The organism is Pyruvatibacter sp. HU-CL02332 (assembly GCF_040362765.1).
Taxonomy (GTDB): Bacteria; Pseudomonadota; Alphaproteobacteria; order CGMCC-115125; family CGMCC-115125; genus Pyruvatibacter.
In genome coordinates, this window is the sequence record NZ_BAABWK010000001.1 from 1,813,851 (window position 1) to 1,927,175 (window position 113,325).

At 59.4% G+C, this 113,325-nt stretch carries 109 protein-coding genes and 2 tRNA genes (1 of these 111 cut by a window edge); 55 read left to right on the top strand and 56 right to left on the bottom strand.

Translation table 11 applies throughout. The features are described 5' to 3' along the window. Positions 1-167: 167 nt before the first annotated feature. Positions 168-1,010 carry a dienelactone hydrolase family protein gene (locus tag ABXH05_RS08595; RefSeq protein WP_348136762.1) on the top strand — a complete coding sequence of 281 codons (843 nt, stop codon included), beginning with the start codon at positions 168-170 and terminating at the stop codon, positions 1,008-1,010. A gap of 3 nt (positions 1,011-1,013) precedes the next feature. On the opposite strand, the gene ABXH05_RS08600 is transcribed toward ABXH05_RS08595, so the two are convergent. After that, on the bottom strand, positions 1,014-2,261 hold the full coding sequence (locus tag ABXH05_RS08600) for an LLM class flavin-dependent oxidoreductase (RefSeq protein WP_353560647.1): 1,248 nt from the start codon (positions 2,259-2,261) through the stop codon (positions 1,014-1,016). 84 nt (positions 2,262-2,345) lie between these two features. Beyond that, positions 2,346-3,239, bottom strand: coding sequence for a LysR family transcriptional regulator (locus ABXH05_RS08605; RefSeq protein WP_353560648.1), 894 nt, complete (start codon positions 3,237-3,239; stop codon positions 2,346-2,348). 130 nt (positions 3,240-3,369) lie between these two features. Between ABXH05_RS08605 and ABXH05_RS08610 the strand changes: the two genes are divergently transcribed. Together ABXH05_RS08610 and ABXH05_RS08615 are read left to right on the top strand one after the other, a co-directional pair. Further along, positions 3,370-4,296: a sterol desaturase family protein gene (locus tag ABXH05_RS08610; protein ID WP_353560649.1), complete on the top strand. Its 927-nt coding sequence runs from the start codon at positions 3,370-3,372 to the stop codon at positions 4,294-4,296. A gap of 2 nt (positions 4,297-4,298) precedes the next feature. Further along, complete coding sequence (locus ABXH05_RS08615) at positions 4,299-4,904, top strand: hypothetical protein (RefSeq protein ID WP_353560650.1); 606 nt, start codon at positions 4,299-4,301, stop codon at positions 4,902-4,904. Here ABXH05_RS08615 and ABXH05_RS08620 read toward each other — a convergent pair. From ABXH05_RS08620 to ABXH05_RS08640, 5 genes are all read right to left on the bottom strand, one after another. Further along, the gene (locus ABXH05_RS08620; protein ID WP_353560651.1) at positions 4,901-5,842 is read right to left on the bottom strand and encodes an alpha/beta hydrolase; all 942 of its coding nucleotides are present in this window, start codon (positions 5,840-5,842) and stop codon (positions 4,901-4,903) included. The genes ABXH05_RS08615 and ABXH05_RS08620 overlap by 4 nt on opposite strands. A 36-nt stretch (positions 5,843-5,878) precedes the next feature. Continuing rightward, positions 5,879-6,220, bottom strand: coding sequence for a putative quinol monooxygenase (locus ABXH05_RS08625; protein ID WP_353560652.1), 342 nt, complete (start codon positions 6,218-6,220; stop codon positions 5,879-5,881). A 92-nt stretch (positions 6,221-6,312) separates the two neighbouring features. After that, positions 6,313-6,834 carry a translation initiation factor IF-3 gene (infC, locus tag ABXH05_RS08630; RefSeq protein WP_043948090.1) on the bottom strand — a complete coding sequence of 174 codons (522 nt, stop codon included), beginning with the start codon at positions 6,832-6,834 and terminating at the stop codon, positions 6,313-6,315. A 136-nt stretch (positions 6,835-6,970) separates the two neighbouring features. Beyond that, on the bottom strand, positions 6,971-7,924 hold the full coding sequence (locus ABXH05_RS08635) for a glycosyltransferase family 9 protein (RefSeq protein WP_353560653.1): 954 nt from the start codon (positions 7,922-7,924) through the stop codon (positions 6,971-6,973). Then, entirely contained in the window at positions 7,921-9,120 is a 1,200-nt protein-coding gene (locus ABXH05_RS08640; protein WP_353560654.1) for a glycosyltransferase family 4 protein, read from the bottom strand. The genes ABXH05_RS08635 and ABXH05_RS08640 overlap by 4 nt, the downstream gene beginning before the upstream one ends. Before the next feature lie 40 nt (positions 9,121-9,160). On the opposite strand from ABXH05_RS08640, the gene ABXH05_RS08645 reads away from it, so the two are divergent. Then, positions 9,161-9,937, top strand: a complete 777-nt coding sequence (locus ABXH05_RS08645; protein WP_353560655.1) for an alpha/beta hydrolase — start codon at positions 9,161-9,163, stop codon at positions 9,935-9,937. On the opposite strand, the gene ABXH05_RS08650 is transcribed toward ABXH05_RS08645, so the two are convergent. Next, positions 9,934-10,809, bottom strand: a complete 876-nt coding sequence (locus ABXH05_RS08650; protein WP_353560656.1) for an SDR family oxidoreductase — start codon at positions 10,807-10,809, stop codon at positions 9,934-9,936. The genes ABXH05_RS08645 and ABXH05_RS08650 overlap by 4 nt on opposite strands. A gap of 72 nt (positions 10,810-10,881) precedes the next feature. Between ABXH05_RS08650 and ABXH05_RS08655 the strand changes: the two genes are divergently transcribed. Continuing rightward, a complete protein-coding gene (locus tag ABXH05_RS08655) occupies positions 10,882-11,700 on the top strand; it encodes a tetratricopeptide repeat protein (protein WP_353560657.1) in 819 nt (272 codons plus the stop codon). A 17-nt stretch (positions 11,701-11,717) separates the two neighbouring features. On the opposite strand, the gene ABXH05_RS08660 is transcribed toward ABXH05_RS08655, so the two are convergent. After that, on the bottom strand, positions 11,718-12,410 hold the full coding sequence (locus ABXH05_RS08660) for a glutathione S-transferase family protein (protein ID WP_353560658.1): 693 nt from the start codon (positions 12,408-12,410) through the stop codon (positions 11,718-11,720). Positions 12,411-12,547: 137 nt separating this feature from the next. Between ABXH05_RS08660 and ABXH05_RS08665 the strand changes: the two genes are divergently transcribed. Then, on the top strand, positions 12,548-13,348 hold the full coding sequence (locus tag ABXH05_RS08665) for an undecaprenyl-diphosphate phosphatase (protein WP_353560659.1): 801 nt from the start codon (positions 12,548-12,550) through the stop codon (positions 13,346-13,348). Positions 13,349-13,360: 12 nt separating this feature from the next. Here the strand turns inward: ABXH05_RS08665 and ABXH05_RS08670 are convergent, their stop codons facing one another. Then, positions 13,361-14,332, bottom strand: a complete 972-nt coding sequence (locus ABXH05_RS08670) for a complex I NDUFA9 subunit family protein (protein ID WP_353560660.1) — start codon at positions 14,330-14,332, stop codon at positions 13,361-13,363. Between the two features lie 244 nt (positions 14,333-14,576). Between ABXH05_RS08670 and ABXH05_RS08675 the strand changes: the two genes are divergently transcribed. Next, a complete protein-coding gene (locus ABXH05_RS08675; RefSeq protein WP_353560661.1) occupies positions 14,577-15,839 on the top strand; it encodes a cytochrome P450 in 1,263 nt (420 codons plus the stop codon). Here ABXH05_RS08675 and ABXH05_RS08680 read toward each other — a convergent pair. Beyond that, complete coding sequence (locus tag ABXH05_RS08680; protein ID WP_353560662.1) at positions 15,836-16,207, bottom strand: PaaI family thioesterase; 372 nt, start codon at positions 16,205-16,207, stop codon at positions 15,836-15,838. The genes ABXH05_RS08675 and ABXH05_RS08680 overlap by 4 nt on opposite strands. Before the next feature lie 117 nt (positions 16,208-16,324). Beyond that, positions 16,325-16,849 (bottom strand): P-loop nucleotide/nucleoside kinase family protein, encoded by a 525-nt coding sequence (locus tag ABXH05_RS08685; RefSeq protein WP_353560663.1) that lies wholly within the window; start codon positions 16,847-16,849, stop codon positions 16,325-16,327. A gap of 145 nt (positions 16,850-16,994) precedes the next feature. Between ABXH05_RS08685 and ABXH05_RS08690 the strand changes: the two genes are divergently transcribed. Continuing rightward, positions 16,995-17,081 (top strand) — tRNA-Leu (locus ABXH05_RS08690). 39 nt (positions 17,082-17,120) lie between these two features. Further along, a complete protein-coding gene (locus ABXH05_RS08695; protein ID WP_348136785.1) occupies positions 17,121-17,732 on the top strand; it encodes a ribonuclease D in 612 nt (203 codons plus the stop codon). Here ABXH05_RS08695 and ABXH05_RS08700 read toward each other — a convergent pair. Further along, complete coding sequence (locus ABXH05_RS08700) at positions 17,729-18,394, bottom strand: TetR/AcrR family transcriptional regulator (RefSeq protein ID WP_353560664.1); 666 nt, start codon at positions 18,392-18,394, stop codon at positions 17,729-17,731. The two genes, ABXH05_RS08695 and ABXH05_RS08700, sit on opposite strands and share 4 nt — an antisense overlap. A gap of 90 nt (positions 18,395-18,484) precedes the next feature. Between ABXH05_RS08700 and ABXH05_RS08705 the strand changes: the two genes are divergently transcribed. From ABXH05_RS08705 to ptsN, 8 genes are all read left to right on the top strand, one after another. Further along, on the top strand, positions 18,485-19,660 hold the full coding sequence (locus ABXH05_RS08705) for a phytanoyl-CoA dioxygenase family protein (RefSeq protein WP_353560665.1): 1,176 nt from the start codon (positions 18,485-18,487) through the stop codon (positions 19,658-19,660). Between the two features lie 250 nt (positions 19,661-19,910). Next, on the top strand, positions 19,911-20,951 hold the full coding sequence (locus tag ABXH05_RS08710; RefSeq protein WP_353560666.1) for a KpsF/GutQ family sugar-phosphate isomerase: 1,041 nt from the start codon (positions 19,911-19,913) through the stop codon (positions 20,949-20,951). Then, complete coding sequence (lptC, locus tag ABXH05_RS08715) at positions 20,948-21,652, top strand: LPS export ABC transporter periplasmic protein LptC (protein WP_353560667.1); 705 nt, start codon at positions 20,948-20,950, stop codon at positions 21,650-21,652. Before ABXH05_RS08710 ends, lptC begins: the two co-directional genes overlap by 4 nt. A 68-nt stretch (positions 21,653-21,720) precedes the next feature. Further along, on the top strand, positions 21,721-22,386 hold the full coding sequence (locus ABXH05_RS08720) for an LptA/OstA family protein (RefSeq protein WP_353560668.1): 666 nt from the start codon (positions 21,721-21,723) through the stop codon (positions 22,384-22,386). A gap of 125 nt (positions 22,387-22,511) precedes the next feature. Next, the gene (gene lptB, locus ABXH05_RS08725; protein ID WP_461494370.1) at positions 22,512-23,306 is read left to right on the top strand and encodes an LPS export ABC transporter ATP-binding protein; all 795 of its coding nucleotides are present in this window, start codon (positions 22,512-22,514) and stop codon (positions 23,304-23,306) included. An 18-nt stretch (positions 23,307-23,324) separates the two neighbouring features. Further along, positions 23,325-24,962, top strand: a complete 1,638-nt coding sequence (rpoN, locus tag ABXH05_RS08730) for an RNA polymerase factor sigma-54 (protein ID WP_353560670.1) — start codon at positions 23,325-23,327, stop codon at positions 24,960-24,962. Positions 24,963-25,178: 216 nt separating this feature from the next. Further along, entirely contained in the window at positions 25,179-25,757 is a 579-nt protein-coding gene (gene hpf / locus ABXH05_RS08735) for a ribosome hibernation-promoting factor, HPF/YfiA family (RefSeq protein WP_348136790.1), read from the top strand. A 109-nt stretch (positions 25,758-25,866) separates the two neighbouring features. Next, on the top strand, positions 25,867-26,331 hold the full coding sequence (gene ptsN, locus ABXH05_RS08740) for a PTS IIA-like nitrogen regulatory protein PtsN (protein ID WP_348136791.1): 465 nt from the start codon (positions 25,867-25,869) through the stop codon (positions 26,329-26,331). Between the two features lie 34 nt (positions 26,332-26,365). Here ptsN and ABXH05_RS08745 read toward each other — a convergent pair whose 3' ends face one another. Further along, a complete protein-coding gene (locus tag ABXH05_RS08745) occupies positions 26,366-26,635 on the bottom strand; it encodes a DUF1150 family protein (RefSeq protein ID WP_348136792.1) in 270 nt (89 codons plus the stop codon). 29 nt (positions 26,636-26,664) lie between these two features. Then, positions 26,665-27,171, bottom strand: a complete 507-nt coding sequence (locus tag ABXH05_RS08750; protein WP_348136793.1) for an Hsp20 family protein — start codon at positions 27,169-27,171, stop codon at positions 26,665-26,667. A 218-nt stretch (positions 27,172-27,389) separates the two neighbouring features. Here ABXH05_RS08750 and ABXH05_RS08755 point away from each other — a divergent pair, with 218 nt between their 5' ends. Further along, positions 27,390-27,998: a TetR/AcrR family transcriptional regulator gene (locus ABXH05_RS08755; protein WP_353560671.1), complete on the top strand. Its 609-nt coding sequence runs from the start codon at positions 27,390-27,392 to the stop codon at positions 27,996-27,998. On the opposite strand, the gene ABXH05_RS08760 is transcribed toward ABXH05_RS08755, so the two are convergent. Next, positions 27,999-29,153, bottom strand: coding sequence for a serine hydrolase domain-containing protein (locus tag ABXH05_RS08760; RefSeq protein ID WP_353560672.1), 1,155 nt, complete (start codon positions 29,151-29,153; stop codon positions 27,999-28,001). 26 nt (positions 29,154-29,179) lie between these two features. Continuing rightward, on the bottom strand, positions 29,180-29,611 hold the full coding sequence (locus ABXH05_RS08765) for an ester cyclase (protein WP_353560673.1): 432 nt from the start codon (positions 29,609-29,611) through the stop codon (positions 29,180-29,182). Between the two features lie 152 nt (positions 29,612-29,763). On the opposite strand from ABXH05_RS08765, the gene ABXH05_RS08770 reads away from it, so the two are divergent. Next, positions 29,764-32,067: a molybdopterin-dependent oxidoreductase gene (locus tag ABXH05_RS08770; RefSeq protein WP_353560674.1), complete on the top strand. Its 2,304-nt coding sequence runs from the start codon at positions 29,764-29,766 to the stop codon at positions 32,065-32,067. On the opposite strand, the gene ABXH05_RS08775 is transcribed toward ABXH05_RS08770, so the two are convergent. The 3 genes from ABXH05_RS08775 to ABXH05_RS08785 are packed head-to-tail and all read right to left on the bottom strand — an operon-like array spanning position 32,064 to position 34,858. Next, on the bottom strand, positions 32,064-33,134 hold the full coding sequence (locus ABXH05_RS08775) for a DUF2855 family protein (RefSeq protein ID WP_353560675.1): 1,071 nt from the start codon (positions 33,132-33,134) through the stop codon (positions 32,064-32,066). The two genes, ABXH05_RS08770 and ABXH05_RS08775, sit on opposite strands and share 4 nt — an antisense overlap. A gap of 45 nt (positions 33,135-33,179) precedes the next feature. Then, positions 33,180-34,217: a hypothetical protein gene (locus tag ABXH05_RS08780; RefSeq protein WP_353560676.1), complete on the bottom strand. Its 1,038-nt coding sequence runs from the start codon at positions 34,215-34,217 to the stop codon at positions 33,180-33,182. A 29-nt stretch (positions 34,218-34,246) separates the two neighbouring features. Then, positions 34,247-34,858: a glutathione S-transferase family protein gene (locus tag ABXH05_RS08785; protein ID WP_353560677.1), complete on the bottom strand. Its 612-nt coding sequence runs from the start codon at positions 34,856-34,858 to the stop codon at positions 34,247-34,249. Positions 34,859-34,971: 113 nt separating this feature from the next. Here ABXH05_RS08785 and ABXH05_RS08790 point away from each other — a divergent pair, with 113 nt between their 5' ends. Continuing rightward, a complete protein-coding gene (locus ABXH05_RS08790) occupies positions 34,972-35,754 on the top strand; it encodes an SDR family NAD(P)-dependent oxidoreductase (protein ID WP_353560678.1) in 783 nt (260 codons plus the stop codon). On the opposite strand, the gene ABXH05_RS08795 is transcribed toward ABXH05_RS08790, so the two are convergent. After that, entirely contained in the window at positions 35,751-36,470 is a 720-nt protein-coding gene (locus ABXH05_RS08795; RefSeq protein ID WP_353560679.1) for an enoyl-CoA hydratase/isomerase family protein, read from the bottom strand. The two genes, ABXH05_RS08790 and ABXH05_RS08795, sit on opposite strands and share 4 nt — an antisense overlap. A 145-nt stretch (positions 36,471-36,615) precedes the next feature. Between ABXH05_RS08795 and ABXH05_RS08800 the strand changes: the two genes are divergently transcribed. Further along, positions 36,616-38,082 (top strand): M20 family peptidase, encoded by a 1,467-nt coding sequence (locus tag ABXH05_RS08800; RefSeq protein WP_353560680.1) that lies wholly within the window; start codon positions 36,616-36,618, stop codon positions 38,080-38,082. A 39-nt stretch (positions 38,083-38,121) separates the two neighbouring features. On the opposite strand, the gene ABXH05_RS08805 is transcribed toward ABXH05_RS08800, so the two are convergent. Together ABXH05_RS08805 and ABXH05_RS08810 are read right to left on the bottom strand one after the other, a co-directional pair. Continuing rightward, complete coding sequence (locus tag ABXH05_RS08805) at positions 38,122-38,358, bottom strand: hypothetical protein (protein WP_353560681.1); 237 nt, start codon at positions 38,356-38,358, stop codon at positions 38,122-38,124. Beyond that, a complete protein-coding gene (locus tag ABXH05_RS08810; RefSeq protein WP_353560682.1) occupies positions 38,355-40,646 on the bottom strand; it encodes a molybdopterin-containing oxidoreductase family protein in 2,292 nt (763 codons plus the stop codon). Before ABXH05_RS08810 ends, ABXH05_RS08805 begins: the two co-directional genes overlap by 4 nt. Positions 40,647-40,787: 141 nt before the next feature. Here ABXH05_RS08810 and ABXH05_RS08815 point away from each other — a divergent pair, with 141 nt between their 5' ends. From ABXH05_RS08815 to ABXH05_RS08825, 3 genes are all read left to right on the top strand, one after another. Continuing rightward, positions 40,788-41,282, top strand: coding sequence for a winged helix-turn-helix transcriptional regulator (locus tag ABXH05_RS08815; protein WP_353560683.1), 495 nt, complete (start codon positions 40,788-40,790; stop codon positions 41,280-41,282). 135 nt (positions 41,283-41,417) lie between these two features. Continuing rightward, positions 41,418-42,254 carry an SDR family oxidoreductase gene (locus ABXH05_RS08820; protein WP_353560684.1) on the top strand — a complete coding sequence of 279 codons (837 nt, stop codon included), beginning with the start codon at positions 41,418-41,420 and terminating at the stop codon, positions 42,252-42,254. 26 nt (positions 42,255-42,280) lie between these two features. Continuing rightward, a complete protein-coding gene (locus ABXH05_RS08825) occupies positions 42,281-43,066 on the top strand; it encodes an SDR family oxidoreductase (RefSeq protein ID WP_348136810.1) in 786 nt (261 codons plus the stop codon). Between the two features lie 4 nt (positions 43,067-43,070). On the opposite strand, the gene ABXH05_RS08830 is transcribed toward ABXH05_RS08825, so the two are convergent. Beyond that, on the bottom strand, positions 43,071-43,535 hold the full coding sequence (locus ABXH05_RS08830; protein WP_353560685.1) for a hypothetical protein: 465 nt from the start codon (positions 43,533-43,535) through the stop codon (positions 43,071-43,073). A gap of 86 nt (positions 43,536-43,621) precedes the next feature. Between ABXH05_RS08830 and ABXH05_RS08835 the strand changes: the two genes are divergently transcribed. Next, positions 43,622-44,071 carry a MarR family winged helix-turn-helix transcriptional regulator gene (locus ABXH05_RS08835; protein ID WP_353560686.1) on the top strand — a complete coding sequence of 150 codons (450 nt, stop codon included), beginning with the start codon at positions 43,622-43,624 and terminating at the stop codon, positions 44,069-44,071. 17 nt (positions 44,072-44,088) lie between these two features. Here the strand turns inward: ABXH05_RS08835 and ABXH05_RS08840 are convergent, their stop codons facing one another. From ABXH05_RS08840 to ABXH05_RS08850, 3 genes are all read right to left on the bottom strand, one after another. Then, a complete protein-coding gene (locus ABXH05_RS08840) occupies positions 44,089-44,661 on the bottom strand; it encodes an MOSC domain-containing protein (protein ID WP_502947725.1) in 573 nt (190 codons plus the stop codon). Positions 44,662-44,738: 77 nt separating this feature from the next. Then, positions 44,739-46,154 carry a DUF1254 domain-containing protein gene (locus tag ABXH05_RS08845; protein ID WP_353560687.1) on the bottom strand — a complete coding sequence of 472 codons (1,416 nt, stop codon included), beginning with the start codon at positions 46,152-46,154 and terminating at the stop codon, positions 44,739-44,741. Positions 46,155-46,157: 3 nt separating this feature from the next. Further along, complete coding sequence (locus tag ABXH05_RS08850; protein ID WP_353560688.1) at positions 46,158-46,997, bottom strand: sterol desaturase family protein; 840 nt, start codon at positions 46,995-46,997, stop codon at positions 46,158-46,160. Positions 46,998-47,091: 94 nt separating this feature from the next. Between ABXH05_RS08850 and ABXH05_RS08855 the strand changes: the two genes are divergently transcribed. Next, entirely contained in the window at positions 47,092-47,781 is a 690-nt protein-coding gene (locus ABXH05_RS08855; protein ID WP_353560689.1) for a Crp/Fnr family transcriptional regulator, read from the top strand. Positions 47,782-47,872: 91 nt separating this feature from the next. Here ABXH05_RS08855 and ABXH05_RS08860 read toward each other — a convergent pair whose 3' ends face one another. Next, positions 47,873-48,553, bottom strand: coding sequence for a hypothetical protein (locus ABXH05_RS08860; protein ID WP_353560690.1), 681 nt, complete (start codon positions 48,551-48,553; stop codon positions 47,873-47,875). Beyond that, complete coding sequence (locus tag ABXH05_RS08865; protein WP_353560691.1) at positions 48,550-49,200, bottom strand: DUF2306 domain-containing protein; 651 nt, start codon at positions 49,198-49,200, stop codon at positions 48,550-48,552. Before ABXH05_RS08865 ends, ABXH05_RS08860 begins: the two co-directional genes overlap by 4 nt. A 102-nt stretch (positions 49,201-49,302) precedes the next feature. Between ABXH05_RS08865 and ABXH05_RS08870 the strand changes: the two genes are divergently transcribed. After that, the gene (locus ABXH05_RS08870; RefSeq protein ID WP_353560692.1) at positions 49,303-50,205 is read left to right on the top strand and encodes a LysR family transcriptional regulator; all 903 of its coding nucleotides are present in this window, start codon (positions 49,303-49,305) and stop codon (positions 50,203-50,205) included. Positions 50,206-50,235: 30 nt separating this feature from the next. Here the strand turns inward: ABXH05_RS08870 and ABXH05_RS08875 are convergent, their stop codons facing one another. From ABXH05_RS08875 to ABXH05_RS08885, 3 genes are read right to left on the bottom strand one after another with little or no spacing between them, the layout of a single operon-like run. Next, positions 50,236-51,228, bottom strand: coding sequence for a CmcJ/NvfI family oxidoreductase (locus ABXH05_RS08875; RefSeq protein WP_353560693.1), 993 nt, complete (start codon positions 51,226-51,228; stop codon positions 50,236-50,238). Between the two features lie 43 nt (positions 51,229-51,271). Continuing rightward, positions 51,272-51,877, bottom strand: coding sequence for a 2-hydroxychromene-2-carboxylate isomerase (locus ABXH05_RS08880; protein WP_353560694.1), 606 nt, complete (start codon positions 51,875-51,877; stop codon positions 51,272-51,274). A gap of 12 nt (positions 51,878-51,889) precedes the next feature. Then, on the bottom strand, positions 51,890-52,624 hold the full coding sequence (locus tag ABXH05_RS08885; protein ID WP_353560695.1) for an SDR family oxidoreductase: 735 nt from the start codon (positions 52,622-52,624) through the stop codon (positions 51,890-51,892). A gap of 123 nt (positions 52,625-52,747) precedes the next feature. Between ABXH05_RS08885 and ABXH05_RS08890 the strand changes: the two genes are divergently transcribed. Next, positions 52,748-53,242 carry a winged helix-turn-helix transcriptional regulator gene (locus ABXH05_RS08890; RefSeq protein WP_353560696.1) on the top strand — a complete coding sequence of 165 codons (495 nt, stop codon included), beginning with the start codon at positions 52,748-52,750 and terminating at the stop codon, positions 53,240-53,242. A gap of 53 nt (positions 53,243-53,295) precedes the next feature. Here ABXH05_RS08890 and ABXH05_RS08895 read toward each other — a convergent pair whose 3' ends face one another. Together ABXH05_RS08895 and ABXH05_RS08900 are read right to left on the bottom strand one after the other, a co-directional pair. After that, positions 53,296-53,640 carry a VHL beta domain-containing protein gene (locus ABXH05_RS08895; protein WP_353560697.1) on the bottom strand — a complete coding sequence of 115 codons (345 nt, stop codon included), beginning with the start codon at positions 53,638-53,640 and terminating at the stop codon, positions 53,296-53,298. 143 nt (positions 53,641-53,783) lie between these two features. Next, on the bottom strand, positions 53,784-54,392 hold the full coding sequence (locus tag ABXH05_RS08900; RefSeq protein ID WP_353560698.1) for a TetR/AcrR family transcriptional regulator: 609 nt from the start codon (positions 54,390-54,392) through the stop codon (positions 53,784-53,786). A 73-nt stretch (positions 54,393-54,465) separates the two neighbouring features. On the opposite strand from ABXH05_RS08900, the gene ABXH05_RS08905 reads away from it, so the two are divergent. The 5 genes from ABXH05_RS08905 to ABXH05_RS08925 all read left to right on the top strand — a co-directional run bounded on the left by ABXH05_RS08905 (position 54,466) and on the right by ABXH05_RS08925 (position 59,543). Further along, positions 54,466-55,344 carry a haloalkane dehalogenase gene (locus ABXH05_RS08905; RefSeq protein ID WP_353560699.1) on the top strand — a complete coding sequence of 293 codons (879 nt, stop codon included), beginning with the start codon at positions 54,466-54,468 and terminating at the stop codon, positions 55,342-55,344. 164 nt (positions 55,345-55,508) lie between these two features. Next, positions 55,509-56,960 carry a circularly permuted type 2 ATP-grasp protein gene (locus tag ABXH05_RS08910; protein WP_502947726.1) on the top strand — a complete coding sequence of 484 codons (1,452 nt, stop codon included), beginning with the start codon at positions 55,509-55,511 and terminating at the stop codon, positions 56,958-56,960. A 12-nt stretch (positions 56,961-56,972) separates the two neighbouring features. After that, positions 56,973-57,923: an alpha-E domain-containing protein gene (locus ABXH05_RS08915; RefSeq protein WP_348136853.1), complete on the top strand. Its 951-nt coding sequence runs from the start codon at positions 56,973-56,975 to the stop codon at positions 57,921-57,923. Between the two features lie 3 nt (positions 57,924-57,926). Next, on the top strand, positions 57,927-58,763 hold the full coding sequence (locus ABXH05_RS08920) for a transglutaminase family protein (RefSeq protein WP_353560700.1): 837 nt from the start codon (positions 57,927-57,929) through the stop codon (positions 58,761-58,763). Positions 58,764-58,793: 30 nt separating this feature from the next. Next, positions 58,794-59,543 carry a proteasome-type protease gene (locus ABXH05_RS08925; RefSeq protein ID WP_353560701.1) on the top strand — a complete coding sequence of 250 codons (750 nt, stop codon included), beginning with the start codon at positions 58,794-58,796 and terminating at the stop codon, positions 59,541-59,543. Positions 59,544-59,601: 58 nt separating this feature from the next. Here ABXH05_RS08925 and ABXH05_RS08930 read toward each other — a convergent pair whose 3' ends face one another. The 5 genes from ABXH05_RS08930 to ABXH05_RS08950 all read right to left on the bottom strand — a co-directional run bounded on the left by ABXH05_RS08930 (position 59,602) and on the right by ABXH05_RS08950 (position 64,342). Further along, positions 59,602-60,762, bottom strand: coding sequence for a glutathione S-transferase family protein (locus ABXH05_RS08930; RefSeq protein WP_353560702.1), 1,161 nt, complete (start codon positions 60,760-60,762; stop codon positions 59,602-59,604). An 80-nt stretch (positions 60,763-60,842) separates the two neighbouring features. After that, positions 60,843-61,577, bottom strand: a complete 735-nt coding sequence (locus ABXH05_RS08935) for a PEBP family protein (RefSeq protein ID WP_353560703.1) — start codon at positions 61,575-61,577, stop codon at positions 60,843-60,845. A 6-nt stretch (positions 61,578-61,583) separates the two neighbouring features. After that, complete coding sequence (locus ABXH05_RS08940) at positions 61,584-63,326, bottom strand: sulfatase-like hydrolase/transferase (protein WP_353560704.1); 1,743 nt, start codon at positions 63,324-63,326, stop codon at positions 61,584-61,586. A 258-nt stretch (positions 63,327-63,584) separates the two neighbouring features. Continuing rightward, positions 63,585-63,660: transfer RNA gene (locus ABXH05_RS08945), tRNA-Ala, on the bottom strand. Positions 63,661-63,865: 205 nt separating this feature from the next. Next, entirely contained in the window at positions 63,866-64,342 is a 477-nt protein-coding gene (locus ABXH05_RS08950) for a TIGR02300 family protein (protein ID WP_353560705.1), read from the bottom strand. Between the two features lie 178 nt (positions 64,343-64,520). Here ABXH05_RS08950 and aroA point away from each other — a divergent pair, with 178 nt between their 5' ends. The 16 genes from aroA to ABXH05_RS09030 all read left to right on the top strand — a co-directional run bounded on the left by aroA (position 64,521) and on the right by ABXH05_RS09030 (position 81,534). Next, on the top strand, positions 64,521-65,891 hold the full coding sequence (gene aroA / locus ABXH05_RS08955) for a 3-phosphoshikimate 1-carboxyvinyltransferase (RefSeq protein ID WP_353560706.1): 1,371 nt from the start codon (positions 64,521-64,523) through the stop codon (positions 65,889-65,891). Between the two features lie 11 nt (positions 65,892-65,902). After that, positions 65,903-66,541, top strand: coding sequence for a (d)CMP kinase (gene cmk / locus ABXH05_RS08960; RefSeq protein WP_353560707.1), 639 nt, complete (start codon positions 65,903-65,905; stop codon positions 66,539-66,541). Between the two features lie 233 nt (positions 66,542-66,774). Beyond that, on the top strand, positions 66,775-68,484 hold the full coding sequence (gene rpsA / locus ABXH05_RS08965) for a 30S ribosomal protein S1 (RefSeq protein ID WP_348136895.1): 1,710 nt from the start codon (positions 66,775-66,777) through the stop codon (positions 68,482-68,484). Between the two features lie 309 nt (positions 68,485-68,793). After that, entirely contained in the window at positions 68,794-69,177 is a 384-nt protein-coding gene (locus tag ABXH05_RS08970; RefSeq protein WP_081826141.1) for an integration host factor subunit beta, read from the top strand. A gap of 120 nt (positions 69,178-69,297) precedes the next feature. Beyond that, entirely contained in the window at positions 69,298-69,684 is a 387-nt protein-coding gene (locus ABXH05_RS08975) for a lipopolysaccharide assembly protein LapA domain-containing protein (RefSeq protein ID WP_353560708.1), read from the top strand. Beyond that, on the top strand, positions 69,662-70,642 hold the full coding sequence (gene lhpI, locus ABXH05_RS08980; protein ID WP_353560709.1) for a bifunctional Delta(1)-pyrroline-2-carboxylate/Delta(1)-piperideine-2-carboxylate reductase: 981 nt from the start codon (positions 69,662-69,664) through the stop codon (positions 70,640-70,642). Before ABXH05_RS08975 ends, lhpI begins: the two co-directional genes overlap by 23 nt. 119 nt (positions 70,643-70,761) lie before the next feature. Next, positions 70,762-71,628 carry a taurine dioxygenase gene (tauD, locus tag ABXH05_RS08985; protein WP_353560710.1) on the top strand — a complete coding sequence of 289 codons (867 nt, stop codon included), beginning with the start codon at positions 70,762-70,764 and terminating at the stop codon, positions 71,626-71,628. Positions 71,629-71,655: 27 nt separating this feature from the next. Beyond that, positions 71,656-72,111: an MAPEG family protein gene (locus tag ABXH05_RS08990; protein ID WP_348136904.1), complete on the top strand. Its 456-nt coding sequence runs from the start codon at positions 71,656-71,658 to the stop codon at positions 72,109-72,111. Positions 72,112-72,219: 108 nt separating this feature from the next. Further along, positions 72,220-74,745 (top strand): alpha/beta hydrolase fold domain-containing protein, encoded by a 2,526-nt coding sequence (locus tag ABXH05_RS08995; protein ID WP_353560711.1) that lies wholly within the window; start codon positions 72,220-72,222, stop codon positions 74,743-74,745. Between the two features lie 73 nt (positions 74,746-74,818). Then, positions 74,819-75,592: a TspO-related membrane protein gene (locus ABXH05_RS09000; RefSeq protein ID WP_353560712.1), complete on the top strand. Its 774-nt coding sequence runs from the start codon at positions 74,819-74,821 to the stop codon at positions 75,590-75,592. A gap of 84 nt (positions 75,593-75,676) precedes the next feature. Beyond that, complete coding sequence (pyrF, locus tag ABXH05_RS09005; protein WP_353560713.1) at positions 75,677-76,384, top strand: orotidine-5'-phosphate decarboxylase; 708 nt, start codon at positions 75,677-75,679, stop codon at positions 76,382-76,384. A 4-nt stretch (positions 76,385-76,388) separates the two neighbouring features. Next, the gene (locus tag ABXH05_RS09010; RefSeq protein ID WP_353560714.1) at positions 76,389-77,036 is read left to right on the top strand and encodes a phosphoribosylanthranilate isomerase; all 648 of its coding nucleotides are present in this window, start codon (positions 76,389-76,391) and stop codon (positions 77,034-77,036) included. Positions 77,037-77,119: 83 nt separating this feature from the next. Beyond that, the gene (gene trpB / locus ABXH05_RS09015; protein ID WP_353560715.1) at positions 77,120-78,355 is read left to right on the top strand and encodes a tryptophan synthase subunit beta; all 1,236 of its coding nucleotides are present in this window, start codon (positions 77,120-77,122) and stop codon (positions 78,353-78,355) included. 2 nt (positions 78,356-78,357) lie between these two features. Beyond that, complete coding sequence (gene trpA, locus ABXH05_RS09020; RefSeq protein WP_348136916.1) at positions 78,358-79,182, top strand: tryptophan synthase subunit alpha; 825 nt, start codon at positions 78,358-78,360, stop codon at positions 79,180-79,182. 86 nt (positions 79,183-79,268) lie between these two features. Then, on the top strand, positions 79,269-80,210 hold the full coding sequence (accD, locus tag ABXH05_RS09025) for an acetyl-CoA carboxylase, carboxyltransferase subunit beta (protein WP_348136918.1): 942 nt from the start codon (positions 79,269-79,271) through the stop codon (positions 80,208-80,210). A gap of 4 nt (positions 80,211-80,214) precedes the next feature. Further along, on the top strand, positions 80,215-81,534 hold the full coding sequence (locus tag ABXH05_RS09030; RefSeq protein WP_353560716.1) for a bifunctional folylpolyglutamate synthase/dihydrofolate synthase: 1,320 nt from the start codon (positions 80,215-80,217) through the stop codon (positions 81,532-81,534). A 206-nt stretch (positions 81,535-81,740) separates the two neighbouring features. On the opposite strand, the gene ABXH05_RS09035 is transcribed toward ABXH05_RS09030, so the two are convergent. The 7 genes from ABXH05_RS09035 to tsaE form a co-directional block, all read right to left on the bottom strand. Continuing rightward, entirely contained in the window at positions 81,741-83,468 is a 1,728-nt protein-coding gene (locus ABXH05_RS09035; RefSeq protein WP_353560717.1) for a WS/DGAT/MGAT family O-acyltransferase, read from the bottom strand. Positions 83,469-83,815: 347 nt separating this feature from the next. Then, a complete protein-coding gene (trxA, locus tag ABXH05_RS09040; RefSeq protein WP_043948194.1) occupies positions 83,816-84,136 on the bottom strand; it encodes a thioredoxin TrxA in 321 nt (106 codons plus the stop codon). A 183-nt stretch (positions 84,137-84,319) separates the two neighbouring features. Beyond that, positions 84,320-87,916, bottom strand: coding sequence for a double-strand break repair helicase AddA (gene addA, locus ABXH05_RS09045; RefSeq protein WP_353560718.1), 3,597 nt, complete (start codon positions 87,914-87,916; stop codon positions 84,320-84,322). After that, positions 87,889-90,918, bottom strand: a complete 3,030-nt coding sequence (addB, locus tag ABXH05_RS09050) for a double-strand break repair protein AddB (RefSeq protein ID WP_353560719.1) — start codon at positions 90,916-90,918, stop codon at positions 87,889-87,891. The genes addA and addB overlap by 28 nt, the downstream gene beginning before the upstream one ends. A 176-nt stretch (positions 90,919-91,094) precedes the next feature. Continuing rightward, positions 91,095-91,820: a nucleotidyltransferase family protein gene (locus ABXH05_RS09055; protein WP_353560720.1), complete on the bottom strand. Its 726-nt coding sequence runs from the start codon at positions 91,818-91,820 to the stop codon at positions 91,095-91,097. A gap of 10 nt (positions 91,821-91,830) precedes the next feature. After that, positions 91,831-92,940, bottom strand: a complete 1,110-nt coding sequence (locus ABXH05_RS09060) for an aminoglycoside phosphotransferase family protein (protein WP_353560721.1) — start codon at positions 92,938-92,940, stop codon at positions 91,831-91,833. A 27-nt stretch (positions 92,941-92,967) separates the two neighbouring features. Continuing rightward, positions 92,968-93,474, bottom strand: coding sequence for a tRNA (adenosine(37)-N6)-threonylcarbamoyltransferase complex ATPase subunit type 1 TsaE (gene tsaE / locus ABXH05_RS09065; RefSeq protein WP_353560722.1), 507 nt, complete (start codon positions 93,472-93,474; stop codon positions 92,968-92,970). A gap of 220 nt (positions 93,475-93,694) precedes the next feature. Between tsaE and ABXH05_RS09070 the strand changes: the two genes are divergently transcribed. Together ABXH05_RS09070 and ABXH05_RS09075 are read left to right on the top strand one after the other, a co-directional pair. Beyond that, positions 93,695-94,912 carry an NAD(P)/FAD-dependent oxidoreductase gene (locus ABXH05_RS09070; protein WP_353560723.1) on the top strand — a complete coding sequence of 406 codons (1,218 nt, stop codon included), beginning with the start codon at positions 93,695-93,697 and terminating at the stop codon, positions 94,910-94,912. 260 nt (positions 94,913-95,172) lie between these two features. Beyond that, positions 95,173-95,493 carry a 2Fe-2S iron-sulfur cluster-binding protein gene (locus ABXH05_RS09075; RefSeq protein WP_348136937.1) on the top strand — a complete coding sequence of 107 codons (321 nt, stop codon included), beginning with the start codon at positions 95,173-95,175 and terminating at the stop codon, positions 95,491-95,493. Between the two features lie 135 nt (positions 95,494-95,628). Here the strand turns inward: ABXH05_RS09075 and ABXH05_RS09080 are convergent, their stop codons facing one another. Then, on the bottom strand, positions 95,629-96,135 hold the full coding sequence (locus ABXH05_RS09080; RefSeq protein ID WP_353560724.1) for an SRPBCC family protein: 507 nt from the start codon (positions 96,133-96,135) through the stop codon (positions 95,629-95,631). Next, positions 96,132-96,500: an ArsR/SmtB family transcription factor gene (locus ABXH05_RS09085; RefSeq protein WP_353560725.1), complete on the bottom strand. Its 369-nt coding sequence runs from the start codon at positions 96,498-96,500 to the stop codon at positions 96,132-96,134. Before ABXH05_RS09085 ends, ABXH05_RS09080 begins: the two co-directional genes overlap by 4 nt. Positions 96,501-96,602: 102 nt before the next feature. Here ABXH05_RS09085 and ABXH05_RS09090 point away from each other — a divergent pair, with 102 nt between their 5' ends. Next, complete coding sequence (locus ABXH05_RS09090; protein WP_353560726.1) at positions 96,603-97,490, top strand: SMP-30/gluconolactonase/LRE family protein; 888 nt, start codon at positions 96,603-96,605, stop codon at positions 97,488-97,490. Between the two features lie 625 nt (positions 97,491-98,115). On the opposite strand, the gene ABXH05_RS09095 is transcribed toward ABXH05_RS09090, so the two are convergent. Together ABXH05_RS09095 and ahcY are read right to left on the bottom strand one after the other, a co-directional pair. Then, complete coding sequence (locus ABXH05_RS09095; protein WP_353560727.1) at positions 98,116-100,680, bottom strand: PAS domain-containing sensor histidine kinase; 2,565 nt, start codon at positions 100,678-100,680, stop codon at positions 98,116-98,118. Positions 100,681-100,843: 163 nt separating this feature from the next. After that, positions 100,844-102,241, bottom strand: coding sequence for an adenosylhomocysteinase (gene ahcY / locus ABXH05_RS09100; protein ID WP_353560728.1), 1,398 nt, complete (start codon positions 102,239-102,241; stop codon positions 100,844-100,846). 307 nt (positions 102,242-102,548) lie between these two features. On the opposite strand from ahcY, the gene ABXH05_RS09105 reads away from it, so the two are divergent. Then, the gene (locus tag ABXH05_RS09105; protein WP_353560729.1) at positions 102,549-104,807 is read left to right on the top strand and encodes a diguanylate cyclase domain-containing protein; all 2,259 of its coding nucleotides are present in this window, start codon (positions 102,549-102,551) and stop codon (positions 104,805-104,807) included. Between the two features lie 3 nt (positions 104,808-104,810). Here ABXH05_RS09105 and ABXH05_RS09110 read toward each other — a convergent pair whose 3' ends face one another. The 5 genes from ABXH05_RS09110 to ABXH05_RS09130 all read right to left on the bottom strand — a co-directional run bounded on the left by ABXH05_RS09110 (position 104,811) and on the right by ABXH05_RS09130 (position 108,718). Then, entirely contained in the window at positions 104,811-105,122 is a 312-nt protein-coding gene (locus ABXH05_RS09110; protein WP_353560730.1) for an HPr family phosphocarrier protein, read from the bottom strand. A gap of 48 nt (positions 105,123-105,170) precedes the next feature. Further along, the gene (locus tag ABXH05_RS09115) at positions 105,171-105,575 is read right to left on the bottom strand and encodes a PTS sugar transporter subunit IIA (protein WP_348136953.1); all 405 of its coding nucleotides are present in this window, start codon (positions 105,573-105,575) and stop codon (positions 105,171-105,173) included. A gap of 163 nt (positions 105,576-105,738) precedes the next feature. Then, complete coding sequence (locus tag ABXH05_RS09120) at positions 105,739-106,206, bottom strand: HPr kinase/phosphorylase (RefSeq protein ID WP_353560731.1); 468 nt, start codon at positions 106,204-106,206, stop codon at positions 105,739-105,741. Continuing rightward, entirely contained in the window at positions 106,203-107,969 is a 1,767-nt protein-coding gene (locus ABXH05_RS09125) for a sensor histidine kinase (protein WP_353560732.1), read from the bottom strand. The genes ABXH05_RS09120 and ABXH05_RS09125 overlap by 4 nt, the downstream gene beginning before the upstream one ends. An 8-nt stretch (positions 107,970-107,977) precedes the next feature. Beyond that, positions 107,978-108,718 (bottom strand): response regulator transcription factor, encoded by a 741-nt coding sequence (locus tag ABXH05_RS09130; protein ID WP_043948208.1) that lies wholly within the window; start codon positions 108,716-108,718, stop codon positions 107,978-107,980. 615 nt (positions 108,719-109,333) lie between these two features. Here ABXH05_RS09130 and ABXH05_RS09135 point away from each other — a divergent pair. Both ABXH05_RS09135 and ABXH05_RS09140 read left to right on the top strand, forming a co-directional pair. Beyond that, on the top strand, positions 109,334-110,947 hold the full coding sequence (locus tag ABXH05_RS09135) for a phosphoenolpyruvate carboxykinase (RefSeq protein ID WP_353560733.1): 1,614 nt from the start codon (positions 109,334-109,336) through the stop codon (positions 110,945-110,947). Between the two features lie 18 nt (positions 110,948-110,965). Then, the gene (locus ABXH05_RS09140; RefSeq protein WP_353560734.1) at positions 110,966-112,504 is read left to right on the top strand and encodes a gamma-glutamyltransferase; all 1,539 of its coding nucleotides are present in this window, start codon (positions 110,966-110,968) and stop codon (positions 112,502-112,504) included. Here ABXH05_RS09140 and ABXH05_RS09145 read toward each other — a convergent pair. Further along, positions 112,501-113,325, bottom strand: the 3' portion of a protein-coding gene (locus tag ABXH05_RS09145; RefSeq protein ID WP_353560735.1) for a hypothetical protein. The gene runs 246 nt beyond the window's last position; only the last 825 of its 1,071 coding nucleotides appear in the window; its start codon lies beyond the right edge, outside the window — the gene reads right to left on this strand; its stop codon occupies positions 112,501-112,503. The genes ABXH05_RS09140 and ABXH05_RS09145 overlap by 4 nt on opposite strands.

Consider the following 113,325-nt stretch of genomic DNA (forward strand, 5'->3'; position numbering starts at 1 on the left):
CCCTACAGGCCAGGCGGCACTAAGAGGCGGGGTTATAGAGGGGCCAGAAGGGGGATGCAAGAGGGGGTGAGGCCCCGGTTCTGTCATGCCTGCTGCCCTTTTTTGTTGCCTGGCCGGGTCATGATCCGTTAGGCTGAGTTCAATATAGAAACTCAGGAAGGTGCCCCATGGCTGTGCAAAGCATGTTTGAAGACGATCCGCTGGATGATTTCGACCATCGCGAGATCACGCTGGACGGGGCGACCCCGGGCATCACCAAGATGGTGCATGTGATGGGCTCGGGCCCGGCGGTCATCGTGATGACGGAAATGCCCAATATCAGCCCGCATGTGTCGCGGTTTGCCCGCTGGGTGCGCGATGCCGGTTTCACGGTCTATATGCCCTCGCTATTTGGCCGCGATGGCGCGGTTCCCAATGAAAAAGAGGGCACGGAGAGCTTCCAGCATGCCTGTGTGAGCGCTGAATTTAGGGCTTTTGCCAAGGGCAACCCCGATGGCAAGGCCAGCCCGGTCACGATCTGGCTGCGGGCATTGGCCAAACTGGCCCACGAAGAATGTGGCGGCCCCGGCGTTGGGGCCATCGGCATGTGCTTTACCGGCAATTTTGCCTTGTCGATGATGCTTGAGGACTCGGTTCTGGCGCCGGTGCTGTCTCAGCCATCCCTGCCACTGGACGATGCCGCCGCCGTTGAAAGCCCGCCGGAAGAGCTGGCCGCCGTACGCGAACGCATGGAGCGCGACGACCTTACAGTGCTGGCCTATCGCTTTGAGGGCGACAGTTTCTGCCAGGCAGAGCGCTTTGCCCGCTACGCGGAAGCCCTGGGCGACCGTTTTGAAGGGCATGTGCTGCCCGACAGTGCTGCCAACACCGACCTGCCGGAATTCGCCAAGAAGTTTGTGACCACGCCCCACAGCGTGGTGACCACCCACCTTATTGATGAGGAAGGTGAGCCCACAGCCATGGCCCGCGACAACATTCTGGACTTCTTCAAGCAGCGGTTGGCGTCGTAGCGATTACTCCGCAGCCGTCTGGTTCACCTGCGGCTTGGACACTGCCGCAGGAATAACGGGAATATCCTTGTCCGCGATGGGAGGCATCTTCTGTTTGCGGGCAAGGGCTGCCTCGATGTAGGGCGCGAGTTCTTCGGCCTTCCGGGCTTCGCGCTTGGCAACATCTGCCTTGAAGTCCGGCATGACGTCGGACGCAAACAGCTCAAGGCTCTCGCAGATATGCTGGTGCGAATTGTTGCCCGCCTGCTGCATGAAGATGACCTGATCAACGCCGGCCTCCTGCATGGCTTTCAAGTGCGCACGCATGTCGTCCGGCGTGCCGATGCCACCAAGTCCGCCCGGCGCCTGTGACGCGGCTTCCTTGATTACGTCTTCCGTCCGATCGCCCCGGCGCTCGATGTATTCCGCCCACATATCCGTGCGGCCCGGCACAAAATCCTGCGTCACCATGCGGCCCAGCGCATAGCCAAAGAACTCAAAGCCTTCATGGCCACGGCGGATTGCTTCTTCACGGTCCTGATGAATCGAGAACGATGACACCATGGCGATGTTGGCATTGACCCGATGGCCCAGCGGCACGCACTGGTCTGACTTGATGATGCCGTAATAGATGTCAGCCCACGCGCGCGCTTCGTCGGGATCAACAAAGGAGAACGCCAGTGCACCCAGACCAAGCGACGCTGCCACCTTGATGGTGTCGCGATTGGTGCAGGCCATCCACATGGGCGGATGCGGCTTTTGCAGTGGCTTGGGAATGACGTTGCGGCACGGCATGGAGAAGGTCTTGCCTTCAAATCCAGGATAAGGATCCATCACCATCATGTTGGCAATCTGCTCGGCGGCCTCCAGTGACATCTCGCGTTTTTCCCGCGCGGGAATGTCAAAGCCGCCAAGCTCAAGACGCGTCGCGCCTTCGCCGATGCCGAAATCCACACGGCCATCAGAGATGAGATCAAGCGTGCCGATGCATTCTGCCGTACGGGCGGGGTGATTGTAGTTGGCAATCACCTGCCGGATGCCGTGGCCAAGCCGGATGTTTTTCGTTTGCCCGGCGGCAGCGGCCAGAAACACTTCCGGTGCTGCGGAGTGGGAGTACTCCTCAAGGAAGTGATGCTCCACCTCCCACGCATAGTCATAGCCAAGCTTGTCCGCGAGAACGATCTGGTCCAGCGCCTCCTTGAAGAGGCGGTGTTCCCCATCGTCGCCCCAGGGGCGTGGCAGCTGAAGCTCGTAAAAGACCCCAAAGCGCATCGGTGTCTCCTCCCATATATTTTTGTTTTCAGGAGAAGTATGACCCTGATTGCCGCGAATGCAAAAGCAGCGGCTCTGATCCGCTCAGGACGTGGCAGTGAGCGACCTGACGCTATCAATGAAACTGCTGATCGCCGGTTCGTGCCGGGTTTCAGGAAGCGTCGCCGCGCTGACGGAAAAATTGAGGCCTGCCGGGTGAGGCCTGGCGTCCAGACTGCCGTCTGCAAGGTACGGTGCGAGGGCTGATCGCGGGGCCGCGGTGAGCACATCCGTGGAGGCGGAAAGCGCCAGGCAGGCTGTCTGGCTCAGCAGCCGGTAGCGCGGGAAATCACTTCGTTGCAGCAGGTCGCGCAGCTCATCGGGCAGGTTGCCTTCAAAAATCTGATCGTACCCTGCAACAGCCCAGTCAAATGTCAGCAGTTCACCAAGCGCGCCGTCTGTTGCGAGCATCGGGTGTCCGGGCCTGAATGCCACCATGTAGGGCTCTTCAAACAGCGTCTCGATGTGCAGGCGCCTGTTATGCGGCAGCCCGGCCATGGTGGTGGTGTGGTAGAGCAGCAGATGCGCCCGGCGCTGGATCAATTCGTCCGCCGCATAGGCGGGCGGCATGGATTCAGCGGTCACCCGCATATGCCCGTGCGTGTCCCGGTAGTGCAGCAACGCAGGTTGGATAAGCAACTCAAGCACAGCAGGCCCGCTGACGATCCGAAGCTCGCGCGCCCCGCCGCGCGTTTCCCGCCGCACATTCTCCGCATAGGCGAGAATATTGACGGCCAATGGATAGAGGCGCTTGCCGGCCTCCGTCGGCGCAACAGACCGTGTGGTGCGATGAAACAGCTCCACATCCCACAAAGTCTCCAGCGATCGGATGCTTTTGGTGATTGCGGACTGGGACAGGCTCACTTCGTCGGCCGCTTTTGAGAAGTTGCCGAGCCTGTAAACGGCTTCAAAGTGCCGGATATGGCGGAGGTCAAACATATATTCCAAAAGGTGGCATATAAGGGATTATTATTCAATTTATCGAATTTAACTGCTCCGATAGCGTTCAGCCAATCCCGGAGCATGCCGGGGCCGGGAAACACCGGAAGATGGGCTGGAGGCTAGAATCATGGTTTTGGAAGACATCGTCGCGTCAAAAGTGACGCTCTACGCGATCCCCGTATTTTTTGCGGCCATCGCAATTGAAATGGTCCTCGTGCGCATCTTTGGCACGCGGGTGGAAATGGATGGCAGGGACGACGCTGTCAGCATTTTCCTTGGGCTTGCCAGCACGGTCACAAACGGGGCGTCGGCCTTTCTGACCGTCGCCATGCTCTTTTGGGCTGCGCAATATCAGCTCGTGGCCATCCCGCTCACCGTGGCATCAGTTGTCGCATGCTTCCTGCTCGATGATTTGCGTTACTACCTGCATCACCGCATTGCCCATCGTTGCCGCTGGCCGTGGGCGATGCATGTGACACATCACTCAAGCACCCACTTCAACCTGGCCGTTGCCTTGCGCCAGGGATGGACCAAACATTTCTCGGGCACGACATTTCTCAAGATCCCGCTGGTGCTGATCGGGTTTGACCCCCTTGTCGTCATTTTCTGCGGTGCGCTGAACGCCATCTATCAATTCTTCCTGCACACGCAGACGATCGATAAACTGCCGGCATGGTTCGAGGCTGTGTTCAACACGCCGTCCCACCACCGCGTACATCACGGCAAGAACCCGCAATATCTCGACAGAAATTATGCAGGTACACTGATTATCTGGGACAAGATGTTCGGCACGTTCGCAGCCGAAGACCCCAATGACCTGCCTGAGTTCGGTCTGGTGAAAGACATCGAGACACTCAATCCCCTCAAGATTATCTTCCACGAATACTGGAATGTGGTGAAAGACTTTTTCACACCGGGACTGACGCTGATGCAGCGTGTCCTGTATGTGGTTGCTCCTCCCGGCTGGAGCCATGACGGGTCCCGCCTGACATCTGTTGCCATCAAGCAGGCAGCAGACGTGGTTGATGAAACGCTTTCACCGCAGCAGGCCTGATCATGCCTGTGCATTATGCAGCCTCTGAGGCGGTGTTGGTTCTCGCTTGTCTATGGTCTATCCGCGCTTTCTGGCGGAATGGATGTCGGCTCGCATCTGTCGGTGCAGCTCTCATCGGTATTGCCGCCGCGCTTGGAACAATCCGTTTCGGCTTGAATGCGCATGATCAACTGGAAACCATCCACAAGCTCGTCTCACGGGCGGGCGGATTGATTGGCGCCGGGCTTATTGCCTCAGATCTAGTCCGGTACTTTGCCCCGGCAGGGTCCAGAGACATGGTTGGTAAACTGGCGGTCCTTGTGGTCGGACTATGCATTGCAGTGGCGCTGACATGGCCCGTAGTTGCAGTGGCCGTTGTCTTGGCCTTCACGGTGGTGCCGATACCTGTCGTGCTGCTTGGCGCTGCAGCCCCCGTCGCCGGACGCCTGCTGGCGACGGCTGCAGCGTCCCTCATGCTGATCAATATCTTGCTGGTGCAGCGATCGCCGGTCCTTGGGCCAGACATAAGCTGGCACGCCTACCATCTGCTGATCGCAGTCTGGTTGGTGGCAATCGCCATGATTCTGACCTGGCAGCAGGTAGGTCGCGGGAAGCAGGTAGCGTCCTAAACGCCCAACCCGCGTCCCAGCGACTCCAGATAGTCCCGCTCAAACCGTTGAGATATCGGCGCGTCCTGCACAAAGACAAAGCCGTGATAGGCAGCGGGGTAGATCTGTAACTCCGTCGCGACACCTGCCCCCGTCAGTCGGCGGGCATAGGCGATGTCTTCGTCCAAAAACAGATCAAGACTGCCAACCCCAATCCATGTGGGGGGCAGTCCGTCAACACTGTCTGCGCGTGCGGGCACAGCCGGAGCAGCTGGTGCCATGTCACCCAGATAGGATGCCCAGCCGAACACATTGGCATCCGCCGTCCAAACAAACTCGCCTGTAAGCGGATCAGGCGTCACGCCCGGTGCGGTCGTGCGGTCGTCCAGCATGGGATAAACCAGATGCTGGAATGCGATTGTGTATTTGCCTTCCGCATGGGTGCGCTGAACAAGGGCTGCGGCCAATCCGCCGCCCGCACTGTCACCGCCCACGGCAATGCGCGTAGCGTCCACATTCAACTCACCGGCAGTGTCAAAAAGCCACGCAAGAGCAGCAGCGCAGTCATCAAGCGGTGCAGGGTAGGGGTGTTCAGGTGCCAGCCGGTACTCGACGGAAACGACCGTCACGCCAAGCTGTGCTGCGATCTGCGTGTTGCGCTGATCAGATCCTTCCACATTGCCGCCGATATAGCCGCCGCCATGGATATGCAGGAAGGCCGGACGGGTGCCGGCGCTTTTGTTGCTCTCATAAACCAGGCATCGAACATCCGGTGCGCCGTTTAGCCCGGGAACCTTGATCTCGCGACGGGTGACATCATGCTCTGCCGGATCACCAAGCACGGCCATGCTGGCCATCAGTTCACGAATGCCCGGCAAGGCCTCGGTTGAGAGATCGAGTGCAGGAAACACATCCAGAAAAGACTGCAGGTCCGGGTCAACCAGGTGGCGGGTGCTCATGAAATTTCCTCTGCTCTGCTATGTGTGGTGATCAGCCTAGACGGGGGCGTAGAACTTGGCGCCCGCTTTGCTGAAGGCATCCGCCAGTGCGGATGATGGCGTGCCGCAGACGCTCATGGAAGCAACCGTGCGCAGGCTGGCAAGCTCTTTGGCGAATGACGCATAGTTTTGTGCGTGAAAAAGAACAGCGTCGGAGCTTGCGTAAACCTCAACCACCCGCGCTGTATTGTTGTCTGCATCAATGAACCAGTCATACTGAAGCGTATCGGGTTCAGTCTTGGCGACATGCGCTTTGAGGCGCGCAACGACCGCCAGAAGCTCGTCGAGCTTTCCGTCACTGATGTTGGACTCAACCAGCAATGTGATTTGGTCTGACACGTATCCATCTCCTGCCTATCAATGTTTTCGATGCCATAAAAAATGCCCGGGTCCATTTGGACGCGGGCATTTTTGTCTGATCTTCAAGACTGCTAGCGCGGCGCCAGCACCATGATCATCTGGCGGCCTTCAAGCTTGGGGTGGAGTTCCACCTTCGCGATTTCATCCACCTGGTCACGGACCTTGTGGAGCAGTTTCATGCCGAGTTCCTGGTGGGCCATTTCACGGCCACGGAAGCGCAGGGTGACCTTCACCTTGTCGCCTTCTTCAAAGAAGCGAAGCATGTTGCGCATCTTCACGTCGTAATCATGCGTGTCGATGTTCGGGCGCATCTTGATTTCTTTGACGTCGACCGTCTTCTGGTTCTTGCGCGCTTCAGCGGCTTTCTTCTGGGCCTGATATTTGTATTTGCCCAGATCCATGATCTTGGCGACAGGCGGCTTGGCGGTGGGAGAAACCTCCACCAGATCAAGGCCAACCTCTGAGGCCATTTCCATCGCGCGGTCTGTGGCGACAACGCCTACATTTTCGCCTTCGGCATCAATCAGCCGAACGTCTGGAACATTGATCTGGTCATTGGCGCGCGGGCCCTCTTGTTTTTGAGGGGGCGCCATATTGGGGCGGCGTGCGATGTCGTTACTCTCCCGTCAGAACGGCGCGGGAGAAAGGTTCAATCATACAGTCCCGCAAGCCCCGTCCAGTGAAACACAAGGTGTTGAAGCGCCTATATTTCGTGAATCCGCCTGAAATTCAAGTTATTCCGGCAAGTTTCGCCAATGCGGCCTTAACGTCGTCCGGAGAATGCGCGGAAATCTCCGGCCCGGCGAGGATGCTGACCCTTGGTCCGCGCGGCGCACACAGAGCCGGATCGCTGTCAGAGCCAAACAACGCCACACTCGGCGTGCCGCTGAGCGAGATGAGATGCATGGGCCCGGTATCGTTGCCCACAGCCATTTTTGCACCCAAGGCCAGGGTCACAATGTCATTGAGGCTGGTGTCTCCGGCAAGATTGAGAGCGGTGGATTCGCTCTCCGCAATGTCCTGCGCGAGGGGTTTTTCGCTCTTCGACCCCAAAATGACCGGGCGGATGCCCTGTGCAGCCCAATCACGCGCGACCTGCGCAAAATGGGTTGCAGGCCAGCGCTTGGCAGGGCGGTGGGGCGCAGCGCCAGGCACCATGAGACCATAGGGCGCATCCGATCCGATCGTCTCCACCACGGATCTGGAGCCGGCAAGCCGTGCTGGATCAGGCATTGGTGTGTCAGCAATGCCAGCATCGCGCAGCTGCTCCGCCTGTCGATCGATGGTGTGCATGAAATCGCGGCGCGGGTTGGTGTGCGGGTGTGAGCACCCACGCGCAATGCCAGACCACTCGGTGCGTGGCCAAAGCAGATGAAAATACATCGAGGACCGCGACGAGGTCTGCAGGTCATAGACCCGCGTGAATTTCGCCCAGCTCATACGGCGAACCAGTGACAGGAGCGACCCAAAGCCCTTCGTGCGCCCGTCGTCCCAGATGTCGTCGAAATAGCCTGAATCTTTGGCAAGGCCTGCAAAGGCAGGCGTGGTGAGCAGGGTGATGTGCGCGTGGCCCGTCTCATCCAGCGCGTCGTGATGGGTGCGGATGGCGGCAAAGGGACCAAGCGCCTGAACAAAATCCCCAAGCGCGCCCAGCTTGATGACCAGAATGTTTTCCCTGCTCATGAAGTTCCGGCGGCCTTTCGGGCGCTTGCCGCACCGCTCAGGACATCGCGATAGACATCCAGGGTAGAGGCACACATGGCCTCTGACGTGAAAGAGCTGAGCGCATGTGCCCGCGCCCGCCCGCCCATCTGGGTTGCGTCCTCAGCCGACATGGCAAGCGCGTCATCCAGCACGGATGCCAGGGCATCCGCATTGCCGGGCTCAAACAGCCAGCCGGTGCGCTGATGGGCCGGGTCCGTGATGAACTGTTCCCGCGCGCCTCCGTGGTCCGGCGCGATCATGAGCTTGCCCATGGCCTGTGCTTCCACACCAATGCGTCCAAAGGGCTCTGGGTCCAGCGAGGCAGACACAATGATGTCTGCCGCCTTATAGGCCGCCGCCATATCGCTGATATGGCCTGCCAGCGTCACCTGTTCCATGAGGCCAAGATCAGCGATGTGCTGGCGGACTTCAGTTTCAAAATCCTCTCGCCCCTGTGCATCGCCTGCGATGACAAATTTTGCGGGCAGTGTGGTTCTGGCAGCAGCATCAATCAAAAGCAGCGGACCCTTCCAGCGGGTCAGCCGGGCGGGCAGCACAACCAAAGGACGGTTGTCTCCCTCCACGCCCCATTCGTTCTTCAGCGCCTGAACGCGGGTCTGATCCACACTGTCCGGGTCAAACGTCTCAAGATCAAAGCCGCGTGGAATCGGATGGACCGTGTCCACCGGTGTCCCATGGGCCATCATGATGCGATCAGCGGTAAACTGTGAGTTGGCGATGACGGCCTCACCGCGGGCCATCACTGAATTGTAGAACACTTTCCAGCGCGGCTTGTCATGGACCTTGCTGTGATAGGTCGTGACGAAATGCCGGCGCTCGGCATTGGCAGCCGCTATGGCACTCCAGGCCGGTGCCCGGCTGCGGGCATGGACGATGGATATATCGCGTGCGCGTATGATCCGGCGCAGTTTGCCGATGTTTTCCATCATGACCATCGGATTCTTGGACGCGGCATCCATATGAAACACGGTGACGCCGGCCCGCAGCAGCTCGGTTTCCAGACGACCACCATTGGTGGCCACAAACGAACGCCAGCCATTGGCTGCAACCGCGCTGGCGATCTCCACGCAGGAGCGTTCAGCGCCCCCTGCGTCAAGCTGAGGGATTACCTGCAGCACGCCGGGCTTGGTAAGCTGGCTGTCCGTGTGTTCCAAGAGCTCTTGTGCTCCCAAGTACCAATAGAATTCAGGCCTTATGACCCAATTAGAAAATACGTTCCAGAACCTTACCCGCCCCGACGGCGAAACGCTCGCTTTTCAGGCGCGCGAGGGAGAGGGCCCGACGGTGGTCTGGTTCGGCGGCTTTAAGTCGGACATGACGGGCACAAAAGCAACCGCGCTGGACGACTGGGCCAAGGAACGGGGCCAGGCTTTTGTCCGGTTTGACTATTTCGGACACGGGGCATCGTCCGGTGACTTCACAGACGGCACCATTGGTCGCTGGCTGGAAGACGGGCTGCATGTGCTGCGGGACCTGGCGCCCGGCCCTGTGGTTCTGGTCGGGTCCAGCATGGGCGGTTGGCTGTCTCTTCTCGCGGCCCGTGCGCTGCAGGCGGCAGGCGAGGGCGACCGCCTCAAGGGCATGGTGCTCATCGCGCCGGCACCGGATTTTACGGAAAAACTGATGTGGTCCGGCTTCTCCGACGAGATACGCCGCACGATTATGGACGAAGGTCAGTACAACCAGCCATCTGATTATGATGATGAGCCTTACATCATTACCCGTCGGCTAATCGAGGAAGGCCGGGATCATCTCATCCTCGACAAGCCCATTCCGGTGACCTGCCCGGTACGCATCCTCCAGGGCATGTGCGACGACGATGTGCCGTGGCAGCACGCGCTCATGCTGGTGGAAGCTCTGGAGGGCGACGACGTGGCCTATACACTGGTCAAGTCCGGCGACCACCGCCTGTCCACCCCGGCAGACATCGTCCGGCTGCATCAGGCTCTGGATGATGTTACCGGCACCTAGGCTTTTCCGTCCCAGGCATCGGCAAGCGCCTGCAGACCTTCGCGGTAGGTCGGGTACTTCAGAACCACGCCCAGATCATCCTTGATGCGGTCGTTTTTCACCCGTTTTGATTCTGCGTAGAAGCTGCGGCCCATGGGCGACATCTCCACCTCGTCAAACGGCACCAGCGGCGGTGGGTCCATGCCCAGGAGGTCTGCCGCATAGGCCACAACGTCCTGCGGAGCGCTGGCTTCGTTGTCGCACACGTTGAAAGGCTGCGTCGGCAGGCCGCTTGTGGCAGCCGCCTCAAGTATCTGGGCAATGTCATCCACATGAATGCGCGAGAACACCTGCCCGGGTTTCTCAACCCGGCGTGCCTTGCCCTTGCGCAGGCTGACCAGTTGATTGCGCCCGGGTCCATAAATCCCCGCCAGCCGGAACATGTGAAGGGGCACGTTCATGGCAGCGGCAAGGTCCTGCCAGACAAGCTCCGCAGTGACGCGTTTTTTGCCGCGCTCTGTTGAGGGCAGCAACATGCTGTCTTCGTTTACGTAGCCACCCTTGCGGTCGCCATAAACACCGGTGGTTGAAAGATATCCGATCCATTCAAGACCGCTGATGGTCTGGATGTCTTTGCCATGGGTACCTACGACCGGATCACCATCGTCACCGGGAGGCACCGACGCAAGCAGATGGGTCGTGCCTGCGAGTGCTTGGGCTGGATCAGCAAGCGGTGCATCGCCGAACAGATGAACGTCAAAACCCTCAGCACGTAAAACTTCCGCCTTTTCTTCGCTGCGGCAGGTACCTGCAACCTGCCAGCCTTGCTGCTGCATATGCCGGGCAAATGTGAGCGCAGAGAATCCAAGGCCAAAACAGAACAGACGAGGCATCGAGGGAAGAATCCTTTTTGTTGCCAAATGCGCGCCTTGAAATGGCCACCGCTGCGCGCGACGGTAGCGCCCATGAGAGAGATGATAAATGCCGCACGGCTGTTTTTCCTATGGGTCGGCCTGCTGATTGTCGGCGTCGCCATCCTGATGGTGTTCGTGCTGCCCGCCCGAAGCTATGCCCAGGACCTTGATTCCGCTGCGCGCTACCGTGACTGCCTGCGGCTGGTCGAGGTTGACCCGGACCAGGCCTTTGATCAGGCGATGGAATGGCGCACCAATGGCGGCGGTCCCGCCGCGCGTCATTGTGAGGCGCTGGCCCTTGTGGAGTTGAAGCTGTACGGCGAAGCCGCGGTGCGTCTGGGTGATCTGGCTGATGCGCCGGGCTCGGGCGAACCCGAAGACCGTGCCGCCCTGTTGGCGCAGGCGGGCAATGCGTGGCTGCTGGCAGGCAGCGGCGAAAACGCGGCGATTGCCCTGACGGCCGCCCTCAACCTCACCCCCGGCGATACCGGGTTTCTGGTCGATCGGGGGCGGGCCTATGCAGCTGCCGGAGACTTTGCGGCGGCTGAAGCAGACCTCAATCAGGCATTGGCCATTCGACCCGATGCAGCAGATGTTCTGGTGCTTCGTGCAGGTGCCAAACGCGCACAAGGCAAGCTGGATGGCGCCAGCGAAGACATTTCACGTGCCCTCGCGTTGCAGCCGGACGGTCCTTATGTGCTGGTTGAACGCGGCGCCATTCGGTTGGCGCAGGGTGATGATGCTGGTGCCCGCGCGGACTGGGTTTCGGTGGCACGCATTGTTGGCGAAGTTGGTCCCGAGCATCCCGATGCGGAAGCGCTCAAGGATGCCCAGCGCAGCCTTGAAGACTTGGATGTCGACAAGCCTTAAGGACTCAAGAGCAAAAGCTAGAAATCAAGATTTGCGTAATGCCGCGCGGCAGGCATGCCGGGCACATTGTCGGCCAGCAACGCCCTGAAAGATGGCCGCGACTTGATGCGTGCATACCAGTCTTTGGACTGGGGAAAATCCGACCACGGAACATTACCAATATAGTCAACCGCTGACAGATGCGCAGCTGCTGTCAGATCTGCAAGGGTCATTTCTTCTCCGGCCAGCCAGTTGCGGCGTTCCACAAGAAACGAAATGTAATCCAGGTGATAGCTGACATTGTGCATGCCAATGCGCACGGTCTCGGTGTCCGGCGGGCCGCCGCCCAGGTCGCGGGGCAAAAACCGCTTGAGAATTTTTTCATCAACGAGGGTGCGGGTGACTTCCTCGGCAAACTTGTCGTCGAACCAGTCCGCAATACGCCGCGCCTCTGCGCGTTCAATCGGATTGCCGGGCAACAAAACCAGACCGCCGTCAGGGTCGCGGTAGAATTCGTCCAGATATTCGGTGATTGCACGGTGGCCCGAGAAGATGGTGCCATCCTGTTCAACCAAAACGGGCACGGCGCCAGCCGGATTGAGGGCCAGAAATTCTTCGCGCCGCTCCCATGGTTTTTCAACCTCCAGTTCGAAGGCGAGTTTCTTTTCCGCAAGTGCCAGGCGGACCTTGCGACAGAACGGATCAAGAGGTTGATGAATGAGGCGTCTCATGCTGGGGCGCACTGTAGCTTATTCGCAGGCGCGCGCGATGCCTGAATTGGGCAAAACCCGGATTTGTTTTACCGCCACGATTGCGTAATGAATGGCGCCTATAGTGAGTGCTTCATGATTCCTCCGGACCCCGCCAAATGCCCATTAGCCAACTGATCGTCCTGGCCATTATTCAGGGCCTGACCGAGTTCCTGCCGATCTCTTCGTCTGGCCATCTGGCTTTGGTGGATGAGCTGACCGGCTGGGCTGATCAGGGGGTGCTGATCGATGTGGCGATCCATGTGGGGTCGCTCTTCGCGGTGCTCATCTACTTTCGCAAGGACGTTGGCGCGTTGATTGGCGGCAGCATGGCCCTGCTGCGCGGCCAGATGACCGATGCGGGACGCTTGGCGCTCTACCTCATCGCGGCCAGCGTGCCGATCTTCATCGTCGGGTTTGTCGTTGTGAGCACCGGGATGGTGGATGGTCTACGTGGTGTCGCAACCATCGCCTGGGCCAACATGATTTTCGCCGTGTTGCTCTATTGGAGCGACCGGGCGGGGGCCACCACCAAGACACTGGCTGAGATGAGCTGGGGGCAGGCCGTTATTGTGGGCATATCTCAGGCGGCAGCCGTCATTCCTGGTGCCAGCCGATCAGGCGTCACCATGATGGCGGCGCGGTTCCTGGGATTTGACCGACGCGAGGGTGCCAGGTTCTCCATGCTGCTCGCCATCCCAACCATTCTGGGGGCAGGCGCTGCTGCTACCCTTGAACTTGCGGAAACGGGCAATGTCACCTTGCAGAGTGACGCTGTTATTGCCGCCCTCTTATCGTTTCTGGTGGCGTGGGCTGCCATAGCCGTCTTCATGCGACTGCTGGAAAGCATGTCGCTCACACCATTTGTGATCTATCGCGTGGTGCTGGGCGCAGCCCTGCTGCTGTGGGTCTATCTCTAGGCGAAAGCGGTTTTATGCGGTTTCGCGCTTGATATCTTCCGCGTACTGACCCTGTCGGCGATACATCCACAAATAGCCCGGCACGATGGCTTCGACGGATTTGGGCGTGATGCCCAGATCTTCGATTGTGCGGTTCTGTGACGTTGCTTCCTCGCTGACCACATTGTCTGTTTCCAGCATGCGCACCTGATCCAGGGTGAGCAGCGGGGCGGGGAGCAGTCCCAGAATGCGCCCCTGAAGACGGGCAATCCCCCAGGGGATTGGTGCAAGGATGCGTTTGCGCTGCGTCTCTTCAAGAACGATCTGCATCAGTTCCTTGAAGCTGTAGACCGTTGGTCCACCAAGCTCGTAGGTCTTGCCCTGTGTAGAGGTGTCTTCAAGGGAAGTGCACACCGCATCCGCCACATCATCTACATAGACGGGCTGCATTTTCGTGTGACCGCCGCCAAGCAACGGCAGGGCCGGTGAAAACTTGGCCATGGCGGCGAAGCGATTGAAGAAGCCGTCTCCATTCCCGAAAATGATGGACGGACGCATGATGACGGCTTCCGGAAAGGCGTCCAGCACAGCGGCTTCGCCCTCAGCTTTGGAGGACGCATACTTGGCCGGGCTTTCTGGATCAGCACCGATGGCTGATACATGCACGAGACGTTCAACGCCCTTGGCCTTGGCGGACCATGCGATGCGCCCAGCTGCTTCCGCCTGAAGGGCCTCAAATTTTTGCTTGCCGCTTTCATACAGAATGCCGACCAGATTGACCGCCATGTCAGCGCCGGAAAGCGCGCGGGCAACGGACTCATCATCTTTGATGTCCGCATAAACCGCTTCCACCTGACCTGGCAGGCCCATGGTGCGCACAAAGCCCGCGAGCGAGGGATGCCGCACGGCTGCCCGCACCCGGTATCCGCGCTTGGCCAGTTCCCGGACCACGTGGCGGCCCACAAAACCGGACCCACCAAAGACTGTTACGATTTTCGCGCTCACGCCGCGTCTTCCTTATTCAAGGCTGGCCCGATTCAAGTTTGGCGTTTAAAGCCGGATCAAGCCGTAGTTGATTTGCTGACCTTCTAAATAGCGCAGCTGGGCATATGCGCCTAGGGGGCTCATTAGACCGCGCTGATTTGGCTCGATTGGGAGAATGACACCCCGATTGGTTTGGCAGGCCCGGTCGAGCGCTCTAGGCTTTGGGTGAATCGCGCAAAAGAAGACCATCCCGGGAAATCCCTTCATGTCATCTGCCCACATAGATCCATCCAATCCGGACCTGCATAGCTATGCCTTCGAGAGCAATCCGGAGCCAACGCTGGCCTGGCTGCGCGAGCATGATCCGGTGCATTGGTCTCAGCATGGCTACTGGTTTGTGACGCGATATGAGGATGTGCGGGCAGTTCTGGGTGATCCCGCCCGCTTTTCCAGCCAGAAAGCCGGGTTTGGCGCAAACAATCCGATTGGCAAGGACGCTGGCGGAGCGAATGGAGGGGGCGGCAAGAAGGCCTCTGACGCGGAAAAGACCATGTCCAAGGGGCTGGCGCTTTCGTTCAACCAGCAGGACCCGCCAGATCATTCCCGCGTCCGTAAGCTGGTCAATCAGGCTTTCTCCCGCCGTGAGATATCTGAGCGTGCCGACAAGATTCAGGCGGTCGTGGACACTTTGATGGCCGACGCACAGGCCAAGGGCGAGTTTGATCTGATCACCGACTTTGCCTTTCACCTGCCCATTATCGTGGCGTCGGACATCATCGGTATTCCGTCCGAAGACCGGGATCTTTTCCGGCGTAATTTTGAGCTTGCTGCCCGTTTGATGGCGCCCAAGCGCTCCGATGAAGAATGGGCCGAGGCGCTCACCGGCGCCAAATGGCAGAGCAACTATATGGGCGAGCTGATTGCCAGCCGGGCTAAAGAACCGCGCGCTGACCTGATCTCGGCCCTGATCCAGGCATCTGAAGACGACCAGAAACTGACCGGTGGCGAAGTAGCGTCCGCTATCATGACGATTTTTACAGCGGCCGGCACCACAACTGAGCGGATGATCTCAAGTGGCGCCTTTTTGTTGCTGACTCACCCTGAGCAACTCGCCGCCCTGCGTGCAGACCACAGCCTGATGGACAATGTGCTGGAAGAGATCCTGCGCTTTCACCATCCCAACCAGTCCACCTCAACCAACCGTCGGGCAACGCAGGATGTGGAGCTTGGCGGCAAGACCATTCGTGCTGGAGATACGGTGCGCGTGTCGCTTGGATCTGCCAATCGCGACGCTGCTCAGTTTGAAGAGCCCAATGCATTCAACATTCAGCGCACCGGCACGAAGCACATGTCATTCGGCTTTGGCATTCACTTCTGTCTGGGGTCAGCGCTGGCGCGCTACGAAACGAAAGCAGCCCTTGAAGCGCTTTTGCTTGGGCCAAAGTCAATTGAATTGGTCACGCAGAACCCGGTGAAAGACCCCGATCGCCCTGACCGATACAAGGAAATCCGTGTGCGGATGTCTTAGGTAGACACGACACTGAACGTCGCGCTGACAAAGGCGCAGTCGCGGCCATCTGCCGTCACCTTGCCCTGCGCCATATCCATGCTTCGGCCGGTTTTGATGGCGGTGGTTGTAAATTCAAGCCACTGCCCCTGTTTGGCAGGGCGCAGAAAATCGACATGCAGCGTCACAGTGACGGCACCGGCCACCTCATTGCCAGCGTCGCGGTGAGCCTGCACGCAGCTCAGCCCCATGGCGTTGTCGGCCAGTGCTGAAATCAACCCGCCATGCACAAGCCCCCGGGAATTGCAGTGGGCGTCGCCTGCCGTGACGCCAATCACCACAGCGCCGTCATCAACACGCGAGTAGAGCGGCTCCCACGGGTCGGTCATGGGACTTTTGCGAAAATGCGGCTTGAAGCCAGCGGCGATCGATGAGGTGTTCAATGCAGGTCACTCCTGTTGGATGACCTTGTAATAGACCATATGGTCTATAACGCCAATTTGCGATTATGGCGTGTTGGTTTGCGCGGTGCCGATCTGCTCAAGAATGAAGGCAACAGCATCCTCCGGGGTGTGGACGGATGTATCCACAATCAGATGCGGCTCCGGCCAGGGCGCGTAGTCGCGGCCCGTTACATCGTCCCAGCTTGGCAATTTGAAGTCGGCGATGTCTGTGGTTCGTGTCTCAACCCGGTTGCGATGGTCGGTGGCATCACTGCACACAAGCTCAATCTCATGGGCCAAAGCGCCTGCGTCCTGTGCCGTTGTGCGCCATGCCTCCCGGGTGAGCGCCCACGGATTGACGCTCTCCGCCACCACATCACGCCCCAGTGCCAGATTATCCGCCGCAACCCCCATGGCCACGCGATAGCCATGGTCCACAACTTCCACCGGTGCGATGGGTGACGAACGAATGGCCTGTTCAATGGTATCTACCCGCACATAGACAGCGCCAAGGGCACGGGCCAGGGGCCGGGCGAGGGTGGTTTTGCCGGTGCCAGGCAGGCCTGAGAGAATAAGAAGCTGCGTCATATGCGTTTGTCCTGCGAGTCCATGTCGAATCCGGGGGGCGAATCCGGAGGCGAATCCTTGCCAAATTCGCATTCTAGGCTTGATCCGCCGGGTCCGCAGCGCTATCACTCGCCCCCTCGTGCCGCCAGACATGGCGACCGCACGGGCCCAGGTGGCGGAATTGGTAGACGCGCTAGCTTCAGGTGCTAGTGTCCGAAAGGACGTGGAAGTTCGAGTCTTCTCCTGGGCACCACTCTTCACGACAGTAAAAAACCGGTGCATTGTCCGGCCCATGACAACAACACTCCACAAGGGCGATCTGCCTGACGGTCTGGACCTCGGCGCGGTCGTCGCGGTTGATACCGAAACCATGGGTCTCAATCCGCATCGAGATGAGCTGTGCGTGGTGCAGCTCTCCTCAGGCGACGGCACCGCCCATGTGGTGCAGATGGACCGGGCAACCTATGACTGCCCCAACCTCAAAAAGATGTTTGCTGACCCAGCAAGCGTGAAGCTCTTTCACTTTGCGCGCTTTGACGTCGGCATGGTGCGCAAATATCTGGGCGTTGAGTGTGCGCCGGTCTATTGCACCAAAATCGCGTCCAAGCTCGTGCGCACCTACACGGACCGCCACGGGCTCAAGGATCTGAGCCGCGAACTGCTGGGCATTGATATGTCGAAGCAGCAGCAAAGCTCCGATTGGGGTGCTGATACGCTCAGCGAGGCCCAGCTGGCCTATGCGGCGTCAGACGTGCTGCATCTTCATAAGCTCAAGGAGAGGCTGGACATGATGCTGGCGCGCGAAGGGCGCACCGAGTTGGCTCAGGCCTGTTTCGACTTCCTGCCCACCCGCGCCAGTCTTGATCTGGCCGGCTGGCCGGAAGTGGACATTTTCTCCCACTAGTCTTTCAGGTTCTGGATGCGCTGCATTAGCCTTTGCCTGAATGCGGGCTTCGCATCAGCGGCAAGGCAGAGAAAAACTCCTGTCAGGGACTGGCGCCGGAAGCCTTCAAGATCAAAGTAGCCATTCATCCAGTCCTGCCGCGCAAGCCTGTAGCAGCCATAGATCTGGCGGCCCATCTGCTCCGAGCTCACATTGCCGAACAATAAACCGGCCGCAACTGCGTCGCGGCAAACGTCAATAGGCAGCTGTAGTGCCCGGGAAAATATGCCTGATTGCGAGCTTTGCTCGAACAGGCCACTCCTGTCACCAGCAATGAATGCGGCGCGATAGTAATTCTCGTCTGACTGAAACAGCTCCGCCAGCTTGTCGATTTGCGCTTCAAAAGCCAACTCGACATCGTCCGTCTGGACGCGTCGTTGCACCTCCTGAAGGCGCTCCACCAATTCCTCAATGATGAGCGCCAATATCTCCGGCTTGCCGCCAATCAGGTTGTAAATCGTTGGAACGGTGACGCCTGCCTGACGTGCCAGATCTCGGAGTTTGAGTGCGTCAAACCCCTTCTCGGCAATGGTCGCACGCGCATGGGACAAGATGAGCCCGCGGCGCTTGGCCATGTTTCTTGCGCGTGTTGTAGGAGCTGGTGTGTCGGTCTCTTCGAGCATCAGACAGTCTTAGGCTGTTCGTTCGCTTGACTCAAGAATTGCACGGTGTTTAAAATTTAACAACGTTAAATAAATTGTTGGGGAAATCATATGGCCCGTCCGGACTACACAAAATCCATCAATGCCTGTGCTGCACATTATGGCGACGAGGCTGACGCGGTCAGGCGTTATATGGTTGAAGGTCAGGAAAAGGCTTATGCCCTCGGGAATCGGGGCCCTATCCGGTTCAATGCCGATGGATCCCTGGACCCAGGGATTGCCGAGGCCTACTCCAAGCATGGGTTCTATGTGTTTGAGAATGTCATCGGCGGCGCTGAAATGGCCGACATTCTTGAAGACATTGAGGATGTGCGGTCGCGCTTTCCGATCCATCCAGGTTCTTCAGTGGATACCCAGGGCCGCCCAGCGATAGGAGCAGGCTGCAAAGGGCCCGGGTTGATCTGGAGCAAACCACTCACTGACCCGCTGGGTGGCACTGACGTTTCAAACGGTCGCCATCAGGTCAAACTGAAGGACCTGAAGGCCGCAGCGGACGCGCCGGAAGAAGCACCCTTTGTTCTCTTCGGTTCGTTACAGTTCTCAGACGCAGCTCTGCGCGTCTACGGGCACCCGGACCTATTGCGGGTTGCGGCAGCCATCAACGGGGAAGATTTTGCACCGTTCAACGAGGTCTTGTTCATCAAGGACGCAGGTCTCGGGTCAGCCGTATCCTGGCATCAGGACGGCGATACCCACTGGGACAATCCCGCCTTTGATGAGGGCATTCACGGCTTCAACTTCATGGCTCAGGTCTATGGGAGCACCCCGGTCAATGGTGTTTGGGTAGTTCCAGGCACCCACAAAATGGGCAAGATAGACATTGTGGCAATGGTGGAGGAATCAGGCAGCGAGCGCCTGAAAGACGCTGTGCCCATTGTATGTGAGCCAGGCGACGTCGTGATGTGTAACCGTCAACTCGTGCATGGCTCTTTTGCCAACTCAGGCTTCGAGCCGCGCCTTACCATCAATTTTGGGTTCCATCGCAGGTCGTCGGTGCTTGACGTGAAGGGGGCCGGAATCCACAGCCCGGTCGCTGTCTATACGGATGAGATCATTCAGCAGCGATCGAAGGCGCTGGGATATGCCATAGCCGCACGGCATAACCAGTATCCAGATGAGAAGCAGTATGACTACAAGCCGTTCAGGGACACCGGTGCCACCTTTGTATGGGACAGCGCCGCAAGGGCGGACATGCGCGACTACAACCTGCTTGATCTCAGCATCTGACCTCGGACTGCGTTCCAGAACCTCTCATCGAGGCGCTATTCTGGCCTGCTGCTAGTTTGCCGTGACATTACCGGCCTGATCCACTTGGCCTCCAAAACGCCTGATTTGTGGGCATTCTGGTTGACCCTACAGGGCCTGCGGAGACATACTCCGGCGCAAGGTCTTGCTTCTGGCAAGGTTTTTGCTTAAACGCGCCGCTTCGGCGCAGCACGGGTCTCTGCATTTCTCCGGGAAAGCGGCATTTCATCTAATGGCTAAGACACAGATACCAGCTTCGGCGACAGCGTCCGCTGACCAGGCTTCTGCTCCCGAGCTGGGGCCAGAAGACCGCGAAGCTGCGGGCCGTGTCCTGACCCTGGCGTCAGATGCTCTGGCGAAGCTGCGCGATACGCTGGATGGCCGGTTCTCCCTTGCCGTAGATGCCATGCAGGCCACCCAGGGCCGCGTGATCGTGTCCGGCATGGGCAAGAGCGGCCATGTGGCGCGCAAGATTGCAGCCACCTTGGCATCAACGGGTACGCCGGCCCATTACGTTCATCCCGGCGAAGCAAGCCATGGCGACCTTGGCATGGTCACCCGCGGCGACTGCCTTTTGGTGCTCTCCAATTCCGGTGAGAACCAGGAACTTGGTGACATCATTGCCCATGGCAAACGCATCAACACACCGCTGATTGCCATTACCAGCAAGCCGGACTCGACACTGGCGCGCGCAGCCACCGTGCTGTTGCATCTGCCGGAAGCTGAAGAGGCCTGTCCCATGGGCATGGCGCCCACCACATCCTCCACCATGATGATTGCGCTCGGTGATGCGCTTGCGGTTGCGCTGATGGAGCGGCGCGGCTTCACAAAGGACAAGTATCGCGAACTGCATCCCGGCGGCCGACTTGGTCAGATGCTGGTGCGCGTTTCAGATATCATGCATCCCGTCGAGCGGGTGCCGATGGTCAAGCGTGACACCAAGGTGCCCCAAGCTGTTGCCCAGATTACAGCAAGCGGTTTTGGCTGCACGGGTGTTGGAGACATTGCCGGACGGTTGATCGGCGTCATCACAGATGGTGACCTGCGTCGGCATCTTGGCGCAGACCTGGTCGGCAGAGACGCCACTGAGGTCATGACGCCTTCGCCGCGTACCATTGCCAGGGACGCACTGGCCGGTGAAGCAATCGCCCAGATGAACGAAGTGGATCCACCAGTCATGGTGCTGTTCGTCGTGGATACAGCATCCGAGGACCCTCAGGCACCTGTTGGCATTTTGCACATGCATGACTTGTTGCGGGCAGGCTTTGCATGAGCCTCAGCGGAACCTCCAGCACATTGCAGCGGCGCACAACGCCGTCGGGTCAGCGCAAGCAGGCCAATGCCGCGAGCGCCAAAGCCTATAGCCGCTTTGTGTCTGCCATGAAGCTTGGGCTGGCTCTGACGGCCGCCATACTTATTGTAGCGCTGCTTTTTCTGTCAGGTACGTTTGACGGCCCCGACGAGCTGGACATTACATTTTCGGAAGTTACGTCGCGTACGGATGATCTACGCATGGTAAGCCCGCGCATCTCTGACATTGATGATGAAGGTCAGCCCTACACCATCACGGCAACAAGTGCCGTCCAGGATGCGGACGATCCGGCCCTTATTCATCTGGACAATGTTCAAGGTGACCTCGTGAGCGCCACACAGTCATCGTGGACATCAGTGACGTCACTGGGCGGACTGTTGAACACCGATGAAGAATGGATCGACCTTGAAAAGGACGTGATGCTGTTCACCGATGGCGGCTTCCAGTTTCAGGGAGACATTGTGCGGGTTGATCTGGCATCGGGCGACATTTCCAGCGACACGCCGGTGTTTGCGCAGGGACCCGATGGAACAGCTGAAGGTGGCGGCCTGCGCGTAACGGACTCAGGCAACACGATCACACTGATCAACGGCGCCAAGGTCGTGATTTTTGATGCCGGTGGTGGTGGATCATCCAGCATCTTTGGAATCGCAGACGAATAAGCAGACGACCGGCCGGGGCTGGCTGGTTACGAATGTCGGGGCGAGACGCAGGAAAGCGATTGAGGACGATGAAGAAGATATCAGACCTAAGCCGGCTTCTGCCCGCAGCATGTTTTGCCTTTGTGGTAGCCATTGGCGGCGCTGCTCTCATGCCCAAGGCTGTCGCCCAGGAAGCTGCATCAGGCACCAGCGATGGATTTACGGATGATCCCGGTGAACCCATCGAAGTCGTCTCTGACACCGCAGAATGGAAGCGTGCTGAAAGTGTCGCGATCTTCACCGGCAGGGTGGACGCCGTGCAGGGCACCATGCGGCTGCGCGCCGACAAGGTCTTCGTGCACTATGTGCAAAAAGAAAAAGCCGAAGGCGAGGCCAAGGCTGAACCGGTCAAGGAAGACGTGCCGGAAGGGTTTGAGGGCGATCCTGAGCCCGGGCCCGCCCCCGGCCAGAGCATCACCAAGATTGATGCCAAGGGAAACGTCATCATCACCGACATTGATGGTCAGACGGCGGTGGGTGACTGGGCGCTCTATGACATGAAGAAGCGTGAGATCTATATGGGCGACACCGTCGTGCTCACCCAGGGTGAAAACGTCATTCGCGGCCAGAAGCTGGTGATGAATCTGGATACGGGCCAGACGGTTGTGGACGCAGGCACAGCAGGCGCTGAAGGCAGCCAGGGTGGGCGTGTACGCTCGGTTTTCGTCCCGGCTGACGAGGGAGAAGGCGGCTGATACTCAGCCCTTGGGGGTAAATTTTTCCGATGATCCGACCCAGGAAGGCAAAAATCGTGCCTTTTTTGCCGTCAGACCATCATGGTTCACTGATTTTTAAGCGCGCAGGCTAACTAATGACCGGTATGAACGGGGACACCACAGGACAGACATCGAATGCCACGGAGCCATCCGGCGGCCCGCGTCTTGTTGCGGCATCGTCCGGGCTGATCATTGAAGGCATCGGAAAGAGCTTCAATAAGCGCCCTGTTGTGCGTGGCGTGTCCATGAATGTGGAGCGTGGCGAGGCCGTGGGTCTTCTGGGACCAAACGGTGCCGGTAAAACCACCTGCTTTTACATGATCGCCGGGCTGATTGAGGCGGATTATGGCTCCGTTGAGCTGGACGGCGTCGATATCTCCAAGCTGCCTATGTATCGCCGCGCCCGCATGGGCATCGGCTACCTGCCGCAGGAAGCATCCATCTTCCGTGGTCTGACGGTTGAAGAAAACATTCGTGCGGTCATCGAGCTTGTGGAAAGCGACCATGGCCGCCGCGAGAACATGCTGGATGAGTTGCTGGCGGAATTCTCGATTACCCATCTCCGCCGCACACCATCGGTTGCGTTGTCAGGCGGTGAGCGCCGCCGCGTGGAAATTGCCCGCGCCATGGCTGCTCAGCCAAACTACATGCTGCTCGATGAGCCGTTTGCAGGCATTGATCCTATCGCGACTGGTGACATCCACGAGCTTGTAAGCCACCTCAAGGACCGTGGCATCGGCGTGTTGATCACCGACCATAATGTGCGTGAGACCCTTGAGCTGATCGACCGCGCATACATCATTCATGACGGGCGCCTTCTGCTTGAAGGCCTGCCCTCCGAGATTGTTGGCAACGAAGATGTTCGTCGCCTGTATCTCGGCGAGCGCTTTTCGCTGTAAGCGGGGAAGCGGGGCGCGATGGCATTAGCACCACGTCTGGAGATGCGCCAGGGCCAGTCCCTGGTGATGACGCCCCAGCTGCAGCAGGCCATCAAGCTCCTGCAGCTTTCCAATATTGAACTTGCGTCTTTCGTCGAGCAGGAGCTGGAAAAAAACCCGCTTCTGGATCGCGACGAACGCGCAGAAATACCTGATCTTGCCGGCGAAAGCGCCGAGCGGGAGCGCGCTGACAGCGCCAACACCGATACGAATGCTGATGCAGGCGGCGACAGCAGCGGTGCTGACGCGACCACAAATGCATCAGGTGAGGCCACAGCTGAACCGGACCCCGCGCCGGTATCGCTGGATGATGCCACGCCCACTACCGAAATTGATTCCGGTTTTGAAGACATGTACCCGGAAGATGCGGGCTCTGATCGCTCCGGCACGGAAGCCGATGCGACACCAGCAGCCCTTGGCGGTTCCGACTGGTCATCATCCGCAGGCGGGTCTGGCGGTGGCGTTGGCGGCGACAGCGAGCTTGATCTTGAAAGTCGGCTGACCCGCGACCTCACATTGCATGAACACCTGACCGAGCAACTGGACGTGGCAATCTTTGATCCTGCCAAGCGCATGATCGGACGTTTCTTGATCGATTGCGTGGATGACGCAGGCTATCTGCGCTTCGATGATCTCGAAGATGGCGTTGACGGCCTGGATGACATCGCTTCGCGCCTGGGGTCACCCCGCGAGGAGGTGGACGAAGTCCTGACCGTGATGCGGGGCTTTGAGCCCACAGGCGTCATGGCGCGGTCGCTCAAGGAGTGCATGGCGCTTCAGCTTGCCGAGATGGATCATCTCGACCCGGCCATGCAGTGTTTTTTGGACAATCTCGAACTGGTTGCGCGCCGTGACCTCAACCAGCTGTGCAAAGTATGTGGCGTTGATGAAGAAGACATCCGCGACATGATCGAAGAAGTGCGGTCTTTGGATCCGCGCCCGGGTCTGACCTTTGGCGGCGAGGCGGCAGCACCGGTGGTGCCTGATGTATTCGTCCGCTCCGCTCAGGGTGGCGGCTGGACCGTTGAACTCAACACCGAGACATTGCCCCGCGTCCTCGTGAACCAGCAGTATTACGCAACGGTCTCAGGCGCGACCCAGAAGAAAGACGACAAGCTCTACCTGTCGGACTGTCTGCAGAGCGCCAACTGGCTGGTAAAAAGCCTCGACCAGCGGGCGCGCACGATATTGAAGGTCAGCCGCGAGATCGTCCGCCAGCAGGATGGTTTCTTTGCCCACGGCATTTCGCATCTGCGGCCACTCAATCTGAAGACCATTGCAGACGCCATCGAGATGCATGAGTCGACGGTGAGTCGCGTGACCTCGAACAAGTTTATGGCGACCTCTCGCGGCGTGTTCGAGCTGAAGTATTTCTTCACATCTGCAATTTCTGCCACCGATGGCGGTGATGCGCATTCGGCTGAGGCTGTGCGCCATCGGATTCGCGAGCTGGTGGATGCAGAAAGCGCGGCAAAAATCCTGTCTGACGACAAGATTGTTGAGATTCTCAAGCTCAGCGGCATTGATATTGCGCGGCGTACCGTGGCGAAATACCGCGAAGCCATGCACATTCCCTCATCGGTTGAACGTCGCCGGGCAAAACGTCTAAGTGCTTGACAAATAAGGTTTGTTTGGTCTGGCTTTACCGTGATCCAAGGGCGTGAAACCGCGTGTTGACACCCCCAAGCGACCTCACTAGGGTCCGGCGCTCGTACAGGAAAGTTGGCCTTTGAGAGGCGATTTTCGAGGAGAGGCGGGGAACCGCCGACGCGCTGCCGGCACACATGTTTGGTAGCTGCGCTTCACAACACGACTTTTGATATTTGAGGCTCCATGCAGGTTCAGGTTACCGGCAAGCATATCGATGTGGGGGACGCATTGCGGACCCACGTGACGGATCGTCTTGAGGCAGCCGCTGAGAAATATCTCGGCCGCGCCACCGACGCCCATGTGGTGTTTTCAAAAGAAGGCCACGAGTTTCAGGCTGATTGCACCGTGCGGCTTGGTCATGGCGTAGTGCTACAGACCAAGGATCGCGCGGGCGACATCTACGCGTCTTTTGATGGCGCTGCCGAAAAGATGGAAAAGCGCCTGCGCCGCCACAAGCGCCGGCTGAAGGACCACCACGCAGAAGGCCGCCAGGCACCGGAAGAAATTGAACTCCCCGCCCGCGTGCTGGCCGGTGAAGCGGAAGAACACGATGCGGCTGACGGGTCAGATGACCAGCCCATCATCATTGCTGAAACCACGACCAAACTTCAGCGTCTGTCAGTTGGTGAAGCTGTCATGCGCATGGATTTGGCCGACGCGCCCTTCCTGCTGTTCAAGGCAGGCGAGGCGGGTGACGTGAACATGGTGTATCGCCGCGACGACGGGAACATCGGTTGGGTGGAACTCGGCAGCAAAGGCTGACCGGCACCTGTAACGCGCGCGGGTTCGACGCAATCGACCGTGCAGGATTTTGATTTTTTGCATGCTATGATGCCGGTTCGGCTGGGGGCATGCCATTCAGGGACGTGACATGGATCTTTCAGATCTTTTGGCGGCCGACCGTGTATTTGCAAGCCTGCATGCAGGCAGCAAAAAGCAGGTGCTTCAGGACCTGGCCGCACGCGCCAGCGAAGCCAGCGGTATTGATGCGCGAGTCATTTTCGACGCGTTGATTGAGCGCGAACGCCTGGGCTCAACCGGTGTCGGCCATGGCATTGCCATTCCTCATGCCCGTCTGTCGGAGATGACGCAGCTTGAAGGCTTCTTCGCGCGTCTTGAAACATCCATCGAGTTTGATGCTGTCGACGACGAGCCGGTGGACCTGGTGTTCCTATTGCTCGTGCCTGAAGAATCCGGTGCTGACCATCTCAAGGCACTGGCCCGTATTTCGCGCCTGCTGCGCAACGAAGGCGTCACCAATAGCCTGCGCAACGCCAGTTCTGCGGACGAAATCTACCAGACATTGACGCGCCCGGCTGAAAGCCACGCGGCCTAGCAGGCCCTTCACCTGAAACTCAATGATTGTGCGACTAGTGGACGCTGACCGGGTCCAGGTCGTACTGACGTGCGCCGGCAAAAGCCGCATCGCGGTCATCAACGATGGCCATGCGTGTGCCATCAGCGGCGTGCACCGCAAAGAAGCGAGCATCAGTGGGGATGTCCGTTTCATCGCCCACAACATCGCGCACCGCATCCGGTCCAACTTCGCGGACATAGACGGTCTTGGGTGCGCCGAAGGCGGCGAAATCCTGGCTGCTCATGGGCGCCAGCAAATCTACGAACCGTGTTTCATTATTCATCGTGTGTACTCCTATACGCCTGCCTCTGGTTAGACGGCAGTCTTTGCGGGCACTGATACTTCTTGTGCATTGATTTCTTTCGCGTCGCGGGCCCTGTCATCCGTGTTCGACGAACCAATCTCGATCCGCCGAGCTGTCTGGCTGGGTTCCGGTTTAACGAGGTCGATGCTCAGCAATCCGTTTTCCAGATCCGCCGTCTCAACATCTAGGCCGTCAGCGAGAACAAACACCCGCACGAACTGCCGGGCAGCAATGCCGCGATGGAGGAAGGCGCGATCTTCGTCCTCGGTCTGCTTGCCCTTGATGATGAGTTCATTGCCTTCAACGGTGACAGACAGCTCGTCGCGGGTGAACCCGGCGACAGCCAGCGTGATGCGGAAGTGATGCACACCACTTTCGCCCTCTACCGGAGAGGTCTGTTCGATGTTGAATGGTGGATAGCCTTCATTTGAAAGCCGTCCGACCCGGTCCAGAAGCTGCTCAAGCCCGTCAAAGCCCAACAACAGCGGATGGGTAAAAGAAGTAACCCGTGTCATAGCCCAAAGCCCTCATACAAAAGCGGCTTTTCTCAAGGGTCAGTCCGGTTTTTGGCCGCAAACCAACCCATCCGACCCCAGTATGGGCATCGGACACTTAATAAATGGGGCGCAAACCGTCCAAGATCAAGATGTTGGGCGGTTCACTGGATCTGAAGTCGTTTGCAAAACAGACTGCTTTGTTTGGCTGACTGGATGAGGTCGCATATAAGCAACGAATGGCAAGTGAAAAGATCCCCGTCCGCAATGAAGAGCGCACCGAGCGGATGCGCGCACGGCTGCTGGATGCCACTCTTGATGTCATCCTCAAGGAAGGATGGGCCAAGGCCAGTACGCCCAAAATATGCAAACAGGCTGGCGTCTCGCGCGGTGCGCAGACACATCATTTTCCTACAAAGGCGTCTCTTCTGGCAGCCGCGCTGGATTGGCGCGCGGGCCAGTATGAGAAGAAGATTGTAGAGCGTTTGGCGGCCGGTGAGGGGCATGAAAGAACCCTCCGAGCGCTGCTCGACGGCATTTGGGAAGCGATGCTTGATGATCGCTTCATTCAAACCGGCATGGAGGCCATGGTCGCTGCACGCACTGATCCCGAGTTGCGGGCGTTGCTGGCGCGACACGACACGGACGCTGTGCGGTCCATGCGTGACATGGCCGATGACATTGGTGCGGATCCGCTGACTTTGGCCCGCGTAAAGGACGCTATTGAGCTCAGCGTCTACCTGTTTCGTGGCCTTGTGGTCCAGCGCGGCGTTCACGATGACCCGAAGTTTAGGCGCGACCTTTATGACAAGTGGTGTGCACTTGTGGAGGACGCCCTGGCAGATTGATCAGTCCAGTTGCGCGGCGACCGCACGCAGGAATTCGACAGTTTCCATCTCACGATTGGCCGCTTCTTCAGGCGAGGTACCGTAAGCGCGGTTCGCCGACAGCTTGACGATCACGGCATCCCGTGACGGATCGACGAACACAAATTGGTTGTAGACCCCAATGGCTGAAAACTCTCCCCGATCTCCTGCGGGTACCCACCATTGATCACCATAGCCAAGAGGCAGGACGTGCCCACCAACGATCACGTTGCCAGCCTGCTGATGCTCGCCCGTCGGTGTTATTGAAGAGGTGACCCATTCCGCTGGCAGGATCTGATGATCACCAAACCGCCCATTGTTGCGGAACAGCTCGCCGATTTTTGCAAAGTCTCTGGCGGTCATGCACAAGCCTCCCAGCGCGAGTTCCCGGCCTGCTATATCCAGAAGCCAGTAGCTCGAGCGGGTCATGCCAAGAGGCACACAGAGTTTCTGCTGCATGTACTGAGCAATATCACGGCCGGTGGCGCATGCCAGCAGCATGCCGAGCGCCTGCGTATCGGCAGAATTATACTGACACAGCGAACCGGGCGCGCGCTCGTGCTGCATGCCTGCAACGAAATCATCCAGAGTACTGGCGCCAGCCATTACCGCGCTTAGTTTGTGAACGTCCGCATCCGGATCACTATAGTCCTCACTCCAGCGGGCACCGGAAGACATGGCCAGCACATGACGTATGGGCACGCCGTCATACGCAGAGCCGGTTAGCCGGGGAACATAGTTGCTGATGGGATCATCGACAGACTGGATGAGGCCTTCATTAAAGGCGATGCCAACCAAAGCCGAGATGAAGCTTTTTGCCATTGACCATGAAATCCAGGCCACGTCACGGCCGCCTGTGAGGTAGTAGTCTTCAAATCGCACTTCACCTTTGTGGAGGACCAGTAGAGCGCTGGTGTCTGTTTCGTTCATGAACGCCGCTACGGAGCGCGACACGCCTTCAAATGTAAAACTCTCCGGCAGTTTTATTACAGGTCCGTCAGGCCATTCGACTGGGTTTTCAGCAGCTTCCATTTTGCGAGATGGAAACAGGTCCATCATCCGCTGGAAGTTTTCGTGCTGAGGTACACCTGTATAGAGGCCTAGGTCAGACCCTTGGGCTGAAGACGTATCCGACATGGGTTTTCCTTTGCCAGCGACCTACGCTAGGCGGCTTCGGTCTCTGCGGATGGGATCAGACCCAGCTGCGTGTACATGGTGAAAGTGTCACTCAGGCCTGTCTGTTTGACGATTTTGCCATCGCGTACTTCGCAGATCGTAATGTCGCGTGCGTCGACGGTTTTGTTTGTCGGCGGAATTCCAAACAATTCTCCTCGGTGTGTGCCTCGTACCCGCAGGCAGACGACAACCTTGTCGCCTTGCGCAATCAAGTCTTCCACCTCTTCGGTATAGTCCGGAAAGGCAGACCGCATCAGCGTGGCATAGGCTTTGACACCATCGACTCCGGACCCCCAGGCGTCGCCCATGGGATAGTCCGCTGTGTAGTCGTCCCCATAGAACTCGCCGACCCGGTCAATTTCGAAGTCATTCCAGACTGTCTGACAGGCCTTTCGGACAATTTGTTCCGGCGTTTTCATGATGCTGGGTCCCCTTTTAGTGTTTCAATAGAAACAGGCTGACCTGTTTGTTTATAGATGTCAACCAACTGCGGAGTGCGGTTTTCCTTTGGCGAAACGTATTTTTTGCCATAGGGTTTTAAAAAGAAACGGACCCTTTGGAGGCTAGGCAGATGGCGGACGCGGCAAAAAGCGAGTGGATGAGCACGGCGTGCAACCTGTGTTACGCCAATTGCGGCATTCAGGTGCAGGTGGGCGGCGAAGGCGACCGTCACATCACGCGGGTGAAGGGCGACAAGAACCACCCGGCCTCACGCGGCTATACCTGCAACAAGGCCCTGCAGATTGACTATTACGTCAACGGCAAGGACCGGCTCACAGCCCCCTTGCGCCGCCGCGAAGACGGCACCTTTGAAGAGATCGACTGGGACACAGCGATTTCAGAGGTCGCCACCAAGATGGCGGCAATCCGCGACGAACACGGCGGCGACAAGATTTTCCGCTATGGCGGCGGTGGCCAGGGCAACCATCTCGGCGGCGCCTATTTCTCCAGCGTCCGCGCGGCGCTGGGCATGAAATATCAGACCAACGCCTTGGCGCAGGAAAAGACCGGCATGGCCTGGGTCATGGGGCGCATGTTCGGTGCAAATGTGCACGGTGAAGTGCATGACGCGCAGGCCGTTGTCATCATTGGTAAGAACCCGTGGCAGTCCAATGGCTATCAGCGGGCGCGCGTCATGATCCGCCAGATCGCCAAGGACGAAAATCGTTCTCTCATCGTCATTGACCCTCGGCGCTCTGAGTCGGCTGAATTTGCTGACTATCATCTGGCTGTGAAACCGGGGCGCGACAGCTGGTGCCTGTCCGCCATGATTGCCCACATCATCCAGTCGGATCTGGTGCCGGAGGACTGGCACACGGACCACACCACAGGCCTCGATGCAGTCCGCGCGCGCTTTCAAGGCATTGATGTTGATGCGTATGCGGAATATGCCGGGATCGAGCCTGCCCTCCTCAAAGAAGCGGCTGAAGCGGTCGGCAAGGCAGAGACGGCTGCAAGTTATGAAGACATCGGTCTTCAGATGGCACCGCACTCAACACTCAATTCCTATCTGAACAATCTGCTGATGATGGTCACGGGCAATTTCGGCAAGCCCCACACCATGGCGCCGTTGACCCAGCTCGTCGGGCCGTTCTTTGGCTTTGATGACGTGGGTGAGGCGGACGACGAGGGGTATGAGCAGGACTACCGCAAGTCTCCTGTAACCGGCGCGCGCATCGTGTCGGGTCTGGTGCCCTGTAACACCGTGCCCGATGAAATTCTCACCGACCATCCCAATCGCTATCGCGCCATGTGGATTGAGAGCGGCAACCCGGCCCACTCCATGGCGGACAGCACCAAGTGGCGCGAGGCATTGCGTGCGCTTGACCTGGTCGTGGTGATGGATGTGGCCATGACGGAAACCGCGCGTGAAGCAGACTATGTGCTGCCGTCGCCGAGCCAGTACGAAAAATGGGAAGCGACATTCTTCAACTTTGAGTTCCCAAAGAACGTGCATCACTTGCGTCCGCCGGTTCTAAAGCCGATTGGCAATGTCCTGCCGGAACCCGAAATTCACGCCCGCATTGTGGATGCGCTGGGTGTTATTGATGCAGCTGAGCTGGCCCCCCTCAAAGACGCCGCCAAGAATGGCCTTGAGGCGTATTCCGCAGCCGCAATGGACTATCTGGGCGCCAATCCCGGCAGTTTCAAATATCTGAGCTACATTCTGTATCGCACCATGGGGGCAGCCTTGCCCGAAGGTGCAGAGGCCGCAGCACTCTATTGGGGCGCGACCCAGCGATACGCAATGGCAAACGAGAAATCACTGCGCCAGGCGGGCTTTGAGGGGGAAGGGCCGGAACTGGCGCTCAACCTGTTCAAGGCAATACTCAACGGTCACTCAGGCGTGGTGTTTGCGGAAGACAACATCGAGGACTCGTTTGAAAAGCTGCGCCACGCAGATAACCGCATCCATCTCAACGTCGCTGAAATGCTGGACGAAGTGGCCGGCCTGTCAGACATGCAGGACCTGGTTGAAGCTGGAGACGATTACGACTTTGTGCTGGCGGCCGGTGAGCGGCGCTCATACACGGCCAACACGATCATTCGTGATCCCGAGTGGCGCAAGAGCAACGACGCGATCTCTATGGCCGTGCATCCGGACGATGCCATTGGTGCCGGCATCAAGGACGGCGGCAAGGCAAAGGTCGTCACAGAAGCCGGTGAAGCCGAAGTGTTGGTGGCCTATGACGACCGCATGCGCGAAGGAACACTTTCGCTGCCAAACGGGCTTGGGCTCCTCTATCCCAATGCTCAGGGTAAGGATGAATTGCAAGGTGTGTCGGTCAACGAGCTGACGTCACTCGAGAACAAAGACAAGTTCTTCGGCACGCCACACCACAAGTTTGTACCCGCGAGGCTGGAAGCCATCTAGCCTGCCACTACAATATGTCCGTCCTTTGGCGACACACCCTTGAGCAGTGACGCATAGGTATCGCTCATGTCGGCAAAGGCGTGCATCTGGATATCAATCCAGTTTTTCGCCGCACCGTAAAATGCAGTCGAGCCTTCAACGATGCGCGCGTCATGTCCCGCAAGGCCATCGCGCTCGCGGTGCTCCACCATGTGGGTTGGCACAAAGAAGAAGTCCGGCGTTGGGCCGGGCAGCTCCGCCGCGTCGTCGCGTGGCGCATCCCAATGCGTTGCTCCAACGCCTGTGCTGTTTTTGAGGGCGTCGCCCAGATGCGTGTGAATGCGCGTCAGGACATCCCGGTTGCCGGACATGTCCACATAGACGCTCGGCTCGCTCTGGTTGAGCTTTTCAACTTCATCATAGGCAAGAACCGTATCGTAGATGCCAAGACCCTCTACAAAGGCCTTGTTGGAAGGAGACGTCAGACCAACAACCTTGATGCCCGGCCGCTTGCTGGCGAGATAGGCAAGCCCGTAGCCTGTCTTGCTGGATGCACTGCCGATGATCAGCGTGGAGGCGCCGAAGAAATCATTGGCCGCAAAGTGATCGTCCATATGCATTGAGGTGACAAACAGGATACGCAGGATGCACTGCAGATCATCCGTTTTGCCGTCAAAGCCGTTGGCAGGCGTCACCGCCAGATATTCCTGATAGATCGCCGGCAGTTGTGCCCGATGGGCCGCCCCGTCACTGAACCCGCGCGATGACACATCCACCGGCGTCATCAGCACCTCGTTGGACATGGGCACATAGCCAAAGAACGTGTCGCCAACTTTGACGCCCGCATGAGCACTCTTGGTAACACGCGCGATGCCCCAGGCGGGGATACGGCCAAAGCCGTCATCAGCTGGGAAAAAACTCCAATACCCCAGCATGTCCCCGGCCATGCCATAGGAGATGTTGTTGGCTGTCAGGGCAAAACGTTCGATCTCAAGCACGACCTCACCTTCCGCTGGCTCCAGCGGTGCGGCGGGAGCAAGTTTTGCGTCGCGCAAATCAGCGCGGCTGACGACGAAGTTCTGGCTCATTGGTTTTCCTTGCGAGTGGGTCGTGCGGGTTAGGGGTATTTGAGATCACGTGATGTCTCGAATTGTCCACAACAGGCTATCGCCGTTATGGGTGACATCAACCTCCTTGCGAATGCGATAGGAACTAAGCGCGCCACGCCACAGCTCAATCCATGGTGCCAGTAACGCTTCGCGCGCGGCGTCATCAAGACCGCGCATAATGCGCAGCCCACTCTGGCGGAGTTTGGCCGTGGTTCGCGGGGACATCGGCTCAAGCACGCAGGTATCGCCCATGCCGGTGAACATGGTTGCGAGAAACTGCGCAGCGTCTGCAGCGTCGCCATCATGCCCGTCCACCATGGTCGCAAGTCGCTGATAGGTCTGCAGGCCGATCAGTCTGGCCGCGCGGGTGGAGAGGGCGCGTGCTTCCTCAGCACCAATCACCGACACCAGCGCCAGCATACCATTGCGAATGTATTCCATGGCGTAGTTGCGGTTGGCCTTCGCAAGGCGTTCTTCTGACCATTGAGAGTCCGGCGGGACCGGCTGATCCTCGGCCTTGTAAGGCGGCGGCGTTTCGTCCGGTGCAAACTGAAGCCGCTCATCCTCCGTCAGGTCATGGTCGAATTCACGGAAATAGCCGCACAACCCGAATTGCCCGGTCATGTCTTCAGACACGCACACAAATCCCAGACGCGGGTTACCAAGCGATATGCCGTTCTGGGCGTACCAGCCGCGCAGGAAGCCACGACTTGCTTCTACAGGAATGCCGCAGATGGCAGCGCCATCATACATCCAGCGTGGATAGCGGAAGCGCACCCAGGCCTTGGTATCGCTCTGCGCCATATACTCGACGCTGACCCCGCCCATGGAATTGGACAGCACGTGATACTTCGCGCTGGCGACCGCAGGGGGGAGGTCGGACAGGCCCAGTTTCTCAAAGCTGGAGAGAAACTTTTCCTCATGCTGTCGGCGAAACAGACGGAACATCCAGTCGCCAACAATGTCCGGCCCCTTGGTCGAGGCGACCATGAGCTGCAGCCCCAGAAAATACTGGTGGTGCATCACGGCCTGAGCCTCGATGGCCTTGTTTGGATCAGCCATGCGTGTCCTCGTGTGGCAAAGGCCGCCGCTTATTGCTCGTTGATGGCTTTGTCGAAGGCCGGTCGTGCGGCAATGCGGGCCACATAGGCTTTGAGGTTGGGCATGTCATCCGTGACGCAACCCATACGATTGGCCATGAAGATGGAGTGGCCAAGCATGATGTCGGCGCCGGAGAAATTGCCGATGAGATACTCACGGCCTTCAAGCGCCTCTTCGACCGGTGCGAGAGATTTCGTCAGCAGACGTTGTGCCTGCCCCAGCACGGTCGCGTCCCTGCGGTCTTCCGGCAGGAGCAGCGTATGCACCACGATCGTGTTGATCGGGGGCATCACCATACCTTCGCAATAGTGGAACCACTGAAGATATTCCGGGTACATGGCGTCCGCGACGGCAGGCTTCAGGCCGCCATTCTTGTGGCGCTCCAGAACGTACTCAACGATGGCGCCGGATTCGTAGATCGAGATGTCGCCATCATCGAGAACCGGGATGCGACCCAGCGGGTGGCGGGCGCGGTGTTCATCCGATTTCAGATCCTTGGGGTGAAAGGCCATCTTGTTGAGTTCATAGGGCAGCTCGAGTTCTTCCAGCAGCCACATGATGCGGCCGGCGCGGGAGTTGGGGGCAAAGTGAAGCGTAAGCATGAGGCGTTTCCTGATCGTTTGTTGTTTCACCCAAAGTGTCACCCGCGCGCTTTTGTTGATCAAGGGGCGCAAGTGCCTATTGTGGAGGCGAAAAAACAAACACAGGAAACGTCATGATCCCCTATCAGCCCTTGAACCGCTCCATCGCGGGCCGTACAGCCATTGTCACCGGCGCTGCCAGCGGTATGGGCCGCGCGACAGCCCATCTGTTTGCCCGCGAAGGGGCAAACGTCGCCGTCACAGACCTCAAGCAGGAGGCATGTGACGCCGTCGTGGCTGAGATCGAAGATGCGGGCTTCAAGACCGCCAAGGCATGGGAGCTGGATGTCGGTGATCCCGACGCCATCAAGCGTGTGGCCGCCGCAACGGCTGAGACTTTTGGCGGCATCGACATTGTGGTGAACAATGCAGGTCTCGCGCGCCCGGTGCCCCTTGGTGAAGATGGATACGACGACAGCTGGGATTTGAGCCTGAACGTGATGCTGACGTCGCATCAACGCATGGTGCAGGCGGCCCTGCCGCATCTGCGCAAATCTGATGCGGCTCGCATCGTCAATGTCGCCTCGACGGAAGGGCTGGGCGCAACCTCCATGAACTCAGCCTATGTCGCCGCCAAGACCGGCGTCATCGGCCTGACGCGCGCCATGGCGGTGGAGTTCGGCAAGGAAGGCATCACAGCCAACTGCATTTGTCCCGGCCCGATCATTACCGGCATCACGTCTGGCATCTCGGACGAGCACAAAGAGATTTTCTCCAAGCGCCGCACGGCCTTGCGCCGCTACGGCATTCCGGAGGAAGTCGCCAACATCACTTTGTCAGTTGTGCTGCCTGCAGCGAGTTACCTGACGGGCGTTGTCATTCCCGTCGACGGTGGCCTCACCATCCGCAACGCCTAGCCGAACTGCTCTGCGTTCTTCAGCATGTGGGCGGCCCCATGGGGCAGGTTGAGGACGGAGTTTTCGCCAAACAGCCGTTGCTTCTGGTCGCCAAATAATTCCCGGTTGGCGGCCAGGGAGGCGGATTGTTCCGCGATCTGTAGTGCGAGCGCTGGAATGTCTTCTAACGCTGCTGTGTGCTGAACAACCCCTGCGGCCTTGCCGTCGGGGCCACCCCAGCGGCGCGAGAACTGCACGGTTTCATAGAAGGCACTGCCGGACAGTTTGTGCCTGAACAGCGCCAGCTCTGCGGACGGGATGCGAAAGCCGATGGCCATTTCATTAGCGCACATGAAACCGCGATCCTCGCGCATGATGCGGATGTCGTGGCACAGGGCGACCATGAAGCCCGCGCCAAAGGCATGACCATTGATGGCGCAGATCGTGGGCACTGGCAGGGTGATGAAGCGGCCCATGAGGGCCATGAACTCGAGCCCGAACGCATCCGCGTCGCCGCCTTCCGGGTGGGCGGCGGGGTCCTGGCGCCACTCAAGATCAAGCCCGTTGGAAAAGAACTTTGTGTCGGTTGACCGCGTCACAAGTGCGGCCGGACCAGTGGACGCCTCCACCTCATCAAGTGCCTTGTCGATGTCGCGCACAAACGTCGTGTTCCAGCGGTTTTCGCCCGCATCCATGGTGAGGGTGAAAACGTCATTCTCGCGGGTAAGGGATATCATGTGCGTGGGCTCCATCAATAAACTGATGGGTAGGTTCTAAAGCAAAACGGACCCTGTGGCCAAGGAGAGCGCCAAATTGGTTTTGTCCTGTCCGGTCAGTTGCTAGGGTGCCCGCCACTCGTTGCTGAAAATCGGAATAAAAACAATGAAACGTGTTCTTCTTGGCGTGGTCGCCGTGCTTGTCTTGCTGGTGGCTGTGGTTCTCATCCGAACCTTCATGTACACCCCGCCCGCCCTGGAGCAACGCGAGATTGTCACTCACAGCCCTGACCGGGATGTGTTGGCGCAACGCCTGTCCCAAGCCTTGCAGTTCAAGACCATCTCACGGCAAGACCCGCAGCCAGGCGACCGTCAGGCATTCGATGCGTTCATCGCCTGGTTTGAACAGACCTACCCCGCAGCCCATGCGGCAATGGACCGGACGCTCATTGCAGAGCAAACCATCCTGATGAGGTGGGAAGGCAAGGACACCAGCGTCAAGCCGGTATTGCTGACGGCTCATTATGATGTGGTTCCAGTTATTCCCGGTACGGAAGATTTGTGGAAGCAGGACCCGTTCGCGGGCGTCATTGAAGACGGCTATGTATGGGGCCGCGGCGCACTCGACAATAAGGGCGGCGTCATTGCCATGATGGAAGCCGCAACGCTGCTGCTAGAGCGCGGGTTCCAGCCGGAACGCACGGTCTATTTCAGCTTTGGTCACGACGAAGAGATCGGTGGCGGCACAGGTGCTGCCGGTGTGGTTGACTATCTGCAGGCAGAAGGTGTGCAGCTTGCGTGGTCTGTGGATGAAGGCTCCTTCGTGCTGGATGGCATCATCCCCGGGCTTGATCAGAAGGTCGCCATGATCAACGTGGCCGAGAAAGGCTATGTCACCCTTGATCTTGTCGCCACGGCGCAAGGCGGCCACTCCTCCATGCCGCCGCAGGAGTCAGCGGTGACGCTTCTGGCTGATGCGATCGTCAAGCTGAAGAACGCGCCGGTGCCCGGTGGCCTTGAAGGCATCAGCGGTGAAGCCTACGGCACGCTGGCGCGCCACATGCCCTTCACCCAGCGCATGGCCTTTGCCAATCAGTGGCTCTTTGGCGGCATGATCGAAGACATGCTGACGGGTCTGCCCGCGGGCAACGCCATGCTGCGGACAACAACAGCACCCACCATGCTCTCCGCCAGCATCAAGGAGAACGTGTTGCCCATCAACGCAATCGCGACGGTGAATTTCCGTTTGCATCCGCGCGATACAGTTGAGTCAGTGGTGGCGCATGTAGAGCAGGCAGTGGGGCCGGACATTGAAGTGCGCCGCCGTCCGCGCGGTGGCAACGCGTCGCCGGTTGCCAGCACGTCAGCTGAGGGGTTTGCCTCACTGGCCAGTGCCTCGCGCGATGTTCTTGGCGACGTTATCATTGCACCCGGTTTGACCGTCGCCGGCACGGACAGCAAGCACTACGTGAAGGTGGCCGACGATGCCTATCGCTTCAATCCCTTCATAGTGGGGTCCGAGGACATCGTCACCATTCATGGCACCAATGAACGCATCTCCATCGACAATCTGGTGCTGGGCACGGACTATTTCACCCAGCTGCTCATAACCACAAAAGCGCCCGGCGAATAGGCCGGACGCTTTTGCATTGAACATCGGTTGGAGGGACGGCTACGCGATCTCGCCGCGCTGATAGCGATCCAGTTCGTCTGGATCAAACCCCTCGTCATTGTCGATGAGCGGGTCCCGCATGAAGTCATCTTCCGGCGCAACCGTTGTCGCGCGCACAATGAGCTTGCGGCACATCCTGTCGATGAAGGTCTGATTGCGCGAGCTGCGCGCCGCCATCCACATCATCAAACGGGCACTGCGTTCCTTCTTGCGGATATCCTTGTCGCTAAGGCTCATTCTGCGGGCTCCATGACAGGACGTGTGACTTCGGCGGGTTTCGATGCAGGTGCCTCTGCCACAAGCGGCACGACCCGGCACGGGATGCCCTTGATGTGCGGGATGCCCTGTTCGCGGTCGAGGAAGTCCGCATCATCACGGCACAGCTGCGAGTCGCCGTAATCCAGGGCACCACTCAAATGGCCTGAGCCCTGCTGCATTTCCGGTTTCCACCACCCATGGGGTACGCGCACAAGGTCATCCGGCATCGCGTCCTTGATCGCCAGCTTGGCCTTGATCTTCCCCAGCTGGTTTTCAACGGTCACCCATTCGCCCTCGGTAACGCCTGCCGTTTTGGCGGTCTTTTCATTGAGATAGATTTCCGGCTCGGGATGGCGCGCACGCATCTCCGGGATGTGCCGGTGACCGGTCTGGAAGAACCCGTCTTCGCGGACGCCGGTGAACATCATCAGAGGGTAGTTTTCATCCTTGGGCGGGTCTTCGCGGAAGTAGGGCAGGGGATCAAAACCGAGGTCTTCCAGAATGGATGACTTGAGTTCCACCTTGCCGCTTGGTGTCGCAAAGCCGTTCTTTTCATAGGTACGGAAGGCGGGCTTTTTGAAGTGCACTTCCGTTTTGACAAGCTCGTCCCATGTCATGCCTGTTCGGGCGACGCGGTAGTCGTAAAAATCTTCCAGTGTGTCCCAGGGCACAAGCTCGGAACGGTCGAGCGCGCCGGCAATACCTTTCCAGAACTCGAACGTGCTGCGGCATTCACCGGGAGGGTCCATGGCCTTTTCAGAGAAGCGCACAGTGGACATCCAGCCGAACATGTCGTGCAGCCACGGGCGCTCGAGCCAGCTATCCGCGGGCAGCACATAGTCTGCCAGTTGGGCAGAGGGCGTCATGAACTGCTCATGGGCGACGATGAGATCCTGATTCATCATCGCTTTTTCGATGAGCGGCATATTGGCGTAACTCAGCAGGGGGTTGTTGCCCAGGAAGAAGAACGCCTTCACCGGATAGTCGCCTTCGCCCGCCATCGCCTTGAACGTCTCGGACGGTGTGGCCATGTGGCAGCCCATCACGAGGTTGGCGTATTCCTGTCCATAGACGCGCTTGGTTGGCTCGCGGAACGGGAGTTGGCCGCGATAGGTGAAGGCCGGGTGATCCTTGGAACCCAGCTGCTTCATCTTCTGCTCGTCCGAAAGCACTTCGTGCATTTCAATTTCGGATTCATTGATGATGTCCGGGTTGAACCCCTGCAGCAGCTCACCGCCGGGCACATCTACATTGCCGCAGATTGACCGCAGAATGGTCTGTAGGCGAATGCCGGACGTGCTGTTGCGCTGCATGTCCGTGATTGGAGTCCAGGGAATGACCGCCGGACCGCTGGTGGCATAGACCCGGGCCGCTTCCGCAATCATTTCAGGATCACAGCCGGTCAGCTTCGCAACGCGCTCCAGCGGAAACTCGTCCACGCGCTTCTTCAGGTCTTCAAAGCCGATGGTCCAGTTCTTGACGAACTCCTTGTCATACAGCTCTTCGTCGATGATGACCTTGAGCCAGCCGAACATCATGGCCGCGTCACTGCCGACTTTGAGCGGCAGCCAGATGTCCGCGCGCTCAGCACTGGAGCTGCGGCGCGGATCCATGACGATGAGCTTCGCGCCTTTTGCCTGTGCGCCGCGGATGGAGTTGTAGAGCGGCGTCCAGCTGTGCCGGCGCGGGTTATGGCCCATCAGCACAATGCACTTGGTGTTGCCGAAATCGCCGAACGGGAACCACCCGTAGGTAAAGCGATTGACGGCCGCCGTGTTGCCTGCACACAGCGCCACGCCGCTGATCCAGTTGGGTGAGCCCACATGGTTCATGATGCGGCGGCCAAGGCCATGGTCTGTTGATGTGTTCCACTGGCTCGTGGAGACGGCCCAGGCTTCCGGCCCGTGATCGGCGATGACCTTCTTGAGGCGTGTCCCGATATCACTGAGCGCGTCTTCCCATGACACCTGTTCCCATTCGCCCGAGCCACGTTCGCCGACGCGCTTCATGGGGTGTAGAATACGGTTGGGGTGCGCAAGACCCTTGGGGGCAATGATGCCCTTCATGCAGATGTTGTCGCGGAAGATGGGGTTGTCTGACGAGCGCACCTTGGTGACCCGGCCCTTCTGCACTTCACCAACCACCGTGCAGGCGATGTCGCAGGCAGCGCAGATCAGTTTCTTTGTGGTTATGCCCTCTTTGACAGGCCGCTCTGTGTACTTTGCGTTGGCAATGTCTTCAGGGTTGAAGGGGGCTGCTGCTGGCATGATGACGATCCAATGCTGTGACGGATGAGTCCACAATTTGGGTTAAGTTAGTCCAATAACTGGACTAAGTCGAGTCTTGATGCTATGCAGAAATTGAAAACATAATTTGTGGCGCGCCCCCTGCGCGTCTGGAGACCGACAATGAGATGGGAAGACCTCCCCGAGCAGCAATGTTCCATGGCCCGCACATCAGTTGTGCTCGGTGACCGGTGGACACTTGTCATTCTAAGTGATGTCTTTTTGGGCGTGCGCCGGTTCGATGATTTTCAAAAGCGCCTGGGCATTTCCCGCACCACTCTCGCAAATCGCCTGAAACTGCTTGAGGAGCACGGCGTGCTTACCCAGCGCCAGTATCAGGACAAGCCACCACGATCTGAGTATCGCCTGACCGAAAAAGGCGTTGGCCTCTACCCCGCCATCATCGCGCTGCTGGACTGGGGTGACGAGCACTATTCAGACGCAGCAGGCCCGCCAATCCTGCGCCGTCACAAGACCTGCGGCCATGATTTCCGCGGCGTCATGCATTGCAGCGAGTGCGGTGAGGCCGTCAGCCCGCGCGACGTCGAGGCGCGAAAGCGCGAGGCCGATGAACGCTTTCCGGAAGTCAAACGCGGGCCTTTTACATACGCATCGTGACCTTGGCGTCCTGGGTCATCCAACGCCTTCCATTGTTTCAGCACTGATTCCCCTACGTCAGGCTTGACGGGTTTGGCGGACTCTCGCCTGCGTGTCAGTCTTCCCGGCAAAACACGCTGTGGGAGGCGACTTGTTGTGACAAATCATGTGGAAAACAAGGTCATTGTGGTGACCGGCGCAGGTGGCGGCTTTGGCCGCCTGGTGGCGCAAAAGGCGTCGGCACTCGGCGCGAAGATCGTCTGTGCCGACATTGATGAAGCCGCGCTCGCTGAAACGGTGAAGCAGGTGACCGATGCAGGCGGTAGCGCCACCGGCATTACCACCAATGTGGCAGACCTCGAGCAGATGCGCGCCATGGCGAAGCACGCCGTGGACACATACGGCGCCATCGACGTGATGATCAACAATGCGGGTACTATGCCGCTGGCCTTTTTCGCTGATCATGCAGCGGCAGCTGAGCAATGGTCGCGCTGCATCGACGTCAACATCAAGGGCGTGCTCAACGGCGTGTCGGCTGTTTACGACCAGATGATGGCGCAGGGCCGTGGCCATGTGATCAACTTGTCGTCGATCTACGGCAATTTTCCTGTGCTTGGCTCCGGCGTCTATCAGGCCACCAAGACGGCAGTGAATTACCTGTCTGAATCTCTGCGCGTCGAAGCACAGGGCAAGATCAAGGTCACCATCATCAAGCCAACGGGCGTGCCAGGCACAGCCCTTGGGACGGGCGTCGTCAATCCTGACGCTGTCGTCGGCATTCTCGGCCAGAACGCGCTGAGCTATGGCGAGACCATGGGGCAATACGCTGAAGGCCAGTTGTCACCCGCGCAAGCTGACCCGGACAGTGCCGAATATGCGGTACTGGATCCCGGCTATATCGCTGATGCCATCGTGATGGTCATCGACCAGCCCTGGGGCGTGTCTCTGGGGGACGTCACCATCCGCGCCACGGGCGACGGCTACATACTCTAAGAACACTCCGTACAGGGAACAAAATCATGCAGATAGACAGCACAACAGCTGCCGTTGTGACCGGCGGCGCATCGGGATTGGGCAAGGCCAGCGCGCAGGCATTGGGTGATGCGGGCGTCAAGGTCGCGATCTTTGATCTTAACGAAGAGGCCGGTGAGGCCATGGCCAAATCCATTGGCGGCATCTTCTGCAAGGTCGATGTGACTGACGAGGAAAGCGTGGTTGCCGGATTTGAAAAAGCCCGCGCCGCCCATGGTCAGGAACGCATCTGTGTCCACTGCGCCATGACCTCAAAGGGCGGCAAGAAGACCGTCGGGCGCAACCGGGAAACCGGTGAGTTCATGCGTTTTCCAACCGAAGACTATGCCTACTCCATCAATGGCATTCTTGTGGCCAGCTATCGGGTGGCATCTCTGTCGGCCCTGGGCATGGCGTCGCTCGAGCCCAATGAAGATGGAGAACGCGGCGTCATCACGCTGACGGCGTCTGTTGCCGCACAGGACGCGCAGATGGGCCAGGTCGGCTACGGCTCCGGCAAGGCTGGCGTGAATGGCCTGGTGTTGCCCATGGCCCGCGATATGATGGATCTGGGCATTCGCGTGAACTCGATCATGCCCGGCATCTTCGCCACACCACCCATGCAGGCCGCGCCGCCGAAAGTGTTGCAGGGCCTGTCAGCGTCAGTGCCGTTCCCAAAACGTCTGGGCAACCCGCCGGAGTTTGCCAGCTTCGTAATGGAGCTGGTCCGAAACACATACTTCAATGGACAGGCCATCCGCCTGGACGGCGGCATTCGCATGCCCCCGCGCTAGCGCCTTAGCCTGACGCCAGCAGGACAACAATTGCTGCGCCCGCGAGGGCAAACTGGGCAGCATCCATCAAGAAGATGAACCGCATTGGGCCGGACAACACGGGCCAGTAGCGCTCGCCCTGTCGCTCGCCATTTCTCAGAATGGGTACGTTGCCCAGAAACTGAGAAAAGTGAGCCGCCGCAATCGCGAGTAGCACAACGACCCGCTCAGTGGCAGACGTGAAGTGCGGACCGCCAGCAATGAGCAAGGCGAACAGACAAAGGCAGAGCAGCGCAAAGGCGCCGTTAAATCCACCCAGAAACCGAATGCCCGCTGCCATGGAGTCAAACACCGGTGATGACCGTGCCGAGCGCGGGACCATTACCTTCGCCGCTGCATATTGCTGGAAACCAAAATACCGCAGCGCTGCAGAGAACCAGAGCAGGCTGGCCAGAAGGGCTGTTCCGTAGATCAGATCAACAAACATCATTTACCTCGCCTGACCGCCTTGCAGCCAGCGCGCCTATCTGAAAAATTAGTCCAAGTTTGGCTCATTAGTAATCCAAGGTTGGACTATTGTCAAAAACAAAGCGTTCCGGCGGTGACCCTCGTGTTTTCTTTCTCCTCCAGCAGGCCAATGCCTCCCTGTTTCGTGCAGCGGACGCCCTCATTCGCGAACGCGAGGGCATTTTGACAGCACATCAGGTGATCCTCTTCGCACTTGATGCTGACGATGGCCTCACAATGTCTGACCTTGCGACAAGGGTTGGTATGTCGCGAACACGACTGACCAATCTTCTAGACACTCTGGAAGAAAAGAATCTTGTGCGCCGTGCCCAGTCTGAAGCGGACGGACGCGTATTCAATGTCATGATCGAAAAGTCAGGCCGCGACCTTATCGGGCGCAGCAGGTCGCAGGTCAGAGACATGAATGAGAAATTGCTGGAACCGTTTGACAAAGCCGAACGTGAAACAATCGGCGCATTCCTAACTCATGTTGTCAGAACGTCGAAGTCGCTGGCCTAGCGGTCCAGCGGGAATGCTTAGACCCGCTCCAGCGGCGCGTGCGGAACAGGTGGCAGCGAGACGTCGATGCTATCGCCGGGCCGAACAACGCCGCCGAGAACAACGACACCCATAACACCTGCTTTTCGGATGAGATGCCCGTCTGCGTTCTTGTAGGCAACGCGCTTGAGCAGTCCCGGCCGGAAGGCTTCGATCTGCTGGCAGGGGTTGCGCAGGCCGGTGAGGCTGACAAGGGCCGTTGCGCCGATCTTCAGCGTCGTGCCGGTTGGCAATGACAGAAGGTCGATGCCGCGCGTGGTGATGTTTTCGCCAAGGTCGCCGGCCTTGATGTCAAAGTCAGGCTGAAGCTCATCGAAAAGCTCCGCATGCATGAGATGCACTTGTCTGAGATTAGGCTGGGTCGGGTCTGCTGCGACACGGGAGCGATGCCTGACCTGCGCGCCCTTGTGGCAGTCGCCGGCAACGCCCAGCCCGGCCACAAGCTCTATCTCGTCTGCGGCCTGTTTGCTGAAGGCATGGTCCAGACTGATATGGACGCCAAGGACGCTGGCTGGTGCGGTCATGGTCATGATGGCGATTTGATCGCACATGGAGTGACGCGCCGCAAATCAGATCAGCCATGCGCAGCACCGAAAGATCTAACTCTCGTGCTGCGCATGGCCTGTTTCTAGGAAGAGGTGTCGCGGGTCAGTGGGGGAGGCGTCCAGTCGCCGCCCAGCACATCGTCACCCGGCCAGTAGATGCGTAGCAGGGTCTTGAAGTTGCCTTTGGGTGTTGGCACCCAGTTGGCTCCATCTTCCGGCGCTGCGCGTGACAGAACAATATCGACACTGCCCTCTTCATTGGTCACAGGTTTGTGCTGGCTGCCCAGGGAGTACCGGTTGTGCTCATTGGCTTCCAGATATCCCTCCTGGTCATACAAAGTGACCGACCAGAAGGCGGATGTGGGCGGCAGATCGTCAGCTTCAAAGTGAAGTCGATAAATGCTGTTGCCATTGAGCGGCTCACCATCAGCATCAAGCTGCGACACGGCGTAGACCGCATCTTCCACGAGATTGGCGCCAAGGCCCCACATGGCCCAGTAAGCACGACGTCCATAGTCGGTGCCCCAGGTTCCCATGCGCTCCACATTGAAGATCCATGAGCCGTCCTGCTTGGTGCCTTCATAGAACGCTTTGACATAGGCCGCCTGTTTGGCGGCAGCGCCGCTGGCCAGGGTTTCCTGTACCTGCGGGTCCAGATCTTCAAACGAGATGTCGGCATCTGGTGTCATGCCGATGGAGGCAAGCAGAGCAACCATGTCTGCATCATCAGCCGGTGAAGCATTGTCGGCCCAGACATCCAGAAAACCATCGAAGTAGGCGTTCGCCGGCATCCTCAGAGAATAGGGAATGGGCTTGCCGACTTTGGTGGCCTCATAGGCGGGAACATAATCGGCAAACGGATCATCGCCACCCTGAGCCTGTGCATATGTCATCAGCACATAGGCATCTTGCAGCTTGCCGACGGCTGCTGCGTCCTGCGGGGAGTCCGCCTGAATACGGCCCGTGATCCAGACCATGTTGGTGGGGCTGACGACTTTCTCATATCCCTCCGGCACGTCACCGCTCCAGGCCTGGTTCACCAGAAAGTATTTCTGGGCATCCTGACCTGTGGTGCGTGAGCCAATGCTCTTGAACGTATTGGTCCAGGCATCGATGAGCGGCATCACATAGTAGCGATCCCCCATGTCCGGAATTTCAAACACAACCGGACCCTTGCTGAGGTCAACCCAGCCCACGCTGTAAAGCGTATTGCGGTTGCCCAGAACCACGGCACGGTTCTGAGGCTGAGCAAGACGTTTGAAGTGGATGAAGTGATTGGGAACAGACCGTTCGCGGAATGGCACCGTGAACATCACGTCCTGGCTCTTCTTCATCACCACCAAAGGGTAGGCGTAGTCAAAGATGGTCTCAGCCTGTGCCTGGGTCAAAGGCTGCGACGTCGCAGGTGGCTCGGTTGCCTGTGCGGCGGGCGCTGCCAGGAAGCTGACCAGAAGCAGACGCGTTGCGTGGCCGGTAAGCCGTTGGCGAAAAGTGCGCATGGTCTAGTTCTCCACCACAGGTGTTGAGGTTACAGGCACCGGGGAAGGCGTGGTGCTGATGATGGGCCACAGCAGCTGTTCTGCGATGCTTGTGTCCGGCAGGTTTTCGACGCCGATTTCTTCCGGGTACTGACGGGTGATCTTGGCAGTGCCGAACAGCACGTCCCAGAAGAACAGCAGATTGCCGAAATTACCCTTGTAGTTGGTGACACCATCCGCGGCGTGTTTGCCGTGGTGGGCGCTGTGCGTGGCAGGTGTGGAGATGGTCCGCTCGACCACCCACATGACAGGCGACAGCCAGCTGATCTTGTAGAGCGGGGCATCCCAGCGAACGTCGGAGTGAGCGCCATAAATGACCGTCATCTTGATGACGATGTACACCGCATAGACCCAGCCGCCGCCCATGAAGATGAGCGCGCCGGAGAGCCACAGACCCGGCATCAGCAGGTAGTAGAAGAGATTGTTCCGGTACACGATGCGGATCGACATGTATGGCGCATTGTGGTGCGGCCGATGCAGCTTGTAGAGCGCAGGCACCGAGTGAGACAGCCGGTGCCACCAGTACTGGGTCATGTCGTCAAAGACGATGAACAGCGCGAAAACAGCCAGAAACGGCCAGTCCTTGAGAACACCTGCCGCATCCGGCGCGATGAAAGCTGCCACCACGGCGCCGCCTGCCAGCACAAATGGCTGGGTAAAGGCGGACAGCACACCCGTGGACACGATCTCCACGATCGCGTCACCACGATTTTGTCCCGGCTTCTTGAAGAAGCTGGTGAAAAGGATTTCGAGAAGCACAAATCCGATAAGCACTGCGAAGATAACGGCGATTTCCGGCTGCATGGCGGGTCTCCCTAGCCTGGTTCTTGTGACCTTGACCCATTGGGTAGCACCGGCGATTGCCAACAAATGTTAAGTATTTTACATTTGAAAAATCATGCGCGACCTCCTGCAGTTCAACACCCGCCCGTTCATGGACATGCTGACGCCGGCCATCGCTGATCGCGTGCGGGCCGAGGCGACAATTTCCAGATTTACCAACGGACAGTTGATCCAAAGCCGCGGTGACACGAGGGCAGGCCTCTCCATCATCAAATCCGGTGCCGGACAGATGGGCGTCTTTGGCGAAGACGGTACATTCGTGATGATGTCGGTATTGGGGCCCGGTCAGACTTTCGGTGAAGTCACTTTGTTCACGGACATTCCCCGCACGCAGGATTTCGTCGCCATTGGCCCGACAGAAATCTATCAGCTGCCCGCCGCTCGTTTCCGGGCCCTGTGTGAGGATGAGCCGGGTCTGCTTGAAACCCTGCTGTCCATCACGCTGGCCCGCTCGCACTTTCTGCTGGACGTCCTGGATTCAATCCGCCGCCTGCCTCTGCGCGAGCGGGTGGCAAAGACCTTGTATTCAATGGACCTGACAGCGGGCCAGCACGGACATATCCAATGCCGACAGGAGGATCTCGCCGACATGATCGGCATCTCCCGCGTCTCCCTCAGCAAGGCGCTGAAAGACCTCACGGCACTCGGCCTCATCAAGCTGGGCTATGGCAGCATTTCTTTCCCGGACGTCGAGAAATTCCGCGACTGGGTCGCGCGTCACTGCAACGTGGCGATTGTCTCGTAGTGTCAAAGAGGCATCTCATGTAAGAGCCGAATTGGAAGCGCGTGCCCGTTCTCGCGCCACTTCATCAGGCCCTGGGTTCCGCCGGTGGTCCCTATCTGGATATCGCGTCCATCAGGATAAAAAAGAGCGGTACGGGTGCCACAGCCAGCGCAACGCTGACAACAAACTGTCGAAACGGCATCAGTCGACCAAGACCGACAGTGAGCGCGATCCCGCCACCACCGCCTAGGACGACATTGCCGGGAGTATTGATCAAAACAGCAAGGGTCAGGCCGCGGAAAGCCATGGCCCGCGCGATCCAGTGTGACAGTCCAAACCGCCAGCCGACACGGCTGCGGCAGCTTCCGCCCACCTTGGGGGTGTTGCCATAGGCAACAAGGGCCTCAGCAGCGTGTGCAAGGCCCATTCGCCGCAGGAACGCACCTGCGGCCGAGTCCGGTATCTGCCTCCCAACAAAGAAAGACAGGCATAGGGCCGCCACGGTTGACAGGTACACGGGGGCCGCCAGATCAGCGCCGAAGAAGACCAGCAGCATCAGCCCAATTTCGGCACCAGGCACGAACGGGCACGCCAGAAGTGCCACGTAGATCAAAAGGATCGAGATGAGAAGGGGTAGCGCAAGTCCATCGCGCGCCAGACCCGGAAAATCCAGGGCAGATGCCACATGGCCGGCCAGCCCTTGTCCGCCAACGGCCAGAGCAAAGCACACAGCGCCAGCAAGCAGGGCAATCTTGACGTTGCCAGCGGTCAGCGTTTCAGTCAGACGGCTCATGCGTGCACCGGACGGAAGGTGCGTGCTGTGCGGATAAGAAATTCTGCGAGCAGCAGATTCAACGCCCATGCGAGGACCATCATGACGTCGCGCGCGGGTCCCACAAGATCTGTCCCAACAACTATTGCCCAGCCGATACCAAGAACAGTCTGGGTGGAAGCGCCCTGACCAATCGCATAGGCGCGAAGCATGGCCGCGCTGTGCCCACTCACATTGCGTGACCTGACTGCGATAACGGCCCAGATGATCAGGCCGACCATCCACACGCTGAGAAAAATGCGGGTCCAGTAGAGCAGCAGACCCTGAAGTTCAGCAGGGAACATGAAGGCATGAGTCATCCAAAGTCCGGTGGCGGCGCTGACGCATCCAGCCGCAGCAACCACCCGGCCCGCCACGCGATGTATCTCTGGATGGTGCCGCCGCACGCTTGGCACGAATTGCAACGCCCCCACGAGGCAGAACACAAAACTGCTCAATATGTGCAGCACGACTGGCAGGGGTGCAGCGAGGGCGCGCGGGTTGTCCGGCATGATGGCCAGCAAGCCAGCCAGATCAGCGATGCGCACCAGACCGCCAAATGTCGGTACAAAGGAATAGACAAGAATAAAGGCAAGCAGGGTCCATTCGCGTGTGGTGATGGTCTTCATGGCGCTCTCGAGTCATGGCGTGTTTACAGGTGGAGAGCGGTATATCCATGCGCAGACAAATGTTGCATTGCCGAAATTTGTCCATCTGCTATACGCCAGTATATGAACTGGCAGGCAATATCCTTCGATTGGAACCAGATACGGGCTTTTCTGGCGACCGCCGAAGAGGGCTCCTTCAGTGGTGCTGCACGGGCCCTGAAAACCACGCAGCCCACAATCGGTCGGCAGATCTCCGCCCTTGAGGACACGCTGGGGGTCACGCTCGTCGAACGCAGTGTGCGGGGGCTAACCCTCACGGAGGCGGGCCGCGACCTGATGGACCATGTCAGGGCCATGGGCGAGGCGGCGACGCTGATATCCATGGCGGCAGACGGCCAGTCGCAGCAGGTGACCGGCGATGTGACCATTACCGCGACGGATCTGCTTGGCGTGACCATCATGCCCGAGCTTCTCATGCCACTACGCGATATCGCTCCGGGGATCAGGATCCGTATTGCCGCGTCCAGTGACATCCAGAACCTGACGAAGCGGGATGCGGACATCGCAGTACGGCACGTTCGACCTGACCAGCCCGACCTGATTGCCCGCCATGTAGGTGACTTTCGAGCAACGCTTTATGCATCAAGCGCCTATCTCGATAGAGCGGGGCGCCCAACCTCGCTGCGGGATGTGGCTGAGCACACCTTTGTCAGTGCTCTTGAAACCGACGCGATGCTGGCAACGCTGCGCGATCAGGGGTTGCCGTTCCAAGCAGAAAACTTTGTGATGGCAAGTGACAGCGGTGCGGTTGTTTGGGAGATGGTGAAAGCAGGCTATGGCATGTCCATGCTCCCAGAAACTATGTGCGACCCCGAGCCGGGGATTGAGAAGGTATTCCCGACCCTGACCCCAATCGTGTTTCCAGTCTGGTTGGTGACGCACCGTGAACTCCGCACGAACCGGCGTATCAGGGTTGTGTTCGATTTGCTTGCCCGCGGACTGGCGGCGAGGCTGCTGGTGTCCTGAGGCTGGATGTCATTTTAGTCAGTATACGGTTTAAGTATCGTAAATCACGATGCAGCGGACCTCGATGCTCCAGCGGTCCGGCGCGTCGGCGGCGGTATCATCATCATGAAACGCCGTGTGGAAACTGAACGTGCATGGGGCGTCCGGATCGCTGCCGTCACCGGACTGTCCTTTGGTTTGTGCCAGCGGCCCGGCTGAATCCCATTGCTTGATGAGCAGCGCTTCATCTCGGGTCATCTGCGGGAAGTAGTACATGCGGTGGGCGTCAGACGCCTTGGCAAAATAGTTCTCGCCGATGCGGTCCTCGTAGTGGATTTCAAACACCACCAGATCATCCGGTGCCACCGTCTGGCTGTCGCACAGGGCCAGCGGGTGTGTCGCCACGGGCTCTGCCAGAATATTGCGCCAGACATTTATGATGGCAAACCGACCGCCGGGGGCGATCGCCTTTTCAACGTCGGCGTCTGACAGCAGGGTCTCACCGGATTTGAGCACGTCGCGCAATGTGTCATTGATGCCGGGGGTCTGACCCAGCTGCCTGAGACGGTCCGGCGCGGAGGTCAGTGTGTAGTCGCCGTGAATAATGTGCGCAGGCTCCTGCACGTTCTGCCCACCGACGACAGCCTTGCCGCCTTTGTGCCCACCGGCAGAGCGCACATTGTGATCAAAGGCCAAAGCCCGGGCGCCCGTGGCGGAGCGCACGATCTCCTCACACTCCGCATAGTAGCGGGTGAGCACATCGCGATGATCCATGAAGTCCAGATCAGGCGTCGCCAGAGGGCGGTCCAGCAGTTCAAAGCCATTGCGCTCACAAGTGAACGTACCGGGATTGGCAAAGCGGGCGTTGTGGACGGTGAGCATATGCTTGTCGACATCAACTCCGGTTGAACTTGCCGTATTGCCGTCCGTGGCACGCTGCATGAGTACCTTGCCGTTGCGGTAAAGCGATGACTCGGCAGTGGGCTTCAGATAATTGAAGCGGCCACGCGTCGTCGGCGCAGGCTCATATGCGTGCTGGCTCATCTGCTGTGCTCCTGTCCATGGGCCTAATCTCGGGGGCGCTAAGTTACGACGCCATGATTTCCTCTTCCATCTGGCCGAGGCGTTCCTTGCCGAAGAACATCTCGTTGCCGACATAGAAGGTGGGAATGCCGAAGCAGCCACGGTCCACTGCGGCAGACGTATTGTCCACAAGCTTTTGCTTCACGGTCGGGTCTTGTGTCCGTGCCAGCAGATCTGCGCCATCAAAACCGGCCTTGGTCATCACTTCCGCGTAGACCTCCGGGTCATCCATTTTGAGGCCCTCTTCCCACATATGAGCGACGCCTGCATCGACATAGTCCATGAGCCGGCCATCCGTATCAGCTGCAATGGCGCCGCGCATCAGCAGCAGTGTGTTGACAGGGAAGTGGGGGTTCATGGCGAACTTGGAGAGATTGTGCTTCTTGATAAAGCGCTGCATCTCCAGAGCGTCATAATCCAGTTTTCCCTTGATGCCATTGAACGCCATCATTGGCGCCTGGTTGCCGGTCGCCTTGAAGATGCCGCCCAGCAGGCACGGGATGTAGTTGAATGTTGCACCTGTTCGCGCGGCAATCTCCGGCAGCACCTTGTGGCACAGATAGGCATTCGGGCTGGCGAAATCGAAAATGAAATCTACGGTTTTGGTCATCTGTTCTTGTCCTTACCAGGTTTCTTTCCACGGACGCATATCCAGCTCATGGGTCCATGCGGTGCGTTCCTGTTTGTGCAGCATCACATAGTTCTGGGCGATGTGGTCAGGGTTGAGAATGGCATCTTCGTCGCGCAGCTGGTCCACATTGGGAAACTGCTCGCGGATAAAATTCGAGTCGATGGCACCATCGAGGATGGTGTGGGCCACATGGATGTTCTTGGGTCCCAGCTCCCGGGCCATGCTCTGGGCGAGGGCGCGAAGAGCATGTTTGGCACCTGCAAAGGCTGAAAGCGTCTCGCGCCCCCGGAAGCTTGCGGTCGCGCCTGTAAAAATGATTGTCCCGCGTTCGCGCTCCATCATGCGTTTGGCGACTTCGCGCCCCATCAGGAAACCGGCAAAACAGGCCATCTCCCACACCTTGCGGTATACCCGCGCAGTGGTGTCAGCAATCGGGAAGCGCACATTTGCACCGATGTTGAAGACGGCAACCTCAATCGGGCCGACGTCCTTTTCGATGCGATCAACAAGGGCAACCATCTGGTCTTCGTCGCGGGCATCGGCAGGCATGGCAATGGCTTCATGCCCTTCGTCGCGGATGCTTTGTGCCAGTGCCTCAAGCGCCTCCGCATGACGATCACGACGCACCACGCAGGAGACCATACCTTCGCGGGCAAACGCCCGGGCAATGGCGCTGCCGGTGTCGTCTCCGGCACCTATTACGAGACAGGATTGCTTGTCGGCCATGTCGTTTCCTCTCGCCTGCTGAGGGGCGCAGGTCATTTGGTTGTTTTTCCATACTAAATATGCTTAGTTGCAAATAACAACTCTTTTCTGCGAGACAAGTGTTTCCAAGATCTGGAAAATCCGATGACCCACAAACACACTCACACCTGCGCCATTGCCGGCATGTTGAATATCTTTGGTGATCACTGGACTTGGCTCGTCGTGCGCGAAGCGTTTTACGGCGCGACGCGGTTCAAGGATTTTCAGCGCAACACCGGCATTTCAAGGAACCTTCTGGCCGACCGCCTGTCAGTGCTGGTGGATGAAGGTATTTTCAAGAAGATCGACATCGGCACGCAGGGCACGCGCTTTGCCTATGAACTGACCGACAAGGGCCAGTCGCTTCAGCCTGTTCTGGCGGCCATGACCCTGTGGGGTAATGAGCACGTCTTTGGTGCGGGCAACGAGCCTGTTGTGATGGTGGATCAAAAGACCGGCCAGCGCGTAGAATCCCTGCAACCGGTCAACGCCAGGGGACGAAAAGTCCTGCCAGAAAATGTCGTCGCGATGCCCGGGCCGGGGGCCAGCAAGGCGACGATACGCAGGCTTGAAGAAGCAGCCGCACTGGATGGCAGCTGATCGCCAGGAGTGTGTCGGCCCGGCGCAGGACGCCGGACCGACAGACAGAGTGCTTAGCGGACGACAACGTCCAGATTGCTGTCGACAACGAAGATCGCGTCGCAATATCCCAGATTGTTTTCCAGCACCCAGACATGACCCTGATACGTCATCTGAACAAAACGGGCGCCTGCTGCGATTGTTTTGTAGAATTTCCGTTTGCCCTGTTGGTCAATCCAATACAAGTCCGTGGTTCTGTTGGTTGGCGTGTTCACCACCACAAGCTGCCGCGCATTGCTGGAACTTGAGGACTTGAGGCCCGCTGTGTTGCAAAGGGGTGCAGCAGCTGCCGGCACGGTGATGGCCGCTGATGCAGCAAGGAGACCTGCGAGCACAAGCGCGCGTTTGAGAATAGCCATTGAGTTTCTTCCATTTTTGATTCTGCCAAACCGGCAATTTGATACCAAACCACTTCGGCCGCATCAGGTCACGCTGCAATTTGTGGGTGTGCTGATATTTTTTGCTACCAGCTTGCAAGGCCCATTGCGCGCGGGAATTTCCGCTAGTTCTGGGCGCCGCGTAGATGCTGTTTCAGCACGGTCAACAGCATATCGGCATAGCTGAACAAAACGTCAGTATTCGGAGCAGTACGCGCATAAGACCAAAGGCCCTGAACCGAAATTGTGGTGAAACCGGCAAGAGCCGAGATCTCATCGTCACTGAGCAGGCGATGAGACGCATTCTCATGATTGAACACTTTGGTGAAGCCGGCCGTCAGACGTCTGTTATGTGCTTCAAGCCTCTCTCGGGTCTCCGTGTCGTCTGGATCAAGCTGCGCGAGGGTGTTCGCGACCAGGCAGCCAAGGATTGGTTGATCTGAGTCCGCCACAGAGCGGAGCTGCATCTCTATGTAATTTCGGATGTCTTCCAGCCCGGCACCATCCGCCTCCACCCGCCCGAACGCAGGTGTGACATACAGCTCCTGGTAGCGATCCAGGCAGGCGTGGAACAGCGCCTGCTTACCTGAAAAATCACTGTAGATGCTGCCGCGACTGACCCCCGTCTCGCGCACGAGATCGCCCATGGAAATGACGTGATAGCCGGTCTTCCAGAACTGGGTGAGGGCACTGTCGACCAGGGTGGTGCGCGAATGGGACTTGGCTCGGGGCATGTTATCTGTTGTAGTGGAACGATCATTCCAATACAACCACTTCTGTCTTCACTCAGGTTCAAGGGATCACATCATGGCCGACAGCTTTCGCGACAAAAAGAAATTTCAGACCGTTCATGGCAAGCAGATGGCCTATATCGAAGAGGGCGAGGGCGATCCCATCGTCTTCCTCCATGGCAATCCCACATCGTCCTATCTGTGGCGCAACATCATGCCGTATCTCGCGGGCAAGGGCCGCCTGATTGCGCCTGATCTCATCGGCATGGGTGATTCAGAGAAACTCGATGATAGCGGTCCTGACCGCTACACCTATGTGGAGCATCGCAAATATCTGTTTGCCCTGCTGGAACAGCTGGGCGTGACAAGCAATGTCACCCTGGTGATCCACGACTGGGGCTCCGGTCTTGGGTTTCACTGGGCGCATACCCATCCGACCGCCGTCAAAGGCATTGCTTTCATGGAGGCCATTGTCGCGCCGATTCCCAAATGGGATCAGTTTCCCGAAGGCGCGCGCGAGATTTTCCAGGGCTTCAGGTCACCGGCCGGTGAAGAAATGGTGCTGGAGCAAAACATGTTCGTGGAGGGCGTCCTCCCAACCTCGATACTGCGTACCATGACAGATGAAGAAATGGACGAGTATCGTCGCCCCTTCGCTGAGGCCGGTGAGGGCCGTCGCCCGACGCTCACATGGCCGCGCCAGATCCCCATCGAAGGTGAGCCTGCAGACGTGGTTGAAATCGTCACCAGCTATGGCGCATGGCTGGCGGATACACAGATCCCGAAGCTGTTTGTGAATGCGGAACCCGGAGCACTGATTGCCGGACCTGTCCGTGATCTGGTTCGGACATGGCCAAACCTCACCGAAGTCACAGTCGCCGGGTCACATTTCATCCAGGAAGATTCACCAGATGAAATCGGCAAGGCAGTCGCCGACTGGCACGCAAAACTCTAGGTCATACCCTTTTGACTGCTGTGGATTTCCTGAGCAGATTGGTCCCGTAGCCCCTGCTCAGGAAACCGTCAGTCGCCTGCTGCGTTTGTCACCATCTGGACAATTTTTGGGCAATTTGTCCCGGATCTGTTTGCCGGCTGCTCACTTTGCTTGACAGCTGCCTAATGTCAGCGCACGACAATATGATGCAGCCGACCCATGAGCAGATCGCCTTCTTCAACGAAACAGGTGATGGCGCGGATACCCGCCCACCCTACAAGGAACTGCTGGCGTGGATTGAGGCGCAGGGCCCGGACGCCCTTTCTCAAAAAAATCGCGAAGCGGAAATGTTGTTCCGCAAGATCGGCATTACCTTTGCCGTCTATGGCGACGGGGGAAGCTCGGAAAGACTCATTCCGTTCGACATCGTCCCCCGCATTTTTACGGCATCCGAGTGGGGCTTGCTGAGTCAGGGCGTCAAGCAGCGCGCCCGCGCCCTCAACATGTTCCTCAAGGATGTGTATCACCGCGGCGACATCATCCGCGCCGGGATAATTCCAAGCGACCTCGTCTATCTCAATGAATCCTACGAGCCTGCCGTGGTCGGCATCACGCCGCCGCGCAGCGTCTACAGCCATATCGTCGGTACCGACATAGTGCGCGTCGGCGCAAATGAGTTCTACGTGCTGGAGGACAATTGCCGCACGCCATCCGGCGTCTCCTACATGCTGGAGAACCGTGAAATCATGATGCGGATGTTCCCGGACCTCTTCGCAGGTCGGCGCATCATGCCGGTGGACGACTATCCAACCCTTCTCCACAAGACCCTGTCATCCGTCGCCCCGCACAAATGCGACAATGACCCCGTCATCGTGGTTTTGTCGCCCGGTTCCTTCAACAGTGCCTATTACGAGCACTCCTTTCTGGCAGATCAGATGGGCGTGGATCTTGTGGAGGGCAAAGATTTGTACGTAGACGGAGAATTCGTCTACATGCGCACGACACAGGGCCCGCGGAAGGTCGACGTCATCTACCGCCGCCTCGATGACCCCTATCTTGACCCTTTGTGCTTCCGCCCGGATTCGCTTCTTGGTGTGCCTGGTCTGATGAATGTGTATCGGTCTGGCGGCGTGTCCATCTGCAGCGCACCCGGTGCGGGGATAGCGGACGACAAGGCCATCTACATCTATGTGCCGGAAATGATCCGCTTTTATCTGGGTGAGGAGCCGATCCTCAAGAATGTGCCCACATGGAAATGCGGTGATCCCGGCGAATGCGCCTATGTGATCGAGAACATCAAGGATCTTGTGGTCAAGGAGGTTCACGGGTCCGGCGGGTATGGCATGTTGATTGGCCCCCGTGCGACGTCTGTTGAGATCGAAGCCTATATCGCGCGCATAAGAGCCAAGCCGAGCGACTTCATCGCACAACCAACGCTCGCTCTTTCAACCTGTCCAACTTTTGTTGATCAGGAGATTGCCCCGCGGCATGTGGACTTCAGGCCGTTCTGTCTGGTGGGAAAGGGGATCCATCTGCCAGCAGGCGGCCTCACCCGTGTGGCGCTCAACAAGGGGTCGCTGGTGGTCAACTCCAGCCAGGGTGGTGGTGTCAAAGACACCTGGATACTGGCGGATTGATCGGGTGATGACATGCTAAGCCGCACCGCTGAAAACATATTCTGGATTGCCCGGCTCACAGAGCGCGCCGAGAACATGGCGCGCATGCTGGAGATGGGATACCGCATGGCGATGATGCCGGCCTCAGGCGCGGGGCACCGCAATGAGTGGCGCTCAATCATTGCCGCCGCCGGACGCAAGGCCGACTTTGAAGCCAATTATGATGCCACCAATCAGCGCATGGTGTGTGACTACCTGATCTTTGACGAAGACAATCCATCCAGCATTCTCAATTGCGTGCGCACGGCGCGGGAGAACGCGCGTGCCATCCGCACCGCATTGACGACCGAGATGTGGGTTGCTCTCAACGAGACCTGGATTGAACTGCGCGATATGAGCCCTGCGCAGATGGCTGCCGGCGGCCTGCCAACTTTTCTCGACTGGATGAAGGGGCGCACGGCGCAGTTCCGCGGCGCCACCGATTCATCCATGCTGCGAAACGATGGATATGACTTCCTGAGGATAGGGTCATTTGTTGAGCGTGCTGACAACACGGCACGTCTGCTTGATGTGAAATACTATGTGCTGCTCCCGGAGTCAGAAAGCGTCGGCGGGGGCATCGATAACTATCAATGGACGACGGTGCTGCGCGCGCTTTCCTCGCACCGCGCCTTCCACCACATCTACCGGTCCGACTACACGCCCTGGAGCATTGCGGACTTCCTCATTCTCAATCGGCAGTGCCCCCGGTCGCTGCTGTATTGCCACAGTCAGCTCGGTGAACACCTGACCCAATTGTCACGTCGCTATGGCACACGCTCGCAAAGCCTCAGCCGCACCAACATTCTCATCGCCCGGTTGGCCGACAGCACCGCCGACGACATCTTCGAGGTGGGCCTGCATGAGTTTCTGACAGACTTCATTCGTCAGAACTCGGAGCTGTCAGAGAGCCTTGCCGCTGATTTCCATTTTGGGTGGAGCTAGCGCATGCGCCTCAACATAGAACACCGCACCCGCTACACCTACTCCGAGCCCGTGCGCTTTGTGGTGCAAAGCCTGAAGCTCACGCCCAGTCGTCATGAAGGACAGCAACCACTTGTCTGGTCCGTGTCCGCCGAAGGCTGCAAGATTGGCGGCGCTTTCAAGGATGGCTATGGCGATGAAGTGTTGACGCTCACATGCCCTGAGCCGCGCGCCGAAGTAGATGTGCTGGTCAAGGGCGAGGTCATTACCCACGATACTGCCGGTGTGCTGCGCGGCCACGCAGAGCAGATCAAACCACGCGCCTTTTTGCGGACCACGGACCTGACCACCCCCGACAGTAGAATCCGTGATCTGGCCCTCAGCGTGGCGGGGCAGCAGAACGCGACGAATGACGGGCAGCCCGGCACTCTTGATCTTGCCCATGCGCTGGTTGATGCCATTGCTGATGCGATTGCCTACGTGCCCGGCACGACCCATGCACGAACCACAGCAGCTGAAGCTCTTGAAGCCGGTGAGGGCGTCTGTCAGGACCACGCCCATGTGATGATTTCGGCCGCGCGGATACTTGGTCTTCCCGCGCGCTATGTCAGCGGATACCTGTTTACGGATGCCAGCGGTGCTACCCATGAGGCCGCCCATGGCTGGGCCGAGGTCTCGCTTGATGGCCTTGGCTGGGTAGGGTTTGACATTTCCAACCGCTGTTCCCCGACGGATGGCTACATCCGCTTGGGATCAGGCCTTGATGCACATGATGCAGCGCCGATAAAAGGGGTGCATACCGGCGTTGCGGATGAGGAGATGAGCGTCTCCCTCACTGTGCAGGAAGCCCAGCAGCAGTAAAGTCCAGCGGGCTTTGGAGGAAACCGAATCATGACATATTGCGTCGGCCTGATGGTCAATCAGGGCCTCGTATTTCTGTCTGACACCCGCACCAATGCGGGCATCGACAACATCGCCCGCTTCCGAAAGATGTTCACGTGGGAAGTCCCCGGCGAGCGCACTCTGGTACTTATGACGGCAGGCAACCTGGCGACCTCGCAGGCCGTGGTCAGTATGCTGGAAGAAGGCATTGAAGCCGGTACGTCAGAAGAGGCTGCAGAAATGCTTGGCGACGATGCTTTGCCTTCTCTGCTCAAGGCTCCCAATATGTTCCGCAGCGCTGAAATTGTCGGGCAGGCGATGGTGGCGGTGCAGAAGCGGTTCCGAAAATCTCTTGACCAGATGAATGAATCCGGTGGCTCCACCATGATCCTTGGTGGCCAGCGCAAAGGCGGCACACCGAGGCTGTTTTTGATCTATCCAGAAGGCAACTGCATTGAGGCGACGGAGGACACCCCGTTTTTGCAGATTGGCGAACACAAATACGGCAAACCTATCCTGGACCGGGTGATCGCCGGCGACACGCCGTTGGAAGATGCGCGTAAGGCAGCTTTGCTGTCGATGGACTCAACCCTCCGCAGTAATCTGTCTGTCGGTATGCCGCTCGACCTGGCGGTGCTGCCAACAGATACCTACGCGCTGTCCGAGCGCCGCCGTATCGAGGCTGATGACGACGCGTTTCATGCGTTGAGTGAAACATGGTCAGCCGCTCTGAAAGATGCGTTTTACGGGATTGATTGAGGAGACGGTGACGTTTCCCCAGGGCAACGATCCTTACTGTTGCTGAAACGCCCGCCGGTTATGCGCCCCAGACTTCAAGATGGTTCTTGCGCTCAACGCGGCGGCTGGTGCGCAGGTTTAGCAACGTGTCCAGACCGGTTTCCTTGAACAGGCTGCCAATGGCTGCCTGAGCATCTGCGTCACATCCAGCGACATGATCGGTCAGCCGCTGCAGCAGATAGAACCGATAGGGCATGACCACTGTCTTCAGTGGGATACCGCGCCACTCGAATTCAACGGTGCCGATCGCCCTTGTTGCAGGGTTATCAAGGCCATTGGTCCCTGGCTCGATGTCGGGCCGCGCTGCGAGCCAGTCATTGGCGTGGGCCACATGGGCGGTTATTTCGGACAGATACTCATCCCTGACATAGCGCATGAGGTGCTTGAGCGTCTCCGGCACGTCATCATCCGCGCACATGTCATTCTGCGTGTGGGTGATGTTGTGATCATGCAGCGCCTCGGGCGCATTCATCTGCTCCGTCCAGCGAAACACACGTGGTGCGATCTCTTTCATGAGAGTCGTCGGATATGGATCTCGACCCAGATGGGCGAAGAGCGGGTTGAACAACCCGTAGTCACCAACCGTCGGACGCCCACCAAGCAGATAATGGTGCTCTGCCAGATGCGCATCAAACCTTGCGAGAAAGTCCGCATAGGTCTCTTCGATCTTGGCATATGTTTCCGGCACAACCCCAAATGCTGTTGCCGCGCTACGCATACGACCGCTCGCATAGTCGAATGTCGCTTTTTGCTGCGCCGGGTCCTTTGAAGACGGCAACACATCGGAAAAGACATTGGCCTGCAGAAAGGCCAGATTATGTTCATCAAAATTCCAGCGGTAGTGCATTGCGGGGCGCAGCAGCCCCTCGCCACCGAACAGCTCAAACAGATAGGAGATCGCCTGCATGACCGGGCCGGGTGGAAGAATGGATGCCTTGCGTTCCGGGCTTTGCTCAAAGTGATCCAGAATGTCCGTGCCATCCTGCAGCACTGTACCGTCCGGGGTTACCACAACCGGAATGATGAAGCGCCCGACCTTGGGAACAACGTCGGCAGTGAAACTCGGATCACCCGCCCGGACCTCAGTGAAGGGAATGCCCTGCTTGCGCAGATAGGCCCTTACCTTGCCGGTGTAGAGCGACCCGGCAATTCCATACAGCGTGTGTGTTCCGTCAACCATCAACATCCGTCTCCCAAATTTGCGACGGGGAATATGGCATTGAGAGTGTCAATAATCTAGGGGCGAGCAGTCAGCCTGATTTACTCCGGCGCGCCAACCTCGTGGCGCCACAAAATTGTGTTGTCCGCCTTGATGTCATCCGTCCAGATGAGTGACGCGGACGGCACCCAGTCGATGTCGTTGTACCCAAACCGCGCACCGATTTCCTCGGCGGTATATTCGGTGGCATTGACCCAATCGGCATCGTCAAAGCGCGCCGCTGTCCAGCCATCAGGCGCGTCTGCTGCGTAGAACGCGCAGTCAGTAAGCGGCTGTGTAGATTTTTCGCAGTCCGGATTAAGCGGCGCCCGGTGAATAACCAGGCCGCGCCAATTACGGGAGGTGGCGGCAACCACCTTGCCGCTTTCAGCTTCAGTCACCTGCGCAATGAAACCACCGTCACCGATCTGCTGAAAGAACGTGAAACTTGCACTCACCGGGAACAGACCAAAGAACGAGCCGATATACTCAAGCCCGCTGTCATTCTCGATGTAGTCGCGCGTCACAACGGAGAGGGTGAGCGGGTAGGCAGCGCGGAAGGTGAATGTGTCTGAGTTGAACGAGCGGATCTCTGTCACCGGCGTGCTGTCCTCTCCAACGAGGTCCCCATTGACGTAAAACTCAAACCAGTTGTCCGCCCAGACCGACACGGTGAACTCGCGTTCACTCCCGGGTTCGGATGCGGCGGCGGGAAGGCCGGTGCCAAAGGCCAGCGCAAATGTTGCCATGACAAGTATGGCAGCGCGTTGAAAGACAGGTGGGAGCATCATGTTCATTGCTGTCTAGCCTTTCCAAAGGAAGCTGGGGCCGGGCAGGTCACGCCCATCGTCTGGGCCAACCTCAGCGTCAATGAGGGCGTTCAGTTTTGCGTTGAGCGCCAGAATCAGCTCGTCGGGCACTTCGCCGGTCGTGGCCAGATTGACGGTCTCGCCGGGATCAGTCTCAAGGTCAAACAGCTCCAGGTCATTGCGTGCCGTGAGCTCCTCGAGCGTCTCCGGCCGATGGTGCTCGCGCGGTGAAAAGTATCGCGCAAACTTGTACCTGTCAGTGACGAGGCCACGCATGAACCCGCGTGCGCTGAAGTCGGGTAGCAAGCCCGCGTTGGCCGGTGCTCCGGCAAATGGAATGCCCGCATCTGTTGCCATCCCCTGAAACGCGCCGCGTGCGAACTCTGCATCCAGATGGTGGCTAACACTGTATGTCACAAGCGCGCCACTGCCTGACCGGCTCCGCTGAGTGGTCTGTGTTGTCAGATCTTCGGACATATCCAGGCCCCGAATTGCTGCATACCGGTCCCGGACAGTTTTCTGGTCCATGCCCACAAGACCCAACATCGTCGGTGTGAAGTCCACAGCCGACACAATACCAGAATTGCTTCGCGCAGTTTTTGCATCCGGATGCATCACAACAAAGGGGACACCAATATTTTCCCGATACATCCATGGGCCCTTCTGACGCAGGCCATGCACGCCCCCCATCTCGCCATGATCGGACACCAGGACAACGATTGTATTGTCCGCCTGGCCGGTCGCGGTAAGAGCATCAAGCACGGTGCCCAGATGTTGATCCACGTCGCGGATGCAGTTGTTGTAGTAGCTGCTGAACCTGATCCATGCCTCTGAATTGTCGTGCGGCATGGTCCCATAGAAATGGTCCATATAGGTGTCATAATTGGCCTGCGCCGGCACCTGTCCCGCATAGTTTGAGGGCCTGAAATTGCGTGGCAGGTCGGCGGTGTGGTCCATTGCGTAGATCGGGTCGTCCGGCTCCGGACGAACCGGGCCAGGAACTGCATTTTGAACCCGTGTCTGGGCCTGATTGCCCGTCGCGTCGAGATACATGATGTCATGTGGATTGACGAAGCTGACGGTCAGCGCCCAGGGCTGGTCCAATGTTGTCGCTGTCGTCGACAGCCACTTGGCGGCATCCCCCGCAATACGGCCGTCATACTTCCAGCCGGCATGATCGTCGATGATCTCCGGTCCCCAGCCGTAATCCGCATACCCATAGGCCTCCAGCGCATGCTTGCGCTCCGCCGTGTCACCCCAGGCCATGTCCTTGGGCAGTTCGTGCAGATGCCACTTACCCTTGTATGCCGTGTAGAAGCCTGCATCGCGCAGCATATGCCCAAGCGTCGGGATTGCCGGGTTAAGCGGCCGCCCTATGAGCGGCACATTCGTATTGTCCTGCACATGGGTGTGCTGCACATGCTGTCCGGTCCAGAAGACCGACCGTGACGGCGTGCACAGCGGGGTTGTGACGCTCAGGTTGGTGAAGGACGTGCCCTGATCGGCGATGCGGTAGTGGTTCGGCAAATCAAGGTCGGCGGGCAGGGTATCCCACACACGTTCCTGATCGACCATGACGATCAGCAGGTTCATGTCCTTGCGCGCATCGGGCAGCGGCGCATCAGCAGCCACGCCTCGGCTTGCTGTCGGCTCCCGCCGCCCGAAAGTGAGGCCTAAACCCGCCGCTCCCAGTGCAGCAGCACCGCCAATCACACCACGTCTCGAAAGCTTTGCCATCGTCCACCCCAGCCGCAGATCATAAATGAGAATACTCTCAATAATGAGAATTACCTCATTTGTAAATGGCCATACTTATTGGTGCGTCCGTGATGGAGGCAGAACGCAGGAACATCTCTGGAGAGCAGGCTGTGCCGTTCGTCTTTTTCACCTGAACATAGGCTGGCGTTGCAAATACAAGGTCCATGAGCCAGCGTCCGGGTCCGACGACAGCCTCTGGATCAACAAATCGATGTATTCAGGACGGTATTGGAGAAATGGTGGAGCCAGGCGGAATCGAACCGCCGACCTCTTGCATGCCATGCAAGCGCTCTCCCAACTGAGCTATGGCCCCGAAAACCATTTATAGGCGCCGTTCTCAGGCGCGTGCCGTTGTCCGGCACCTGAAGGTAGCACGTGGGGGTGCGACCTTGTCTTTCTGCGGACCTGATCAGGCTTGCGAAAGAGGCGGGACATTACTCGGCGTCCCGCCCCATATCAAGCGCAGATTGGCAACGGCCGTAAAGACCGGTCGCCGGACCCCTTGAGGGCGCACGACCTTAGTCGTCGTCGCCCTTGCCGGTGGGGATCACGTCGGACAGATCATCGTCCTCATCGTCATCATCATCGGAGAGGAAGGTGTCGTCGTCTTCATCTTCTTCGAGTTCGGCATCGATTTCAGCGTCGCCGAGATCAGGCAGATCGTCGTCGTCGTCATCATCGTCGTCATCTTCATCGAGGCCCGGCTTGCGCTTGCGCGTTGTGGCTTTCTCGCCGGACGCCACTTCATCGAGGCTCTGCGTGCCGTCGTCCTCAATCTCGTCCTCGTCGTCTTCGGCCTCGGCTTCTTCTTCCTCAGGCTTTTCAGCCTCTGCAGCCTGGGCCTTCGCCTTGGCACCGCGACGCGGCTTGGGCGGCGCAGCCTGCGGCCACTCGTGTTCGCATTTTGGACAATGGATGGGATCTTTTTTGAAGTCGTAGAACTTTGCTCCGCATTCCGGGCAAATCTGCTTCGTTCCCCATTCGGGCTTTGGCACGGGCAAGCCTCTTTCAGCGTATGTTCGTTGCGCAGCAGGTTGTTCCGCTACATGTAGGTTTTCCCATTGCCACGATCATTCCGGACTGTCAAAAGAGAAATGCGTGAGGGGGCGAAATCTTGCACGATTAAGCCCAAACGCGCGTTCCTGTAGGCATTTTTGACGCACCGGCGACCATATGACCGCTTCTTCTTCGCACGGCCATTCTTCTACCCAAGCCATGCCCTGGCGTGCCGTACCCACAGGCGCCCTCAAGGGCGATGTGCGTGTGCCGGGTGACAAATCCATGTCACACCGCTCCTTGTTGCTGGGGGCATTGACCGTTGGCCGCACCACAGTGTCCGGCCTGCTGGAAAGCGACGACGTGCTGGCCACTGCCGGGGCGGTCAATGCCATGGGCGCCCAGGCAGTGGACAAGGGCGACGGCAACTGGGAGATCGACGGTGTCGGTATCGGGGGTCTCGCAGAACCACAACAGGCGCTCGACTTTGGCAATGCGGGCACCGGCAGCCGCTTGATGATGGGCGTCGTGGCCGGTCACCCGATAACGGCAACCTTTATTGGCGACGCCAGCCTGTCGCGCCGGCCCATGCGCCGCATCACGGACCCACTCAGCCTTATGGGGGCAACCTTTGCCGGTCCGCAGGGCGGCACACTGCCCATCACAGTGACGGGCGCCCGACCACCCCTGCCGATCACCTATACATTGCCGGTGGCATCCGCACAGGTGAAGTCCGCTGTCCTTCTGGCCGGATTGTCCGCACCCGGACAAACGACTGTGCTGGAACCAGTGCGCACCCGCGACCATACAGAGAACATGCTGCGCGCCTTCGGGTGCGACGTGGCGGTGGAAGAGGGGCCGCACGGCATCCATGCGGTGCGCGTCACTGGCGAATGCGAACTGACCCCAACCCATGTGGATGTACCTGCTGACCCGTCGTCGGCAGCTTTCCCGCTGGTGGCAGCCTTGTTGATCGATGGATCTGACGTGGTCGCCCGCGACGTAATGGTGAACCCGTTGCGCGCAGGCCTGTTCACAACGCTCAAGGAAATGGGCGCTGACATCACATTTGAAAATGAACGCGAAAGCGGGGGTGAGCCCGTAGCCGACATCCGCGCACGCTTCAGCGCACTTGAAGGTGTTGAAGTGCCGCCGGAACGCGCCGCGTCGATGATCGATGAATATCCGGTGCTGGCGGTGGCGGCTGCCTTTGCCACTGGCAAAACCGTGATGCGCGGGCTTGAAGAACTGCGCGTCAAGGAAAGCGACCGCATTTCCGCAACCGTGGCCATGCTTGAAGCCTGTGGGGCGCAGGTGGAGGAGCTGGAAGACGGCATGATCGTCACCGGCATAGGCGGCGCCATTCCCGGCGGTGGCCATGTGCTCACGGGCCTTGATCACCGCATTGCCATGTCAGGCCTTGTCGCGGGTCTGGCGGCCAAGTCCGCTGTGACCATTGATGATGCGGCGATGATCGCCACCAGCTTTCCGGCCTTCCGCGACCTGATGGTCGGGCTGGGCGCGCAGATATCGCCCACCAACAACTAGAGTATCTTCCAATGAGCGCACTTGTGATTGCCATTGATGGCCCCGCCGCAGCCGGCAAGGGGACCATTGCCAAGGAACTCGCGCACCAGCTGGCGCTGGCCTATCTCGACACGGGCTCTCTATACAGAGCGGTGGCGCATGCCGTGATCCTGGCAGGTGGCGATCCGGCGGACGATGCAGACGCTGCCAGGGCGGCTGAAACACTTGATATTGAAGCCATCGATCAGACCGCCATCCGCACCCGCGAAGTGGGGACTGCAGCTTCGCTTGTGGCGGCCAAGCCGCAGGTGCGCGCCCAGCTGCTGGAAACCCAGCGCCGTATCGCCAAAAACCCGCCGGCAGGCAAGGGCGGTGTCGTGATGGACGGGCGGGACATCGGCACGGTCGTGTGCCCCGATGCAGACGTAAAACTCTATGTCACAGCTACCGATGACGCCCGTGCGCACCGGCGGTGGCTGGAACTGGTCAAGTCGGACCCTGATCTGACCCAGGCTCAGGTGCTGGCGGACCTCACCGAACGTGACCGCCGGGACAGCGAAAGAGCCACCTCGCCCTTGGTGCAGGCTGAGGATGCAACCTTGCTCGACACCACCAATTTGAGTATAGAAGCGGCGATCCAAGCGGCGCTCGATATTGTCGGGCGGCGATAGTCACGTTTCTTAAGGGAGTTGCTCTTAACTAACCGCTGTCTGACGCCACTCATCATATTGCCGTCGCAAGGTGTGAAAGACCCCGAAAAACGGGAGATTTCGCGCCTTTTTTCATGGGCGCAAGCCTCTGGATGATGGGTCACGCAACGATCAAAAAAGCCGCAATCAAGCGGAAGACCGCCGGAGACAACCGAGCGGCCCGAAAACATACAATGCTACTGGAGCAACCATTTATGTCTCAAACTGCGGCCGATCCCGGCCTTAACCCGACGACCGACGATTTTGAAGCCCTCCTGATGGAGAGCCTCGAGACCACCCACATGACGGAAGGCTATGTCGTCAAAGGCACCGTCACTGCCATCGAAAACGACATGGCAATCGTGGATGTGGGTCTCAAGACAGAAGGCCGTGTGCCTCTGAAGGAATTTGCAGCCCCCGGCCAGGACCATGGTCTGACCGTCGGTGGTGAAGTGGAGGTCTATCTCGAGCGCGTGGAAAACGCGATGGGTGAAGCCGTCCTCTCCCGCGACAAGGCCCGTCGCGAAGAAGCCTGGGAGCTTCTCGAAAAGGCTTTCGAAAAGAACGAACGTGTCGACGGCCACATCTTTGGTCGCGTCAAAGGCGGCTTTACGGTGGATCTGGGCGGCGCTGTCGCCTTCCTGCCGGGCAGCCAGGTCGATATCCGCCCTGTGCGCGATATCACACCGCTCCTCAACATCACTCAGCCCTTCCAGGTGCTGAAGATGGACCGCCGCCGCGGCAACATCGTGGTGTCCCGCCGTGCCGTGCTTGAAGAAACACGCGCAGTACAGCGTGCGGAACTCGTCGAGAACCTCACCGAAGGTCAGGTCCTCGAAGGCGTGGTCAAGAACATCACCGATTACGGTGCATTCGTGGATCTGGGCGGCGTCGATGGCCTCCTGCACGTCACGGACATTGCATGGCGTCGTGTGAACCACCCAACAGACGTTCTGTCCATCGGCCAGACGGTCAACGTGCAGGTCATCAAGGTCAACCAGGAAACCCAGCGTATTTCGCTTGGCATGAAGCAGCTTGAGGCTGATCCCTGGGATGGCGTTGCTGCCAAATACCCTGTTGATCTCAAGATCAAGGGCCGCGTGACCAACATCACTGATTACGGCGCATTCGTTGAGCTGGAGCCAGGTGTTGAAGGTCTTGTCCATGTCTCTGAAATGAGCTGGACGAAGAAGAACGTGCATCCAGGCAAGATCGTTTCCACGTCTCAGGAAGTGGAAGTGATGGTGCTGGAAGTCGACCCTGTGAAGCGTCGCATCTCGCTCGGTCTCAAGCAGTGCCTCGACAACCCATGGTCATCCTTCCTGGTCAACTTCCCGCAGGGCACCGAAGTTGAAGGCGAGATCAAGAACATCACCGAATTCGGTCTGTTCGTTGGCCTCGACGGCGACGTGGACGGCATGGTCCACCTCTCCGACCTCGACTGGAACCGGTCCGGCGAAGAAGCCATTGCCGACTACAACAAGGGCGACATGGTGAAAGCCACCGTTCTTGACGTGGATCCGGACAAGGAACGCATCTCCCTTGGCATCAAGCAGCTGGGCGGCGATCCCTTCGAAAGCGTTGGCGACATTCGCCGCGGTGAAGTCATCACCGTGACGGTCACCAATGTGGAAGAAAACGGTCTTGAAGTGACAGTGGGTGAAGAGCAGTTCACCTCCTACATCCGTCGCTCCGAACTGAGCCGTGATCGCGCTGACCAGCGTCCTGATCGCTACAATGTTGGCGACAAGATCGATGCCCGCGTAACCCAGATCGACAAGGCCTCGCGCCGCGTGTCCCTGTCGATCAAGGCGAAGGAAATCGCTGAAGAGAAGGAAGCCGTCGAACAGTATGGCTCAACCGATAGCGGCGCATCCCTCGGCGACATTCTGGGTGCAGCCCTCAAGGGCAAGGACGACGAATAGTCGTTTCGCATAAAGAGTGACGTTTCGCTGACAACGCGAAGCTGACAGAAAACAATAAAAGGCGGCAGGGAATGACCCTGCCGCCTTTTGCATTTCAAGCAGCAGAACTACGCATTTTCGCGCCAATTGGCGGTTTTGCGCCCGGTAGTCAGATCGTGCGTCAAAATGACACTGTGTCAGTAATCCCTGTCCGTGAAAGGCCCGTGGTTGATAAGTCTTTGAAAATGCTCGCCTTGTTGCGCTCACGCAACTTGACGCCCCCTGCCTCCTCGGGCATCGTTATGGCTTGGCACTAGGGACAAGGGCCGGATGATTAAGTCAGAACTCGTACAGCGGTTGGCGCAAGCCAATCCGCATCTGTATCAACGCGACGTTGAGCGTATCGTTGGCACAATCTTTGAGGAGATTGCGCAGGCGCTGGCCAATGGCGACCGTGTGGAACTGCGTGGCTTCGGCGCGTTTTCCGTCAAGACACGCCCGGCACGGACCGGCCGCAACCCGCGCACCGGTGAGCCGGTGGAAGTGGAAGCGAAGTCCGTACCGTTCTTCAAGACCGGCAAGGAATTGCGCGAACGGCTCAACCGCCGCCCGCTGGGCTCCGATGCTGCACTGACAGAACAGCCATCAGAAGCCGGTGAGCCGGACAATGATGATGTGCAGGACCTGGCCCCCAATCTGGCCGCCGGCGAATAGCCTTCCCGCTTCTTGAAACTGAACATCGCGTCAGCATCGGCTGGCAGTGGTTCAATGCGCGTGGCTGGGGTAACATCCAGCCTTGTTCACAAGACAAACTGTTTGAAAGTGATCTGGTAAGTGACGTTGAAGACCTGGTTCATTCTCCTTCCCTGCGTACTCGTTGGCGTTGTGCTGACCCTGGCCAATATGGTGCCGGTACAGTTCAGCCTTGATCCCTTCTCATCAACCCGCCCGGCGCTTGCATTCACCGTGCCGCTGATCGTGGTCATCATGGGTGCCTTTCTGGCCGGACTTCTGGCCGGTGGCCTTGGGGCATGGGTTGGACAGGGGGGACACCGCAAGGGCGAACGTCAGGCCAAACGTGAATTGAAGCGCGTGCAAAAGCAGCAGGGCGCTGCCAACTCCAACAGTGCTGTCGAAGCAGGCACGGCACTGGCTCTGGCCAGCGAGACCGCGCCAGCGCTGACAAGTCAGACCGCAAATGCGTCTCGTCACGGCGGCTGAAATAAATCAGGCCCTAGACGTCCGCTCCTTGATGGAGCGGCTGCGCTCGGCCTTTCGTGACGACATCGCCAACCCGGCGCGTACTCTCCACCACATTGAATCAAGCCTTGGTCCCGGTGAGCCCGGTGCTGGCGATCTGATGGTCATGCCCGCATGGGTGCGCGGCACGGCACGCTCCGGCGACATGAGCGGGCGGCGCGGCTATATCGGCGTCAAAATTCAATCGGTTTTTCCTGACAATCGCACCAAGGGCCTGCCGTCGCTCACAGGTGTGTATGTGCTGATGTCCGGCCGCACGGGTGAGCCGCTGGGCCTGCTGGACGCACCCACTTTGACCGCGTGGCGCACAGCGGCAACGTCGGCGCTGGCGTCCACATATCTCGCCCGCCAGGATGCCGAGCGGTTGTTGGTCGTCGGCAGCGGCGCGCTGGTGCCCCACCTCATCAAGGCCCATGCGGAAGCGCGTCCCATCTGCAATGTGCTGATCTGGAACCGGACGGAAGCAACAGCACAGAAACTCGCCAAGCGCCTGAGCCGCCCCGACATGAAAGTCGCCGCCACAACGGACCTTGAAGGCGCTGTACGCGGCGCAGACATCATCTGCACCGCCACCGGGAGCACCCAGCCGTTGATCAGGGGGGATTGGTTACAGCCCGGCGTGCATCTGGACTGCGTTGGCGGCTACCGCCCGGACATGCGCGAGGTGGACGACGGGGTTATGTCGCGCGCCCGCATCTTTGTGGATACCCGCGAAGGCGCCATGAGCGAGGCGGGCGACATCATGACCCCCCTTGAGAGTGGCGCCATCACGGTGGAAGACATCACCGCCGACCTGCATGACCTGGCGCGCGGCGAGCGGGCCGGGCGGCGCTATCACGATCAGATCACGCTGTTTAAGTCCGTGGGCGTGGCGCTGGAAGACCTGGCGGCTGCAACGCTGGCGTTTGAGCGCACGTAAAACCCAAAATACAAAGCCTGACTCCGTGCTTTTCCCACGTTATGCTTTTCGCGACAGGCTGACGACTGGCGCAAAATGACCAGCGCAGCCGGAGGAAACTGATGAGGGGAGGCGGGCCAATGAGCAACGCCATTACGATTGATCGGCTGACGCCGACCATTGGCGCGGAGATTTCCGGCGTCGATATGAGCAAGCCGCTGGGCAATGAGACCTTTGCCGCCGTCCATGATGCGCTGATGGCCCATGGGGTCATCTTCTTCCGTGACCAGGACATCACGCCGGCGCAGCACAAGGACTTTGCCAGCAAGTTTGGTCACCTGCAGGTGCACCCGTTCGCGCCCAATCACAGCGAAGAGCACCCTGAGATCATCGTCATCGAGCATGGTCCAAAGCGGAAACCGGACCTCAACAACTGGCACACAGATGTGACCTTCATGCAGGAGCCTCCGCTGGGCTCCGTACTGCATGCCAAGATCATGCCGGAGACCGGTGGCGACACCATGTGGGCCAGCATGTATGCCGCCTATGAGGCCCTGTCAGACCGTATGCAGCGCATGCTGGGCGAACTGACCGCAGTGCATGACTATGAGCACGTGTTTGGCAAGAGTGGCCGTCTATATCGCAACCAGGCTGACGGCAAGATGCAGTCCGAACGCGAAAAACATCCGCCTGCGGAGCATCCCGTCATCCGCACGCACCCGGTCACAGGCCGACAGGGCATTTTTGTGAACTCAAGCTTCACCACCCACATCAAGGATATGAAGCAGAAGGAAAGCGATGCGTTGCTGGCCTTCCTGCATGATCATGTGAAGCAGGCTGAATTTCAGTGCCGCTTCCGCTGGCAGAAAAACTCCGTTGCCTTCTGGGACAACCGCTGCACGCAGCACTATGCCATTGCCGACTATTTCCCCGAGCACAGGCAGATGCACCGCGTCACCATTGATGGCGATCGGCCCCAGTATCAACCAGAGCATCGTCCCAACTAACTCCCCCACCCAAGAAGAGGAAAGATCATGGAAGATCTGATCAACAGCGTCACGACCGCAGCGACGTACTCAAATGATTTGCTGGCGGCACTTTATGTCATGGCTGCCTGGACGGCAGTCACCTGGATACTCATGACATTTGTGCGCCTTGGTGCCATGAACGCTGCCGGCCTCACGCCGGATGATGCCAAGCACACCGATGCGTTGAATGTGCTGCCAGCCCGCCCACGTCAGATGGCGGACAACTACAACCATCTGTTTGAAGTCCCGGTGATCTTCTACGCGGTGGTGCTGGCCATTCTGGTCAGTGGCCGTGCGGATGAAATCCACATGTATTGCGCCTGGGGCTTTGTGGCCACGCGCATCGTGCACTCCTTGTGGCAGTGGACAAACAATGGCGTTGGCGTCCGCTTCCCGATCTTCTCCCTGGGCTGGATCCTGCTCATGGTCATGATCGTGCGTGAACTGCTGGCTGTGCTTTAGTCAGCGGCTCCGCGAAACGAACAAGAGTAGCCCGATATCTCCGGAGTTGCTGGTGGCTGGCACCTGCAACTCCGGAAGCCGGGAAAGTACCAAAGAGGAAACGTCATCATGAAACTGGATCTCGCAAGCACCGCCTTTCTGGCGCAACTGGCATCGTTGGGTGCGCCCGGGTTTCATGAGATGGAGCCGGAAGAGGCGCGTCTCGCCGGTGGCCAGATATCCGAATCCTTTCCGCCGGGCCCTGACATGGCATCGGTGCGTGATGAGACCATTACAGGCTCAGACGGTGTGGGGTTCCGGTTGCGTGTTCTTTCACCAACCAAGAGCCCTCGTGCAGCAATCGTTTTCTACCATGGTGGCGGCTGGGTACTGGGCGACATAGATCAGTACGACACCCTGGGCCGCCAACTTGCCAAACGCACAGGCGCAGCCGTCATCCTCGTCGATTATCGCAAGGCGCCTGAGCACCGTTACCCGGCGGCCGCCCATGATGCCTATGACGCGCTGACATGGGTCGACGCCAACATTACGTTCATCGCTGGAAAGCGCGTGCCGATCATTGTGGCAGGCGACAGTGCTGGCGGTAATCTCGCCGCGGTGGTTGCACAGCGGGCAAAGGCAGAGAACGGGCCGGACATCTCGCTGCAGCTTCTTGTCTATCCCGTCACCGATGGGGCGATGAACACGCCTGGCTATGCCAATCCCGACAATCAGTTGCTGCTGAATACGCCGCTGATGGAATGGTTCTGGGATCATTACGCGCCGAACAAAGAAGACCGGGAGGAGCCCGGCGCTTCGCCCGCGCGTGCCAAAGATCTGTCCGGCCTGCCGCCGGCACTTGTCGTGACCGCAGAATATGACGTGCTGCGCGACGAAGCTGAAGCGTATGGCGAAGCGATGCAGGCGGCGGGTGTTCCGGTCACGATCAAACGCTTTGATCGGCAGATGCACAATTTCTTCGCCATGCCCGGCCTGTTGCCAGCCGCCGCGACAGCGCTGGAATATGTCGGCCAGCAGATTGACCGGCATCTGGCCACATCCAGCGAGGTTGATGCGGTGATCGTCGGCGCTGGTTTTGCCGGCATGTATCAGCTTCACAAGCTGCGCCAGCAGGGCCTGTCGACGCGCGTGATTGAGCGGGCCGATGATGTCGGTGGCACATGGTACTGGAACCGCTATCCCGGTGCGCGGGTAGATATTGAAAGCATGGCGTACTCGTTCTCGTTCGATGAAGAACTGGAACAGGAGTGGACGTGGAAAGAGAAATACTCGCCCCAGCCTGAAATTCTCTCATACGCGCAACATGTGGCTGACCGGTTTGATCTGCGCCGCGACATCACGTTTGAAACCAGCGTCACGCGCGCGCTCTACAATGAAGATACAGCGCGCTGGAATGTCTACACTGACACAGGCGAGGTGATCTCTGCGCAGTATCTGATCATGGCGACCGGGTGCCTGTCTGCAATCAAGACACCGGATATTCCCGGCGCCGATACGTTTACCGGCGAGACATACATCACCGGCCTCTGGCCCCATGAGGGTGTCGATTTTTCCGGCAAGAAAGTTGCCGTCATCGGCACAGGCTCATCCGCCATTCAGGCCATTCCGCACATTGCCGAGCAGGCAGACCAGCTAACGGTTCACCAGCGCACGCCGGCCTATTCCATGCCGGCGTTCAATCGCCCGCTGGAAGAGACCGAAATTCAGAAGATGAAGACCACCTATCGGGATTATCGCGAAGCCCAGCGCAACCATCTGGCGGGTATTCCGTATCCGGAGCGTAACCTGATGCCGGCCGCTGCCGAGGGCGACAATGAACGCAAGGCCCGTCTGGAAACCGCATGGGAGTCCGGCATCCTCACCGCGCTCACGTCGTCATATATGGATGTTCTCTCCAACCAGGACGCCAATGATCTGGTCTCCGAGTTTGTGCGCGACAAAATTCGCGCCCGTGTGAAAGACCCTGAAACGGCTGAAACGCTGGCTCCCAAGACCTATCCGCTGGGTACCAAGCGCCCCTGTCTCGATACCAATTATTATGAGACTTACAATCGCGACAATGTGCGGCTTGTTGATTTGCATAAGACTCCCATTGAGGAGATCACACCAACGGGTGTGCGCACGACCAGTGGGGAAGACAGCTATGATGCGATTGTCTTTGCCACCGGCTTTGATGCCATGACGGGCGCGCTGGAGCGCATCGATATTCGTGGGGTCGACGGCATGGCCCTGAAGGATAAATGGGCCGACGGGCCACACACCTATCTGGGGCTGAGTGTGGCGGGCTTCCCGAACCTGTTCACGATCACCGGCCCATCCAGCCCGTCCGTGCTCAGCAATATGATCGTGTCGATTGAGCAGCATGTTGACTGGATCAGCGATTGTATCGCGTGGATGAGGGACAAGGGTCACACCACCATCGAGCCGACCGAAAAGGCCGAGACCGAATGGGCGATCCACAATGAGCAGGCTGCCAATCTGACGCTCTTTCCCCAGGCCAATTCCTGGTACATCGGCGCAAATGTCCCCGGCAAACCGCGCACTTTCATGGCTTATATCGGCGGCGTGGATGTTTACCGTCACATTTGTGATGCCATAGCTTCAGATAACTATCAGGGGTTTGAGACGGCATAGGGTCAGTCAAGGGTGTGATCCTTCGGACCGGCGCGCACGTAAGAGTGGTATGCCTGTTTTGGGAGAACACACAGTGTCAGATAGCCGCCGCCAGATACTCGTCATCGCCACTGCCATCGCGCAGTCGGTTGCGCCTGCCATGCCCGCCCTTGGCATCGGCATAAGTGTCGGGGCACGCGACGGTGCAGCGTCGCCGCTGGAAGTGCCTGCGGGCTACGCCTTTTCCATCTGGGGCGTGATCTTCCTTCTCGGACTCATCTACGCGGTGATGCAGGCATTGCCGTCTGCGAAGGATAATTCCCTTTATCGCGACATCGGCACAAAGGCCTGGATGCTGTTCGGGCTTTCCACCGCGTGGATGGTCGTGGCCCAGCTCAACGGGCCCAATGTGATTCTCGCTGTCATCATTGTGGTGATGCTCGTCATCGCCATCCGCATCATCGTGACAGCGCGGGATGATCGCGGCGACACGGGACGCCTGATCATCATACCCCTGTTCGGGCTCTATGCAGGCTGGCTGACCCTGGCGACGGCGCTCAATATCTCCGGCGTTTTGCGGGACTTTGATGTCGCACCATTTGGCCTGCCGGACTGGCAATATGCGTCCGGCGTGCTGCTGGCGGCAACTCTGGTTGCGATTCCCGTGCTGCGGCGCCTGCGTAGTCTGATCTGGTATGCCGCAGCGGCCATCTGGGGTCTGGTCGCCGTCATCGTCAAGGATCTGCCCATGGGCCCGCCGGACGGGTATGTGGGCGTGGTGGCAGGCGGCATCGTCCTTGTCCTGCTGTTCATTGTGGCCAGCTATGGCCGCACCAAGAACCGCGAGCCCGATTATCCGTTTGTATAGGCGGCCACTTTGCAGGCCGCGCTGCATAGCAGCCCTTCAGCGAGAGATTGGGACCGTGCCACCTGTGCTGCTATAAACCGGCCCATGAGCACATTTGAAAATCCAGTCTTCTGCGCCCTCGACACACCCTCACCGGACAAGGCGGCAAAGCTCGCCCGCGACGTGGGCGCTGCTGTTGGCGGCCTCAAGCTCGGTCTTGAGTTCTTCATGGCGGCCGGGCCGCAGGGCTTTGCCCAGGTGGCCAGGGAAGGTCGTCCGATCTTCCTTGATCTCAAGCTGCACGACATTCCCAACACGGTGGCAGGCGCGGTGCGCTCGCTGCTGCCGCTAAAGCCGGCCATCCTCAATGTGCATGCGCAAGGCGGCCTCGCCATGATGAAGGCGGCAAAGGCTGCGGCGGACGAAGCGCCGGAGGGCGGACGCCCCGTCATGATCGGCGTCACCATGATGACCAGCCTTGATCAGTCCGATCTCGAACGGCAGGGCAACCGTCTGACCACCACAGACTATGTGCGCCGACTTGCCGAACAGACCGCAGAAGCAGGCCTTGAAGGCGTTGTGTGTTCTGCGCTCGAGATTGAAACACTGCGTGCCGATCTTGGCCCGGACTTCAAGCTCATTGTGCCGGGCATTCGTCCTGCAGGCGCTGACATTGGCGACCAGAAGCGGGTGATGACGCCTACCGAGGCGCGCGATCTGGGGGCGGACATTCTGGTGATCGGCCGCCCGATTACCGCAGCGGATGATGCCGGCGCTGCAGCCCGCGCCATCGCTGCTGATCTGGGGCTCTAGGCAGATGTCATCGCTCACCATCAAGATCTGCGGATTGACGACACCCGAGGCGGTGGAAGCGGTGAATGATATTGAAGCGGACATGGCCGGCCTCAACTTCTTTGAAAAAAGCCCCCGTTATGTGACGCCGCAGCGCGCCTGTGACCTGGCATCGGCCCTCAAGCCGTCGGTCCAGTCGGTCGCGCTAGTGGTGGATGCCCATGACGATGAACTGGACACGATCGTGGCTGGTGCGTCGCCGAATATCATTCAGGTGCATGGGCGCGAGACGCCGGAACGCGTGGCGCAGATCAAGGCCCGCTTCGGTCTGCCGGTCATCAAGGTGCTGGCAGTCAAAGGCGCTGAAGACATTGAAAAAGCCCGTCTTTACGAAGACGCCGCCGACTGGTTGCTGTTTGACGCCAAACCCCCTAAATCACTCGCTAACGCCTTGCCCGGCGGCAATGGTCTGGTCTTTGACTGGCGCCTGCTGACGGGGTTCACGAGCCGGTGCCCGTGGATGCTCTCAGGCGGCCTGAATGCAGACAATGTGGCTGAGGCCATCCGGATTTCCGGGGCCAAGGCGATTGATGTCGCATCCGGCGTCGAGAGCGCGCCAGGCGTTAAGGATCCCCAGCGGATCAAGGATTTTGCGGCTGCAGCCCGCGCGTAAGCGTGGCGCGGTCAAAGTGCCCGCGCATGAGCGCGGCGCGGCCAGAAGCTCCGCGCGCTAGCGGTGGATGAAAGGAATTTGCCGTGAGCGGATCAGACTCACCTGCGGAGACACCCAACTCGTTCAAGACGGGTCCCGATGAGCAGGGCCATTTTGGTCTTTATGGCGGACGCTTTGTGGCCGAAACCCTGATGCCGAATGTGCTGGCGCTGGACAAGGCCTACCGCGCCGCCAAAAAGGACCCGACCTTTGATGCGGAGCTGGTAGATTTCCAGCAGCACTACACCGGCCGTCCAAGCCCGCTTTATTTTGCAGAGCGTCTGACGGAACATCTGGGCGGCGCAAAAATCTACTTCAAGCGCGATGAGCTGAACCACACCGGCAGCCACAAGATCAACAATTGCCTTGGACAGATCCTGCTTGCCAAGCGCATGGGCAAGACCCGCATCATTGCCGAAACCGGAGCCGGTCAGCACGGCGTGGCAACAGCCACTGTCGCCGCCCGCTTTGGCCTTCCGTGTACGGTCTATATGGGCGCGACGGATATTGAGCGTCAGGCGCCCAATGTGTTCCGCATGAAGCTGCTGGGCGCTGAGGTCATTCCCGTGACATCCGGCACTGGCACCCTCAAGGACGCCATGAACGAAGCCCTGCGCGACTGGGTGACGAATGTGGAAGACACGTTCTACATCATCGGCACAGTGGCAGGCCCGCATCCCTATCCTGAACTCGTGCGCGACTTCCAGTCGATCATCGGCAAGGAAGTTCGTGCCCAGATGATGGAGCGCGAAGGGCGCCTACCGGATTCGCTCATTGCCTGCATCGGTGGTGGCTCCAATGCCATGGGGCTGTTCTATGAGTTTCTGGATGAGCCGGATGTGGACATTTACGGCGTGGAAGCCGCCGGCCATGGGCTTGATAAGCCCGGCGAACACGCAGCGTCCCTGACCGGCGGATCGCCCGGCGTGCTGCATGGCAACCGCACCTATCTGTTGCAGGACGATGATGGCCAGATCATTGAAGGCCATTCAATCTCTGCGGGTCTGGACTATCCCGGCATCGGCCCGGAGCATTCCTGGCTCAAGGATTCAGGTCGCGTGACCTATCTGTCCACAACCGACAACGAGGCGCTTGAGGCGTTTCAGCTGTGCACCCGGCTTGAAGGCATCATACCCGCCCTTGAGCCATCGCACGCGCTGGCGCGGGTGACGGAACTCGCACCCACACTGCCCAAGGACCATTTGATGGTGATGAATCTGTGTGGCCGTGGCGACAAGGACGTGTTCGCTGTCGCTGGATATCTGGGCGTGGAGCTTTAGTCATGACTCATACCCGTATCGACACACGCTTTGCCGAACTCAAGGCGCAGGGCAAGAAGGCCTTCGTCGGCTATGTCACCGCCGGTGATCCCGATGCTGAAACCTCTTTGAAGATCGTCAAGGGTCTGCCCGGTGCAGGCGTTGACATCATCGAGCTTGGCATGCCGTTCTCAGATCCCATGGCCGATGGTCCAGCCATTCAGGCCGGTGGTCTGCGGGCGCTCAATGCGGGCGCCACCATGATCAAGACGCTGGAGCTGGTGCGGGCGTTTCGCGCCGACGATGACACAACGCCCATCGTGCTGATGGGCTACTACAACCCGATCTACATTTACGGCGTCGACAAGTTCCTGGCAGATGCCAAGGCAGCAGGCGTGGATGGCCTCATCGTGGTTGATCTGCCGCCGGAAGAAGATGAAGAGCTGTGCATTCCAGCCACCAAGGCGGGCGTGAACTTCATTCGACTGGCCACACCGACAACGGACGCCGAGCGTCTGCCTGCGGTGCTCGCGAACACATCTGGCTTTGTCTATTACGTGTCGATCACCGGCATTACCGGGTCTGCATCAGCGCAGGTTGAGAAGGTTGCGTCTGCCGTGACCGGTATCACCGGATCAACGGACCTGCCGGTTGTAGTGGGCTTTGGCATCAAGTCGCCGGAGCAGGCCCGTGATATGGCAGGTGTTGCGGACGGCGCGGTGGTGGGCTCGGCCTTTGTGGACTGCATTGCATCCACTCTGGACGCCGATGGGCGCCCCACGGATGAGACGGTACCCAAAATTCTGGCATTGGCGGCGGAACTGGCCGCAGGCGCCCACGCAGCGTAGACTGTTCAACAGCATGATTTGGCCTGATTTTGCCGCCATAAACGGCAGAAGACGGGCACACAGAGAACTGACCTGAGGAAAACGACATGAGCTGGCTTGAAAATGTGGTGCGACCCAAAATCCGCACCTTCCTTTCGGCAAAGCGCGATACGCCGGACAACCTCTGGCACAAGTGCAAGAATTGCGGCGAGATGATTTTCCATCGCGACCTGCAGGAAAACCTCCATGTCTGCACCAATTGCGGCCATCACGGACGTCTGCGCGCCAAGGCCCGTCTGGACAATCTGTTTGATGGCGGCGCTTGGGAAAAAATCGACAACCCGCAAGTGCCCGCCGACCCGCTCAAGTTTCGCGATCAGCGCAAATACACCGATCGCCTGAAAGAAGCACGCACAAAGACCGGCGAAGAAGACGCGATGACCATCGCGCTGGGCACGATCAGCGGGCAGAACGCGGTCGTTCTGGTTCAGGATTTTGCCTTCATGGGCGGGTCACTGGGCATGGCTGCTGGTGAGAGCATTGTGAAAGCAGCCGAGCTTGCTGTTGAACGTCGCGCGCCGCTCATTCTGTTTGCCGCTGCCGGTGGCGCGCGCATGCAGGAGGGCATTCTCTCTCTCATGCAGATGCCGCGCTCGACGGTTGCCGTGCAGATGGTGCGCGAAGCAGGCCTGCCTTACATCGTGGTCATGACCGACCCGACAACCGGCGGCGTGACCGCGTCCTACGCTATGCTTGGCGACGTACACATTGCAGAGCCCGGCGCGCTCATCGGCTTTGCCGGTCCGCGCGTGATTGAACAGACCATCCGCGAAAAACTGCCCGAAGGCTTCCAGCGTGCTGAATATCTGCTGGAGCACGGCATGGTGGACATGGTGGTGAAGCGTGGCGACATGCGCGACACGCTGGCAAAACTGATCTCCCTGCTGATGATCGAACCCGCCACAGCCCCATCTGGCCAGGCGATGCCTCAGGGCACAGCTCCTGTTCCATACGAGGCAGGCGCTGCAACCGCTGCCGGCGCTGAATAGCAACGTGTCGGCGAAGACTCTTCCCCAGCGCCAGTCAAGCGATGCCATCCTTGATCGGCTGACGGGGCTGCATCCCAAGCTCATTGACCTGTCTTTGGGCCGTCTTGAGCGGCTGCTCGGGGCTCTGGGCAATCCACATCTGCACATTCCGCCGGTCATTCATGTGGCCGGGACCAATGGCAAAGGCTCGGTCGTCGCCTATCTGCGCGCGATGTTTGAAGCGCAGGGACTGCGGGTGCACACCTATACGTCCCCGCATCTCGTCAAATTCCACGAACGCATTCGTGTGCCAGACCCAACCGGTAAAAGTGCGCCAGTCTCCGAAGATGAATTGATCCGTCTTCTGAGCGATTGCGAAGCGGCCAATGATGGCGGCGACATCACATTTTTCGAGATCACGACGGCGGCAGCCTTTCTGGCGTTCTCCCGCATACCGGCAGATGTCACATTGCTGGAAGTCGGGTTGGGTGGGCGTTTTGACGCCACGAACGTCATCGAGAAACCCCGGGCCTGCGTCATCACGCCTGTGTCGCTCGATCATCAAAGTTTTCTCGGCGACACAGTGGGCGAGATCGCCGGCGAGAAAGCGGGCATTCTCAAGAACGGCGTGCCTGCCATTATTGCCCCGCAGGTGGATGAAGCCCTTGAAGTGATTGAGGGTGAGGCCGCAAAGCTGGAAGTACCGCTGGCGCGTTTTGGCCAGGAATTCACAGCCTTTGAAGAACATGGGAGGCTGGTGTTTCAGGACACAACGGGTCTGTTGGACCTGCCTTTGCCCGGCCTGCGCGGACGCCACCAGATCGCCAATGCCGCAACCGCCGTTGCCGCAGCGCGCGCCTTTGGCGGGTTGGACGAAACAGCAATAGGCAATGGCCTGAAACAGGTTGAGTGGCCCGCGCGCATGCAGCGTCTGTCGTCGGGCGCCCTAGCGGACAAGGTACCCGGTGCCGAATTGTGGCTGGATGGCGGGCACAACCCGGCCGCATCAAGAGCCATTGCGGAAACGCTGGCAGACCTTGAAGACAAGAACCCGCGCCCCCTCGTGCTGATCAGCGGCATGATGGACTCAAAAGACACAGGCGGCTTCTTCGAGGCCTTTGATGGTTTGGCGTCGACGGTGCTGACGGTGGGTATTCCCGGTCAGACAAATGGCCGCCCGGCGGATGACGTGGCACAGATGGCGCGGGACGCGGGCCTTGAAGCTGTCTCCATGCCGGATATCGAGACCGCTCTTGAGCGAGCATCTGTAGTCTCGCCGCCGCCACGGATTGTGATCTGCGGATCGCTCTATCTGGCTGGCGAAGTGCTGGCGCGGAACACCTAGATACACCCGTATCCCCGGACTTGAGTGATCTCTTTGACCTTCCGGCTTGACCGGAGGGCGGGGTCCACTCTCGTTCGCTATGGTCTGAAACATCTGCGAGTAGGCTCCGGGTCGAGCCCGGAGACACGGGAGGCGTGGCGTGAAAAACAAAAAAGGGCCACCGCAATTATGCGGTGGCCCTTTGTCTGTCGATGTGTGTCTAAGGCTTATTCAGCAGCCTGGATCGACACGACCTTGTCTTCGCTCAGCAAGTCGCCCTGTGCTTCTTCCGTTGCCGCTGCTGGTTTCTTGGCAGCCGCCTTGGCCTTTGCCTTGGACGTAGTCTTGCGCTTGGTTTTGGTTTTGGTTTTCGCCTTGGCCTTTGTTTTGGCCTTCGGTGAAGCCTTGGCCTTGGAAACGGTCGTGCCGTCCCGCTCGCTCAGGCTTGCGTCAGACTGATGTGCTGGAACCGCAGAGCGTGACAGGGAGGCCCGCTTCTTCGGTGCTGCCTTCATGGCCTTCTTGAAGGCAGGGGAAGCGGCGCGCTTCTTGGCAGCGGCCATCAGCTCATCGAAGCTTTCCTGGATGCAGTCCGCAAAGAAGCTTGGATCCGGGATCATCTCGCGGCATGAGGTGATCGAAATCGTGATCTGACCGCCATAGCTGAATACCGGCATGATGAGACCCATGCCATCCAGGATCGGGCCTGTACCAAACTGCGTAACCAGACGTGCGCCGGTCATGTAGAGCGGCACATTGGGGCCCGGCACATTGGTGATGACGCAGTTCATCGGCAGCTTCATCCGGTTGGCGAGGCCAAGACCGGTGTAGAGCCGTGCAGCCATACCCGCCGTGGTGGACGGAATAAACTGGGTGTAGTCCGTCATCGTCTTGGCGCCGACGGCGTTGGTCAGTTCCTTGGAGTTGGTGGTGTGTTCAAACACCGCCTCAAGGCGCTTCATCGGTTCTTCAATGTCGGTACCGATGGCCACCGTCATGGCGGACACCTGGTTGCCCGCAGATTTCTGCTTGTCCGGCGAGCGGACAGAAATTGGCGTCATGGCGACCAGTGAATCGCCGGGAAGCTCTTCCTTGTCCGACAGATATTTCCGCAGCGCACCGCCGCAGACCGTCAGCACCACGTCGTTGATGGTCGCGCCGGGGACCGTCGTGCGGATGAACTTCAGATCATCAATGGCAAAGCTGCGGCCATCAAACACGCGGTGTGGCGACACGCAGCCATTGAAGCGTGTGCGCGGCACAGGGCCAGATGACTTGAGATCGCCTGTCGACATCTTGAGGCCGGCGCGGGCCAGAGCAGGCACCGAGCGCGCAACCACATTGGCAAGGCGGAAGGGCTGAACAGCCGTGTGACCAGCGGTGCGGGCCAGGAGTTCCATCGCCAGCGGTTCACGCTCGGGCACCCATGGCTCCTTGGGAGGTTCAGGTTTCGCATCCGGCTTCAGGTCATGGATCGCGGCAACCATTTCAGCGCCGGACACACCGTCAATAATGGCGTGGTGAACCTTTGACAGGATGGCGAAGGATCCCTTGGGGATGCCTTCCACATTGTCGAGGCCTTCAATCACATACATTTCCCAGAGCGGGCGGTTGGTATCCAGCGCGCGGGAGTGAAGGCGCGATGCCTGAATGCACAGCTGGCGCCAGTCACCGGGGTGCGGCAGCGCGATGTGGCGCACGTGGAACTCAACGTCAAAGTCCGGATCCTCAAACCAGTAGGGATGATCCAGATTGGCCGGCACGAATGCCAGACGCTGACGGAAGGCGCGGGACATATGCAGGCGCGCTTCGTAGTTCTTCAGAATTTCCTTGAAACCAAGCACGCCGCCTTCGACGGTTGACTGGTCATAAATCGCCACTGAGCCGATATGCATGGGCGCATTCTTCGTTTCAAAATACAGAAACGAGGCGTCCATTCCGCTGAGCTGTTCCATCGAGCGTACTCCCCATAATTTTGTTGGGATAACTTCACCACACTAAGGCGGCGGGGCAAAGCGCTGATACGCAGGCGCGGTGCAGATTGGCACTTTTGAGGGAAATAAAAAGACGCAACGCTTACAACGTGCTAGCGCCTCGATCATGACTGACCAAAAAGTCCCTCAGTTGTGCGGGATATAGACCGCATGCGGACTTTCAAGCAAGTTAACCGTGCCATGCATTTTTGCACTGCAGCATCGAGGGTCTTGTTTCACTCAGGAACCCGCACAAACAAAACCGGCGGCCCAGAGGACCGCCGGTTGCAGACAATCTGTCAGTCTGAGGTTTCGTCAGACGTCGAGTGCTAGATCGACTCTTCGATCCACTCTGAAATCTTGCTCTTGGGCAGGGCACCAACCTTGGTCGCTGCAACCTGACCGTCCTTGAAGATCATCAGGGTCGGGATACCGCGCACGCCGTATTTTGTCGGCACGTTGGGGTTCTCGTCGATGTTGATCTTGGCAATGGTCAGCTTTTCGCCGAGCTCGCCGGCAATCTCTTCAAGAGCCGGTCCGATCTGCTTACAGGGGCCGCACCATTCAGCCCAGAAGTCCACAAGGACGGGGCCGGACGCGTCAATCACATCGCCTTCAAAACTGTCGTCAGTCACTTTGGTTGTAGACATGCGACGTCTCCTAATACTCATGGGACCGTACACGGGGGTGTGCAGATATCCCGAAATGGAAAGGCAGGTTGCGGCTCACCTTGCTACTCACAGCGTGAATCGCGTCCCGCCAAATTGCTGTTGATCAGAATGTAGGAATGGCCCCCATGAGGGTCAAGTACAGTCTCGGCAGTGTGATAATGACTAATTCACACTGTTTCCACGTTGATCTAGCGCAATGCCGGGCAATTCCATGAGTCTGGGGCCGTCGGTCCACACCAGAGCACACGCAACAGACCGGCCCGGATAGGCCGCCTGCACAAGGGAACGGTAGGCGGCCATCTGATCCAGATAGACCGCCGCCACATCTTCAACGCGCTCCGGCGGTGGTCGGTTTGTCTTGTAATCCGCAATCAGAATGCGGTCATCGGTCACAACCAGCCGGTCGATCTGACCCGACAACGGCACCTGCTTGCCGTTCCACATGACCCGGCCTGCCAGCGAAACCTCCGCCCGGCTGTTGGGCCCGAACAGATCCGCAAATTGCGGGTCATCCAGAATGGCCAGCACTTCAGCCGCAATGTCGCCCTGTGTCGCCTCATCAAACTGTCCGGCAGCGGCGCGGGACAGATAACCCAGCGCCAGTGCTTCGCGGTCGTTGGAGGATTGTTCCGGCAAATGTTGCAACAAGGTGTGCACCAGCCGACCCCGTGCAAACCGTTGCGCCGGGTTGACGCCATCAGCCGCCAAGGGCGAGAGCGCCGGCGGATCACTGAACGCACCCGCTTCCCCTGACGCATCTTCTGCATCAGGCATCATGGACGGTGCCAGCGGACCAAGGGGGACCTGCTCCACGGGTGCTGGTTGTGTGGCCCAGGAGGGAAGCGTGATTGCATCGGCGACGGCATGGCTTTGCTTGTCCGGCACGGCCTCCACAAGCTGCTCGCTCTCCAGCCGCCAGACAGTGCCGGTGCCATCGGCAAACTCTTCTTCCAGTTCTTCTGCATCGGGCTTGAGCGCATCCGCCGCGCGCACATACCAGCTCGTGTCATTCATGCCCCGGGACCCATGGGCGGCGGCGATGTAGAGCCGGTCCATGGCACGGGTCATGGCCACATACAGCAGGCGGCGATATTCCTCATCCTCACGCGCCTCGCGCGCGGCGCGTGCTGCGAGCGACAGCTCGTCTGCATCGGTCTTGCGCGGGCTGTAGGTTACCAGCCCGTCGTCGCGGGTATCCTTGTGCGCAATGAGCGAGGCACGTCCCGGCGTGCCGCCTGCCTGCACCGTGTCGGGCAGGATCACGACGTTGGCTTCCAGACCCTTGGCCCCGTGCACGGTCATGATGCGCACCTGATTGCCGCCCTGGTCCAGGTCGCGCTTGATCTCTGTGTCGCCCGCATCCATCCACGCGACAAAACCCTGCAGGGACGGCGTATTGGAGGCCTCGTAGCTGAGCGTCTGATTGAGAAACTCGTCGATGGGGTCATGCACATCCATGCCCAGCCGCGCCACCAGCCTGTCCCGACCGCCATCAGCCCCCAGCACGCGCGTAAAAAATTCGTGGGGCCGCAGGATGCCGGTCCGGGCGCGGACCTCCGACAGATAGGCGAGGGCCTCGGGCGCGCCATCCACCATGTCGGCCCGCTCTTCCAGCGCCTTCCACAGGCTGATGGTTTTTTCCTTTGAGGCGCGCGCATGGGCAAGGTCAAACAGACCTTCCTCGCTGATGGCGCACAGGGGACTGCGCAACACGGTCGCAAGCGTCAGATCATCGTCCGGCAACAGCGCAAAGCGCGCCAGGGCCATCAGATCCATGACGGCAATGTGGTCCCCCAGTACCAGCCGGTCCACACCGGCCACGGGAATGTTGGATGTCTTGAGCTGGCGGATCAGCTCATCCACGAAGGCGCCGCGTTTGCGCACAAGAATGAGCACATCCCCCGGCTCCATGGCCCGGTCGCGCTGCGGCAGAATCTCCTTGCCGATCCAGTCTTTCAGCTTGCCGACAATCCGCGTTGCAAGCTTGGCTTCCTTGCTGCGTCCGCTGACCGCATCCAGCGGGGCGTCCCACAATTCCTGTTCGTCGATTTCGTCCGGGGTCACCGGCGACCAGAGTTCCACCAGCCCCGCACGCCCGGTCCACACGCTTTCATGGTGGATCGCCTCGTCACCGGCAACGACGCCCGCGCGCATCGGCTCAGGCGCAAACGTCTTGTCGACACCGGACAAGATCTGGTCTGCCGTCCGCCAGGAGACGGTGAGATCAATGTCATGCCATGTCTGGGTTGCCGCACCTGCCATGGACCGGAACGCAGCCCGACGGGCGGAAAACTCCTGCGGGTCTGCCCCCTGAAACGAGAAGATCGACTGCTTCTCATCACCCACGGCAAACAGCGTGCGCACGGCACCGGGGCCGCGCCCATCCTGATCCGGCGCGAAGTCCCGCGCGCCATCGCCTGCAAAAAACTCGGTCACCAGCGCTGCAATGACTTTCCATTGCTGCGGGCTCGTGTCCTGCGCTTCGTCCACCAGAATATGATCGAGGCCCATGTCCAGTTTGTAGAGCACCCACTGGGTGCCCTCGCGGCTGTGCAGCAGAGACACAGTGCGGGTGATGAGGTCGTCATAATCCAATAGACCGCGACGTGTCTTCTCGGCCTCATAGGCGTCGAGCACTGCATAGCCGACCCGCAGGATGGCACCGGTCAGAACGGCGGTCTGGGCTGCCCGCAGCTTCGCGGTGAGGGCTGCCAGTGCGGCCTGCTGATCTTCCATCCATTGCAGGATATCTGGATGGGCCGCAGCCAGATCCTTTGTCATCAGGCTCGCCCGTGGCTCACCTGCCTGGGTCAGGAAGATGCCCGGGTAGTGTTCCTCAAAACCCTCCGGTGTCATGTCCGCCAGCAAGGCGGCAAGGGCGGTTGCCTTGGTCGCATCCGTTTTTTTGCCCGACGCCAGTGCAGATTGCGCGCCCCGTATCTGAGCGGGGTCGAGCTCCGCGAGGGCCTCCGCCATCAAGTCGTGAGTGGTCGCCCCCGGCGGCACACCCAGAGCATCGGCGACCGCGCGTTCAGCAGCGTCCAGGCCTTGCGCCTGTTCAACGTAACGCCGGATGCGGTGGCGCATGCCCGTGACTTCGCCCAGCAGCATTTCAAACGCTGCTTCGTCGGCCTCGCCAACAAGTTTGACGACCGCATGGGCAAGAGGCGTCTCCGGCTCGTCGATGCTGGCCTGAAGAACGTCATCGCGCGCCTGCGCCAGAAGCTCCGCAGACTGACGGTCGTCGGCAAGAGAAAAATGCGGGCTGACACCGGCTTCAAGCGGGAAGCGGCCCAAAAGGCTTTCGCAGAAGGCATGGATGGTTTGAATCTTGAGGCCGCCGGGTGTCTCAAGGGCGCTGGCAAACAGACGCCGCGCCTTGGCGATTTCATCTGCCTCAAGATGCCGCCCTTCAAGCTGGAACAATGCCTCTTCAAGCTTGTCCTCGGCCATGGTGGACCATTGGCCCAGCCGGTCATAGAGCTTGGTCTGCATCTGTGCGGCAGCTGCCCGCGTGAAAGTGAGACACAAAATGTGCTCGGGCTTCGTGCCGCTCAGCAGCAAGCGCGCCACACGGCTTGTGAGCGTGTGGGTTTTGCCGGTGCCCGCATTGGCAGACACCCAGACGCTGGCCTTGGGATCAGCGGCATCAAGCTGCTTGGCCGTGGAGCGGCTTTGGAGCTCTGCATTGGCGCCGGAAGGTTCAAACTCAACCTCGACACCGTCGATCTTCAATCGGTGTCGGTTGCTGTCTGCCATTCTTTCACTCGGGCCAGATGGTCATAGTCGCCATCATAGGTCAGGAATTGCGGCCGGGGCCGCGAGATGTAGGGGGTGTCCTCCGTTTCAAACAGGGTGAGAAGGTCAACCATGTGCCCCATGGCCGCGTCTGCTTCTGTCATCACATCGGCATTCTTCTCGACCGCACTCACGACCTTGCCGGTCTTGAGTTCCACATAGGCCAGCTCGCTGGTGAGCGCCTTGGGTGGGCCGATGGTCTTGCCGTCCTTGTCCGTGTGGAACGCACCATCTCTGGCCATGGCGGCCTCAAGGGGCAGCTGCACGGAAAATTTTGCGGTGGTCTGTTTGGCAGTCGGCGCGGCGCCCGTCTTGTAGTCGAGGATCGCCAGCGAGCCGTCGTTGAGCAGGTCAATGCGATCGGCAATGCCACTCAGCGTGAATACGCGTGTCGGCAGGGCGACAATGTGCTCGCCTTTCAGCTCCACGAATGTCTGCTTGATGCCGGTCCGCCGCTCGGTTTCCCAGGTGAGGAACCACTCTGCGACCTCCAAAAAGCGCGGATACCAGATGGCCTGCACGGCAGGGCGGGCATCGGTCTTGTCAAATTCTTCCCGCGCAATGGCGACCAACTCGCCATAAGCATTGTCCGGCATCGGCTTTTTGGCGGTGGGCGGATGCTCCAGTGAAAACCGTTCGAGGATTTTGTGGATGATGTCGCCACGGTCCCGCGCACCGGCATCTGCGTCCAGATCATCCAGCACATTCAACCCCAGCACATGGCTGGCATAGATGGCATATGGATCGCGGAAGAGATCATTGATGCGGGTGACGGACAGGCGGCCAGGGCGCGCTTCCACCGGCGGGGTTGGTGCCGGGCGATCAATCTGTCGGGCTTCACGGACCGGTCGGTCCAGCTCCCGCGCCATGGCAAGCCATGGGCCGGTTGGGATGCGGCGTTTCTTCTTCTTGCTGTCGTCTCCGGGCATCGGCAGACCACCGACGAGATTTTCAAGCCGCAGCCACCAGCGCGACGGCACCGTGGGCTGACCGTCCGAGCGTTCCGCCCGGGTCAGGATCACGTCCCCGGTGCCAAGTCCCTGCGCCACATCATGGGCCGCAAGACCGATCAGCCGTTCAGGGGCCTCAAGGCCAAGCTGCGCGCGCATGGGGCGGTTGATCCATGCGCCCGTTTCAGCGCGCTGTGGCCACACGCCTTCGTTGAGGCCACCCAGCACCAGTCGGTCAGCATGTTGCAGACGCGCTTCAAGGGGGCCGAGTATCTGCAACCGGGCATGGGAGCGCCGCACGGGCCGCACCATGCGGCCGGTCATGAGCGCGCCAAGAATGGCCGGGTAGTCCGCAGGCGAAATGCTGCCCAGCAGACTGGCCTGCGCCATGACATCCGCCATGAAGGTGGAAGCCGCTTCGCCCGACGCACCGGACCACAATCGCTGTGCACCTGTTTCCTCATGGGTCGCCGCGAGCGCTTCTGCTGCGGTGAGATGCGCTTCAATGAGGGCGGCGGCATCAACCTCGTCCGCATCCATCACCTCAAGGGGCGTGCCAATGAACGAGGTAAGTGCTCCATGCAGTCGCCGTGCCCGCGCGTGTTCATTTTCGTTGAGCGGGCCATACTTGCGGGTGGCGGCTTCCTGAATGGCGTCGGCAATGCCGTCAAGACCGGGCGCAGGACGGGGGCCGCGCAGAACCTGCTTGTCCAGCAGGTCCACCAATCCATGGAAGACGCCTTCTTCTTCCCCGCCGCGCGCGAGGGGATGACGCAGGGCCGTCAGCATCTCGATGGGGGCAAGCTGCTCGGTCAGCATTTCGGCCACCTGCAGCAAAAAACCACCTGCCCGCGTATGAGCCAGCGGCTGGCCGCCACTGTCGTCCACAATGATGCCCCAGCGCGCCAGATCGCTGGCGACGCGGCGGGCGAGATTTCGGTCCGGTGTCACAAGGGCTGCGGTCTTGCCAGGCGTCTCCAGGGCTTCGCGCAGGGCAAGGGCGATGGTCAGGGATTCGAGCTGCGGATTGTCCGCACTCACCATGGTGAGACCGGTAAGAGCGTCGTCGATGATCGGCGACAGGTTTGTATCAGCGTCTTTCCACTGGTCCGTTGTTTCCGCGGGCCGCTGCGCTTCACTCACCAGCCGCGTACGCGCTTCAGCGTTGGGGAGTGTTTTGCCGTGGGTCCAGACGTTGACGGCATGGCGCTCCATGCCGATGCGCGAGAGAAGCAGCTTGAGGCCAAACTGCGGGTGCGCGGGTTCACACGCCGCCCACGCCGCGTCGTCCATCTGCTGGTCAAGGCCGGGCAGCACAACAGTTCCCTCGTCAAGACCGGCAATGGTCTTGAGCATGTCCGCAGTTGCCTTGAGGGAGCCGGTGGACCCGGCAGCGACGATGGCGCCGGGTGGAGTGTCCTGCCAGCGTTTGCACGTCGCCTTGATGAGATCGGCGCGGCGGCGGGCTGGGTCCATCAGGCCAAGGGTGCTGAGCATCTGTGGCCAGATGTCCGTAATCACCTCGAGAAAGGTCAGCGTCTCTTTCCAGTGGTCGGCGAATTCGCGATGCACCACATCCTGCAATTTGCTGAGTGGCACATCCTGCGCCGCAAATGTATCCATGAGGGCGGCCAGTTCCCCGGCCAGCGCAATGGCCTGTGCCTGGCTCATGGTGGTGAGGCCGGTCGCCTCCGCGTGACGCTCAATGATCTGCGCCAGCACCAGTGTGCGGTGCATGGGCTCAATGGCCGGCGGCAGGGTCAGCGGCGCGTCGCCGGCTTCTGCTCCCCCAAAGCCAAGCTCCTCGTCCACGTCGCCCAGCGGGCGAATGTCCGGCAGCAGCAAGGCGTCGGTTTCGCTTTGCTCCAGCAGGGCCTCCACAAGGGCACGGGCGGCACGGCGGGTGGGCACCAGAACTGTGGTTGTGGCCAGCGCATCCCCACGCGCCAGCAGCCCCGCCGCAAGGGCAGGCAGGAACGGTACATGCGGGGGAATGGTGAAAACCTGGCCCATGGCCACAAGTCTAGCGTGAGTCGGACGCGAAGAGTCGCTTCTTGGGCATGGTCATGCACTCAAATCCTATGCCGTAGCCCCGGACTTGATCCGGGGCCTACTCGCGAAGGCTTCACGCCGCAGCAACTGAGAGTGGACCCCGGGTCAAGCCCGGGGATACGGAGAGGGAGAGGACCTTAGAGCTCGCGGAGGAACGTCTCCGCTTCTTCCAGGGCACCTGGCGTGCCCACATGCATCCACACGCCGTCGTGGCGCAGGCCATAGGCGCGTTTGTCTTCAATCAGACCGCGCCAGACCTTGGTGGTGGAAAACGCATCTTCCTCGATGTCTGCAAATAGCTGCGGCTTGATGATCTGCACGCCCGTATACATGAACGGTGCGACCGAAGCCGTCTCCCGCCACTCGATGCAGCCAGCCGCATCCATGGTGAAGTCACCGCGCGCCACATCGCCGACAATGTTGGCCGTCACAGCGACAACCAGCAGGGCATCCATCTCTTCGGCGTCAAACCGCTCTAGCAGACGTGGCAGGGTCTTGCCCATGCCCTCGACCCAGATGGAATCGCAATTGTGGGTAATGATGGGTTTGTCACCCAGGAGCGGCAGCGCCTTCTTGATGCCGCCGCCTGTTTCCAGAATGGCGTCCGTCTCATCCGAGATGATGATGCTGTCATCATTGCGCGCCTCAAGATGTGCCCGCATCTGGTCGGCGAAGGCATGAATGTTGACGATGATGCGCTTGATGCCCGCATCCTTTAGCCGGTCAATGGCATGATCCACCATCGGCTTGCCCGCCACTTCGATCAGCGCCTTGGGCTTGTTTTTGGTTAGGGGGCGCATGCGGGTGCCGTGCCCGGCAGCCATCACCATTGCTGTGTCGATCGTGGTGTTTGGTGCTGTCATCGGGCTGCACTCATTTTGTGACAGTGTCCGGATCAATCGGTACACGGATTTTTTCAAGGGGCACATGCGCCTCAAACCAGGCCGCCACGGGCGCAAGGGCTGGATGCGCCAGATCGCGGGCGAGATAGTCAGCCAGTCGTGGAATGTGCTGCAAATAGCCCGGCTTGCCGTCGCGCAGAAGCAGACGGGCAAAAATGCCGATGATCTTGGTGTTCCGCTGCGCACCCATGATGGCATAGGCCGCGCGGAAGGCATCCGCATCAAAGCCTGCATTCTGAGCAGCGCGCGCAGCCTCGTAGCGGGCAAGCAACCGTGTTTCGACATCCACTGGAACAGTACGCCGCGCATCCTGCAGCAGGGACGCCACGTCATAGGCAGCAGGACCAATCACGGCGTCCTGAAAATCAATGATGCCGATGCGCTGAAGGCCAGACCGATCATCGAGAACCAGCAGATTGGGCGAATGATAGTCGCGCAGCAGCAGAACGTCGGCAGCGGTGCGGGCCTTGGGCAGCACCTGCGTCCACGCAACGTGGAACGCGGCCTGCGCTGTTGCGTCGAGGTCATCCCCAAAGGCCAGCCGTGCATACCAGGACGGCAGCAGCTCCGCTTCCGTCATCAAAGCGTTGTCGTCAAAGGGCGGGACAATATGGTGTGGACCATCATCTCCGCAGCCAAGGAGTGTGGGCGCAGGCACCGCGTGCAGGGCCGCCAGTACATCTACCGCACCGCCATACAGCTCTTCTTCGCTGTCGCCTGCATCAATACGCGCTGCAAAAACACCGTCGCCCAAATCTTCCAGCAGCAAAAAGCCCTGGGTCAGGTCCTGCGCAAAAATTTCAGGTGCGCTGAACCCATGCTGCGTGAGGTGCCGCGCAATGGCCGCGAAAGGCCGCATGTCCTCTGCCAGATGCACGATGGCGCTGTAGCTCTTGCCGTCCTTGACGGGCGGTCCGTCGGGACCGGGAGGCGCATCCATGAGAATGGCGCTCTTGCCGCCTTTGACCAGCCGCTCGTACAGCCGCGTCGAGGCGTCGCCCGCAACAGGTGTTGCACTGGCGTCAGCCCAGCTGGCCTGCGCGAGAAACGCATCTCTCGCCTGCGTGCGGTCAGCGCTCATCAGTCCATGATCCTCATTGCGTGATGCTCATTGCGTAATTCTGGCAAGCTTGGGTCCCCATGCACCGTACCCGACAGCGCTGAGTTTGCGTTTTTCAATCGCCGGGTCTTCGCCCTTGTCCTCAAGAGTGAGGGTCAGGTTGAGACGTCCCTTGACGCGCCCCGGCTCAAAGGCCCGGCCAAGACGGCCCGGCCATTCAACCACCAGTGCGCCATAGTCCAGCGCGTCTTCAAGGCCCAGTTCCTCAATCTCGCTGTCATCCTCGATGCGATAGAGGTCCACATGGGCGACCATCAGATAGGGCGTGTCATATTGCTGGATCAGCGTGAAGGTGGGGCTGGGGATTTCGCCTTCCACCCCAAGTTCACGGATCAGTGCCCGCGCCAGGGTCGATTTGCCCGCGCCCAGATCACCTTCAAGGGCGATCACGTCACCGGGCTCCAGATAGGAGGCCAGCCGCGCGCCAAACGCCTGGGTTGCAGCTTCGTCTGCAAGGTCCAGCTCGGCGTGTTGAAGATCAGCGACAGCAGGCATGGAAGGGTCCGGAAAATCGGGAGTAGCGCGAAAATCTGTTCTTCGCGCTTGTAGCCGGGGGCAGTGTGGCGCTCAACCCTTAAGGCGGCCCTCACAGCCCCAGCGACCATCCGCCGACTTGGCCCGTTTTGCGGTTTTGTGCTACGCGCTGGAGCAAAGCTAGGGCGACAAGCCATCCTCCGCTGATATCAGGCGGGGACGACGAACAGGGACAAGTACAATGAGCGACAGTGTAGTCATCATCGGAGCCGGCCATGCCGCCGGTCAGGCCGTGGCCAGCCTCCGTCAGGAAGGCTTTGAGGGCACCATCGTGGTGGTCGGCGAAGAAAGCGTTGTGCCCTATCAGCGCCCGCCCCTGTCCAAGAAATTCCTCGCGGGAGAAATCGGGCTCGACCGCGTGCTGTTCAAGCCGGTGGATTTCTACGCCAAGGCAGAAGCAGAAATGATCCTCGACACCAAGGTCGAGAAAATCGATACCGCCGCCAAGAAAGTGATCCTCGAAGAAGGCCGTGAGCTTGAATACGGCAAGCTGATCCTCACCACCGGTGGCCGCGTGCGCAAACTCAATTGCCCGGGTGCCGATCTGCCCGGCGTCAACTATCTGCGCTCCATCGCAGACGTTGAAGCCATTCAGGCGCACTTCAAGCCCGGCGCCAAGCTGGTGATTGTCGGCGGTGGCTATATCGGCCTTGAAGTGGCCGCGGTGGCCGTGAAACGCGACATCGACGTGACCGTCCTGGAAATGGCACCGACCGTGCTGGGCCGCGTTACCTGCAAGGAGGTGGCGACCTTCTTTGAGCGCGTGCATGGGGAGGAGGGCGTCAAGATCCTCACCAACACCGCGCTGGAAAGCATTGAAGGCGACAGCCATGTCACCGGCGTCAAGACCGGGGACGGCACCATCATTCCGGCAGACTTCGTGATTGCCGGTATTGGTATCCTGCCCAACATGGAACTGGCCGAAGAGGCAGGGATCGACTGCGGCAACGGCATCGTGGTGGACGAACTGTGCCGCACCTCCGTGCCGGATGTGTATGCGGCAGGTGACTGCACCTTCCATCCCAACCCGATCTACAAGACCGATCTACGGCTTGAATCCGTGCACAACGCCCTGGAGCAAGCCAAGACGGCGGCCGCCCATATCTGCGGCAAGGACAAGCCCTATGGCCAGGTGCCATGGTTTTGGTCGGACCAGTATGATCTCAAGTTGCAGATCGCAGGCCTCAGTCAGGGGTTTGACGAGGTTGTCATCCGTGGCGACATCACCGGGCGGTCCTTTGCGGCGTTTTATCTCAAGGAAGGACAGATGATTGCGGTGGATGCGGTGAACCGCGCGCCGGAGTTCATGATGTCCAAAATGCTGCTTCAGAAGGGCACAAACGTGCCAGCCGAGCGTTTGGCGGACGAATCCATCGAGATGAAGGATATTGCCAAATAGGGGCCGAAACGGGGATGCAACCGGGGGGTAGGTCAGGGCGCTTGACGTACCGCCAGCAAGGCTTTAATTGCAAAGACATAAAAAGTGACGGGTGCGTCATCTTTACGGAGTGCGGACAGGAGTTGTCTGTCCGCGCTACCGGTTTTGGTCATGGGCTTGCGTCCCCCAAAACCACCCCGTAAGACACCACCCGACGAAACCAAATGTGTGGGCGCCAGCTGTATGGACGACCCGCGGTTTAGAACGATGCGAGAGGGAACATGGCGAAGATTACCTATGTCGAGCATGACGGAACTGAACATGTTGTGGATGTGGCCGATGGCCTGTCCGTCATGGAAGGCGCAGTCAACAACATGATCCCAGGCATTGATGCCGATTGCGGCGGCGCCTGCGCCTGCGCAACGTGCCATGTCTATGTGGACGAAAAATTCGCTGACAAGATCGAGCCGAAAGAAGACATGGAACAGACCATGCTCGACTTCGCACCAGACGTGAAAGACACATCACGCCTCTCCTGCCAGATCAAGGTCTCCGACGCTCTGGACGGCATGGTCGTCAAGATGCCCGAAAGCCAGCACTAAAGACTTTCCGCGCCGGAGCATCCTCCCGCGCGCAAACAAGAACAGCGCCCCGGCTAATCCCGGCGGGCGCTGTTTTCGTTTGTGGTGATATCCAACCCCGTCTCAAGTCCGGGGATACGGAACGCAGGTGTGATTCTACCCCTGCAACTCCTTGAGCAACTCTGCCAGTAGCTCCATGCCGCTGCCCCAGCCTGAATCGAGGCCGGCGATGGCGCCTTCGAAGCAGGTGAGTTCTGCCTCAGTCGCCTCGTGGGGTGACCAGGTGAGGCGCATTTTGGTTTTGCCGCCTGCCTCTTCAAACGTCACCGTGGTGAGCAATATGCGGGGCCAGTCCGGCATCATGGGGTTGGCGGCGATGTTCCACTCGGCATCGGTGTTGGACATCAGCATCACCAGTTTTTCCGGCGGCGAGACTTCCGTGTATCTGGATATCTGATAGCCCGAACCTTGGCTCATGCGCATCTCGTTGCGCCAGACGCCGCCGACGCGCACATCCAGCTCGTGGATGACGGTTTCGACGTTGGGGCCGTACCAGCGGGCGAGGAGCTCGGGGTCGGTCCATGTCTTCCACACCATCTCGCGCGGCGCATCGAACTCTCGGTCGAGAATGTAAGTCGGCAACTCGTTCATTTGGTCGCTCATTTTGTTGGTCCTTGTTGTGTGGCGTTTTTCATGTCGTCGAGCAGGTCATCCAGCTGGTCAAAGCTTGCCGACCAGAAATGTCTGAACTCTTCCAGCCACGTCACGGCCGCCGCCATGGGCGCGGCTCTGAGGCGGGCGGGGCGGCGCTGGGCGTCAATATCCCGCTCCACAAGACCTGCGCGCTCCAGCACCTTGAGATGCTTTGAAACGGCGGGCTGGCTCATGGCAAATGGTGTCGCCAAATCGTTGACCGATGCCTCACCGGTAGCGAGGCGCGTCAGGATCGCCCGGCGGGTCGGGTCCGCGAGGGCGGAGAAGATGGCGTCAAGGTTTTGCGGCTGGGTGCCAAGGTTGATCTGTTCCATAACCACATGGTTATATAAAAACCAACACGGGTCAAGAGGTGTATCTGCGCCTTTGCGACTAGGATGCTTGCCGACTCAATTTATCCGGTGGGGAATGCGCCTATGCGACAGGTCGACGTGGTTCAGTTTGGCGATCATCTATGTGGCTGGGGCGAAGGGCTGTGCTGGGACCCGGACACGCAGCTGCTCCACCTGGTGGATTGCCTGCGCAATGTCAGGGGTGAAACCACACTGGATGCACCAGATGACCTTCGGCTGATCCCGACGCCCACATTGCCCACCAAGGTCCTGTTGTCCGACAAGGCAGACCGGCACCTGATCGTTCTGGATGACGGCATTTTTGCAATGGCGGAAACAGCGGATGCCTATGGGCAGGTTGCAGACATGCCACAGGCCTCCTCAGGCCGCTTCAACGACGCGACGGTTGATCCGGCCGGACGCATCATTACCGGCAATCTGGGTCTTAAGGCCAATACGGATGGATCCTACTGGAGCTGGCAGGGTGACGGCGGTGCAGGCAATTGGTCGACGATTGCGACGAAAAAGGGAAACGCAAACGGGCCATGCTTCTCAAACGATGGACGCACGCTCTATTTCGCTGACTCACCGACCGGCAATATTCTGCGCTACGACTATGATCCCGAAACCGGCACAGCCAGCAACGAGACGGTGTTTGCCAACACGTTCGAGCTGGGCGGTGGGCCCGATGGCGCGGCGATTGATACCGACGGATATCTGTGGAGTGCCCTGTTCGGCGGTGGCGTGATTGCGCGCTATGCGCCTGATGGAACGCTCGACGGCACCATTGCTGTTCCCGTGCGCAACCCGACAGACATCGTGTTCGCAGGCCCGAACCTCGACCGGATGATTGTGGTATCCGCCATGGAACAGCCGACAGATGACCGCGAGCCAAGCCCGCTGGCCGGTGCGAGTTTTGAAATTACCGGCGCCGGGGTGACGGGCCTTCCCATTGGCAAAGTCCGTCTTTGAAAAAATCTATCCCCGGTCTTTTGAGCGGGGGGATAATGCAGGCATCTCCCGCCACAAGGGCAGCCGGGCCGTCCGGGCTTGGGCGGGGGAGCGAATGCCTGGAAGCAGGAAGGTATGGGTCGCGCGGCCTAAGCCATTTCTGTGCGGCGGCAGCGAGTAACGGGCGCTGTGGCTAGAGAGGCGGTGACGGTTCGGCCCGGCGCACAAAGTAAGATCGCCCCGGTGGACCTGCATGCATGGCAAGGCGCGAGGACTAGCCCACGCTTTGAATGCATGTGTGACCGGTAGCAGGGCTGCGGCGGAGCAAAGCGGGTAACACCCGTACCGCCGGTTCTATTGGCACCGAAGCATGTTCGCGTGCGGAGCGTCTGAGGACTGCCCCATTGTTTGATTAATCGCATGAGCCTTCGCAGGCCTCAGGCGCTCCCACTCCCTTGCCCGCGTCAGGGCGTTTGGGACGAGACGGAATGGATACCGGCGGCAGAGCTTCTGCGTGCGGATGCTGGCGGCTGCCTTTTTAACCCCGTATCCCCGGACTTGATCCGGGGGCCACTCTCGGCCGCTGTGCAGTTGATCGGTAGCGAGTAGGCCCCGGATCAAGTCCGGGGGCACGGCAATTGAGGGCCTAGGACGCTGCCGCGGTCCCGGTTTCTTCGGCTTCCGGTGCAGGTGCGCTCAATGGTTTCGCGTCGGTCGGCAGGTGACAGGTCACTCGGGTGCCTTCGCGCGGGGCGCTTTCAAGAGACACCCAGCCGCCATGCAGCTCGACGAAGCTGCGCACCAGGGTAAGGCCAAGGCCTGCGCCGCGACGTTTTTCTGAACTGCCGCGCGCTTCAAAGCGGTCAAACACGGTCGCCTGGTGTTCCGGCTTGATGCCGTCGCCCGTGTCCCGCACCCACAGGCGGATTTCACCGGCGTCGCGTTCACCGCCCAGCGTGATGGTGTCGCCGGGATTGGTGAAGGAGATGGCGTTGGACAGGAGGTTGAACATGATCTGCTTCAGACGCCGTGAGTCAGCCTGAATGCTGCCGAGATTTTTGGGATGCTCGATTTCAAGCACCCGCTTGCCCTGCTTGGCGCGTGGGCTGGCCATATCAAACACCTGGGTCATCACCTGATCCAGATTGACCGGGTCAACGTCCAGCGTCATCGCACCCGCCTCAATGGTGGCGAGGTCAATGATGTCGTTCACCAGATCAAGCAGCTCGCTGGCGGATTTGAGAACGCCGCCGGCATACTCGCTCTGCTTCTCGTTGAGCGGACCGAAAAGTTCCGTGTTCAGAATTTCACCAAAGCCGATGATGTTGGTCAGCGGTGTGCGCAATTGATACGACACATGGCTGATGAATTCAGACTTGAGCCGGTCAGCGGTTTCAAGCGCATCGTTGCGATCCCGCAGCGCGCGCTCAATGCGCGAGGCATCGGTCACGTCCACATAGGTCAGCAGCGTGTTGCCATCGGGCAGGGGCACGGCGGCATAATCAATGACCGAGCCGTCCGGGCGCGACAGACGGCCGGTCTTGTTGCCGCGCTCGTCGCTGACCGCCGTGATGCGGCCTTTGATCTCGGCCCACTCGTCGGTGTTGCTGTAAAGGCCCTGACACCAGTCGATGATCTGGTCGATATGCGGTTCGCCGGAAAGCTGCTGCGGCTCCAGCTGCCAGATGCGTTGGTACGCCGGATTGTGCAGCTTGAGGCGACCGTCGGAACCAAACACGGCAACGCCCTCATAGAGCTTGTTGAGGGTTTCCATCTGCACGTGCTGCGCAGTGGTGAGGCTGGACTCGAGTTTAAGTTGGTCCGTGACGTTTTCGTAGAGATAGAGCAGCCCGCCAAACGGGTGCGGCTGGCTGATGACGCGCAGGGTGCGGCCGTCAGGAAGGTGCCACAACTCGTCGGTTGGTTCGTTGCTGGTGTAGAGCGCCAGGCGCTGCTGTTTCCACGCGCGGAAGTCCGTTTGCTCCGGGAGGCGGCGCGCCTCACGCAGCATTTCCAGCACTTCGCTCTCGCTGGGTTCGGTATCAAGAAAGCTCTCTTCAAGGCCCCACAGGGTCTGGAAGGCGCGGTTGTAAAACCGCAGGCGCCGGTCCGGCCCAAAGATCGCAACCGGACTGGCCAGTCGGTTGAGCGTGTCGCGGTGGGCCTCAAGGTGGCGTTGCAGATCCGCCTCGGCTTCCGACAGGGTGGAGATATCCAGCGCAAAGCCCGCACTGCCCCCATCGCCCAGCGGCAGCTCGATGATGTCGAGAACCTGACGCTCGCCATTCACCACGGCGTTGGCGCGATCCCGAAACTCTGTCTGCGCGGCAATGGCGGTGGTGGCAGACTTGAGAATGTCCGCGCCCAGAAGCTCACGGCCTTCGTCAATGGCTGTGTCTGCGTCCTTGGCTTCCACGGCCTTGGCATAGGCCCCGTTGACCCAGATGAGCGCCCCGTCTGCAGAGCGGCGCCACGCAGGGAAGGGGGCCGCATCAGTGACCTGGCTCAAAAGGGTGCGCTCGCGGTCCGCCTTGCGGGCGGTTTCGACCAGACGAGATTCTTCTTCGCGCTCGCCGGTGATGTCGCGCATCCACAGGACGGCCTGTGCCCCGGCAGGGCGGCCTTCGGCTTCATAGGTGCGTCCATCACGCATCTGCAGGCTGAGCGAGAACCGCGCCCCGCGTTCGCGCAGACGCGACACACCGTTGCGCAGCGCTTCTGCATCTTCAGGCTCAAGGCGCGACAGCACGAAATCAAAATCAACAGCGCCCGACGACGGATCGGCAAGGCCTGCCGTGGAACCAACCACGCGCGGACGGCCCCAGTTGCGCGAGCCTGTGGGTGTCACCATGCGTTCCGGTGACCAGATGAACACAGCATCCGGCTCGGCCGACAAAATGCTCTCGGCACTGTCGAGCTTTGTTTCAAGCTCGGTCATGCGCTCGGCACGGGTGGTGAGGTCGCGGCGGTTGCGCTTGAACGCGCGGCCTGCTGCCCACAATGCGCCAATTGCGACGATCACAGCCCCTGCCGCAACGGAAGCTAGCAGCGTTTCAATGGAGGTTGCTTCTAGGTTTTGGCTGAAGCCCTGCTGGGCCTGCAGGGTGGTGGGTGTCGTCAGGGCGCAGGCCAATGCTGCCGCACCCAGAAGGGGGCGGTTGTGCGCAAGTCCGCGTGGCGTTCTGCCGGCGTCTGGTCGTGAAGTGCGCATGAGCCCTGACATTGATTCGTCTTGTTCCTACCTAGAAAACCCGCATACGGCGCGCCTTGCAACCATATGCGTGTCCCGACCGGCATTTGCACGCAACAAAAAACGGGGTGTCCCGAAAAGGACACCCCGTTTTGAAGTGCGTTGGTCGTCGAAGCCGGGTCGCTTAGTAGCGGTAGTGCTCCGGCTTGAACGGACCCTGCTGCGGCACGCCGATGTAACCGGCCTGCTCGTCGGAGAGTTCCGTCAGCTGCACGCCGAGCTTGTCGAGGTGCAAACGGGCAACCTTCTCGTCGAGGTGCTTGGGCAGCACATAGACCTTGTTGTCGTACTCATCACCCTTGGTGAAGAGTTCGATCTGCGCCAGCACCTGGTTGGTGAAGGACGCAGACATCACGAAGGACGGGTGACCCGTTGCGTTGCCGAGGTTCAGCAGGCGGCCCTGAGACAGCAGGATCATCCGCTTGCCGTCGGGGAACTCAACCATGTCGACCTGTGGCTTCACTTCAGTCCACTTGTGGTTCTTGAGTTCAGCAACCTGAATCTCGTTGTCGAAGTGACCGATATTGCCAACGATGGCCATGTCCTTGAGGGCGCGCATGTGATCGATGGTGACCACATCCTTGTTGCCCGTCGTTGTGATGACGATGTCAGCTGTTGGTGCTGCGTCCATCAGTGTCACAACTTCAAAGCCGTCCATGGCAGCCTGCAATGCGCAGATCGGGTCAACTTCTGTGACCTTCACGCGGGCGCCGGCACCCTGCAGGGACGCCGCAGAGCCTTTGCCCACATCGCCATAGCCGCACACGATGGCGGTCTTGCCGGCCATCATCACGTCTGTGCCGCGACGGATGCCGTCCACGAGGGATTCCTTACAGCCATACTTGTTGTCGAACTTCGACTTGGTGACCGAGTCGTTCACGTTGATGGCCGGGAACGGAAGATGACCTTTTTCCATCAGCTGATAGAGGCGGTTCACGCCGGTCGTTGTTTCTTCCGACACACCCTGGATGGCGTGGCGCTGCTTCACGAAGAAGCCTGGCGTTGCTTCCATGCGCTTCTTGATCTGCGCGAAGAGATATTCTTCTTCTTCAGATGTCGGGTTGGAGAGGATGTCCTCACCTTCCTCGGCACGGGCACCCAGCAGGATGTACATGGTGGCGTCGCCGCCATCGTCGAGGATCATGTTGGTGGGCTCACCGTCAGGCCACTGGAAGATGGCGTCGGTGTAAGTCCAGTATTCTTCGAGGCTCTCACCCTTGACCGCAAAAACCGGCGTGCCGGATTTGGCGATGGCCGCAGCCGCGTGGTCCTGGGTCGAGAAGATGTTGCACGACGCCCAGCGCACTTTTGCGCCCAGGGCTTCCAGCGTACGGATCAAAACCGCCGTCTGAATGGTCATGTGCAAAGAACCGGTGATGCGCGCGCCAGCCAGTGGCTTGCTGTCACCAAACTCTTCAACGCAGGACATCAGGCCCGGCATTTCCGTTTCTGCAATTTCAATTTCCTTGTAGCCGAAATCCGCAAGGGAGATATCAGCAACGACGTAATCCTGCTCGCTCATAAGCGCTCACTCCGTAGAAATGGGCACCTGATGGGACGCCCGCACATAAAACCCCCGGGCGCGAACCCGTGGCAATTGAGGGGGTTCTATCAGTCCGCGTCCACCACAACAAGGGTGATATAAAGACATGTTTATATCTGTGCGTCGAAAACAAGCCTCAGGCGCAGAAAAGCCCACAAAACAGACATTTCAACCAAATACACCAAATTAGTTCGCCGTCGTATCTGTCTTAACCACGAATTATCTGATTCCGATTAGCTTTGCTGAAGTTCCCGCATTGGTTGCTGGGATTTTCGAGAGGCGTTCGGTGGGTAAGGCAGAGTCACTTGTTGGGATCATTCAGCGGCATCTGATCAGGATGTCGGCGCTGGCTGTCCTGTTGTGCTGTGGGCTGGTGTTCATTGCCTATGTGTTGGCAGACACCAAGCAGGAATGGGCTACCGCCGTTGAGCTGCGCGATCCGCGACCCATCGCGGTCAGTCGGCTGCGTCACCAGCTGGGCTATGGCGGGCTGGTCCATCACTATCTCAATTCGATTTTGCGGCCCGGCCAGTCGCTGGAAGAAACCGCGACATTTGACCTGGGCGCTGTCCGCGGCGCCATGCTGGATTTTCAGTCGCTCGAAATGAGCCCCCTGGAACGCACGGCGCTCACAATCATCAACGATGAACTCGATCAGGTGTACATCGCTCTGGAACAGATGGAGCGCGATGTCTACGCGGGCCTGACGCCGCAAGAGGCCTATGCCCGCTTTGATGTTGACCTCGATCGCATGTCGAACGCGGTTGATACGCTGGCGACGGTGACCTTTGGCGAGTTTGGCGACGTGCCGCCGCACCATCAGCTATTGTCCGAGTTTGAAGCGGCGATCGGACTGGACGGCATCGTCCACCATGCAAAAGCATTCCTCCTGACAGCGGACCAGGACCACTCCGACCGGGCCAACGAGGCCGTGATGCGTGCAGAAGCACTGCTCTCTCAGCTACGAGACCGCGCGGTATCAAATGCAGAGCGCGAGGCCGTACGTGTTATCGGACAGACCGTAAATGACTATGCCGCTGGCATTGCCCTGGCCATTGACATGGTAGAGCAGGGCAAATCTCCGATAGAAATCGACGATGCCATCCGCGTGGATGACATGCCGGCCATCAGTGCCTACGCGACTCTGATGAGCTTTGAAATGGCTCGTCTGGAACGTGGCACCGAAGCGGTGGGGCGCGGACTGTTTTCCGCGCAGCTGACGGCAGTCCTGCTTATCATCCTGTTCCTCATTCCTTTCGTCGTTCTGTTCGTGCGCATTTCACTCAGCCTCATTCGCGTGGTGCCGCAATGGGGTAAGACCCTCAGCATTGTTGCTGACGGTCTGGCAAAAGAAGAATTTGAAAAGAACCAGGACTTCACCGGTCTACCGTCGGAGTTGGCGGCGCTGGAAGAGCCATTTGCAGCCATCCGCCGCACGCTTTGGTTCCGCAAGGAGCAGGCGCTTGAAGGCGAGGCCCAGGTGGACTCCATGGCTGCCGAAACCGAGCAGCTCACAACCAAGATTGCCGGTGTCCGTGACGACCTGCGGACGGCGACCAAGCGTGCGGACGAAGCCGAGAAAGAAGCTGCCAAGGCCAGCCAGGACGTAGAGATGATGGGCGGGGTCATCGAGGCCATGTCCCATGGCGTGCTTGCGACCCGCGGCTTTGACGGGATCCTGTTCTGGAATTTGCGCTTGAGCGAATTGCTCGGCGTTCCCCCGGACTGGTTCTCCCGCGATCGTTCACTTCACGAGTTGTTGCTGTATCTGGCAACCCGCGGCGACTTTGGGAAAGGTGACCCCACCGAGACTGTGCAGAAAGTGATCAGTTTCGTGGGCGAGAAACTGACCGAAGGTGTCCTGCGCCATGACCTGTCCCTGCAAGGCGGCGTAGAGCGCGTCATCGCATTGGAAATCGTGCGCCGCGGCGACGGAACCATTGTGTTCTCCGCCACCGACATTACGGCCCGCCATGAACTGGCAGTGGCCATGGAACAGCAGGCCATTTCCGATCCGCTGACCGGGCTTGCCAACCGCACGGCGCTCAACGACTTCACGTCATCAATGCTGAAGCACGCCAAGCGCTCCGGCGAGAAGGCGGCGATCCTCGCGCTGGATCTTGATGGGTTCAAACCCATCAACGATCACTACGGCCACGGTGCCGGTGACGAAGTGCTTGTGGAACTGTCCAACCGCCTGAGCGAAGAAGTGCGCGAAACAGACTTCGTGGCACGAACCGGCGGGGACGAATTCATTCTGGTGCTCCTGCACCTCGATGATGGTCTGGGCGCGGCACGCTTTGCGACCCGCCTGCTGCGCGCCATCGAAGTGCCGGTTCGCCTGTCATCGGGAGAAGATGTGAGCGTATCCGGTAGCATCGGTATCTCGGTCTTCCCGGACAACGCGGAAGATCTGGAGCTTCTCTATCGCAATGCTGACGAAGCGCTATATGCCGCCAAAGGTGCCGGGCGTAACTGCGTCAAGACCTATGACGAGATAGCGGTCATCAGTGAAGACGTGGAAGACGTTGCTGAAAGCGCCTAGGCGTCATTCCTCACCGAAATTATCTGTCACCAGCTTGCTGAGCGCTTCCATGGCCGCCTCTGCCTGAGGGCCTGACGCCTGCACTTTGATGCCGCAGCCTTTCGAGGCAGCCAGCATCATCAGCCCCATGATCGATGTGCCGGCAACTGTCTGTCCATCACGGGATACGCGGATATCCGCATCAAATGATTCCGCCAGATTCACAAACCGCGCCGATGCCCGGGCATGCAGGCCACGGGCATTTGTGATTGTGAGGTCACGGGACAGATTGCCCCCCTGGGGCGTATCGCCCTGCTTGTCGTCCGGCGCACTCATGGCCCGTGTTTCATCCCTGACCGCCTGATGATTGCAGCAGTCTTTTTGTTATTTGTCGTTCGCCAGGAGTTCGCTGGCAATGTTGATGTATTTGCGGCCTGATTCCTGCGCCATGGCAGCCGCCTCGGCAAGAGGTGTATCCACTCTGACGCTGGCAAGCTTGATCAGCATCGGCAGGTTGATGCCTGCCAGCACTTCCACATTGGCCTGCTCCATGACGGAGATGGCAAGGTTCGACGGTGTGCCGCCGAACATGTCCGTCAGCAAAATGACGCCATCGCCGGTTTCAACAGCGCCGACGGCGGAGATGATCTCCTTGCGGCGCTCCTCCATGTCGTCATCCGGTCCGATGCAGATGGCGCGGGTATTCGATTGCGGACCAACCACATGCTCCATAGCAGCAGCAAACTCTGTGGCCAGATGTCCGTGGGTAACAAGTACAAGACCGATCATGTGTCTTCAGTGATCCGTATACGGTGGAATTGAAGCCGTGCCTTGATCCCAAGGAGCGGCGCTGACGTCCAACACTTGAGCGTCAAGGATGATCTCAACGCCTTCCGGGGCGATTTGGCAAGAAGATTTGGCGGTATTTGCGCGTAAAGGGTGCCGGGCGGTCTCAGCTCATACGACCATCGTCGCCGGGAAAGTGCCCCTGGCCGATGGTTTCAAGCGCCAGCGCGAGTTTTTGCGGGGCTGAAACCTCGAATGCTGCCAAGGGGATAACCGGCAAATCAACGCCATTCACGGTCTCAAAATGAGGCTCCGCAATACGCGGGAGGGCTTGGTTCGGCGTCATATCCACAATCAGGGCAACTGGAAAAAGTTTGGCATCCGCCGGCACCGCACGACTGACAATGCCCAGACCCCGGACCTCAAGAAGCCCTTTGAGGACATTGGGGCCCGACGCGTAAACATGCGACCCCGCGCCTGACAGGATCACCTGATCATCGGCAATGAGCCATGCATCCGCGTAGGTCTCCAGAAAACGGAAGGCAAGGTCGGACTTGCCCGACCCTGAAGGGCCGCGCAGCAAGGCGGCGCGTCCGCGACGGGCGACGCAGGTTGCGTGATGCGTGTCCGTCATTTGGCCGGCAGGCGAATGATGAAGCGGGCACCTGTCGTCTTGCCGTTCTCATCTGTCGCGTTTTCCGCGTCCAGCGACCCACCAAGGGCCTGCATGATCTGCCGCGAAATGGAGAGGCCAAGACCGGAGTTCTTGCCAAAGGCATCAGGCTCGGGCCGGTCTGTGTAAAATCGTTTGAAAATCGTCTCGAGGTTTTCAGGTCGAATGCCCGGGCCGCTGTCTTCCACCGTGATGTCGATATCACCGCCATTGCGCTTGATCGCCAGCACCACCGTGCCGCCGTCAGGGCTGAAGGACACGGCATTGTCCACAAGGTTGGCAAGCACCTGCCCGAACCGTAGTTCGATCACTTCAGCAACAAATGGCTGGGTGGACGGTGTGGACGTATCAAAGGTCACGCGGACACCGCGGGTCTCAGCACCATCGCGCGACTGGGTGTAGTTCCGCACAAAGGTCGCCAGAACCTCCGTCAGATCAATGGGGACGGCCTCAGCGCGGCTCATTTCAGCATCAATGCGGCTGGCTTCTGAGATGTCTGTAATCAGACGATCAAGCCGTGTCACATCATCCGCAATGATTGCGCGTAGCTGTTCGCGCGCCTTGTCATCCTTTGCGATGGATAATGTCTCGATGGCGCTGCGCAAGGAGGTAAGGGGGTTCTTGAGTTCATGGGCCACGTCCGCCGCAAACCGTTCGGTCGCGTCAATGCGGGCGTACAGCTCGCGCGTCATGTCACGCAGCGTGCCCGATAGCTCGCCGATCTCATCGCGCCTGTCACGAAAATCTGGAATTTCTACGCGCGTGTGCCGCTGGTGGCGCACACGTTCGGCTGCTTCTGCCAGCCGGCGGATCGGTGCTGCAATCGTGCCCGCAAGCAGGATGGCCAGCAGCACGGACACGACCATCAGCACGCCGAACACCCGCAACACGGCCATGCGTTCCGCGCGCACCAGGGCGTCGATGTCGCCCCCTTCAGTGGAGAGCAACAGCGCGCCCATCACCGCCTTGAAACGCTGAACCGGCACGGCAATCGACACAATCAACTGCCCGCGATCATTCTCGCGCACCATGCTGGTGGGCTCTGCGCGCAATGCACCGCGCACTTCCTTGTAGCTGAGGCCCTTGTCGCCCGGCAGCTCTTCATAAGGGGGAACATCCGAGCCGCGCAGGAGGCCGGACACAAGCACGTTGAACCAGTCGACAAGCGTGAAGTCGTCATCCTGCGGCGGTGGCAGCTCGTATGAAATAACGTCGCGCCCGGTATCGATGAACTGTGAGTCCACAACGATGACGCCGTTGGTGTTGTAGAGCCGCGCCCGGGCATCCGTGGGCAAGACGAGGCGCCGCAGAATGGCGGCTGCGCGCTGTGGGTCAATCGGGGCCTGACGGGCAGCAACCGTCAGATCAATCTGCGGGATCGGGCCATCGGGCACGATGATCTGTGTTTCAAGCTCAATGGTCGCAGCCTCTGCCAGCGCGCCGGCAATGATCTCGCCCTGCGCGCGCAGGTTCTGCACCCTTTGGTCAATCAGCCCGGCCTGAAACTGGTTCACATACAAAATGCCCGCGGCCAGCAAAGCCAGCGCCAGCACGTTGAAGGCCACAATGCGGCGGGTGAGGGTGGAGAAACGCCCGCGCACCTGAAGGTCATTGAGTGTCCGCCGCGCCCGCGCGGTGAGGGGCATGACGAAATCGCGCGCTGAAGCCAGCCAGCCGGGGAGCCGACCGTTGCTGCTGCTGGAACTGCGCGGTGTGTCCGCCATGGGCTTTGCTACTCTTCCTTGTAGCGATAACCGACGCCATACAGCGTTTCGATGGCGTCAAACTCAGTATCAACGGCCTTGAACTTTTTACGCAGCCGCTTGATGTGGCTGTCGATGGTGCGGTCATCCACATAGACCTGATCGTCATATGCCGCATCCATAAGTGCGTCACGGCTCTTCACATAGCCGGGCCGCTGCGCCAGGGAGTGCAGGATCAGGAATTCGGTCACCGTCAGTGTCACCGGCTTGCCGCCCCATGTGCAGGCGTGGCGCTCGGGATCCATCTCCAGCCGTCCGCGCTCAATCACACCCTGGGCTTCGGTTGTGGAGGTCAGTTCGCCATTGCTGTTGGAACTTTTTCCGTTGCCGTTGCCCGAGCTGTCCTTGGGCGACCCGCGCCGCAGGACGGCACGAATGCGCTCAATCAACAGGCGCTGGGAGAACGGCTTCTTGATGTAATCATCCGCGCCCAGCTTGAGGCCGAACAGTTCATCAATCTCGTCGTCCTTGGAGGTCAGGAAAATGACCGGCATCTCGCTGGTCTGGCGCAGCTTGCGCAGCAGTTCCATGCCGTCCATGCGCGGCATCTTGATGTCGAACACGCCAACATCGCACGGCTTGCCAGCCAGCCCCTCAAGGGCGGCAGCGCCGTCGCTATAGGTGCGCACGGTGAAGCCTTCCGCTTCCAGTGCCATTTGCACCGATGTCAGGATGTTGCGGTCATCGTCCACCAGGGCAACTGTGGGCATGGGGGAGTTCGCCTTCTTCTCATTCGCTGAAATTCATGTCGTCGATGGTGCAGGACCGATCGCAGACCGCAGATATCTGCGGGGAATCGGGCATCAAGATGACGCGTTCATGTTGTAGCGCCTTATTTCGCCGGGCCAAAGTGCCTGTGCAACGCCGCAGAGACTCACTAAGCGCGGGAGCCAATGTCCACTAACTGCGAATCCGTTGCAGATTCCACACGCTGCTTTGCTCCCGGTAACCGCAATTCCCGAAAATCGTCGCCGCCTGTTGCGCAACATTATGACGCGGCATATTTTGACGGCGCTTGAAGACCGAATTTGGCTAAGCCCTGAATTTTTATGGGAAATCTGCGGTTTTTCACGCATCCCTGAAAAGACGTGGACAGTGCCCGGGTTGGCGCGATGCGTGCATCAGGTCAAAGACCACCGGCGTTGCACCAAAAAGCGGCTCGAATTGCGGCTTTTGTGGATCGACTCTGTAGCGCCAAAGCGTTAAGCCACGCTGCATTCACGCAGCGGAACTAGGGCGGATTGTCCGCCACGCAGACAGACATCAGGTTCGCTTCCCGCGCGACACAAGATCCGCAGCGGGGCGACGTTAAGGAGACGACGAAGGTGACACAGACCGGTCCTAAGGTTTCAAGCTACGGCCTCGATAAAATGGGCTTTTCCGACATCAGGGCTCAACACTGGAACCATGGCGCCGCGTCCCTCGTCGAAATGTCTCTGGAGCGCACCGAAGGCAAGCTCGCCGCTGAAGGCCCGCTTGTCGTCAAGACCGGCTCCCACACCGGCCGTTCCGCTCAGGACAAATTCATCGTTCGCACCGACGACACCGAGAACACCATCTGGTGGGACAACAACAAGGGCATGACCCAGGAGGCCTTCGACACCCTCCACGCTGACATGCTGGCCCACGCCAAAGGCAAAGAGCTTTTCGTGCAGGACCTGTTCGGCGGTGCCGACAAGGACCACCGTTTGCCAACTCGCGTTGTCACCGAGTTTGCCTGGCACTCGCTGTTCATTCAGCACCTGCTGATCGAGCCGACCAGCGAAGAGCTTGAAACCTTCGAGCCGCAGTTCAAGATCATCGATCTGCCAAGCTTCAAGGCTGACCCTGAGCGCCATGGCTGCCGCTCTGAAACAGTGATCGCCTGCGACTTCACCAATCAGGTCGTCCTGATTGCCGGCACGTCCTATGCAGGCGAAATGAAGAAGTCCGTCTTCTCCATGCTCAACTACAAGCTGCCGCCGAAAAAGATCATGCCGATGCACTGCTCGGTCAACACCGGCAAGGACGGCGACAGCGCCATCTTCTTCGGCCTCTCCGGCACCGGCAAGACAACGCTCTCAGCTGATCCCGACCGCAAGCTCATCGGTGATGACGAGCACGGCTGGGGACCAAACGGCCTCTTCAACTTTGAAGGCGGCTGCTACGCCAAGATGATCAAGCTCTCTGCGACAGCAGAACCTGAAATCTTCTCCACCACAAAGCGCTTTGCGACCGTGCTCGAAAATGTGGTGATGGACGAGGACACCCGCCAGCTTGATTTCAACGACGCGACCCTGACGGAAAACACCCGCGGCGCGTATCCGATCAAATATATTCCTAATGCCAGCCTGTCGGGCATTACCGGCCAGCCCAACACCATCATCATGCTTACAGCTGATGCCTTCGGTGTGCTGCCCCCTATCGCCAAGCTCACGCCGAGCCAGGCCATGTATCACTTCCTGTCCGGCTATACCGCCAAGGTTGCCGGCACTGAAAAGGGCGTGACCGAGCCGGAAGCCACGTTCTCAACCTGCTTTGGTGCGCCCTTCATGTCGCGCCACCCAAGCGAATACGGCAATCTGCTGCGTGATCTCATCCATGAGCACAAAGTGAACTGCTGGCTTGTGAACACCGGCTGGACCGGCGGCGTCTATGGCGTTGGCCACCGTATGCCGATCAAGGAAACACGTGCGCTTCTCAATGCCGCTCTTGATGGCAGCCTGATGAATGCGGACATGCGCACCGACGCCAACTTCGGCTTCGAAGTGCCTGTTTCAGTGCATGGTGTTGATGATCGCCTGCTGAACCCGCGTGACACATGGGCCGATGGCGATGCCTACGACAAGCAGGCCCGCGCTCTGGTCAACATGTTCATCGAAAACTTCCAGAAGTTTGAAGAGCACGTTGATCCGGATGTCCGTGAAGCAGCTCCGGCATCTGCCGCCGCTGCTGAATAACCGCGCGACACCAAAGTTATGCCTCACAAGGGAGCCGTTGCCGCAGGCCATCAGGTCACAGCGGCAGCGGCTTCTGAGCTTCTGGAGGATGGCGGCAACGCATTTGATGCCGCCATTGCAGCCTTGCTGGCAGCCTGTGTCGCCGAGCCGGTGCTCGCGTCGCCCGGCGGCGGTGGTTTCCTCACCGCCCGCTCCAAGGGCGAAACCCGCGTCTTCGATTTTTTTGCCCAGACCCCGCGCCGCAAACGGTCGCAGGGCGACATAGACTTTCGCGAAGTCCATGTGGATTTCGGCAGTGTCACCCAGGCCTTTCACATAGGGCTTGGTGCTGCAGCGGCTCCCGGGTTCCTGCCGGGCATCTTTGCGGTGCATGAGCGTCTGGGGCGTGTCCCCATGACCCGTATCGCAGAACCTGCAATTCGAGCCGCAAAGGAAGGCGTGTCGATCACAGAATTTCAGGCCTATCTCTTTGGTGTGGTGGACCCCATCCTCAAGGCAACGCCACAGCTGCGCGATCTGTTTACAGACGATGAGGGCGAGCTGCTCAAAGCGGGTGCTCTACAGAAGAACCCCCACCTCGCGGACGCCTTTGATGCCCTTTCCCGTGAAGGCCTGGTGCTGGCCACCAAGGGCGAAATCGCGCAGGCGATGGCGCGTCAGGCGGAAGACGCAGGCGGCCACCTCACCCTTGATGATTTTCGGTTTTACGAAACTGCCACCCGCGCCCCCCTCGTGGCCCATGCCGGTGACCTGATGATCGAGACGGCACCGCCACCGTCGTCAGGCGGTATCATGGTTGCCCTGGGGCTGGACCGCCTTGAAGCCTCTCACAAACGCAAGCGCGTGCCGGCCCAGGACTTGGCGGCAGCCCTGCTGTGGATGAACGCCCTGCGTGAGCAATGCAATGGTGACCCGGATGCGCTGGTGGCGATACGCGCCGAACTGAAGAAACCAGCCAAGCAACGCCCGCAGGCCTTGCGTGGGACAACCCATGTCAGCGTGGTGGATGCAGATGGAAACGCAGCCTCTGCCACCGTCTCCAACGGCGAAGGCTGTGGCGCTCTCGTGCCCGGTTGCGGCTTCATGCTCAACAACATGTTGGGCGAAGACGACATCAATCCAGGCGGCTTCCATCAGTGGGCGGAGAACATGCGCATGTGCTCCATGATGGCGCCGATGCTCGCCCATGATGACAGAGGCGGCGTTACGGCTCTGGGGTCCGGCGGGTCAAACCGCATCCGCTCGGCGCTGCTGCAAACAGTCATTCTGCTGGCCCGTGGCGCACACGCGGAAGACGCCGTCATGCATCCACGGATTCATGTAGAAGGGACACGGGCCGACGGTGTTGAGAATGATGGCCCACCCGCCAAACTCAGCTTCGAAGAAGGCTGGCCGGACGCCGAACGCGACGCCATGAGCAAGGAGTTCGACATTGTCGAGCCCTGGGGCGAGCCCAACATGTTCTTCGGCGGCGTCCACATTGCGTCATGCGACGCGAATGGTGTCATGGAAGGCGCCGGCGACCCGCGTCGGGCGGGTGTTTTCCAGAAGATCTAACCGATCATCCAGTCAATGATCCGCTCGGCAAAAGCGCCGCCGGTCCACGAGATGACCGGCAGGCTCAACAGACCTGCAAAACGGAACATGGTGCCCACGTCGATCGCCCATTCCGACACGCCCTCAATGCGAGCCTCATAAGCCAAGAGGCCTGTAAGGCGGCTTCCGGCCTCCGCCCCTACCGGGCCGTGGTGAACGACCTGCTGGCGAGCCTGACGTATGTCTTCGCGTATCTTTGTCAGTTCGCGCTCCTTGGTTCGCGCGATCAGCTGGTGCACCCATCGCAATGGCGTAATCAAAACCATGAATGCGATGGCGACAATCAAACAGAAGGTCGCGATGAGCACAGCGTTCAGAGGCTGTCCGACAAAAAGCAAAAAAAGGATGGCTGCGTGCAGGAGCCAAACGACCGCCCCGCGAAGGGCAATGTGTCCAACTGCCTGTGCATCTGACTGGGACAGCAAATCAAGTTTCGCTTTGTCCATCAGATTGTCAGTAACGTAGGCGGTATCGCCCCGCGCCATGACCACCCAGCGGATGACAAGACTGGAAAGGATCATGGTTGCGATCATGGCCCACCATGCAATGGGTGTGAATTCTTCAAAGTACCCACGTTCAGGCGTGCCCGCATCGCGTTGCCCAATAAAAAGCACGGCTCCAAGAGCCAATCCAAATGCGGCAGCGATCCACCCGCCACGCTGACGTTCGGGAGAGGGTTCAAGGGCCGCCAGGAGTTCGTCAACCGTCACGCCGGCAAGCTTTGGGGCCAGCACGTAGATGTCCGCAAAGTTGCGCCGACCTGCCAGCTCGTTGGCGGAGAT

Excerpts from the sequence above, each read along its gene's own strand:
- ABXH05_RS08825 (WP_348136810.1), top strand. The coding sequence starts at position 42,281 with ATGCAGATAGACAGCACAACAGCTGCCGTTGTGACCGGCGGCGCATCG.
- ABXH05_RS09090 (WP_353560726.1), top strand. The coding sequence starts at position 96,603 with ATGCGACAGGTCGACGTGGTTCAGTTTGGCGATCATCTATGTGGCTGG.
- ABXH05_RS08650 (WP_353560656.1), bottom strand. The coding sequence starts at position 10,809 with ATGCCTCGTCTGTTCTGTTTTGGCCTTGGATTCTCTGCGCTCACATTT.
- ABXH05_RS08970 (WP_081826141.1), top strand. The coding sequence starts at position 68,794 with ATGATTAAGTCAGAACTCGTACAGCGGTTGGCGCAAGCCAATCCGCAT.
- ABXH05_RS08755 (WP_353560671.1), top strand. The coding sequence starts at position 27,390 with ATGGCAAGTGAAAAGATCCCCGTCCGCAATGAAGAGCGCACCGAGCGG.
- ABXH05_RS08770 (WP_353560674.1), top strand. The coding sequence starts at position 29,764 with ATGGCGGACGCGGCAAAAAGCGAGTGGATGAGCACGGCGTGCAACCTG.
- ABXH05_RS09085 (WP_353560725.1), bottom strand. The coding sequence starts at position 96,500 with ATGGAACAGATCAACCTTGGCACCCAGCCGCAAAACCTTGACGCCATC.
- ABXH05_RS08775 (WP_353560675.1), bottom strand. The coding sequence starts at position 33,134 with ATGAGCCAGAACTTCGTCGTCAGCCGCGCTGATTTGCGCGACGCAAAA.
- ABXH05_RS08695 (WP_348136785.1), top strand. The coding sequence starts at position 17,121 with ATGACAACAACACTCCACAAGGGCGATCTGCCTGACGGTCTGGACCTC.
- ABXH05_RS08680 (WP_353560662.1), bottom strand. The coding sequence starts at position 16,207 with ATGACCGACCCGTGGGAGCCGCTCTACTCGCGTGTTGATGACGGCGCT.
- cmk (WP_353560707.1), top strand. The coding sequence starts at position 65,903 with ATGAGCGCACTTGTGATTGCCATTGATGGCCCCGCCGCAGCCGGCAAG.
- ABXH05_RS08745 (WP_348136792.1), bottom strand. The coding sequence starts at position 26,635 with ATGAATAATGAAACACGGTTCGTAGATTTGCTGGCGCCCATGAGCAGC.
- ABXH05_RS08910 (WP_502947726.1), top strand. The coding sequence starts at position 55,509 with ATGTCAGCGCACGACAATATGATGCAGCCGACCCATGAGCAGATCGCC.
- lhpI (WP_353560709.1), top strand. The coding sequence starts at position 69,662 with ATGCGTCTCGTCACGGCGGCTGAAATAAATCAGGCCCTAGACGTCCGC.
- pyrF (WP_353560713.1), top strand. The coding sequence starts at position 75,677 with ATGAGCACATTTGAAAATCCAGTCTTCTGCGCCCTCGACACACCCTCA.
- ABXH05_RS08995 (WP_353560711.1), top strand. The coding sequence starts at position 72,220 with ATGAAACTGGATCTCGCAAGCACCGCCTTTCTGGCGCAACTGGCATCG.
- ABXH05_RS08890 (WP_353560696.1), top strand. The coding sequence starts at position 52,748 with ATGACCCACAAACACACTCACACCTGCGCCATTGCCGGCATGTTGAAT.
- ahcY (WP_353560728.1), bottom strand. The coding sequence starts at position 102,241 with ATGAGCGAGCAGGATTACGTCGTTGCTGATATCTCCCTTGCGGATTTC.
- rpoN (WP_353560670.1), top strand. The coding sequence starts at position 23,325 with ATGGCATTAGCACCACGTCTGGAGATGCGCCAGGGCCAGTCCCTGGTG.
- ABXH05_RS08605 (WP_353560648.1), bottom strand. The coding sequence starts at position 3,239 with ATGTTTGACCTCCGCCATATCCGGCACTTTGAAGCCGTTTACAGGCTC.
- ABXH05_RS08860 (WP_353560690.1), bottom strand. The coding sequence starts at position 48,553 with ATGAGCCGTCTGACTGAAACGCTGACCGCTGGCAACGTCAAGATTGCC.
- ABXH05_RS08780 (WP_353560676.1), bottom strand. The coding sequence starts at position 34,217 with ATGGCTGATCCAAACAAGGCCATCGAGGCTCAGGCCGTGATGCACCAC.
- addA (WP_353560718.1), bottom strand. The coding sequence starts at position 87,916 with ATGGCAGACAGCAACCGACACCGATTGAAGATCGACGGTGTCGAGGTT.
- ABXH05_RS08655 (WP_353560657.1), top strand. The coding sequence starts at position 10,882 with ATGAGAGAGATGATAAATGCCGCACGGCTGTTTTTCCTATGGGTCGGC.
- ABXH05_RS08990 (WP_348136904.1), top strand. The coding sequence starts at position 71,656 with ATGGAAGATCTGATCAACAGCGTCACGACCGCAGCGACGTACTCAAAT.
- ptsN (WP_348136791.1), top strand. The coding sequence starts at position 25,867 with ATGGATCTTTCAGATCTTTTGGCGGCCGACCGTGTATTTGCAAGCCTG.
- lptB (WP_461494370.1), top strand. The coding sequence starts at position 22,512 with ATGAACGGGGACACCACAGGACAGACATCGAATGCCACGGAGCCATCC.
- ABXH05_RS08855 (WP_353560689.1), top strand. The coding sequence starts at position 47,092 with ATGCGCGACCTCCTGCAGTTCAACACCCGCCCGTTCATGGACATGCTG.
- rpsA (WP_348136895.1), top strand. The coding sequence starts at position 66,775 with ATGTCTCAAACTGCGGCCGATCCCGGCCTTAACCCGACGACCGACGAT.
- ABXH05_RS08900 (WP_353560698.1), bottom strand. The coding sequence starts at position 54,392 with ATGCCCCGAGCCAAGTCCCATTCGCGCACCACCCTGGTCGACAGTGCC.
- aroA (WP_353560706.1), top strand. The coding sequence starts at position 64,521 with ATGACCGCTTCTTCTTCGCACGGCCATTCTTCTACCCAAGCCATGCCC.
- ABXH05_RS09075 (WP_348136937.1), top strand. The coding sequence starts at position 95,173 with ATGGCGAAGATTACCTATGTCGAGCATGACGGAACTGAACATGTTGTG.
- ABXH05_RS08815 (WP_353560683.1), top strand. The coding sequence starts at position 40,788 with ATGAGATGGGAAGACCTCCCCGAGCAGCAATGTTCCATGGCCCGCACA.
- ABXH05_RS08760 (WP_353560672.1), bottom strand. The coding sequence starts at position 29,153 with ATGTCGGATACGTCTTCAGCCCAAGGGTCTGACCTAGGCCTCTATACA.
- accD (WP_348136918.1), top strand. The coding sequence starts at position 79,269 with ATGAGCTGGCTTGAAAATGTGGTGCGACCCAAAATCCGCACCTTCCTT.
- ABXH05_RS08785 (WP_353560677.1), bottom strand. The coding sequence starts at position 34,858 with ATGCTTACGCTTCACTTTGCCCCCAACTCCCGCGCCGGCCGCATCATG.
- ABXH05_RS09125 (WP_353560732.1), bottom strand. The coding sequence starts at position 107,969 with ATGGCGGACACACCGCGCAGTTCCAGCAGCAGCAACGGTCGGCTCCCC.
- ABXH05_RS08675 (WP_353560661.1), top strand. The coding sequence starts at position 14,577 with ATGTCATCTGCCCACATAGATCCATCCAATCCGGACCTGCATAGCTAT.
- ABXH05_RS08705 (WP_353560665.1), top strand. The coding sequence starts at position 18,485 with ATGGCCCGTCCGGACTACACAAAATCCATCAATGCCTGTGCTGCACAT.
- ABXH05_RS08750 (WP_348136793.1), bottom strand. The coding sequence starts at position 27,171 with ATGACACGGGTTACTTCTTTTACCCATCCGCTGTTGTTGGGCTTTGAC.
- ABXH05_RS08620 (WP_353560651.1), bottom strand. The coding sequence starts at position 5,842 with ATGAGCACCCGCCACCTGGTTGACCCGGACCTGCAGTCTTTTCTGGAT.
- ABXH05_RS08870 (WP_353560692.1), top strand. The coding sequence starts at position 49,303 with ATGAACTGGCAGGCAATATCCTTCGATTGGAACCAGATACGGGCTTTT.
- ABXH05_RS08935 (WP_353560703.1), bottom strand. The coding sequence starts at position 61,577 with ATGAACATGATGCTCCCACCTGTCTTTCAACGCGCTGCCATACTTGTC.
- trpA (WP_348136916.1), top strand. The coding sequence starts at position 78,358 with ATGACTCATACCCGTATCGACACACGCTTTGCCGAACTCAAGGCGCAG.
- ABXH05_RS09055 (WP_353560720.1), bottom strand. The coding sequence starts at position 91,820 with ATGACAGCACCAAACACCACGATCGACACAGCAATGGTGATGGCTGCC.
- ABXH05_RS08865 (WP_353560691.1), bottom strand. The coding sequence starts at position 49,200 with ATGAAGACCATCACCACACGCGAATGGACCCTGCTTGCCTTTATTCTT.
- infC (WP_043948090.1), bottom strand. The coding sequence starts at position 6,834 with ATGGCGCCCCCTCAAAAACAAGAGGGCCCGCGCGCCAATGACCAGATC.
- ABXH05_RS08940 (WP_353560704.1), bottom strand. The coding sequence starts at position 63,326 with ATGGCAAAGCTTTCGAGACGTGGTGTGATTGGCGGTGCTGCTGCACTG.
- ABXH05_RS08615 (WP_353560650.1), top strand. The coding sequence starts at position 4,299 with ATGCCTGTGCATTATGCAGCCTCTGAGGCGGTGTTGGTTCTCGCTTGT.
- ABXH05_RS08850 (WP_353560688.1), bottom strand. The coding sequence starts at position 46,997 with ATGCAGCCGGAAATCGCCGTTATCTTCGCAGTGCTTATCGGATTTGTG.
- ABXH05_RS08790 (WP_353560678.1), top strand. The coding sequence starts at position 34,972 with ATGATCCCCTATCAGCCCTTGAACCGCTCCATCGCGGGCCGTACAGCC.
- ABXH05_RS08920 (WP_353560700.1), top strand. The coding sequence starts at position 57,927 with ATGCGCCTCAACATAGAACACCGCACCCGCTACACCTACTCCGAGCCC.
- ABXH05_RS08925 (WP_353560701.1), top strand. The coding sequence starts at position 58,794 with ATGACATATTGCGTCGGCCTGATGGTCAATCAGGGCCTCGTATTTCTG.
- ABXH05_RS08635 (WP_353560653.1), bottom strand. The coding sequence starts at position 7,924 with ATGAGCAGGGAAAACATTCTGGTCATCAAGCTGGGCGCGCTTGGGGAT.
- ABXH05_RS08710 (WP_353560666.1), top strand. The coding sequence starts at position 19,911 with ATGGCTAAGACACAGATACCAGCTTCGGCGACAGCGTCCGCTGACCAG.
- ABXH05_RS08610 (WP_353560649.1), top strand. The coding sequence starts at position 3,370 with ATGGTTTTGGAAGACATCGTCGCGTCAAAAGTGACGCTCTACGCGATC.
- ABXH05_RS08595 (WP_348136762.1), top strand. The coding sequence starts at position 168 with ATGGCTGTGCAAAGCATGTTTGAAGACGATCCGCTGGATGATTTCGAC.
- ABXH05_RS09140 (WP_353560734.1), top strand. The coding sequence starts at position 110,966 with ATGCCTCACAAGGGAGCCGTTGCCGCAGGCCATCAGGTCACAGCGGCA.
- ABXH05_RS08845 (WP_353560687.1), bottom strand. The coding sequence starts at position 46,154 with ATGCGCACTTTTCGCCAACGGCTTACCGGCCACGCAACGCGTCTGCTT.
- ABXH05_RS09115 (WP_348136953.1), bottom strand. The coding sequence starts at position 105,575 with ATGATCGGTCTTGTACTTGTTACCCACGGACATCTGGCCACAGAGTTT.
- ABXH05_RS08895 (WP_353560697.1), bottom strand. The coding sequence starts at position 53,640 with ATGGCTATTCTCAAACGCGCGCTTGTGCTCGCAGGTCTCCTTGCTGCA.
- ABXH05_RS08800 (WP_353560680.1), top strand. The coding sequence starts at position 36,616 with ATGAAACGTGTTCTTCTTGGCGTGGTCGCCGTGCTTGTCTTGCTGGTG.
- ABXH05_RS08805 (WP_353560681.1), bottom strand. The coding sequence starts at position 38,358 with ATGAGCCTTAGCGACAAGGATATCCGCAAGAAGGAACGCAGTGCCCGT.
- addB (WP_353560719.1), bottom strand. The coding sequence starts at position 90,918 with ATGGGCCAGGTTTTCACCATTCCCCCGCATGTACCGTTCCTGCCTGCC.
- ABXH05_RS09095 (WP_353560727.1), bottom strand. The coding sequence starts at position 100,680 with ATGCGCACTTCACGACCAGACGCCGGCAGAACGCCACGCGGACTTGCG.
- hpf (WP_348136790.1), top strand. The coding sequence starts at position 25,179 with ATGCAGGTTCAGGTTACCGGCAAGCATATCGATGTGGGGGACGCATTG.
- ABXH05_RS08700 (WP_353560664.1), bottom strand. The coding sequence starts at position 18,394 with ATGCTCGAAGAGACCGACACACCAGCTCCTACAACACGCGCAAGAAAC.
- ABXH05_RS08660 (WP_353560658.1), bottom strand. The coding sequence starts at position 12,410 with ATGAGACGCCTCATTCATCAACCTCTTGATCCGTTCTGTCGCAAGGTC.
- ABXH05_RS08665 (WP_353560659.1), top strand. The coding sequence starts at position 12,548 with ATGCCCATTAGCCAACTGATCGTCCTGGCCATTATTCAGGGCCTGACC.
- ABXH05_RS09110 (WP_353560730.1), bottom strand. The coding sequence starts at position 105,122 with ATGAGTGCGCCGGACGACAAGCAGGGCGATACGCCCCAGGGGGGCAAT.
- ABXH05_RS08840 (WP_502947725.1), bottom strand. The coding sequence starts at position 44,661 with ATGTGCGATCAAATCGCCATCATGACCATGACCGCACCAGCCAGCGTC.
- ABXH05_RS08875 (WP_353560693.1), bottom strand. The coding sequence starts at position 51,228 with ATGAGCCAGCACGCATATGAGCCTGCGCCGACGACGCGTGGCCGCTTC.
- trxA (WP_043948194.1), bottom strand. The coding sequence starts at position 84,136 with ATGTCTACAACCAAAGTGACTGACGACAGTTTTGAAGGCGATGTGATT.
- tauD (WP_353560710.1), top strand. The coding sequence starts at position 70,762 with ATGAGCAACGCCATTACGATTGATCGGCTGACGCCGACCATTGGCGCG.
- ABXH05_RS08930 (WP_353560702.1), bottom strand. The coding sequence starts at position 60,762 with ATGGTTGACGGAACACACACGCTGTATGGAATTGCCGGGTCGCTCTAC.
- ABXH05_RS09130 (WP_043948208.1), bottom strand. The coding sequence starts at position 108,718 with ATGCCCACAGTTGCCCTGGTGGACGATGACCGCAACATCCTGACATCG.
- ABXH05_RS08915 (WP_348136853.1), top strand. The coding sequence starts at position 56,973 with ATGCTAAGCCGCACCGCTGAAAACATATTCTGGATTGCCCGGCTCACA.
- ABXH05_RS09035 (WP_353560717.1), bottom strand. The coding sequence starts at position 83,468 with ATGGAACAGCTCAGCGGAATGGACGCCTCGTTTCTGTATTTTGAAACG.
- ABXH05_RS09060 (WP_353560721.1), bottom strand. The coding sequence starts at position 92,940 with ATGAGCGCTGACCGCACGCAGGCGAGAGATGCGTTTCTCGCGCAGGCC.
- ABXH05_RS09120 (WP_353560731.1), bottom strand. The coding sequence starts at position 106,206 with ATGACGGACACGCATCACGCAACCTGCGTCGCCCGTCGCGGACGCGCC.
- ABXH05_RS08880 (WP_353560694.1), bottom strand. The coding sequence starts at position 51,877 with ATGACCAAAACCGTAGATTTCATTTTCGATTTCGCCAGCCCGAATGCC.
- ABXH05_RS08905 (WP_353560699.1), top strand. The coding sequence starts at position 54,466 with ATGGCCGACAGCTTTCGCGACAAAAAGAAATTTCAGACCGTTCATGGC.
- ABXH05_RS09010 (WP_353560714.1), top strand. The coding sequence starts at position 76,389 with ATGTCATCGCTCACCATCAAGATCTGCGGATTGACGACACCCGAGGCG.
- ABXH05_RS08600 (WP_353560647.1), bottom strand. The coding sequence starts at position 2,261 with ATGCGCTTTGGGGTCTTTTACGAGCTTCAGCTGCCACGCCCCTGGGGC.
- ABXH05_RS08885 (WP_353560695.1), bottom strand. The coding sequence starts at position 52,624 with ATGGCCGACAAGCAATCCTGTCTCGTAATAGGTGCCGGAGACGACACC.
- ABXH05_RS08795 (WP_353560679.1), bottom strand. The coding sequence starts at position 36,470 with ATGATATCCCTTACCCGCGAGAATGACGTTTTCACCCTCACCATGGAT.
- ABXH05_RS09070 (WP_353560723.1), top strand. The coding sequence starts at position 93,695 with ATGAGCGACAGTGTAGTCATCATCGGAGCCGGCCATGCCGCCGGTCAG.
- ABXH05_RS08810 (WP_353560682.1), bottom strand. The coding sequence starts at position 40,646 with ATGCCAGCAGCAGCCCCCTTCAACCCTGAAGACATTGCCAACGCAAAG.
- ABXH05_RS08765 (WP_353560673.1), bottom strand. The coding sequence starts at position 29,611 with ATGAAAACGCCGGAACAAATTGTCCGAAAGGCCTGTCAGACAGTCTGG.
- ABXH05_RS09080 (WP_353560724.1), bottom strand. The coding sequence starts at position 96,135 with ATGAGCGACCAAATGAACGAGTTGCCGACTTACATTCTCGACCGAGAG.
- ABXH05_RS08830 (WP_353560685.1), bottom strand. The coding sequence starts at position 43,535 with ATGATGTTTGTTGATCTGATCTACGGAACAGCCCTTCTGGCCAGCCTG.
- ABXH05_RS08685 (WP_353560663.1), bottom strand. The coding sequence starts at position 16,849 with ATGACGCAGCTTCTTATTCTCTCAGGCCTGCCTGGCACCGGCAAAACC.
- ABXH05_RS08645 (WP_353560655.1), top strand. The coding sequence starts at position 9,161 with ATGACCCAATTAGAAAATACGTTCCAGAACCTTACCCGCCCCGACGGC.
- ABXH05_RS08720 (WP_353560668.1), top strand. The coding sequence starts at position 21,721 with ATGAAGAAGATATCAGACCTAAGCCGGCTTCTGCCCGCAGCATGTTTT.
- lptC (WP_353560667.1), top strand. The coding sequence starts at position 20,948 with ATGAGCCTCAGCGGAACCTCCAGCACATTGCAGCGGCGCACAACGCCG.
- tsaE (WP_353560722.1), bottom strand. The coding sequence starts at position 93,474 with ATGCCTGCTGTCGCTGATCTTCAACACGCCGAGCTGGACCTTGCAGAC.